Source organism: Pseudomonas sp. ACN8 (assembly GCF_002303925.1).
Lineage (GTDB): Bacteria > Pseudomonadota > Gammaproteobacteria > Pseudomonadales > Pseudomonadaceae > Aquipseudomonas.
Genome location: NZ_MRCS01000009.1, coordinates 54,695 through 149,380 on the forward strand (window position 1 = coordinate 54,695; position 94,686 = coordinate 149,380).

Here is a 94,686-nt window from a genome sequence, read left to right on the forward strand (position 1 = left end):
TGGAAAGCCGTCAACTACCTCAACGTGCTGGGCGCTCGCCAGGAAGCCGGGCTGGTGGTGGCCGGTCTCGGTCTGGAACATTACCTCGACCTGCTGATGGACGCCGAAGACGAGCAGGCCGGCAAGTCCGGCGGCACCCCGCGCACCATCGAAGGCCCGCTGTACGTGGCGGGTGCGCCGCTGTCGGAAGGCGAAGCGCGTCTGGACGATGGCGTCGATCCGGGTGTGACTCTGTTCATGCAAGGCCGTGTGTTCAACACCGCTGGCGAGCCCCTGGCCGGCGCTGTGGTGGACGTCTGGCACGCCAACACCGGTGGCACTTACTCGTACTTCGATACCACGCAGTCGGAATTCAACCTGCGTCGCCGCATCGTTACCGACGCCGAAGGCCGCTACCGTTTCCGTAGCATTGTGCCCTCGGGCTACGGCTGCCCACCGGACGGTCCGACCCAGCAACTGCTTGATCAACTGGGCCGTCATGGCCAGCGCCCGGCGCACGTGCACTTCTTCATTTCCGCGCCGGATCATCGCCACCTGACCACTCAGATCAACCTCGATGGCGAAAAGTACCTGCATGACGATTTCGCCTACGCCACCCGTGACGAGCTGATCGCCAAAATCACCTTCAGCGACGATCAACAGCGCGCGGCGGCCCATGGTGTCAGCGGTCGCTTTGCCGAAATCGAGTTCGATTTCACCCTGCAGTCGTCGGCCCAGCCGCAAGAGCAACAGCGCCACGAGCGGGTCCGCGCACTCGAGGACTGATCACCGCCCCCTGTAGGAGCGAGCCTGCTCGCGATGGACGTCAACGATGACGCTGGGTACCTGATGCCCCGTGGCGTCCTTGAGTCCATCGCGAGCAGGCTCGCTCCTACAAGGGTTTCGGATCTAGAATGAAACGACGCAACCTATAACAACAACGAGAGTGACCTGATGATGCCAGCGCAACTGTTGAGTCAGCGCAGCCGGGTGTTCGACCATGCCGACCCTTACGCGGTGTCGGGCTACGTCAATCAGCACGTCGGTAACCACTGCATTCTCATGCCCCGTGCCGGCAGCCCGCTGGCCAGTCTCGATCATCGCAAGTTCGCCAGCCTCGACCTGTGCCGCATCAGCTACGGTGCCAGTGTGCGCGTGACGTCCGGTGCGCTGGACAGCATCTATCACCTGCAAGTGCTGCTGCGCGGCAATTGCCTGTGGCGCGGCCACGGCCAGGAACATTACTTCGCTCCTGGCGAATTGCTACTAATCAACCCCGACGATCCGGTGGACCTGACGTACTCCGCCGATTGCGAAAAATTCATCCTCAAAGTCCCGACCCGCTTGTTTGAATCGGTCTGCGATGAGCAGCGCTGGCGCTATCCGGGGCAGGGCGTGCGGTTCCTCGAAAACCGGTATCAGCTCAATGAACTGGAAGGTTTCGTCAACCTGCTGGCGATGATCTGCCAGGAAGCCGAATCCACCGAGCAGATCCCCAGGGTGCAGGAGCATTACACGCAGATTATCGTCAGCAAGATGCTCAGCCTGATGAAAACCAACGTCTGCCGCCTCGAACTGGGCTCGCAGACAGCCACGTTCGAGGCGATTGCCGATTACATCGCCAATAACCTCAAGCAGGACATCGACAGCGAAGCACTGGCGCGCCAGGCGCACATGAGCCTGCGTTCGTTGTACGGACTGTTCGAGCGCAATGCCGGCCTTACGCCGAAAAACTACCTGCGCCAGAAACGCCTGGAACGCATCAACGCCTGCCTCAGCGACCCGACCTGCAACGTGCGCAACGTCACCGAAGTGGCGATGGATTACGGCTTCCTGCACCTGGGGCGGTTCTCCGACAGCTACCGCAAGCAGTTCGGCGAACTGCCGTCCGATACCCTCAAGCGTCGGCACTGAACCTTCAAGTTTGATGTTGTCTGGTCTGGCGCCATCGCGAGCAAGCTCGCTCCCACATTGGATTGCTTCACCCCTGTGGGAGCGAGCCTGCTCGCGAAGAGGTCGGCACATTCAACATTGATGGCGCCTGACACAACGCCAAACCCCTGCACAAAACGGATAAAGGTTTGCAACCCGCGGATATTCCAGCCTGCCCCCCCGTCCTAGCATGACCCCTGCCTGAACAATAACAATGGAGGCGGCGGCCATGACCCTGCGACCCGAATACCTGCATTCCCTGCTTGAAGATGATCCCGAGCAGGGCCTCTATCGCTGCAAACGCGAGATGTTCACCGACCCCCGGTTGTTCGATCTGGAGATGGAACACATCTTCGAGGGCAACTGGCTGTACCTGGCTCACGAAAGCCAGATCCCCAACATCAACGATTTCTACACCACCACCATGGGGCGCCAGTCGGTCTTCATCGCGCGCAACAAGGACGGTGTACTCAACGCCTTCATCAATGCCTGCAGCCATCGCGGCGCGACCCTGTGCCGGCACAAGTCCGGCAACAAGAGCTCCTACACCTGTCCGTTCCACGGCTGGACTTTCAACAACTCCGGCAAGCTGCTCAAGGTCAAGGACCCGGCCAACGCCGGCTACCCGGCGAGCTTCAACTGCGAAGGCTCCCACGACCTGACCCGTGTTGCGCGTTTCGAGTCCTATCGCGGCTTCCTGTTCGGCAGCCTGAAAGCCGATGTACTGCCACTGGTCGAGCACCTGGGCGAATCGGCGAAGATCATCGACATGATCGTCGACCAGTCGCCTGATGGCCTGGAAGTACTGCGCGGTTCTTCCAGCTACATCTACGAAGGCAACTGGAAACTCACCGCCGAAAACGGCGCCGACGGCTACCATGTCAGCTCCGTGCACTGGAACTACGCGGCCACCCAGAACCAGCGCAAGCAGCGCGAAGCCGGTGACACCAATCCGACCATGAGCGCCGGCAGCTGGGCCAAGCAGGGCGGTGGTTTCTATTCCTTCGACAAGGGCCACATGCTGCTCTGGACCCGTTGGGCAAACCCCGAGGACCGTCCGCTGTACGAGCGCCGCGATGAGCTGGCGCAAGACTTCGGCAAGGCCCGCGCCGACTGGATGATCGAGAACTCGCGCAACCTGTGCCTGTACCCGAACGTGTACCTGATGGACCAGTTCAGCTCGCAGATCCGCATCGCCCGGCCGATTTCGGTCAACCGCACGGAAATCACCATCTACTGCATCGCCCCCAAAGGCGAGAGCGACCACGCCCGTTCCAGCCGGATTCGCCAGTACGAGGATTTCTTCAACGTCAGCGGCATGGCAACGCCCGACGATCTGGAAGAGTTCCGCTCCTGCCAGACCAGCTACCAGGGCAGCGTCACCACCTGGAACGACATGTCCCGTGGTGCCGAGCACTGGATTGAAGGTGCCGACGACGCCGCCAAAGAGATCGACCTGCATCCGCTGCTCAGCGGCGTGCGTACCGAAGATGAGGGCCTGTTCGTGCTGCAGCACAAGTATTGGCAGCAGACCATGCTCAAGGCCCTGGCGGCCGAGCAGTCGAAGCTGATCGCCGTGGAGGACGTGTTATGAGCATTTCCTATGAAGCGGTGCGCGATTTCCTCTATCGCGAAGCGCGCTACCTCGATGACCGCCAGTGGGACGAATGGCTGGAAATGTACGCTCCCGACGCGACGTACTGGATGCCGTCCTGGGACGACAACGACGAGTTGACCGAGGACCCGCAGCGGGAAATCTCGCTGATCTGGTACGGCAACCGCACGGGTCTTGAAGACCGCATCTTCCGCATCAAGACCGAGCGCTCCAGCGCCAGCGTGCCGGACACCCGCACCTCCCACAACATCAGCAACATCGAGCTGCTCGAACAGGCCGACGGACTGTGCAAGGTGCGCTTCAACTGGCACACCCTGAGTTTTCGCTACAAGACCGTCGACAGCTATTTCGGCAGTAGCTTCTACACCCTCGACATGCGCGGTGAAAACCCGTTGATCAAGGCCAAGAAAGTGATCCTGAAGAACGACTACGTTCGCCAGGTCATCGATGTTTACCACTTGTGAGGCGGCCGTCATGACCCATTCCATCGCGTTCAATTTCGAAGACGGCGTCACCCGGTTCATCGACGCCAACGTGGGCGAAACCGTGGCCGATGCCGCGTACCGCCAGGGCATCAACATCCCGCTGGACTGCCGCGACGGCGCTTGCGGCACCTGCAAGTGTTTTGCCGAGACCGGCACCTACGATCTGGGCGAGGAGTACATCGAAGACGCCCTCAGCCCTGAAGAGGCCGCGCAGGGTTTTGTCCTGACCTGCCAGATGCGCGCCCAGAGCGATTGCGTGGTGCGAGTACCGACGTCCTCCGAGGTCTGCCGCACCCGTCAGGCCAGCTACGACGCGACCATCAGCGCCGTGCGCCAGTTGTCCGACAGCACCATCGCGCTGTCGATCAAGGGCGAAGCCCTGAGCAAGCTGGCGTTCCTGCCGGGGCAGTACGTGAACCTGGGGATTCCCGGCAGCGAGCAGACCCGTGCCTATTCGTTCAGCTCGTTGCAGCGCGACGGTGAGGTCAGTTTCCTTATCCGCAACGTGCCCGGCGGCCTGATGAGCAGCTTCCTGACCGGCATGGCCAAGGCCGGCGACTGCATGAGCCTGGCTGGTCCCTTGGGCAGCTTCTACCTGCGGGACATCCGTCGGCCGCTGTTGCTGCTGGCCGGTGGCACGGGGTTGGCGCCGTTCACCGCGATGCTGGAGAAGATCGCCGAGCAGGGCAGCGATCACCCGCTGCATCTGATCTACGGCGTGACCCACGATTTCGACCTGGTGGAAATCGACCGCCTCGAAACCTTTGCCGCACGTATCCCCAACTTCACCTTCAGCGCTTGCGTCGCCAGCCCTGAGAGCCAGCACCCGCTCAAGGGTTATGTGACCCAGCACATCGAGCCGAAGCATTTGAACGATGGCGACGTCGACGTCTACCTGTGCGGCCCGCCGCCGATGGTTGAGGCCGTCAGCCAGTTCATTCGCGAACAAGGCATCAAACCTGCGAACTTCTACTTCGAGAAATTTGCCGCCAGCGCGGCTTGAGTCCTGCAAAACTCCCTGATTGGCAAAGATCCAATGTAGGAGCGAGCCTGCTCGCGAAAGCGGTCCGGCAGTCACCCACTGTGTCGACTGGAAGGACCTCTTCGCGAGCAGGCTCGCTCCCACAGTTGAACTGCAACCTTCTTCATGAGGTTCACATGAACAAATTTCACGAAAAAGTCGCCCTGATCACCGGTGCTGCCCAAGGTATCGGGCGGCGGGTGGCCGAGCGCATGGCCGCCGAAGGGGCGAAGCTGATCCTGGTGGATCGCTCCGACCTGGTGTTCGAAGTCCAGCAACAGCTGGCGCCAACCACCCAGGTACTGGCCCTGACCGCCGACCTTGAGCAATACGAGGAGTGCAGTCGGGTGATGCAAACCGCGGTCGAGCGCTTCGGACGCCTCGATGTGCTGGTCAATAACGTCGGCGGGACGATCTGGGCCAAGCCGTTCGAGCACTATGAAGCGTCGCAGATCGAGGCCGAGGTTCGCCGTTCGCTGTTCCCGACTTTGTGGTGTTGCCATGCGGCGCTGCCGTTCATGCTGGAGCAGGGCAGTGGTGCGATCGTCAACGTATCCTCCATCGCCACCCGTAGCCTCAACCGCGTGCCCTACGGTGCGGCCAAGGGGGGGGTCAATGCCTTGACCGCTTGTCTGGCATTCGAAACCGCCGGTCGCGGCGTGCGGGTCAATGCCACGGCGCCTGGCGGCACCGAAGCACCGCCGCGACGCATACCCCGCAACGGTGCCGAGCAGAGTGAGCAGGAAAAGCTCTGGTACCAGCAGATCGTCGACCAGACCCTCGACAGCAGTTTGATGAAACGCTACGGCACCCTGGATGAGCAGGCGGGGGCTATTCTGTTTCTGGCCAGCGACGATGCGTCCTATATCACCGGCATGGTCATGCCCGTGGGCGGTGGCGATCAGGGCTGAGGCGAACGGCGAACAACCCCATCGGCAAACGGAGACATGGTGATGAGTGACAAACCCACGATCGTGCTGGTCCATGGTTTTTGGGGCGGTGCCGCCCACTGGAACAAAGTCATCGTCAAATTGCTTAGCCGGGGTGACACGCACATTCGTGCCGTCGAGTTGCCGCTGACGTCCTTGGCCGAAGATGCCGAGCGCACGCGCAAGATGGTCGCCCAGGTGCCCGGTCCGGTGCTGCTGGTGGGGCATTCCTATGGCGGCGCGGTGATCACCGAAGCGGGTGATTTGCCGAATGTGGTTGGGCTGGTATACATCGCCGCGTTCGCCCCGGACGCCGGTGAAAGCCCCGACAGCATCACGCAGCGGCATTTTCCGGCGGCGGCGGCCAACCTGGCTCCCGACAGCGACGGTTACCTGTGGGTCAAGCCAGAGCTCTATCACGAGAGCTTTTGCCAGGATCTGCCGGCGACCGAAGGGTTGGTCATGGGCATCACCCAGAAAGCGCCGCTGGCGAGCACCTTCGGTGACACCATTGGCACGGTGGCCTGGAAGAAAAAGCCATCGTGGTACCAGATTTCGTCTGACGACCGAATGATCGCGCCACAGAATCAGGAATGGATGGCTGAGCGGCTGAACGCCCGGGAGATTCTGACCTTGCATGCCAGTCACGCATCATTGGCCTCGATGCCCGCTGAAGTAGCGGCCTTGATCGACAGGGCAGCGACGGCGTTGGCCAAGGGCTAGGGGCCAAGTGCAACCGGAATGGGGAATTTTCATGGCGACGTCTGGTCGGTATTTTGGACAAGGGTGGGTGTAAGGTACGCAAGTCAACCTGATATCACTGCCCAGGAGGAGGTGACTATGAGTGTTCCGATGCTGAACAAAATGCACATGAACGGTTATGACGTACTCTGCGTGAACAATGGCCCCTGGCGGGTGTGCACACGAGGTGACCGGCTGGGATCGTTTGACAGTCGGGAAGAAGCACTGGCATTTGCCGCTTCGCTGCCCGGCTACAAGGCACGTGCCGGCAGGACTGCGGGCAGCCATCAAGCAAAATGAAGCCTGTAGGAGCGAGCTTGCTCGCGACGGTCGCTAACGATAACGCGTGCTTCCTGGCTAAACCCGGCGCGTTTGAGTCCATCGTCGGAACGCCGCCCGGAGCAAGCTCGCTCCTGCAAAGTCCTTAAGGGCGCTAGTAGCCACCGCCTCCGCTGGGGCGGGAGGGTTCCCGGGCCTTTTGTTGTGTGTGGCTCCATTCCGCGCAGGTCATGAAGCTTTTGTGGTCGACCATGCCGCGGTCGTCAAAGCTGACATTGAACGCCTGTTGATGGCCGGACTGACTCAGCTTGTAGTCAAAGCACGTGCCGGGTTCGACAGTCCGATCGGTGACCGCCAGGGGCTGGCCGCCGATTTGCCGGACTTGCTCCTGGGTCATGCCGGTGTCGACTTTCGCGACCAGCGGCTGGTCCTGGTAGATCGAGTTGGTGCTGCAGCCTGCCAACGCGGTCAGTGCGACGACCAGCGTGAATAGAGGCCTGTTCATGGCAGCGCTCCCGCTATTGAGCCTTGTTGCGGCTAATGACCTTGGCTTTCACTTCCTCGGCGTAGCCGGACAGTTTTTCTTCATCACCCTGAAACAAAGAACACAATCTTTGAACGGCTTGCGCGTCGGCTTCGCTCCCGAGCAGGCGCAATTGCTGCTCTATTCGCAGAAGCTCCACGGCCGACCAGCGCAAATCTGACGCAAGCCCTTGCAGATCACGCCGAAGTTCCTGTTCCGATTCGTTAAGCCACATGATGACCTCCTGAACTCTGCACACCGAAATTTTAGACCTCTTTACCGCACAGGATGTTGTGTTCGTCTGAATCGGTGGGGTTTCCTTTGGTCGGGAAAACTACAGCGAACGAGGAAATAAGCTGTCCTACTCTAGAGCCGGTTTTTCCTACGGGGGGCGACGTCAAATGACCGCAACCGATGATTTCAGGGCTCGGGCCCACGAGTTGATCGCTGACCTGGAGGCGGCGACCAACGAGATGATGCAACTGGTATCGGCCCGTCAACTCAGCGGGCCGCAATGGGAGCAAGTCACACAACGCCAGCATGAAGCCTACGAAAGATGGATGGATTATCTGAATTCAAGGAACTAACCCTGACAAGCGATATCAATGACACGCCGAATCGTTGGGGGATGGCTGTAGGGACGACGGCGAGCTACATTCTCTTTTTTCTAATTTAAGGAAACAGCATGCGGATGTTGATGGGGGGAGTCGTGTTGGCATTGCTGGGCGGGTGTTCGTTGCCGGCGTCGCTGGTACCGGGCGAGCCGAATGTCAGTAAGCACAGCGAGAAGGCGCCAAAAGAGTATGCGGCGTGCGTGTTGCCTGCCTGGCAAAAGGAAGTATCGAATACGACCCAGATTTCGATATCCAACGGATACCGCATCACCGCGCCCAGCGTAATCACGGCCGACGAAGTGGTGGATATCGTGAAGTACAAGGACGGCAGCCGGGTTTCGCTGTATCAGGGGCCGCCCTGGGCCAAGTCCGGCGACTTGCGCAAAATCGTGCGCGACTGTTTGTAAGCGCGAGAGGGTGAAAATCGGTCACCGACCGTTTTTCGACTCCATTGAAAAAAGGCCGGATGCCTGGCGTGCATCCGGTTTTTTTTGTGTGGATCAGTCCGAAAGGTTGGTCGTCGGGATGATTTGCTCACCGGTCTGGGCGGCACTTTTGCGTTCTCGGCGCTCGGTCATCCAGCTTTCCACTTTGACGCCGAACTCTGGCGGGGCCTTGCGTCCGAATTTCCTGGCGATGTCGAGGATGGTTTGTTGGGCGAGGGCCTCTTCCATGCGTTTTTGCGCAACCATCATCGCGCCATTGATAGCGCACAGTCCGTCCAATGCCCATTCAGGCGGGGCACCATTAAACACTGCGCAACGACCACGGATCTCCCGGCAATCGAATATCGACTTGCGGCCGTCGATGGCGTTGACGATATCCAGCAAGGTGATTTCGTCAGCCGGCCGGGCCAGCTTGAAGCCACCGCGCATGCCTTCAGTGGCGACCACCAGATTGGCCTTGGCCAGCTTGGTGAAGATTTTCGCCAGATAGTCCTGGGGGACACCTTGCAGATCGGCAAGGTCGCGCACGCTCGCTTCGCGTGAGTCGCCGCCGTTACCCACCAGAAAAAGCAGGCAGTGAATGCCGTATTCGACACCCGCGCTGTAAAGAGACATGCAAATCTCCGACTGAATTAGTCGCAAATTCTAGCAGCAGAAAGCAAGCAAGGCAACGAATCCCTCCTCGCCCAATCTTTTTTTCATGACCGAAAACGCTCCTGTGACTCGCTGAATACAGGGTATTCGGCTCATGGGTCACGGTTTTCGATGGCCGCTCTCGATAAAAACCTGTTGCAGGATTTAACTTGGATCAATACAGTCGTAGTTGCTCGGTCGCAGTGGCAGGCGCTTATCCAGGTACAACCCGGCGTCGGTCCTTGAACCCCTCAACGATTTTCAACACTTGGCTATCCCCCTGGAGTTAAAGATGAAGCAGCACATTCTGGTAATCGGCGCAGGTTTCGGTGGCATGTGGACCGCTTTGAGTGCCACGCGCCTGTTCGACATTCACGGCCACAACGACGTTGAAGTGACCGTGCTGGCTCCCCAGGCCGAGCTGCGTGTGCGCCCGCGCTTCTATGAGCCGAACGCCCACCAACTGGCCGCGCCGATTGGCGAGCTGTTCGATGCCGTAGGGGTCAGGTTCATCAAGGGCGCGGCACAGACCATCAACGTCGAACAGAAACGGGTCGGCTATGTCGATGCGGCGGGTGCCCAACAAGTTTGCAGCTACGACAAACTCGTTCTGGCCACCGGCAGCCGCCTGGCTTCGCCGAACACGCCGGGCGTGGCCGAACATGCCTTCGACGTCGATCAGATCGAACAGGCCGTGCGTCTGGAAAACCACCTCAAGGCACTGGCCAATCAGCCCGAAAGCAAGGCGCGCAACACGGTGGTGGTGGCCGGTGGCGGTTTCACCGGGATCGAAACGGCGACTGAAATGCCGAGCCGCCTGCGGGCCATCCTCGGCGACCGTGCCGACATCAATGTGATCATCGTCGACCGCGGCGATAAGATTGGCGGCTCGATGGGTGAGGAAATTGCCGAATCGATCGTCGAGGCCAGCCTGGCAACCGGCGTGCAATGGCACTTGAAAGCCTCGGTGGTGTCGGTCGATGCCAACGGCGTGACCCTGTCCGATGGTGCTCGCATCGACGCAAATACCGTGGTCTGGACCACCGGCGTCCGCGCCAGCTCCCTGACCGAGCAGATTCCGGCCGAACGCGATCACCTGGGCCGTCTGCATGTCGATGCACACCTGAAAGTCATTGGTCAGGACGACATCTTCGCCACCGGCGACGTTGCCTATGCGGCCAGTGACGAGATCGGCAACTACGCCTTGATGACCTGTCAGCACGCTATTTCGCTCGGCCGCCATGCCGGCAACAACGTCGCCGCGCAGCTTCTCGGTGTGAACCCGACGCCCTACAGCCAGCCGAAGTACGTGACCTGTCTCGATCTGGGCACCTGGGGCGCGGTGTACACCGAGGGTTGGGATCGTCAGGTCAAGTTGGTCAAGCATGAAGCCAAGGCATTGAAGACTCAGATCAACACCCAGTGGATCTACCCACCGGCGGCTGATCGCGCCTCGGCGCTGGCTTCGGCGGATCCGATGATTCCTGTGGCCTGATTGATTCGAACATCACGTCTGAATAAAAAATCCCGCTCGGGTTCGCCTGAGCGGGATTTTTTACGCGTTGATTGCTTGTGTGAAATTTACCGTGTATTTTTTCATGAAATTAAAAATACAAAATTTCACGAGGCCGTATGTTTCAGCAATCCACCCGGCATGTCGCCAGTTACTACGCCCATACCTGCGCCGATCGTCTGGTCGATCGAGCCGCACTGGAAGGTGAGCAAGACACCGAAGTGCTGATCATCGGGGCCGGTTTCAGTGGCTTGCACACGGCTTTACGCCTGGCGCTGGCCGGCAAGCGCGTGACCTTGCTCGAAGCCAGCCGGGTGGCCTGGGCCGCGTCCGGGCGTAATGGCGGGCAGGCGATTCTCGGCTGGTCGTGCGACATGCCACCGCTGGAAGCGGCGCTGGGTTACGAGCGGGCTCGGCGCCTGTGGGACGGCATGCGCTGGGCCGCGCGCGAGCTGCGTGACTTGCCCGGCCGGCATGAGTTCGATTGCGACTACCGCGCCGGCCATCTCTGGACCTCGGTGATGCCCCGTCGGGTAGGCCTGCTGACCGAATGGCAACACGAGGCCAGCCACAAGTGGGGCCACGACAAACTGCAATTTATCGAGCGCAGCGATTTGCCGCGGTGGGTTGCCAGCGAGCGCTATCAGGCCGGCCTGTTCGATCCCGAGGGCGGGCATCTGAATCCGCTGAAACTGGCCCTGGGCCTGGCCGATGCGATCGAGCGTGCCGGTGGCCGCATCCATGAGCTAAGCAAGGCGCTGAGCTATGGCGAGGAGGGCGACGGGTTTGTGGTGACCACCGAGGGCGGTCGTATTCGCGCCGACGTGCTGGTGCTGGCGTGCAACGCTTACCTCGACCGACTCGACCCGCAACTGGCCAGTTGCGTATTGCCGGTCGGGACCTATCAGGTCGCGACTGCACCGCTGACGAAGGAGCAAGCCACCGCGTTGCTGCCGAGTAACGTGTGCGTGACCGACAACCAGTTCGTGCTCGACTATTTCCGCCGCACCCCGGACAACCGCCTGCTGTTCGGCGGCGGTTGCACTTACCTGGGCGGGATGCCGAAGGATATCGCCGCCGCGACCCGGCCGTTCCTGGAACGGGTGTTCCCGCAACTCACCGGCGTCGATCTGGAGTTCGCCTGGGGCGGCCACATCGACCTGACCCTCAAGCGCACGCCGGATATCGGCCGCCGTGGCGATCTGTACTGGATGCAGGGGTATTCCGGGCATGGTGTGCTGCCGACACTGGCCGCGGCGCGGGCGGTGTCCGACGCGGTACTCGGTCAGCCCGACGAGTTGTCCCTGTACCAGGGACTGAACAACGGCAGTTTTCCCGGCGGCAAATACCTGGCCGCGCCGCTGGAAGCCATCGGCAAGGCCTGGTATCGACTGCGCGACAGCATTTGAAGCGACACTTTCTGGAAGCCTCTAGATGGACATGCAAGAAGAAATCTCGGCGCTGGCGATCCTGATCCAGGACCTGCGCAAGCACAAGAAGTACACCCTGAAGGAACTGGCGGACAAAATCGGGCGCTCCGTGGGGTTTCTGTCCCAGGTCGAGCGCGGCCTGTCGCGCCCGACCGTGGCGGACTTGACCGCCATCAGCGAAACCCTGGGGGTGCCGACCACCTATTTCTACAGCCTGCCCAAACCCATGGCCTTGTCCTGGGTCACCCGCCCCGACGAGCGCCGCACGCTGTACTACGCCGACGGCATCACCGACATCCTCGTTTCGCCAAAGATGCGCGCATCGTTCTCGATGCTCGAAAGCCAGCTGGAGCCCGGTGCCAGCAGCGGCGACCGGCACATGAAGGACAGTTCCGAGCAGGGCGGTTATGTCCTGGAAGGGGAGCTGACCCTGTGGCTCGACGATAAGGAACCGGTGACCCTGCATCCCGGCGACAGCTTTCAACTGGCCAGCCATGCGCACTGCCGCTACGGCAACCTGTCCGACCAACTGACCCGCGTGCTTTGGGTTTACACCTGATAACAACAAGGAACAAAACGATGGATGCTGTGTGCTCTGAACTGCTGGCCGAGGTTCGCAACTTCCGCCACTGCAACCCCGAAGTGCGATACGTCGACCTGATCTCCCTGGACATTCCGGGGCATTTCTACGGCAAGCGCTACCCGATCGAGATGCTGGAAAAAGTCGCTGCCGGCAGTGCACTGAAGTTGCCGCAGAACTGCGTGCTGCTCGGCACCCAGGGCGGGCTGTTCAAGATCGGCGATTACTGCTTCAACGATGGTGACCCGGATGCGCTGCGCCGTTTGGTGCCTGGCACCTTGAAGCTCGTGACCTGGGAAAAGCAGCCCTTGGGCCAGATGCTGATTACCTCCGACGGCACACAAAAACCCATCGAATTCGAACCCCGCGAAGTGCTGGCGCGGGTGCTGGACCGGCTCAAGCACAAGGGCATTTTCCCGGTGGTGGCCTTCGAGTTGGAGTTCTACCTGTTCGACAGCCGCCTGAAGGACGGCTTGCCGCAATTTCCCCGTGACGAGCTGAGCGGCGATGCGGATGATCAGCCGAACATGCACATCGAACGCTTGTCGCGATTCGCCCCGGTGCTCGATGAAATGGTCGAGACCGCGCGTGAGCAAGGCGTCGATGCCACGGTGATCACCGCCGAGCTCGGCCCGGGCCAGTTCGAAATCAACTTCGGCCATTGCGATGACGGCCTGCGCGCCGCCGACTGGGCGGCCCTGTTCTGTCGCAGCACCCGAGGCGTGGCGCTCAAGCACAACTACCGCGCCAGCTTCATGGCCAAACCCTACCTGCAGCACCCGGGCAGCGGTATGCACGTGCACGTCAGCCTGTATGACCAGGCCGGCAACAACCTGTTGGCGGCGAACGGGCAGCGGGCGTTGCGTCATGCCGTGGCCGGTTGCCTGGATGTGTTGCCGCACTGCATGCCGATCTTTGCCCCGAACCACAACGCCATGCGCCGTTTGAGCGGCACGGTGAACGTCGCGTCCCGCGCCAGTTGGGGCTTCGAGGATCGCGATGCCTGCTTGCGTATTCCAGAGTCGGACATCAAGAACCTGCGCATCGAACATCGCCTGGCGGGCGCCGATGCCAACCCTTATTTGGCGTTGGCGGCGATTCTGGTAGGGCTGGAACAGGGTCTTGAAGGGGAGCGCGAGCCGATTGCACCGCTCAACGAAGACCGCGGCAGTGGCATCGATTTTCCGCTGGAAATGCTCGAAGCGGTGCAGTCCATGCAAAATCATGCATCGCTGCGCGAAGGCTTGGGGGCGGAGTTTGTGGACGTCTACTGCGAAAACAAACGTCAGGATCATCTGGCATTTCTGCATGACATCAGCGCGCGGGAGTATCGCTGGTTTCTCTAGTCTCCCTTAGAAAATATTTGGATATTGAAGGGGTTAGAAGGATTAGTAACTGGATAGTGAATAAAAATATCTTGTTACAGGCCGAAATATTCCGTAATATCCGCGCCGCGTTCACCACCACGGTTTATGCATTTTTAAATCCCAGGCGTCCATCAGCTGCCTGGGATTTTTTTTGCCTGAAATTTAGTCGGCCGCTGACTCCATCATCGGCGCTCGCTTGCCGAGCTTCATCAGCCAGTAATAACTCAACCCCGGCACCAGCAACCCGACCACCCATGCCAGATCCACTCCGTCCAGCGCCGTGGCTACCGGGCCGACGTACAGCGTGGTGTTCATGAACGGAATTTCCAGGGCAATCGCCAGCAGGAAACTGCCGCAGGCGATCCAGTTGATGCGTCCGTAGATCCCGTTCAGGTCGAAGATGTCGTCAATCCGGTACTGGCCTTTGCGCAGGCAGTAGTAGTCCACCAGATTGATCGCCGTCCACGGGATCAGGAAATAGCTCATGAAGAAGATGAAGTTGAGGAAGAAGTTGATGAAATCGTCCTGACTGATGGTGCACAGGGCCGTGGCCACCAGGCTGATCAGCAGCATGAACACACCGCGTACTCGCGGGGTCACCTTGAGTCGGGCGAAAGGCTCGATCACGGTGATGGTCGACATGAACGCGCCGTACAGGTTGAACACGTTGATCGACACCTGACCGTAGACGATGAAGGCGAACAGCAGCACCGCGCCAGCGCCGAACAGACCGGCGACATGCCCACCGACGTTGCTGGAAAAGTCGCCGATGCCGACGCTCAGGATCGCCCCGAGAATCATCATCCACGCGCCGCCGCTGACCGTGCCGGCGTAGCTGTACCAGAACACCTGGGCAGTCGGCGTGCTGCTCGGCAGGTAGCGTGAGTAGTCGGCGACGTAAGGCGCGTAGGACAGTTGCCAGGTCACGGCAATGCTCACCGCCACCAGGAACTTCGACAGCGAGAAGCCGGTTGGCAGCCATTGTTCGGCCGGGATCGGCAACTGCAAGGCGAGCACCGTGGCCGCCACGAACACCACCAGCGACAGAATCGACAGCAGCTTCTGCAAGCGGTGGATCAACCGATAGCCATAGAGCGCGACGACGAAGCACAGCGCGCCGATCAGGTAGATATTGCCGGACATCGACAGCGGGCTGACCGACTCCAGCGCCTGGGCCGCGAGCAAGGTGTTGCTGACGAAGAAGCCCAGGTAGATCAGCATCACGAACAGCAGCGGCAGCACCGCCCCCAACACGCCGAATTGCGCCCGGCTCTGGATCATTTGCGGAATGCCCAGCTTCGGTCCCTGGGCCGAGTGGGAGGCCATGAAGATCGCCCCCAGCAACGAGCCGATGATGATCGCCAGCGCACTCCAGAACAGGTTGAGCCCCATCACCACCGGCAACACGCCGGAGGCAATGGTGGTGATGTTCATGTTGGCGCCGAACCAGATATAGAACAGCGAACCCGGCTTGCCGTGGCGTTCAGGCTCGGGGATGAAATCGATGCTTCTTTTTTCGACTTGCATGGCGATCACTCCTGAGTCCGGACGAGACGGGATTGCAGACGGGCGATGGTGCTTTGCAGCTCATGGGGCTGGTGGGCGAACAGGTCTGGGCGCTCGGGAATCAGGCTGATGTGATCTTGTTGTTGCAGGGCGCGCTGGCACTCGGTCGTGGTGAGGATTTCCAGCGCGTAGACCCAGTTGGCCATGATCAGCAGGGCCGAGTAATGCCCGGCCTCGGTGGTCGTGGTGCAGGCATCGCTGACCAGGCGCACGCGATAACCGAGGGCGAAGGCATCGAACACACTGGTCAGCACGCAGACGTCGGTCAGCACACCGCAGACGATCAGCGTGTCGACCTCCATTGCCTTGAGTCGTGCATCGAGGTCGGTGCGGTGAAAGGCACTGTAACGGCCCTTGTCGATGATCAATTCACCGGGCTGCGGCGTCAGCGACTCGATGATTTCCACTTGTCGGGTGCCGGCGCGGTAAGTGCCGGGGCCACCGTCGGCGGCCAGGGGTTCGCCGTAGGGCAGGTCGCTGCCGTCGGCCTGATTGATGTGGCGGGTATAGAAGACAGGCATCCGCTGACGGCGGACGGTATCGAGCAGGGCGGCGGTATGGGCGACCACTCTGTCGAGGTTTTCCAGGACGAAGGCGTCCTCCTGCTGCATGTCGATGATCAACAGCGCGTTGTTATTGTTCATTGGGCAAACCTGATCAAGGCGAAACACGATGCACCGTACGCGCCATGCAATGGCGAGACGCGAGGTGCGTGATTGGCTGTTCGGGTGGGCTCAGTGAACTATTTGCCAGAAGCCGTTCTGCTTGGCCGCAACGCTGGCGCGCAGGCGCTTGAAATGCAGGTGCGAAGCGGTCCATCCGCCGCGCAGGTAAGCCCGCGCGGCGCAGCAGGGAAGGGCGAGTGGTGGGAGACGACCAGTCATCATTGAAATCGACCCTTGTGGGAACGCCTGCTCCCACAGGACAAATGATGCCTGTAGGAGCGAGCTTGCTCGCGAAAAACTTCGGGGCAACGCAGTCATTCAGATGGCGCGCGTTATCGTTGGCGTCCATCGCGAGCAGGCTCGCTCCTACAGTTGATGTCGCAGGGCGCCGCAATCAGCGGAACGCTGGCACCACGTGCTTGATGAACAGATCCAGGGATTTTTTCTTCTCCGCGTGGGGCAGGCTGTTATCGCACCAGAAGCTGAATTCGTCGACCCCCAGTTCCTGGTAGTACTTGATGCGCGGAATGATTTCTTCCGGGGTGCCGATCATGGCGGTCGTGTGCAGGCTTTCCAGTTCGAACTCAGGGCGACCGGCGAACTTCTCTTCCGGGCTCGGCGCGAGGAAACCGTTAACCGGAGTGGTCTTGTTGCCGAACCAGGCATCGAAGGTGCGGTAGAACTTCGAGATCGCCTTGGCCCCGACTTCCCAGCCCTGCGGATCGTCGGCGGTGTGCACGTGGGTGTGACGCAGCACCATCAATTGCGGGCGCGGTACGCCAGGGTTGTTGTCGAGCGCGGCCTGGAATTTGTTCTTCAGGTCGAGGACTTCTTCGTCGCCTTTCATCAGCGGCGTGACCATGACGTTGCAGCCATTGGCCACGGCGAAGTTATGCGAGTCAGGGTCACGGGCGGCGATCCACATCGGTGGGTTGGGCTGCTGGATCGGCTTGGGCACGCTGGTGGAGGTGGGGAATTTCCAGATGTCGCCGTCATGGGCGTAGTCGCCGTTCCACAATGCCCGCACCACCGGAACCATTTCCCGCAACGCCTGGCCGCCGGAGGAGGCAGGCATGCCGCCGGCCATGCGGTCGAACTCGATCTGGTAGGCGCCACGGGCCAGGCCGACCTCCATGCGTCCATTGCTGATCACGTCGAGCAACGCGCATTCACCGGCCACCCGCAGCGGATGCCAGAACGGCGCGATGATGGTGCCGGCGCCGAGGTGAATGGTGGTGGTCTTGCCCGCCAGATAAGCCAGCAGCGGCATCGGGCTTGGCGAGATGGTGTACTCCATGGCGTGGTGCTCGCCGATCCACACGGTGCTGAAACCACCGGCCTCGGCCATCAGGGTCAGTTCGGTCAGGTCTTCGAACAACTGGCGGTGGCTGACGCTTTCGTCCCAACGCTCCATGTGTACGAACAGGGAAAACTTCATGACGCTTACCTCGGATCTTTTGTTATTGGCCCGTCGGCGCAGGGCATTGATGATTGTTGGTATACCATAATACTGGATAGCTGCAACTGAAATGTCAAATCAGGCCAGAACGGGCAGGGCGCCCATCTTGCCGTGGCAATACACCAGCGGGCCGGCATTCTGGTTGGGCACGATCAGGTTCTTCACCGCACCTACCATGATCGCGTGGTCACCGCCTTCATACTCGCGCCACAACTCACATTCGATGACCGCCGTGGCGTTGGCCAGAATTGGGTTGCCCAATTCGCTGAGCGTCCACTCGATCCCCAGGGCCTTGTCCTTGCCTTTGCGCGCGAAGGCATAGGCTTCGTTTTGCTGGCCGCCAGACAGCACGTGGATGGCAAAACGTTTGTTCTTGATCAACACCGGGTAGGAATCGGAGCTGTAGTTGGGGCAGAACAGCACCAGGGCCGGGTCCATCGACAGCGAGCTGAAGGCGCTGGCAGTCAGGCCGACGATTTGCCCGTCGTCATCGAGGGTGGTGATCACGGTCACTCCGGAAGGGAACGAACCCATGACTTGTTTGTAGATGGCGGCATCGATCATTGGACGGTCCTCGGATGGTGTGACGCATTTTTATGTGTTTGTAGGTCTGATGGTATACCGTAATACATCTATTGCAAGGTCTTTTTAGGTGAACCGATAAACGTATGGTTTTCGTCGGAAACTCAATGATTACGAGGCTTTCAGCTGGAAAGTGCTGGCGTGAATCGGGCAGGATGCCGGCTCAGATGCTTGTTCAAAGACCGGATCAGTCTTGTTTAAAGTTTGGAATACCATAATATGGTCGGCATCTGAGGGCGGCCAGAGAGTCCCCCCGGTTTGACTTCATACAAAGATAAGAACAGACAAACTCGAGTTCATGCACATGTCCCAGATGTCCCGGCAAGATCCGTTGATCGAGAACCATACGGTCGACTACGTTCCACTCGCAGAGCGCCACGGGAAGGCCCGCGATCTTTTCACCCTGTGGTTCAGCACCAACATCGCGCCACTGCCCATCGTCACCGGCGCCATGGTGGTCCAGGTGTTCCACCTCAATCTGTTCTGGGGCTTGCTGGCGATTGCCCTCGGGCATATGGTCGGCGGTCTGGTGATTGCGTTGGCATCGGCTCAGGGGCCGTGCATGGGCATCCCGCAGATGGTGCAGAGTCGTGGTCAGTTCGGCCGCTACGGCGCGCTGCTGATCGTGTTCTTCGCGGCGTTGATCTATATCGGCTTCTTCATCTCCAACATCGTGTTGGCGGGTAAGTCGATTGTCGGCATTGCGCCGTCGGTCCCGGTGCCGGCCAGCATCCTCATCGGTGCCCTCAGCGCCACGGCCATCGGGGTGATCGGTTATCGCTTCATCCATACCCTGAACCGCATCGGCACCTGGGTGATGGGCAGTGCCTTGCTCGCCGGTTTCCTCTATATCTTCGCCCATGACCTGCCGGCGGACTTCTTCACGCGCGGCGGATTCAACCTGTCCGGCTGGTTGGCCACGGTGTCGCTGGGCATCATCTGGCAGATCAGCTTCTCGCCGTACGTGTCGGACTACTCGCGCTACCTGCCAGCGGATATCGGTATCACCCGGCCATTCTTCGCCACCTACCTGGGGGCGACCCTGGGCACGATCCTGTCGTTCACCTTCGGTGCCGTGGCGGTACTGGCAACCCCGGAAGGCACCGAGGCGATGGCGGCGGTCAAACAGTCCACCGGCTGGCTGGGGCCGATCCTGATGGTGTTGTTCCTGCTCAACATCATCAGCCACAACGCCTTGAATCTGTATGGCGCGGTGCTGTCGATCATCACCTCGATCCAGACCTTCGCCAGCCAGTGGACGCCGAGCATCAAGGTGCGCATGGTGTTGTCGAGCATCGTGCTGGCGGGCTGCTGCGTGGTGGCGCTGGGTGCCTCGGCGAACTTCATTTCGCAGTTCATCGGCCTGATCCTGGCGCTGTTGCTGGTGTTGGTGCCGTGGGCCTCGATCAACCTGATCGACTTCTACCTGATCAAGCGTCGACGCTATGACATCGCCTCGATCTTCCGTGCTGACGGCGGTATCTACGGTCGTTTCAACCTGCACGCGATCGTTGCCTACTTCATCGGCATCATCATGCAGCTGCCATTTGCCAACACGTCGTTGTACGTCGGGCCGTACGCCAATCTGGTGGAGGGCGCGGACCTGTCGTGGCTGGTAGGGCTGGTGGTGACGTGCCCGTTGTATTACTGCCTGGCTACACGCAATCAGTCGCAGGAAAGTCGTTCGGCAGCGCTCGGCTACACCGACTGAGGCAAAAACCTTTCATGTTCGTCTGAAAATGCCCGGCGCGTTGCCATAATGCTGTTCGGTTAAGGATTCTGTAGGAGCGAGCTTGCTCGCGATGGACTCAAGAGCGCCGCGTTTAGCCAGTAAATACGCGTAATCGTTAACGACCATCGCGAGCGAGCTCGCTCCTACAGTGAAGGCGATGTGCCGGGCATTTTTGTTTTCGCTGACCGCTCAGGATTGCTTGAACGCATTCAGGCCGCGTTGTACCGCCGGCCTGGCTTCGATGGTGTCGAACCAGCGCGATAGCTGTGGAAGTTGCTTCCAGTCCAGCCGGTCACGAAACGCAGTGACGATGGTGAACGCCGAAATGTCGGCCATGGAGAACTGCGCACCGGCCATGAATTCGCCCGTCAAAAAACTTTCCGCGTAGGTCAGTTGCTCGATCACCCGCAGATCGATGATCGCCGCCGCCTTGTCCTGCCCCGCCTGGTGCAGAAAAAACGCGGCATGGCTGGGGGCGATGACATCGGTCACGAAAAAGAAATAGCGGTCGATCACCCGGGTGCGTGCAGGTCCTGGCTGCGCCGGTGCAAGCTTTCCGGGGGCAATGGAGTCGGCGTACTGGATGATGGCATTGGACTGGTTGATGACCAGCGCCGGTGTCGTACCGTGATCGATCAGGGTCGGGACTTTCCCGGCCGGGTTAAGCGCCAGGAAGGCCGGCCCACGATGCTCCTGTGCATACAGGTCGAGCCTGCGTGCGGTGTAGGCGATGCCTGACTCTTCCAGGGCAATCGCTGCCCGCAGGCTGTTGCCGGTGTTGGCGCCGTACAGTTCGATTTGATTGTTCATGGGCCATTGCTCTTGTCGGGACAAACAGGCAGCCGACGAACGCTGCCGATGATCTCAGTATGATGAAAATCCGCCGCACCGATATGCAAAAACAGTGATCGTCCATACCCCTGCGCGACAAGCCTTATCCCTGCACGAAAACTACTTTCACCGCGTTTGATAATAGCCTCTCGAAATGTTTTAAGAGTTTCACAAGCCAGTCAGCCAACCTTCACCTCGAACGTCCGATGCTCATGCCACTCATCGAGCGCGCCTGTTTTCGCGCCCGTGTTGAGCGTTGCTGCGTGGGCGGCAATCGGGTCCTGGCTGGCGGTGAAACCTTCAAATAACGATAAGAAACACCCAGGAGCACCCTATGTTCAAACGAGCGATTCCCACCGCAGTCCTGCTGGCCGCCGGTTCGGTGTGCGCACAGGCGGCTGACACCGCAGCCCATGGTTTTCTCGAAGACAGCAAGGCCAGTCTCTCGATGCGCACCCTGTACTTCAACAGCGACAATCGCGATGGAGGCGCGGCCCCTTCGAAAACCGAAGAGGCGGCCCAGGGTTTCGTGTTGCGCTATGAATCCGGATTTACCCAGGGCGCGGTGGGGTTCGGGCTCGATGCCCAGGCGCTGCTCGGCATCACGCTGGACAGCGGCGCGGGGCGCCACGTCGGTAGCGGCATGATTCCTTCCGACGGCGACGGCGCGGCCCCCGCCTGGAGCAGCTTCGGCCCTACGGCGAAGATGCGCCTGGCCAGGACGGAATTTCGCTACGGCACCTTGCTGCCGAAATTGCCGATCCTTCTGGCGAACGATGCCCGTGTGTTGCCGCAATCGTTTACCGGCGCGCAGGTCACCTCGAACGACATCGATGGCCTGACGTTGACCGGTGGTGTGCTCGAGCACGCGGTAGGGCGGGCCTCGACGGACCGCACAGGCCTGTCGGTGGCCGGTAGCACGCAGGACAGCAACAAGTTCTACTACGCCGGCGGTGACTACAACCTCACCAGGAATCTCAAGACCCAGTATTACTTCGCGCAGCTGGAGGATTTCTACAACCAGAATTTTCTCGGCCTGACGCACATCCTGCCAATCGACAGCGCCAGCTCTCTGACCACCGACCTGCGCTACTTCCGCACCACGTCGAGCGGCGCCAACAGCTCTGCCTCCGGCCGCGCGCAAGGCTATCGGGTATCGGGTTACACCGACGACAACGACGGTGAAATCGACAACAGCACCTGGTCAGCGATGATCACCTACACACACGGTGGTCACGCGGTATCGGTGGGGCATCAACGGGTGGGCGACGGCAGCAACTTTGTCCAGCCCAACCAAGGCAGCCTGGTGGACAAGGGGGCGGGTGGCGGCAGCGTCTACCTGCCCACCGACAAGATGATCCAGAACTTTGCCCGGGCCGGTGAGCAGACCAATTTCGGGCAATACACCTACGACTTCGCGCCCCTGGGCGTGCCGGGCCTGAAAGCCTCGATCGTGTATCTGAAGGGCACGGACATCAAGGCGCAAAACGCCAGTGACCAGTCCGAGTGGGAGCGCGACATGACCCTGGACTACGTGCTGCAATCGGGCACGTTCAAGGGGGTGGGGTTCACGCTGCGTAATGCCAAGTCCAATACTGACGCCGGGCGCAATGTGGATCAGAACCGGTTCATCATCAATTACACCTTGTCGTTGTTGTAATCACACCACAATCCCCTGTAGGAGTGAGCTTGCTCGCGATGGCGGTATGTCAGGCGACATCGATGTCGAATGTGCCGGCCTCTTCCCGAGCAGGCTCGCACTGTGATTTGGGTGGTTCGCAGATTTTGCGTACAGCCACTGGACCTGTGGGAGCGAGCCTGCTCGCGAAGGCGGTATGTCAGGCGACATCGATATTGAATGTGCCGGCCTCTTCGCGAGCAGGCTCGCTCCTACAGTGATTTGGGTGGTTCGCAGATTTTGCGTACAGCCACTGGACCTGTAGGAGCGAGCCTGCTCGCGATGGCGGAGTGTCTGTCGACATCGATGTCGAATGTGCCGGCCTCTTCCCGAGCAGGCTCGCACTGTGATTTGGGTGGTTCGCAGATTTTGCGTACAGCCACTGGACCTGTGGGAGCCTGCTCACGAAGGCGGTATGTCAGGCGACATCGATATTGAATGTGCCGGCCTCTTCGCGAGCAGTCTCGCACTGTGATTTGGGTGGTTCGCAGATTTTGCGTACAGCCACTGGACCTGTGGGAGCGAGCCTGCTCGCGAAGGCGGTATGTCAGGCGACATCGATATTGAATGTGCCGGCCTCTTCGCGAGCAGGCTCGCTCCCACTGTGATTTGGGTGGTTCGCAGATTTTGCGTACAGCCACTGGACCTGTGGGAGCGAGCCTGCTCGCGATGGCGGAGTGTCTGTCGACATCGATGTCGAATGTGCCGGCCTCTTCGCGAGCAGGCTCGCTCCCACAAATCAAGGTTGCTCGCTGCTTGCGCTCACGCGTGGTTGCTCCTTGTCCCAAAGCGCAACCAACCCACCGAAAGTCCCGACATAAGCCGTGCCATCCGGCGCCAGGGTGATCGGCGACCAGTTGTTGTCGAAGGCCTGGCCGACCCCGCTCAGTGCCTTGAATCGGGTCTGGCCGCTGGCGAAATCCAGCGCCATCAGGTACCAGGCGTTCTCGCCGTTGGCTTGCGGTTCGAAGGTGTAGAAGTACAACAGGCCGTTGCCTACCGAGAGTTTGGGGACCACCGAAGGCGAACGCTCTTTCGATTCCCAGATCCGGTCGCAGCCCGACTCATCGGTGCGGATGTCGATGCGGCTGATGCCGCCATGCACGGCCTGCCAGTCCTTTTGCGCGAAGGCGCTGGTGTAGCCGGCGTTGTTCTCGAGGATGATCGAGCGACCCCAGCCGATGGCCGAGTTGTCGGTGGCCGAGGCGTTGTGGTCGAACACCGGCAGTTTGCAGATCAGGCGGTTGCCGGCGTAGTCCTGCTCGCGGCGGTAGACCAGCAGGTTGATGCGCCCGTCGCTGTTGTCGGTGATGGTGACGTAGCGTTCGCCCAGCAGGGTCGGTGTGGTGCCGCTGCCCTGATTGATCGCGCCGACCTTGCGCCTGGTGCCACGGTCGTACACTTCGCGCCAGTCTTGCACGGGCTTGCCCTCGGCATCGGCGGCAAAGCGGTACAGGGCGTGGTCGGACACCAGATAGACACCATCGGCCGCCACCGACATGCCGTTCTGGATTTCTTCGTTGGTCAGTTGAATGCCCTGGACCTTGCCGGAGTCCGGGTTCAGGGTGCCGATGCGGCCGCGTCGAGTGATCCACCAGATCAAGCCCTGATGATCGGGCATGACCCCGGTGATGGGGTCGCATTCACCTTTGGGAAACCAGTTGGTGGGCCTCACGCAATCGTGGGGAACCTTGTCGCTCAGGTCCCAATTGCCGACTTCTTCGAACGACCACGCACCGGATTCATCCTGACGATGCACTACGCGCCGGATGTGCTGCTCGGCATCGGCGATGACCACGCGATTCTGTTCGTCGACATAGAAATAGGCGCCGGAGGTGTCGGCCATGATCTTGTCCGGGTCCAGGGTAATCAGCGCGTGGAAAGTCGACGGACGCGGCGGCAGCGGGTAGCGGGCCAGCAGTTCGAGGGTGCGTGGTTCGAGTAGTTGCAGTTCGAACTGCATCAGGTTGGCGCACAGCACCACCAGGCGACCCTGCTGATCGAAGGTATGGATCGGGCACATACCACCTGGTTTGCGGCTGCCGTCGCGGCTGCTCGTTTGCATGTCGCGGCCCAATGGACCGGGGCCCGGGTGCGAGTCGGAACTGTAGCCGTCGGAATGCATGTAGCTGCTGCCATTGCTGGCCATGTAGGGGTTGGCGGGCACGGCACCGCTCAACGGTTGCGCGACAGCGGCACTGCCGATCAGTGGCGGGGCATTACCGGTGCTGGCCAGCGGTTGCGGGTCATAGGGTTCGGAACAGGCACTGAGCAGGCCGAGCAGGGGCAGGGCAAGCAGGAGTGGAGCACGCATCGAAGCCTCGCGATCTTGTTATTGGTGTAATGCGTAATAAGCAGCAAACAGGCTGCGCAGGCATCGGCAGTTTGGACTAACCGGGGATTGATTTGCGGACTGTCGCTGCTGGCCAGCGCGGTGCATGCCGAACAGCGCGAATTGCGGGTGTACAACTGAGCGGATTACATCCTGCCGTCCGTGCCCAAGGATTTCGCCAAGGACAGCGGGATCGTTAACGATAACGCGTGTTTACTGGCTAAACGCGGCGCTCTTAAGTCCATCGTCGGAACGCCGCCCGGAGCAGGCTCGCTCCCACAGTTTGTTCTGTGTAGGGCTTATCGAAAAAACTCCCCCGGTGTTTCGCCGAACTGCTGGCGGAAGGCCGCGATAAACGCCGACGTCGAGTCGTAGCCACAGGCCAATGCGACGTCGGTCACTCGCTCGCCCTGTTCCAGTGGCGTCAGGGCGCCGAGCAGGCGCAAGCGCTGGCGCCAGGCGCGAAAGGTCAGGCCGGTGTCGCGCAGGAACAGGCGACTGAGGGTTTTCTCGGTGACGCCGAATTGGTCGCTCCAGTGGCTGAGGGTGGTCTGTTGCTCGGGGTGCGACTCCAGGCTTTGGGCGATTTGCCGCAATCGGCTGTCCTGGGGCAAGGGCAGCATCAAATCGATCTGTGGCGCCTGCGCCAACTGATCCAGAATCACTTGGGCCAACCGCCCGTGCGGCCCGCTCTGATCGTATTCCACCGGAACCTGACTGAAGGCACGGATCAACTCGCGCAACAGATCGCTGACCCCCAGCACATGACAACCCGGCGGCGCCCAGGTCGAGACGCTGCAATCGATGTACAGGCTGCGCATTTCCGTGCGCGGCGAACTGAACACCCGGTGCGGCATGCCCGCCGGTATCCACACCGCCCGCTCTGGCGGGGCGACGAAACGCCCGACGCCGGTCTGTATTTCGAGCACGCCCGCAATCGCATAGGAAAGCTGCACCCACGGATGGCTGTGGCGCCGGGTCAGGGCGCGATTGGGCAGCGATTCGGTACGGCCGTAGAGCGGTCGTGGCAGGCTGGAAATCCCGGGAACACTGCGTCGAACACTCTTGTCATGTCCTTTAGGCGGCATCGGCTGGCTCATCGGCGTTAGTCGGTAATTCCCAGTCACGTTAGAGTCGCTTTCACGTACTGGCAACCCCCGGATGATCAACCCCATGACTCGCCCCCGTCTGTTACCCGACAACTTCACCCTGACCCTGATCGGCGTCGTGACACTCGCCAGCCTGCTGCCCGCCAGCGGCCAGGTCGCGGTCGGTTTTGGCTGGCTGACCAACATCGCCATCGCGCTGCTGTTTTTCCTGCATGGCGCCAAGCTGTCCCGCGAATCGATCATTGCCGGTGCCGGGCACTGGCGCCTGCATCTGCTGGTGTTCAGCCTGACCTTCGTGCTGTTCCCGCTGCTCGGCCTGGCGCTCAAGCCGCTGCTGTCGCCGCTGATCGGCAATGACCTGTACATGGGCATGCTCTACCTGTGCGCGCTGCCCGCCACGGTGCAGTCGGCGATTGCCTTTACCTCGCTGGCACGGGGCAACATCCCGGCGGCGATTTGCAGCGCGGCGGCGTCCAGCCTGTTCGGGATTTTCCTCACGCCGTTACTGGTGACCCTGTTGCTCAATGTGCACGGCGAAGGCAGCTCGACCCTCGACGCCATCCTCAAGATCAGCGTGCAGTTGCTGCTGCCGTTCATTGCCGGGCAGATTGCGCGGCGCTGGATCGGCAACTGGGTGGCGCGCAACAAGAGCTGGTTGAAGTTCGTCGACCAGGGTTCGATTTTGCTGGTGGTCTACGGCGCGTTCAGCGAAGCGGTAATCGAAGGCCTCTGGCAGCAGATTCCGTTACTGGATCTGGTCGGGCTGGTGGTGGTCTGTTGCATCGTTCTGGCGCTGGTGTTGGTGGCTTCGACCGTGCTGGGCAAGGCATTCGGCTTCAACCAGGAAGACCGCATCACCATTCTCTTCTGCGGTTCGAAGAAAAGCCTGGCGACCGGCGTGCCGATGGCGCAGGTGTTGTTTGCCGGTAGCACCATTGGTTTGCTGATCTTGCCGCTGATGCTGTTCCACCAGATTCAACTGATGGTCTGTGCGGTGTTGGCGCAGCGCTATGCCAAGCGGCCGGAATCGATTCCGGAACTGATGGCCCAGGTCGATCCCTGATTGGCCAGCCGTGGCGGCTCGAGTGAGCCGCCACGGTTTTACCGGTCAGCGCTTGTCGGCGACCAATGGCGGGGTACGGGGCGGGATCATGCGCTTGCTGCCGGTCGACTCGAACGCCGACGCCAGGTGCAGCAGCGACGAGTCGTCATAGGCGCGTCCGGCAAACGTCAGGCCGACCGGCATGCCGATGTCCGGCATCACGCCCATCGGTACGGTGACCGTTGGCACGCCGAGGTGACGGATGGCGAGGTTGCCGTTGGCGACCCATACGCCATTGCTCCAGGCGATGTCCGCCGATTTTGGATCGACATCGGCATTCGCCGGGCCTACATCGGCAACCGTCGGGAACAGCACTGCGTCGAGCCCCAGGCGATCCATCCAGTCTTCCAGGTCAATCTTGCGGGTTTTCTCCAGCCCGCGCAGGCCGTCCGGCACCGTGCTGATCTGGTCCCATGGGGTGATGCCGCGCTCGGCCATGCGCACGTATTCGTCCATGCCGGCAGCCAGGTCGCCCTCGCGGTTGGGCAGGGTGCCCGGGTCGTGAGGAAAGATCTGCGGGCCGTCGACATCGACGAGGCGATTCAGTTTGGGATCGCCGTTCGCTTGTAGGAAATCATCGAACGCCCAAGCGGTCAGGTCCCACAGTTCATGGTGCAAAAATTCTTTGGAGACAATGCCGCGATTGAACACGGTCGGCGCGCCAGGGCGATCGCCCTCGCAATTGGAAACCAGCGGGAAATCCACTTCGAGTACTTCGGCGCCAGCGTCTTCGAGGGCCTTGCGTGCCTGCTCCCAGAGCCCGATCACCGTAGGGCGGGTGTTGATGCGCTGACCGGTCGGCCCACCGATGCCTGGGGCTTCGGAGGTGCCGGCTTCAGGGTCGGCATTGATGTACATGCGCGGGATGCCGAACTTCTTGCCTTTGAGCGCATCGCTGTTCGCAGCCAGCGCGGCATAGGATTGCGGGCGTACCTCAGACGATTTCGGGATCGGCACCCAGGGTTGCAGGCGCCACAGGTCGCCACGGGTGTCCGGGTCATCGGCCACCACCACGTCGAGCACTTCGAGCAGGTCGGCCATGGTCCGGGCGAACGGCACGACCACGTCCATGGTCGGGGTCAGCGGCCAGTTGCCGCGCACCGAGATCACCCCGCGAGAAGGGGTGTAGGCGCACAAGCCATTGTTCGAGGCCGGGCCACGACCGCTCGACCAGGTTTCCTCCGCCAGGCCGAAGGCTGCGAAGCTTGCCGCAGTGGCAGTACCCGCGCCGTTCGACGAGCCGGAGGCGAAAGGGGCGGTGAGGTAGTCAGCGTTATACGGGCTCTCGGCGCGGCCGTAGACACCGCGCTGCATCCCGCCGTTGGCCATCGGCGGCATGTTGGTCTTGCCCAGGCAGATCGCCCCGGCGGCGCGCAGGCGTTCGATGGTGAACGCATCGCGATAGGCGACCAGGTCCTTGAAAGCCGGGCTGCCGGAAGCAGCGGTGAGCCCCTTGACCAGATAACTGTCCTTGGCGGTGTAAGGGATACCGTCCAGCGCTCCCAGCGTCTGGCCCTTGGCGCGACGGGCGTCGGACGCCTGCGCTTCGGCGAGCGCTTCGGGGTTGCGAACCACGACCGCGTTCAGCGCAGTCGGCGTTTCGGGGCCGTCAAAGGCGTCGATCCGCGCAAGATAAGCCTGGACCAGTTCAACCGAGGTGGTCTGGCCGGACTCGAGCGCCGCGCGCAACTCGGCAATGGAAACTTCGGTAACTTCGATCATGCTGCCACCGCCGCTTGCAGGTGGAGGGTCCCAAACACTTCACTTTTCTCGAAATGGACTTTCATATCGTTATTCTCGTTGCACTGTGTGGCACGACAGGGTCGGGTGTTAAAAATACTGAGCACTATTTAGCATTAAACCGGGATTTTAGGAATCCGTTGTCCAATTTATCTTACAGGCGACAGAAAAAAGGCCACCACAACCCGACGTTGTGGTGGCCCGAGGGTGACTCATTATAGTGGCCCGCGCGCGCAGGCCAATGGATCAGTGAGCGCCGGCAGCCTTGTTCAGGTCGCTTTCGGCCCATTCGGTGTAGACGCAGGCATCGGCGGTGGCCCAGCGCACCCGCACCGGATCACCGGCCTTGAGCGGCATGCCGGCGGCGGACAGTGCCTTGACCGTCATCGAGGTGCCGCCAGCGGTGACCACGCTGCAGGTCTGGCTCTCGCCGAGAAACAGCACTTCCACGACCTTGGCCGAGACTTCGTTCCAGCCGGCGGCCAGCGTTTCGGCAAGGGCTTGTTCAGTGCTCAGGGCCAGAGCTTTTTCCGGACGCACCATCAGCAGCACGTCCTGATCGGTTTGCAGGCCGGCGGTGAGTCGGATCGACAGCGGCTGCCCTTCGAAGGTCGCCACTGCATTGCCCTGGGCCTTGAGTTTGAGGAAGTTCGAATTGCCGAGGAACGAGGCGACAAAGGCGTTCGGCGGGTTCTGGTACAGGTCAAAGCCGCTGCCCAGGCCGACGATCTTGCCGTGGCTGAAAATCGCGATGCGCTGGGACAGGCGCATGGCTTCTTCCTGGTCGTGGGTCACGTAGACGATGGTGATGCCCAGGCGCCGATGCAGCTGACGCAGTTCATCCTGCAAGTCTTCACGCAGTTTCTTGTCCAGCGCACCGAGGGGTTCGTCCATCAGCAGGATGCGTGGCTCATAGACCAGCGCCCGGGCGATGGCGACCCGTTGCTGCTGGCCACCGGAGAGTTGCGAAGGGCGGCGATGGGCAAATGGCTCAAGCTGCACCAGTTTGAGCATCGCATCCACGCGGCGTTCACGTTCGGCGGTGGCCAGTTTGCGAATGGCCAGCGGGAACGCGATGTTGTCGCGCACCGACAGATGCGGGAACAGCGAGTAGCGCTGGAACACCATGCCGATGTCGCGTTTGTGCGGCGGCACGTTCACCAGTGACTGGCCGTTGACCAGGATCTCGCCGCTGCTCGGGGTTTCGAAGCCGGCCAGCATCGACAGCGTCGTGCTTTTGCCCGAGCCGCTGGAGCCGAGGAAGGTGAGGAATTCGCCGTCCTTGATGTCCAGCGAGATGTTATCCACGGCGGCAAAGTCGCCGTAGTGCTTGTTCAGGTTACGCAGGCTGACCAGGGGTTTGTCATTTTGCTGCGCGGAATCTTTGATCACTGCACTCATGTCGTACTCCTGGCGCTCAAGCGCTGATTTCGTTGCGCCGGCGCAGAGCGGCGGCGATCACCATGACCAGGACCGAGAGGCCGATCAGCAGCGTCGAAGCGACGGCGATCACGGGCGTCAGGTCCTGGCGCAGGGTGGTCCACATTTTCACGGGAAGGGTTTGCAGGGTCGGGCTGGCCATCATCACGCTCAGCACCACTTCATCCCACGAGACGAGGAAGGCGAAGAGGGCGCCGGCCACCATGCCCGGACGGATCGCCGGGAAGGTCACCTTGAACACCGCTTGCAGACGCGAGGCGCCGCAGATCACCGCCGCATCCTCGATCGACTGGTCGAACAGCTTCAGCGAGTTGATGATCGAGATGATGGTGAACGGCAACGCGACAATGACGTGACTGACCACGAAGGCGAACATGGTCCCGGTGTAACCCAGTTTCAGGAACAGCGCGTACACCGCCACGGCGATGATCACCAGCGGCACGATCATCGGCAGGGTGAACAGGCCGTAGAGCATTTCCCGGCCGGGGAAGCGGCCACGCACCAGGGCGAACGCGGTGGGCAGGCCCAAAGCGACGGCGAAGAACGTGGTCAGCACCGCGACTTTCAGGCTGGCCATGGCGGCGTTCATCCAGTCGGCATTGGAGAAGAACTGGCCGTACCATTTCAGCGTCCAGCCCGGTGGCGGGAACACCAGCCACTGGGACGATCCGAACGACAGCAGCACGATGAACACGATCGGCAACAGCAGGAACAGACCGATCAGCCCGGTGGTGGCATACAGGCCGAAGCGCATGCGCCGGCTCATGGCATTGGGGGTCAGGAGCATGACGGCTTACCTCGCGTTGCTGGCGCCAACCGGGGATTCCGGCTGGAGCTTCAGGTAGAAGTAGAACAACACCAGCGTGATCACGATCAGCAACGCGGCGCCGGCGCTGGCCAGGCCCCAGTTGAGGAACGACTGCACCTGCTGAATGATGAACTCGGGCAGCATCATGTTCTGCGCGCCGCCGAGCAGCGCCGGGGTCACGTAGTAACCGAGAGACATCACGAACACCATCAGACCGCCGGAGAACAGCCCCGGCCGACACAGCGGCAGGAACACCCGGAAGAAGTTGGTCCAGGGGCTGGCGCCGCAGATGGAACCGGCCTGGAGGATCATCGGGTCGATGGCCTGCATGGTCGCCTGCAACGGCAGCACGATGAACGGGATCATGATGTAGCTCATGCCGATCACCACGCCGGTGAGGTTGTGCACCATCTCCAGCGGCTGATCGATGATGCCCATGGCCATCAACGCCTTGTTGATCACCCCCGAGGCTTGCAGCAACACCAGCCATGAGTAGGTGCGGGCGAGCAGGCTGGTCCACATCGACAGCAGCACGATGTTGAGGATCCAGCGACCCCAGCCACGGGGCACCAGGGTGATTGCCCAGGCCAGCGGAAAGCCCAGCAGCAGGCTGAACAACGTCACCAGGCCGGCCACCGAGAAGGTGTTGAGCAACACCCGGGCATAGGCCGAGTTGGCGAACAGTTGTTCATAGTTGCCCAGGCCCGGCACCGGTTCCAGCACCCCGCGCAGCAGCAGGCCAATCAACGGCGCCAGAAAGAACAGACCGAGGAACAACAGGGCGGGCACCAGGTTGCTCGCGCCACGCCAGCGCTGTGCCAGACTCGGCGATTGCGTCATCGCAACTGCCTTGCCGGCAGCGCCAGGGGCGCTCCCGACTGACGTGGATGGACGGGATGCGGTTACCGTCATTTTCATTTGACCAGCCATTCGTTCCACCGTGTCGCGATGGCCGGACCGTTCTTGGCCCAGTACGCGAAATCAAGAGTGATCTGATCCTTTGCGTAAGCGGTCGGCAGGTTAGGGGCCAGCACCGAGTCCAGGCGCTGCACGCTGTCGACGTTGACCGGGGCGTAGGCGGTCAGGTTGGAGAAGTCCGCCTGGCCCTTGGCACTGCTGGCGTTGGCCAGGAACTTCATCGCCGCGTCCTTGTTTTTCGAACCCTTGGGAATGACCAGGATGTCGGCCATGACCAGGTTCTGCTTCCAGCTTACGCCCACCGGGGCGCCGTCTTCTTGCAGGGCATGAATCCGGCCGTTCCAGAACTGGCCCATGCTCGCCTCACCGGAGGCCAGCAGCTGCTGCGACTGCGCGCCGCCGCCCCACCAGACGATGTCTTTCTTGATGGTGTCGAGCTTTTTGAACGCGCGATCCAGGTCCAGCGGGTAGAGCTTGTCCGCCGCTACACCGTCGGCCAGCAGCGCCAGTTCCAGCACGCCAGGGCTTGGCCATTTGTAGAGGGCGCGTTTGCCGGGCCAGGTCTTGGTGTCGAACAGCGCGGACCAGTCCTGAGGCTTGCCGGCGCCAAGCTTGCCTTCGTTGTAGCCGAGGACGAAGGAGAAGAAGAACGAGCCGACGCCGTGATCGCTGACGAAGCGCGGGTCGATCTTGTCGCGCTCAATGACTTTGAAATCGAGGGGTTCGAGCAAGCCTTCGGCGGCGGCGCGCAGGGCGAAGTCGGCTTCGACGTCGACCACGTCCCACTGCACGTTGCCGCTCTCGACCATGGCCTTGAGCTTGCCGTAGTCGGTCGGACCATCCTGCACCACGGTGATGCCGCTGGCCTTGCTGAACGGGTCGGCCCAGGCCTGCTTCTGCGCATCCTGGGTGCTGCCGCCCCAACTGACGAAGTTGACGCTTTCAGCCGCCAGCAAGGCCTGACTGGTCACGCTCAGCAGTCCCGCAAAAAGAACCGCGGTCGCACGTTTGTTCAACACCATTTTCACGCCCTCATTGTTGTGTTTATGAGCGGGGCTTTCGAGTGCCCGCCTATCGGGAGCATCAGTCCGTCGAGTCAGTGCTGACTGTCCGGTCTATGGAATATCATATTATGGTATTCCAAACTTTGTGCAAGCATTTTGCCGTACCGGCTATCAGCCAAAGGTGGTTTTTGGGGTTCTGGGGATTGGCCTGAGCCGGTCAGGCAACGCAATCCCCTGTAGGAGCGAGCCTGCTCGCGATGAGGGTGTGTCTGTCGATATCAGTGTTGACTGTCATACCGTCATCGCGAGCAGGCTCGCTCCTACAATGAATTGCGTTAAACAAAGCGTCAGTCGGTGAATGGAATACTCTCCACCACCTCCAGGTCATACCCGGTCAAGCCCGCATACTTCAGCGGCGGGCCGAGGTGGCGCAACTTGCCGACACCCAGGTTCTGCAGAATCTGCGCACCGGTGCCTACTTCCGAATAAATCCGTGACTGCGAACGGCTGAACTGCCGGGGCGGCTGGGTCAATTGCGGCACCCGCTCGAGCAACGCCTGGGAGGATTCATGATTGGCCAGCACCACCACCACGCCGTGGCCTTCGGCGGCGACACGCTGCAAGGCGGCCCACAACGTCCAGTTGCTCGGGCCGCTGTACTCGGCACCGACCAGATCGCGCAACGGGTCAATTACATGCACCCGCACCAGTGTCGGTTGCTCGCGGCGCAGATCGCCCATGACCATGGCCATGTGGACACCGCCTTCGATGCGATCCTCAAAGGTGATCAGACGAAAGGTGCCATGCACGGTCGGCAGGTCACGCTCACCGATGCGCACGATGGTGTGTTCGGTGCTCAGGCGATAGTGGATCAGGTCGGCGATGGTGCCGATCCTGATCCCGTGCTTGCGCGCGAACACTTCCAGGTCCGGGCGCCGGGCCATGGTGCCGTCATCGTTCATCACTTCGACGATCACCGAGGCGGGCGTATGGCCGGCCAGGCGCGCCAGGTCGCAGCCGGCTTCGGTATGGCCGGCGCGGGTCAGCACGCCGCCTTCGCGGGCGCGCAACGGGAAGATGTGGCCCGGTTGCACGATGTCGGCGGGGCCGGCGTTGGCGGCGACGGCGGCGGCGACGGTGCAGGCGCGATCAGCAGCAGAGATACCGGTGGTGACACCGACGGCGGCCTCGATGGACACGGTGAAGGCGGTGCTGAACACGCTGCCGTTGCTCGGCACCATCTGCTCCAGGCCCAGGCGCTTGCAATGCTCGTCGGTCAAGGTCAGGCAGATCAGGCCACGGGCTTCGCGGGCCATGAAGCTGATCGCCTCGGGCGTGCAGCAGTCGGCGGCCAGCAACAGGTCGCCTTCGTTTTCCCGGTCCTCATCGTCGACCAGCAGGACCATTTTGCCGAGGCGGTAATCTTCGATGATTTCTTCGATGCTGTTGAAGGCCATGCTGGAGTCTCTGTGTTTGTTGGATTGGTAATGTGGTATACCATAATACAAAACAAAGCGAGAGGTCACTATGAAGGCGTACTGGATTGCTCATGTGGATGTCACTGACCCTGATCAATACAGCCAATACACCCGGCGGGCGCCGCAGGCGTTTGCGTTGTATGGCGGTCGGATTCTGGCGCGGGGTGGGCGTAGCGAGGCGATGGAAGGACGGTCTACGCCGCAACGCAGTGTGGTGATTGAGTTTGATTCCTATGAGCAGGCGGTGGCGTGCTACCACTCGGCGTTGTATCAGGAGGCAAGGGGTCACCGCGAAGGTGTGGCTAAGGTTGAGGTGATTATTGTCGAGGGCGTGGCGCCGCTCTAACCAACCGCTTGACCCTGTAGGAGCGAGCCTGCTCGCGAAAAACGTCAGAGCAACGCGTTCGGTCAGTCAGCACGCGTCATCGTTGACGACCATCGCGAGCAGGCTCGCTCCTACAGGGGAATGGGGGATTTTTCAGCGGATGAAATGGATTTTGCCGCTATCGTCATTACCCATGTAAATGCCATAAACCCCAGCTTGGCGCTCCTCGATATAGCGCTCAAGAATCTGCCGGATCGCCGGGTAGTAAATGCTGTCCCAGGGAATGTCCTCAGGCGCGAAGAACTTGTAGTCGAGGGTTTCCGGGCCGTATTGCCCGGTGATCTCCAGCGCGATGGCGCGGAAGATGATGTACACCTCGCTGATCTGCGGCACGCTGAAAATCGAATAGGGCGAGACGATTTCCGCACGCACGCCGCTTTCTTCCCAGACCTCGCGCATGGCCGCCTGCTCGGTGGTCTCGCCGCTTTCCATGAAGCCTGCCGGCAGGGTCCAGGTGCCCGGGCGCGGTGGAATCGCGCGCTGGCACAACAGGTACTTGCCGTCCTGCTCGATGATGCAGCCGGCAATGATCTTCGGATTGATGTAATGGATGTAGCCGCAGCCGCGGCACATCAGGCGCTCGTGCGTATCGCCCGGCGGCATCTGCTGACCTAGATCAGCGCTGCCGCACTTGGGGCAAAAGCTCGGGCTGAACATGTCAGCGACCTATGCGCGGTTCTTTCAGCGCGATGGGCTGGGTGATTGCCGGGATGTCGCCGGTTTCTTCCTGCTTGCGCTTGAGGTAGTCCAGGGCCACGGCGGCGGCCGCGCGCACGTGGTCGACGCACGCCTGGTGGGCGGCCAGCGGGTCGCCGCCCTTGATCGCCTCGACCATGCGCTCCATTTCCTGGTTACTGGCGCCGCGACGGTTTTCCTGGGACACCGAGGTCGCGCGCAGGTAGCTGATGCGTGCCTGCAACTGGCGCAGCTGAGTGGCCGCGACGTGGTTGCCCGAGCCTTCGAGCAGCACGTCGTAGAAACCCTGCACGGAGTCGATGACCTGTTGCAGCTCGCCGTCTTTGAGCGCCTTGCGGTTCTCTTCCAGGGCTTTTTCCAGGGCCTTGATGTCCTTGGCCTTGGCGCGCAGGGTGAACAGTTGCACGATCAGCCCTTCGAGTACGCAGCGCAGCTCGTAGATGTCCACGGCATCGGCCAGGGTAATGATCGCGACACGCGGGCCCTTGGCGTCGGCGAATTCCACCAGGCCTTCGGATTCCAGGTGACGCAAGGCTTCGCGCACGGAGGTACGGCTGACGCCCAGGCGATCGCACAGATCGCGTTCGACCAGACGGTCTCCCGGCAGGAGCTGGAAGTTCATGATGGCGCTTCGCAGTTTATCCAGCACGATTTCGCGCAGGGTAACGGGGTTGCGATTGACCTTGAAGCTGTCGTCGAGTGGCAGGCGTTTCATGGGGTCCGCTCTGATTGTGGCTGTCCATGCAAAAAGAGCACTTCGATTACGGGAATCTGGGTGCCCGGTCGGATCAAACAGCCAAGGGTTAACTGGAGGCCTCGGCATCGGCTTCGGCGAAGGCTTCACGGGCGAGCCGGAAACTGTCTACGGCAGCGGGGACACCGCAATAAATGCCGACCTGAAGCAATATTTCGCGTATTTGCTCACGACTCAGGCCGTTACGCAAGGCGCCGCGCACATGCAGCTTGAGTTCATGGGGCCGGTTGAGGGCCGAGATCATCGCCAGGTTGATCATGCTGCGCTCCTTGAGCGACAAACCCTCACGACCCCAGACATGACCCCAACAATACTCGGTGACCATTTCCTGTAAGGGCCGGGTGAAGTCATCGGCGTTTTCGATGGAGCGGTTGACGTAGGCCTCACCCAGCACCTGGGTGCGGATCTTCAGGCCTTTTTCGTACTTTTCGTTGTTCATTTGCGTCGCTCCCGTGGGCTCAGAGGCCGCCCATCAAGGTGTATTTGAGTTCCAGATAATCCTCGATGCCGTACTTCGACCCTTCACGGCCCAGCCCGGAGGACTTGATGCCGCCGAACGGCGCGACTTCGGTGGAAATAAGCCCTTCGTTGATCCCGACCATGCCGTACTCCAGCGCCTCGCTCATGCGCCAGGCGCGGCCCAGGTCGCGGGTGTAGCAGTAGGCGGCCAGGCCGAATTCGGTGTCATTGGCCATCTCGACGGCCTGGGCCTCGGTGTCGAAACGGAAAACGGCGGCCAACGGGCCAAAGGTTTCATCCCGGGCGACTTTCATCTGCGGGGTGACGCCGCTGAGCACGGTCGGCTGGAAGAAGCCGTTGCCCAGCGCATGACGTTCGCCGCCGCACAGCAGTTGTGCACCGTGTTCCAGCGCGTCTTGCACGTGGTCTTCGACCTTGGCCACGGCGCGCTCGTTGATCAGCGGGCCTTGGGTGACGCCATCCTCGAAACCGCTGCCGACCTTGAGCTGCGAAACCCGCTCGGCCAGGCGCGCGACAAAGGCGTCGTGGATGCCGTCCTGCACCAGGAAGCGGTTGACGCAGACGCAGGTCTGCCCGGCGTTGCGGAATTTGGCGATCAGCGCGCCATCGACGGCACGTTCCAGATCGGCGTCGTCGAAGACAATGAACGGCGCGTTGCCGCCCAGTTCCAGCGAGACTTTTTTCAGGGTCGGCGCGCACTGGGCCATCAGCAGCTTGCCGATGGCGGTGGAGCCGGTGAACGACAGTTTGCGAACCTTTGGACTGGCGGTTAGCTCCCCGCCGATGGCGATGGCATCGCCGGTAATTACGTTGAAAATCCCCGCTGGAATCCCGGCCTGTTCCGCCAGTGCCGCCATGGCCAGTGCCGAAAACGGTGTTTCCGGGGCCGGTTTTACGATGCACGGGCAACCGGCGGCCAGCGCCGGGCCGGCCTTGCGGGTGATCATCGCCGCCGGGAAGTTCCACGGTGTGATGGCCGCGACGACGCCGATCGGCTCCTTGCTGACCACGATGCGCGCATCGCCCTTGTGGCTGGGAATGGTGTCGCCGTAGATGCGCTTGGCCTCTTCGGCGAACCACTCGATGAAGCTCGCGGCGTAGAGGATTTCACCCTTGGCCTCAGTCAGTGGCTTGCCTTGTTCCAGGGTGAGGATTTCAGCCAGGGCGTCGGCGTTTTCCAGCATCAGCGCGTGCCAGTGATTGAGGGTGTTGCTGCGTTCCTTGGCGGTCAGTGCGCGCCAGGCTGGCCAGGCTTTGTTGGCAGCCTCGATAGCCAGGCGCGCGTGCTCGGCGCCGAGGTTCGGCACCCGGCCGATGAGTTCACCGGTGGCCGGATTGAAGATGTCTTGACAGGCGCCATCCGGCGCGTCCAGCCATTGGCCATTGATGTAGGCCTGTTGGCGGAACAATAACGAGGCTGCTGGGCTCATGCCGGCTCCCAAGAAAAAAGGGTGGTTATCTGTAGGAGCGAGCCTGCTCGCGAAAAACCCGAGAACGCCAAGGGCTGTCAGGCAGCACGCGTTATCGTTCACGACCATCGCGAGCAGGCTCGCTCCTACAGGGTTTTGTGTCGTTCCATCAGGCCAGTGTGGGCAGCGGGCCCAGCTTGCCTTTGTGGTAGATCATCGGCGTGACCGGTTGCGCGGGCAGGATCAGGTTCTTCACCGCGCCGACGATGATCGCGTGATCACCGCCATCGTATTCACGCCACAGCTCGCACTCGATGATCGCCGTGGCCTTGGCCAGAATCGGGTTACCCAATTCGCTCAGGTGCCACTCGATGCCTTTGGCCTTGTCCTTGCCTTTACCGGCGAAGGCATAGGCTTCGGCGGTCTGGTCGGCGGACAGCAGGTGAATCGCGAACTGCTTGCTGTCGCGCAGCACCGGGTAGGTGTCGGAGCCATAATTGGGGCAGAACAGCACCAGTGCCGGGTCGATCGACAGCGCACTGAAGGCGCTGGCGGTGATGCCGACGATGCCACCTTCCGGGTCCAGGGTGGTGACCACCGTGACCCCGGAAGGGAACGAGCTCATCACGTCTTTGTAAATGCCGGGTTCGATCATTTTCCAGGACTCCTAGCGCATCACGAAGGGATCAGGCATCGGTGCCTGGGACAGGTTGATCCACACCGTTTTCAGCTCGGTGTAGGCCAGCACCGAATCGATGCCGCTTTCGCGTCCATAGCCGCTGTTCTTGAAACCGCCGATCGGCGCCATGGCCGAGACCGCGCGGTAGGTGTTGACCCAGATGATCCCCGAACGCACGTCCCGGGCCAGGCGATGGGCGCGGCCCAGGTCGCGGGTCCAGATGCCGGCGGCGAGGCCGAACTGTGAGTCGTTGGCAATCGCCAGGGCTTCGGCTTCGTCCTTGAACCGGATGACCGAGGCCACCGGGCCAAAGACTTCTTCCTGCATGATCTTCATCGAGTTGCGGTCGCACTCGAACAGCGTCGGCTCGTAGAACCAGCCATCACCCAGATTCTCTGGACGCTTGCCGCCCAGGCGCAGACGCGCACCTTCGGCGATAGCGTCAGCCACCAGCCCTTCGACCACGGCCAGTTGCTGCGCGGTGGCCATCGGGCCCATTTCGCTGCTGTCGTCCTGCGGGTTGCCGATGCGGATGCGCTGGGCGCGTTCCACCAGACGACCGACAAACTCGTCGTAGATTTCGTCCTGCACCAGTAAGCGCGAACCGGACACACAACTCTGCCCGGAGGCGGCGTAGATCCCGGCGATGGCGCCGTTGATCGCGCTGTCGAGGTCGGCGTCGGCGAAAATGATGTTCGGCGATTTGCCCCCCAGTTCCAGCGACAGTTTGGCGAAGTTCTCCGCGCTGCTGCGCACCACATGCCGCGCCGTCGCCGCGCCGCCGGTGAAGGCGATCTTGCGGATCAGCGGATGGCGGGTGAGGGCGGCGCCGGTGCTCGGGCCGTAACCGGTGACGACGTTGACCACTCCCGGTGGAATCCCGGCTTCCAGCGCCAGGCGTGCCAGTTCGAGGATGGTCGCCGAGGCGTGTTCCGACGGCTTGATCACGATGGTGTTGCCTGCGGCGAGGGCCGGGGCGAGTTTGATCGCGGTCAGGTACAGCGGGCTGTTCCACGGAATGATAGCGGCCACCACGCCCATGGCTTCGTGCACGGTGTAGGCAAACAGGTCCGGCTTGTCCAGCGGCAGAGTGCCGCCTTCGAGCTTGTCCGCCAGGCCTGCGGTGTAGTGGAAGAACTCCGGCAGATAGCCGACCTGGCCACGGGTTTCGCGGATCAGCTTGCCGTTGTCGCGGCTTTCCAGCTGCGCCAGTTGTTCTTTGTTTTCGGCGATCAGGTCGCCCAGGCGTCGCAGCAATTTGCCGCGCGCGGTGGCGGTCAAACCGCGCCATGCCGGGCTGTCGAAAGCGGTTTGCGCGGCCTGTACGGCGCGCTCGACATCCGCTTCGTCGGCGTCGGGCAATTCGGCCCAAGGCTCGGCCAGCGCCGGGTTGAGGCTTTCGAAGGTCTTGCCGGACAGGGCATCGACCCATTCACCGCCGATGCACATCTGGAAGCGTGCGAGTGTCATGCAACGATCCCCTTGATCTGGTTTTGTTGGGAGTGCGCGGTCTGCAGAAACTCCAGCAACAGCTGGTTGACCAGGCGCGGAGACTCTACGGGCATCATATGCCGTTGCTCGGCGAGCACGGCAACGGTCGCACCGGGAATGCGTTCGGCCAGTTGCCTGGCCATTTCCGGGGTCGAACCGGGGTCCAGCTCGCCGGTGGCGATCAGCGTCGGCACCTTGATGCTGGCCAGGTCGTCGGCGCGGTACATGTCCTGGGTGGCGAACAGTTCGTAAGTGGTCAGGTAACCCTGCGGGTCATTGCCGGCCAGGGTCTGGCGAATCGCGGCGATCTGCGCCGGGTTCGCGGCCTGGTATTCACGGCTGAACCAGCGCGACAGTGCCGCTTCGGCATTGGCGTCCGGCCCGTGTTCGGCGGCCTGGCTGGTGCGGGCGATGACCCCGGCGCGCTGTTCGGCGCTACGGTTGAACACGCTGTTGAGCACCACCAGGCCTTCCAGGCGTTGCGGGTAGTGCAGGGCAAACGCCCGCGCCACCAGCCCGCCCATGGAAAAACCGATCACCGTTGCCTTGGGCAATTGCAGGTGGTCGAGCAGCTCCAGCAACTGGTCGGCATAGCCGAGCAGCGGCGTGCCGCTTTCCGGGCGCGGGCTGGCGCCATGGCCGAGCATGTCGTAGGCGATGACGCGGTATTTCGTGGCCAGGCCAACGATCTGGCCGCCCCACATTTCTTTGTTCAGGCCCACGCCGTGGATCAAGACCACGGGCTGGCCTTGGCCGGTCGCCAGGTAACTGGTGCCAGCCGGGGTGAGTTCAGCGGTGAGCCGAATCATGGAGCGCTCCTGCAATGCCTTCTTGTTGTCGTTCTGCTGGCCGGTTACTGGGCTTTTTCGGCGGCCAGTTCTTCCAGGTCGATGTAGCGGTTGCCGATGCGCGGGTGCAGGCGGCCGCCGTCGGCGCAACCCAGGACCACAACGATTTCGTCGGCACGCGGCGCGTCTTCGATCTGCATTTCCAGGGTGATGTAGTGCGAACGCAGGCCTTCGTCGTCCTTGTGCATCATCGGGATCTGGATCGAAGTGCCGGGGCCGCCGCGCTTGTTGGTGAAGCTCAGGTAGCTCTTGGCCTTGACCGCTTCGCGGTAATGGTTGCCGAAGCGCAGGGTGTGGATCACCGCCGAAGCGTGTTCGATCTCGCCATCGGCGCCGACCACCGCAGCCTTGCCGTAGGCCTCGATTTTCTCGGCACCGCCAATGATGCCCACCAGGCGCTCGACCATCAGTGCGCCGAGGTCGGAGCAGTTGGCGCGGATCTGCGGTTTCAGGTCTTCGACGAAACCGTTGCCCACCCAGGGGTTCTTCATCACCACGGCCAGACCGACCATGGTCACGGGCTTATCGGTGGCTTTGCCGCCTTCAATAAAGGTTTCTTCGACATAGCTGACGATCTTGCGGATTTCGAAACTCATGAGCTGCTCCGTAGAGGTTTTTGGTGTCTGTGCGTCTGATGGTATACCATAATACCGGAAGTACAAGACCCTGAACGGAGTTTCTGGCTGGATGGCACGCAAAAATGTGCGTCACGGGCAGCAGCGGACAAACGGCAGGCACAGGCTTACGCCGGGCACAGGCCCGGCATGGGGGAGGAGAGAAGGGTAAGGAAGGGGATCAGCGGTGATGCGGCGTCAAGCGGTGCGTCGGGTTTGCTACCGGCTGTCCATCAGGACTTCGCCTCCTTCGTCCCCAGCACATCACGGATGTTGTCCACCACATTGCTGTCTTTGATCACATCGTTGAGCCAACCCTCGAGCGGCATGTTGCCCCATTTGATCGCGCGTTCGATCAGGTAGGGGACAGGGCTCTGGGGTTCGGTCTGCTTGAAGAACTGTGCGATACCCGCCAGCAGGGTGAATGCCTCGTCACGGGTCTGTGGCGTGGTGCGCAGCGGTGTGACTGGGATGTCTTGCTGGGTCTGGGTCATTGCGGCACCTGCATGTTGTGCGCCAGCGCTTTCGGAGACGACCGGGGTGGGCGCGGTAGGCGCCGGGTGCAATTCGATGCCGCGATCCTTGAGCAGTTTCTCGGCCAGTTGGCCGGCGCGGGACAACACGTCATGGAGCCCGGCAAAGCTTGGCGCGTCATTGCCGAACAGCCTGTCAGCGGTGCTCTGCAGTTGCTGGCAGGCCTTCAGGCTGGCGGCGATTTCGCCGGCTTTCTGGCGCAGGTGATCGGAGTCGGTCAGCACCACCGAACGCTGGAACACCTCGGCGTTGATCTTGCCTTCGTCGAGGGCGGCGCGCATGGCATGGGGGTTCTGCAACGCCAGGTTTTCGACATGCCTGGACTCGTCATAGCGCAGCAGGCCGTACTGTTGGCCTTGGGTGATCGGCAGTCCGCCCACGACATCCGCCAGGGTCGTTTTCATCCACGCCAGGCGGGCAGCGCGTTCATCGACCCCATCCTCGAGGGAGGGGAAGAGGCCGGTCCAGAAATTGTCCAGCAGGCGTTCGGCCAGGGTCAGGCCGAAGGTGATACCGGTGAAATGATGCTTGTGCGCCAAGGCTTCGCTGAGCCAGGCGACGAGCATCAGGTCCTTGCTCTGTCGAGCCAGGCCTTGGGCCGCCAGGGTGAGGGTCAGATCCCAGTCGGATGACTTCAGGTCGGTTTGCCAGTCACCCTGGGTCAGGTAATCGGGGTCTGCTCGCCGGGCTTCTTTCACCTGATCGAACAAGGTGGAAAAGCTCAGGTCTTCGCCACTCCCCTCATTGATGGGCGCGGTCAGTTCGGCCAGCGAAAGGTCGTTGAGAAATTCAGACATGGGAAACTCTGATCAGAATAGAAGAACACCGCGCCTGCCGGGCAGGCGCGGTGCCGAAAACGAGCCGCGTGCGCGGCCCGTCATTACTGCGGTGTTATGCGAAAACCTTGTTCGCGGTGCGATCCCAGCCACCGGTGACGTTACCGCCGCCCTGGCCATCGGCACGGCTTTGTTGGGTGTAGGTGGTCTTGATGCGGGCGAAGTTGAAGCTGATTTCCTCGATCGGCAGATCGCCAACCGCTTTGTCTTCACCGTTCTGGCTGCCGCCAGCGACCGCTTTCACGGACGACACCACGACTTCTTCCAGGTTGATGGTCAGGTAGGTGACCTTGTCGCCACCGGCACGGTTCACGTTCAGCTGGATCTTGGCGATGTGCGTACCTTTGCAGCAGGCTTCGAACAGCTTGGCGGAAGCCTTGTCCACGGCTTTGCGGATGCTGAAGTCGCTCAACGCAACACGCTCCGACGAAGCACCGCCCGAAGAGCTGGCCGTCGCGGAAGTCGCTTGGGTTGCGCCGTACTCGTAGCCCAGCACTTCGATCCAATCCTTGTGTTTGTCGTCCAGAACTTCACCAGGAATGCCGTCGATCTGGATGTATGCGTCAAATGCCATTTCTTTTTTCTCCTTACCTTCATTTAAAGGGATGTCACCTGCAAGCAGGTCGCAGCCCTTCGTTTTAACCTCTTTGAATCGATCAACAGAGGTGTCTTATGCCGGCCCGGGCCTCTCGTCGAGATGACCCGGGTACCGGTATTTCTTCACAAGGCGCGCATGCTCAGTTGAGTGCCCGCACTTCGATTTCTACCCGCCGGTTAGGCTCCAGGCAGCGGATCAGCTGCGCTCTTGGCTGTTTCATATCGCACTTGACCAAGGGCTTGTTGCTGCCTTCGCCGACGGCTTCGACCAGCTCGCCGGGCACGCCTTTGCCCACCAGGTAGGTCTTGATGGTTTGTGCCCGCTGTTTGGAAACCTGCAAGTTGCCTTGGGGATCGCCGAGTTGATCGGCATGCCCGGCGATGATGATTTTTCCGATGTTGGGGGTGCTGAGCAGCTTGCCGGCGATCGCGCTGAGCTGGCTTTGGCCTTCGGTCTTCAGGCTCTGGAAATCCGCACGGGCGAAAGCGAACAGGGTGTCCGACTCCAGCGTGATGGTTTCGATCGAGCGCAACGACTGGGTCAGCAGGCTGTTGATGTAGTTGCGCGAGCTGGAGATCAGGAACGCGTTATCGAGGATCCGCGGCACGTCCGGCTGGTGGATCTGGTCGCTGTAGAAATTGATCTGGCGGCTGGCGAATTCATAGTCAGAGGCGGCGATACTGGCATTGCCGACCTGACGGGCAATCGCCGGGTACCAGTAATCCGGGATTTTCGCTTTCAGGAACCCAGGGTCGGCCTTTTCCCGTTGTGCACGGGACAGCATGACGTAGGTGTCCAGCGTCGCCTTGCCGAAACCGGCGATGGACTGCGCCCGGTTGTCGTTGGGCAGGGCCTTGGGCTCGACGCTGTCCACGCCGGTCACGGGCATCAACTCTTTGGCGTTGCGCTGATAGACCTTGAGGGTGGTCAGCAAGTACAGCGAGCGGGTCAGGTTGTCGGCCGTGGGCTTGAGCATCACGCTTTCCAGCCGGTCGAAATAGCGGCTGCGCACCAGTGGCTCTACCTTGTGGCCTTGATAGAGCCCCAGGCGCATGCGCAGCGGCACACCTTCGTCGTGGTGTTGCGCGTAATAGTGCGCGGTCCAGAAACGCAGGCGGTCCAGGGTTTGCCAATCGGTGTACTGAGCGGGTACTGAACGGTCGTCGACGCCAGCCTGGGTCAGTTCTGCCGAGAGGCTTTGCAGGGTGTTTTTGTTGTTGACGTACGACCAGCCCAACAGGCTGCACAGCAGTACCGCGACCAGTCCGGCGCCGCCGATCCAGGTCGCCCGGCGCCGACGCTCGCGGTGGTTGGTGGTGTACAGCGCCACCAGGTGCTGGTCGGGAATGATGACTTTGCGGAACAGACTGTTGATGAACAAGGGGCGCGGTTGCGCGTGACCGTTGGCGATCTCCCGATCGCCCTCCAGGGAAAAGCGCTCCGTCACCTGCCGTGCGTGTCCGCCCATTTCCGGCTGGTCTGCATCCAGCGCGCTGGTGAAATAGAAGCCGCGCAGCAGTTCCGCACTTTGATAAGGGTTGGCGCGCAACAGGGCATCGACGAACAGTTGCAGCCGTGGTTTGAGGGCCGCCAGTTCCAGCGGGAACCGATACACCGCCGAATCCTGGCGGGTGATCTGGATGTCCTGAGTGACCAATTGCTGGCTGGCCACCTGGTGCCAGTAGCTGACCAGTTCGTCCATCGCGACGCCGAAGCGCTGGCCCCAGTCGGCCTGTTCGTAACCTTTGTGGGAGAAGGTCTTGCCCATCACTTCGCCGCGCGCGGTTTCATCGAGTTGGCGATAGAAGGGCGCGAAACCCGGCACCAGGTCGCACTTGGTGAACACCAGGTACACCGGCAGCCGCACTTCCAGCAAGGCATGGGTTTCCTGAATGCGTTCGCGCAGACGCTTGGCGATGCGCTCCTGATCTTCGAGCGAGGCTTGCAGGATGTCGTGGATGCTGACGGTGACGATCAGGCCATTGAGCGGCCGACGCTGGCGATGCTGGCGCAGCAGCTGGAGGAACGCGCGCCATTTGCCGGCCTCTTCCTGGTTGTTCATGTAGCGGCCGGCGGTGTCCAGCAGCACGGCTTCGGAGCTGAAGAACCAGTCGCAGTTGCGCGTACCACCCAGACCGGCGACTCGCACGCCCTCACGCTCGGCATAGGGGAAGTTGAGTCCCGACTGGTAGAGCATGGTGCTTTTGCCCGCTGCTGGCTGACCGACCACCAGGTACCAGGGCAGGGCATACAGCGCATCCTTGGGGTTGCTGCCCCGTGGCTTGTTGCTGTGCAAGCGCTCGATGCTCTGCAAGAGACGCTCGCGCAACAGGCTGACTTCCTCGCGATCCGCCGGGCTCGCGTTCAATACCGCCTGATCGGCATCCTCGCGCAGCAGGCCTTCGAGGTCGTGATGCCGGGACACGCCTCGATTAAGCAGCAGCACATAACCGGCGGACAACACCAGGAACACACCGATGCCGGTCAGCAGGCTGTTGAGCGAACTGAAGCCGAACGCACGCCCGATGCCCCACACCACGAAGATCGCGAGGAAAAAACACACCCCCAGGATGTAGGGTTGATAGCGCAAGAAGTAATACTTGATCTTGTTCATACAGGCTTCGAATCCAGGGCATCGACAAAACGGTCGATAACGTCACCCAGAGGGCGGTCGATTTCGGGAAAGGCGTGTGTGCGGTGGTGCTCGTCAAAGGCATCGAAAGACGCCAGCACGTCATAGCTCTGCGAACGGTCAGCGATGCCGGTCAGCAGGCGATAGGCATCACTGGTATTGCGTGAGGCAAAACAGATCAGCCGGGGCCGCATGAAGTCGTCCGCCAGCAGGCTGATCTGTGGCACGGCGCGCTCCGGGGTCATTTGCGTCAGCCAGGTGACCCACAGATCGGCAGTCGGATTTTTCAAACCCCTTTCCGCCGGCAAGGGCAGGGCGATGCCTATGGACGTTGCGTGATCCAGATGCCTTTTAAGGGCCTGAAGCCGGGTCAATACGGCGTTGGTGACGAACTCGGGGTAGGTGCCCTGGAGCGCACAAGCGATGTCCCGCAGATTGAAATTCACCAGGAACTTGTCATGCACGCGCCGGAACAACTCGAAGTCCTGGCCTTGCAACGGGCGCAGGGCCTTGATGCGGTCGAACAGCACCGAAGTGCTTTCGCCCTGGACGGCCATGTGCAGCAAGGGCCTGATCTGCCCGCTGAACAATTCGCCCAGGGTGAACGGATTGACCAGAGGCTCGGCTTCGCTGGCCTTGAGGGTCTGGAAAATGAAAAACGGATAGCGCCGCCCACTCGAATCCTTCGAGCTGATCAGCCCGCCCAGCAGCCAGTTGCCGCTGCGCGCCCGGTAACTGAAAAAGCACAGCGGCAATCCGTCGAACAGCTTGCGCCAGTCTTCGCTATGCTGCAGGGCGGCCAGCGCCCCTTGCAGCCAGCTATCGAACTCGCAGACGTCGTCGCCCGCACCTTGCAGGCTGACGAAGTCCGGGCTCGCGGGCACCTTGCCGAAGCAGCCGATCATTGGCCAAAACCCTGCTTCAAGGTTCGGCGGCTCACAGCGCTTGACCTTCTTTGGCGTTGAGCGCGCTCAAGGCCTTGACGTTGGCCAGGTCCGTCAGCTTGACGCCACCGTAGTTGCGCACGGCGAGGCTGACCGGTCCACTGCTGGTGTTCCAGCTGAAGCGTTGCTGGATGCCGTCCAGATCGCTGACCCGTGCGCTGTCGTTCATGCGCAGCAGGCCCCAGCGGCCCGGGTAGTCGAACACCGTGATGCGCTCGCCGCTCAGGGTGACCACATCCAGGCGAGCGCCCGGCGTGGTGGTCGTGCCCGGCCACGAGAAACGGCTCCAGCTGGTCTTGCCGTTGCGGTAGTGCTGCACCTGGCCGTCGAGGGTGAAGATGATGTCGGTGAGGTTGGCGGAAGGTTCGAGCATGATCTCGAAGCCGTTGTCGCGGTCCGACAGGCTGGCGATCACCTGGCCCAACGAGCTGGCCTTGTCGATGCTGTTGACCATGTTCGGGTTGACCAGCGGCGTAGCCTTGCTGTTGCTGCTCATCCCCAGGCCTTCGCCACCGGACAGGTTGCCGATTTCGTTGCGCTTGAAGTTCGGCAGCAGCCCGGATTCCGGGTCGACGAAACGCTGCAGATCCTTGACCGAGGCTTCATTGCGGCTGCCGGGTGCAATCGGGTAACGGTGCGCCATGACCTGCTCCCAGGGCTTGGCAATCTGCTGTGCCCAGGCCTTGGCAATCTGTTGGCCGGCCGGGTCTCGCAGGGTTTCCCAGGCAAACTGGATCGGCAGGCTGAACAGGCCCTGCAACGAATCGGACAGACCGCCCTGGCTGGTGTCGACGGTGGTCTCGACATAGTTGCGCACGCTGGTCACTTCACTTGGCAGCCCTTCAAGGGTTTCACTGATCAGCTGCTTGCTGCTCTTGCCAACATCCTGTGAGCGCTGGATGTTGTTCATCCGCACCTTGAGCTTGCGCAGGGCCGCGAGGTAGCGGTCCATGATCGTGCTGTCGGCACCTTCGGCGTTCTGCACCGCGAACACCCGCGACACAGATTCGAAGCGCTTCGCCAGGCTGCCGTCGTCGACCGCCGGCAAAGGCGAAATCAGCGCGCCTGGCGAGGTGTTCTTGCCGTCGATGATCCCGGTGACGCTGCTCCAGAATCCGTCATCGGGCTTGATGCCCGCTTGCAGGGTTTCGCGAGGGGCGGGGACGTCCCATTGGGTGTTGTCATTGACCGCCGCCAGGAGGGTTTTCACCGGCGAGTTCTGCACGTCGCTGAGCAGCGACAGTTGCTGGGTCGCATTGGCCATGTCGGTGAAATGACGAACGCCAACGCTGTCGATGAAGGTGTACCAGGCCTGGGTGTAGTCACGCTTGTAGCGCGTCATGAACTCACGGATGAAGTTGGCTTTCTGCACGATGCTGTCGCCGCCTTCGCCGTCGAGCACCCAGTCCGATTCGTTTTGCAGGTTGCCCGACACCAGCTTGATCAGCTCGGGCTTGACGAACTGTTCCCAGCCCTGACGGGTGAAAATCGCCGGGACCGCTTCGGAGCCGTACAGCAACTGACGGCCCGGCATTGGCACCAGGTCGCTCAAGCCGACGGCCGGGAACTGTCGGCTGGATTCCAGTTGCAGACGCAGGTATTCACGGTCCACCAGCGAGCTGGAAATCATGAAGGACTTCAGGCTATTGCGGGTCTCGTTGATGAGTTGCTCGTTGCGCGACAAGGTCGGTGCCTGACCATTCTTGAGCAATTGCACGTAGACCGGCGCGTTGTCCTCAATCACCGCTGTACTGACAGGGTTGTCGGCACTGGCGGTATTGGCCCAGGCAGCCGGCAACGCAGCCGCCACGAACTCCGGATCCGGGTGAGTGGTGGGTTGAGTCAGCATCAGGTAGAGCTTGAGCGCGTTATAGGATTCGATGATCGACGCCACTTGGCGCTCATCCAGTCGGCCCAACATTTCTTCGGACAACGACAGCCCGCCGGTGGTCGCCGACAGTTCAGCGGCATCGCTCGCCGTGGCAGGGTTGCGCAACGCTGTCAGGGCTTCGCCACGAGCCTTGTTGGCGGCGCCCTTGGCCGCACCGCTCAGCCGATTGGCCACATCGCCGGTGCTGCGCGGCACGTTATTCAAGCCGGTAGGCAGCTTCTGCCCCAGTGCCCGCGCCTTGGCAGAATTGGCCTTGGAAGGCACAGGCGCAAAGCTGTTCTGCGCATCCATGGTCTTGGCGAACTCATTGAATGCGCGCATCTGCAATTGCAGTTGCAAGGTGACAGGTTCCAGCGCCTGGGTGCGCAGTTGCTGCAAATAGGCGGCCTGCGCGGCGCGGTAGAGGTCGTCGCCACGATAGAGGCCAGCGCCGAGTTGCAGCGGCACACCTTTGGCCCGATGCTTCTCGATGGCCGAGAGTTGTTCGCGCAGCAGTTCCAGGCCCTGGCCCGAGGCGAGCAGCCCGGCACGGTCCGCAGACTGTTGCAGCTCAGTCAGTTGCTCGCGCAATGTGGCCAGCCACTGACGGTTGTTCTGGAACGACAGGGCTTGCCAGCCAATGAACGCAACCCCGGCCAGTACCGCCAGGCCCAGCAGGGCAGGGCTGGCGGAGGTGTTCTTGCCCAGGCGCGACTGATAGAGGGTCAGGTCGCGGTCCGGGAAGATCACCCGACGGAACGTATCGGTGATGAAGTAGCTGCGCTCGCTGATTTTCTTGCCGCTGCTTGGCTCGGGCTGCTCTTGTTCCGATTGCTCTTGGTCCGCTTGCAAGGCGAACGACTCGGCCAGGTCGTCTTCATACACCTGGCTCAGTTGCTGGTCGGTCTGCAGGGCGCTGGTGAAATACAGCCCGCGCAGTAACAGCGGCGCGCCGCTGCGACCGGTCTCGGCGAAGTGCTGGAGGAACTTCTCCAGCACGCCTGAAAGCTCGGCGAAATAGTTCGGGAAATTCAGCAGTGCGCTGTTGGCGTCGGCACCCAGCGCAATCATCTGCGCGTCGACGTGACGACGGATGTGGCTGTGCAAATTGGCCAGCTTGGCATCCAGCACCGGGCGCAGGCCCTGGTTGCGGATTTCGGACAAGCCGAAGGTCATGCCCAGCGGTTGCTGGCGCTCGTTCAGGTCCAGGCCTTCAAACGCCTGGCTGAAGCCTGGCAGTTGATCGGTCTTGCTCAGCATCAGGTAGATCGGTGGATTGGCGTCCAGGCAATCGTTGTATTCCTCGATGCGCGACACCAGTTGCGCGGCGAGCTCGTTGCGCTCGGCCGCGCTGTTCGCCAGCAGTTCAGGCAGGCTCACCACCAATACCAGACCGTTGACCGCAGCCTTGCTGCGCTGCTTTTTCAGCATGCGCAGGAAGGCGGCGAATTCGCTGGCCGACGGGTCGTCCCGCAGGTAACGGCCGGCCGTATCGATCATCACGGCCTCGGGGCTGAAATACCAATCGCAATGCTGGGTGCCGCTTTGTGTGTCGTTGGCGCTGCTGGCAATGCTTGCGGACAGGCCGGAGCGGGTCAGCAACGAGGTCTTGCCCGCTGCCGACATGCCGATCACCAGGTACCACGGCAAATCATAAAGCGCCGACGAGCCACCGCCGCCGGCCGAACGGTCGGCGCGCAGCATGGCGATGGCGTGCTTGAGGCGTTCATGTAATACTTGGCGGTCACGGAATTCGCCGCTCGACTTCAACGAACGATCCACTTCACGCTGCACCAGATTCTCAAGGTGTTGTTCAGTCCGGATACGCTTGTACTGACGCATTACGATGATCAGCAAGTAAAAGGCGCACAGGATCGCCATCGCCTCCAGCGTATAACCGCGCAACCAGCTCACGTGCGGCGCAGCGAACCAGCAAACCGCCAGGCTCGCCAGCCACAGGACGGTGACGAGGAACCAAAAACTTTTCAACGAGCGCAATAATGTCTTCATGTCTTCCTGACTCGATTACCTGACCTGTTTTCAGGCACTGAACAGCTGGCTGATTTGTTCGGACAATGCGGCCAGGTCTTTGCCCAGCAGCCAGTCCAGCGTCAGGTAGACACCCGCGCAGACCAGCGCAATCAGCGCCAGGTAGAGCCAGAGGGGCACTTCATGACGCAGCATCTGCGAGACCTGGTCGGGCAACGCCCAGTCCGGCGAGAGGGTCTTGGGCGTCTTGCGAAAACGCGCGATGTCCTGGCCCAGGGTATTGGCCAGGTAGCGCAGCTGGTCCTTTTGCCCGAGGCTGAACTTGCCTTCGAAACCCAGGGCCAGGCACAGGTGGTAAACCTCGAGCACATCGAGGTTCTGTTTGACGTCGCCACGCAGTGCGTCGATCTTTTCGAAGAAACCTTCGCCGGCCAGGTGCACGCCGAAGTAGCGAAACTGCAGCGGCTGCAATTCAAAGTGGCGACGCAACTCGTTGTCCCCGGAGCGCAACACGCTTTCATCGAGGAACGCACACAGGGCGTACTGGGTGTCTTTCACCTGTTCAACGCTGTAGTCGGCGCTGCGGGCATTGCGTTCCAGCGCCTTGAAGAAGGTGTCGACGCTCGCCTCGAAGGCGCTGACCGACGTCACCTGGCGACCTTTGCGCACGATCAGCGCCATGCTGATGAAGTCCTGCACCAGGTCTTTGAGGGTCGGTTTTTCACGGGCGGCCGCAACGGCGCCTTGCAGTACGGCTTCGGTCATTTGAGTACCGCCATCAGTTCAAGCTTGAGGTTGGTGAACGCGCTGGGCGCATAGAAAGAGATGGCCTGGGCACTCATCATTCGCTCGTACACCCGGCCATGGGGTTCGATGGAGAAGTAGTGATTGTCCAGTCGCACCGGAATCGCATTGGGCAGGCGCGTCGAATGATTGAGGGTGACCCCCGGCATGGCGCTGTTGACCACCACTTCGATGTCTTCCGGCGAGCCGACCTTGAACGCCCGTGGCACCAGTTCCAGCAGGCTCGCGCCCGGCATGTCGGCGTGCACGGAGATGTAGAAGTCCGCCTCCGCCAGCCGTGGGTCGTGCAATTGCCCTTGCCAGTAGGAGGGTTTGGTCTGGGTCAGGTTGATCACCACACACTGGTTCGGCACCACGTTGTCGAGCAGCACGCGAATCATTTCGTCGAGCTTGACCAGCGAGGCCGCCGGGTCGTGGTGGTCGTACTCGGGGATGTCGTTGAGCTGGGTGTCCAGCGAGAACGTCAGCAAGCCGCCGGCGAGTTCGGCCAGGAATAGATACAAGCGCTCCGGGTGCAGGCGCGGGTGCGCAAGCAGGTGCGCCAGGGCCGGGTGGGCACGGTTCACCGTGTTCAGCAGCCAGAACAGGGTCACGTCGCTGGAGCCGAATTCGGCAATCTGGTCCGCGCGCTCGCGACGACGGCCCGACAGCGCCTTGCTCTTGGATTGCAGGGCGCCGAGCAAACGCTTGCCCAGCCCGATCAGTGTGTCGTGGGTGCCCAGGTGCAGCGTCGGGTGCACGAAATGCCCGTCGAGGTTGAAGCCGCCGATGTTGTTGCGCGACAGCCGGGCAATCGGGCACCAGGTGTAGCCATCGAGGGTGTCGCCGTCGATCAGCATCACCACGTTCAGGCGCAGGCTGGTGATTTCGTTTTCCAGGTCGCCTTCGTTGAGGTCCGGCAAGGTATCGAATTGCTTGCGAAAGCGTCGCCCGGTCTTCTGCTCCTGGCCGTCTTCGACGTAGTTCAGGCCGAAGGGCTCAGGCAGTTTCAGCGCGGCGTAGACCTTCAGGTCGTTACCTTTGAGCAAGTCCTTCAAATCCCGGGCGGCCGGCAGCGGATCGTGCTGCGGCGCGTCGAACAGGCTGCCGTCGGGAAACACCAGCTTCAGTCGCTTGAGCTGCAGGGAACCGCTGGCGAGGGCTTCCTCGTCCACTTCCAGCAACTGCACGCCCCAGTGAAAGGGCGTGTTGCGCAGGGTCGCCTGCGCCAGCTGATGCTGGTGGAACTCATCCTGATATTGGAAATGTTGCGGTAAAAGGAACATGCCTTCGGACCACATCACCCGGCTTTGCTTACTCATTGAGCGCTTTCCAATAATGAATTCAATTTCGAGTCCACGGCTTTTTGCGCAGAACCGACGGCTTTGTCCTGGGCCTTTTGCACCACGGCGTCCTGAACTCGTTCGGTCAGTGTCGGTTCGGCAGACGGGTCGGGCTGGGCGGTGGCTTTGGCCAGTCGTTCCTGGGTCTTGGGTTTGTCCAGGACGTCGACACCACTGACGGCGGACACGGTGTTGTTGTCCACCAGCACCCGCAGGCCGTCGGAGGAGAACCAGATGCCGTCCTTGCGCAGGGAGTTGGCGTCGAACGCGACCTTCCAGCGGCTGTTCTCGTCGGTGCGGAAAAAAGCCGCGACGCCGACATAGCCCGCCGCCTTGTTCAGCGGCCACTTGTCGACTTGCCCCATACCCGGCAACAAGGTGATTTCGCGGTTTTCCAGCAAGGTATTGCCGAGGGCCTTTTGTGGGTCGTCCCACAGCGAGTCGGCGTCCACCGAGGCAAAACGCTCCAGCGATGTCAGCTGGTACACGCGCAGCACCACCGAAAGTGGCTGGCCGGACGCATCGGGATTGAGCTGGTTGCCGCCGTCGGACGTCAGGATGATTTTCTCGTTGTCCTGGAACAGCATGTCGCCGGCCCAGGTGTTGTCGACCCGCTTGCCGACCCGGTCGGTGACGCCACAGGCGCTCAGTACCGCCATCATCGCCACCGCCGTCAGGCATTTAGCCAACGCTGTCTTTTCGGGACGCTTCCCTGAATATCTCTTGTCCATGACCACTACCTGTAAATGCCCGATCAGTTCAGGCGATAGGCGAAATCGCCGTCGCTGCCCAACTCGATGTTCAGACTCTGAATCGGTTTGTCCTGCGCCATGCGCTCCAGGACCCGCTGGGCCAGCTCCGGCATCAGGGTCTTGGACAGAATGTTGTCGATGTTGCGCGCGCCGCTGTCGACTTCCGTGCAGCGCGAGGCAATGGCCTTGACCAGCGCCTCGTCATAGCTCAGGACGGCCTGATGATTGCGCTCGAAGCGCTGGCGAATGCGCGCAAGCTTGAGCGCGACGATGCGCTCGAGAATCGCGTCCTTGACCGGGTAGTAGGGGACGATGGTCAGGCGGCCGAGGAAGGCCGGCTTGAACACCTGGTTCAACTCGTCACGCAGCCCTTCGACGATGTCGTCCGGCGTCGGTTGCGGCTGGGCATTGAGGCACCACTGCATGATGCGGTCGGTCCCGGTGTTGGACGTGAGGATGATCACGGTATTGCGAAAGTTGATCTCGCGACCTTCGCCGTCATCCAGCACGCCTTTGTCGAACACCTGGAAAAACAGTTCGAGCACGTCCGGGTGGGCCTTTTCCACTTCATCGAGCAGCACCACACTGTACGGCTTGCGTCGCACGGCTTCGGTCAGCACGCCGCCCTCGCCATAACCGACATAACCCGGAGGCGAACCCTTGAGGCTCGAAACCGTGTGGGCTTCCTGGTACTCGGACATGTTGATGGTGATGACGTTACGCTCGCCGCCATACAGGGTGTCGGCCAGCGCCAGTGCGGTTTCGGTCTTGCCGACGCCGCTCGGGCCGAGCAACAGGAACACGCCGATGGGTTTGTTCGGGTCTTCCATGCGTGCGCGGGAAATCTTGATGCGTTTGCCGATTTCGTGCAGTGCGTGGTCCTGACCGAGCACCCGCTCGCCCAGCAGTGCCGGCAGGCGCTGCACGGTTTCGATTTCGTCGCGCAGCATCTTGCCCAGCGGGATGCCGGTCCAGCCGGAAATCACTTCACCGATGGTGCCGCCATCCACCAGGGCATGCACCAGCGGTTGTTCACCCTGGACGCTGGCCAGTTCGGCGCGCACCGCGGCAATTTCCTGGGCATCCGGTGCCTGATTCTCCGGGTGGCTGAGGGCGCCGAGTTGTTCCACCAGTTGCAGCTCGCGTTGCCACTGTTGCTCGAGGGCATCGCGGGTCTGCTGTTCGCTCAGCAGCTCGGTGTTGAGGGAAGTCAGGCGGCGGGCATGGTCGCTGCCTTTGGCGGCTTCCTGTTGCAGTACCGATATTTCCGCCTGCAGGTTGTCGATCTGGCGCTTGCAGTCTTCCAGCGGCCCCGGTTGCGCCGATTGCCCCAGGGCGACCCGGGCGCAGGCGGTGTCCAGTACGCTGACGGCTTTGTCCGGCAGTTGGCGCCCGGTGATGTAGCGATTGGACAGGCGCACGGCCTGCACCAGCGCTTCGTCCATCACTGTGACCTTGTGGTGCTCCTGCATCTTGGCCAGCAGGCCGCGCAACATGTGGATCGCCTTGTCTTCGTCCGGCTCTTCGACCTTCACCACCTGGAAACGGCGAGCGAGGGCGGCATCCTTTTCGAAGTACTTCTTGTACTCGGCCCAGGTGGTCGCCGCGATGGTGCGCAATTCGCCGCGAGCCAGGGCCGGCTTGAGCAGGTTGGCGGCATCGTTCTGTCCGGCCTGGCCGCCTGAACCGATCAGGGTGTGGGCTTCGTCGATGAACAGAATGATCGGGTGCAGGCTGCGCTTGGTTTCTTCGATCACCGACTTGAGGCGGTTTTCGAATTCGCCTTTCACCCCGGCTCCGGCTTGCAACAAGCCCAGGTCCAGGGTGTGGATGGCAACGCCCTTGAGCACCGACGGCACGTCACCCTGAATGATGCGCAGGGCCAGTCCTTCAACCACGGCGGTTTTACCCACGCCGGCTTCACCGGTGAGGATCGGGTTGTTCTGGCGGCGGCGGGTGAGGATGTCGACCATCTGCCGCACCTCGAATTCGCGACCGAGCACCGGATCGATCCGGCCTTCGCGAGCGCTTTGCGTGAGGTTGATGGTGTATTGATCGAGGGCCGGGGTTTTGCCGTTGCCTTTTACCGGGTTGGCGACGTCGACAGTGCCCAGCGGTTTGCTCAGGGCGGACTCGGCGCTGCTTTCCACCAACGCGTTCAGATTCACGCGCAAATCGTCGGCGTTGATTTTCTCCAGTTCGGCGGCGCCAGCGATCACCACCCGGCGCAGCTCATCGTCATCGAGCAAGGCTTGCAACAGATGGCCGGTGCGGATCTGCGCCTGGCCGAACTCGATTGAGGCCAGGACCCACGCCTGTTCGATCAGGCGGGTCAGGTGCGGCGACAGCGCCGGGGTGCGCGTATTGCCCTTTTTGAACGTCCCCAGTGCCGTCACCAACTGCGCCTGCAAGCGTTCAGGCACCACGTCGTAATGACCCAGGATGGCCGGCAGGTCGTTGTCGTGGCTATCGAGCAATTGCAACAACAGGTGCTCGATTTCGACATCGTAGTGGTGTTCCGACAGACACAGCGCCGCGGCGCTTTCGGTGGCGGTACGGCTGGTGTCGTTCAGCTTGGCGAACAGGGACTTCAGGTTCACAGGGAGACCCCATCAAAAGGAATGTGAAAGAGCGCGCAACGGGAAGGCTCCACGTCGACGCCTGGTCGTTTGAGCCAGCCGAGCCGGCCCAGCGAAAGGTTGCCCTGGCGACCCAGGCGGGCGACGGGTACGGACTGCGGTTTGAGCTTTGGCGCCAACTGGAAGTCGAGTTCCGCACCGACGTAGAAACGCACCAGTTCCACCAGTTTTTGGTAGTCCTCGGTGCCTGGCTGGAAGCGTTGATAGTCGGCCAGTTCCAGTGGTGCCGTTTCGATGCGTACGCACGACTGGTAATCCCAGACCCGATTGCCGGCGACGGCGCTTTGCCCCAGCACCGCGTTCTTGCGCCCTAGCTGCGTGCATTGGCTGGCGTCGAGTTTCAGCCAGCGACCGGCAAACGGCTTGACCTTGAACGGCAGGGAAAAATAGAAGCTGAGCATCACTTCCAGGTTCAAGGCGTTGCGCGGTTTCTGGGCGAACAGGCCGGAGAAATAGCTGAACAATTCGCGGCGCAGGGGCGAGCCTTGCCTGTCGAATTTCTGCTTCTGCGCCTCGGGGCCGAAACCCACCAGGTTGAGCAGGTAGCGGTCGAAATCCGAGGTGCCGTTGCGTTCGTACTCGATGTAGAACTTGTACTTTTGCCAGGCCTCGTAGAACAGCGTGGTCATGCGGTGCGAAAAGATGTCGAGGAACGCGTGGGCCGCGTCATCCCGGTACTGGATGTGCCGCTCGATCAACAACTCGGTGTACGGGCGCGGCAACACGCCTGACGGCCCGACCAGCCCCATGAAGGTGACTTGCATCTCGGACAGCGGCAGGCCGGCCACGGACACCTTGCCTTCACGCTCGAACTGCAGGTCGCTGACTTCACTGGCCGGGAAGTTGAGCGACAGCTGTGAGCGAAAACGCAAAGGGTCTTCGTGCGGTCGGGTTTCCAGGTCCATGCGCCCGGTTCTGCTGTAATGCAGGCGAAGCAAGCGCACCAACTGGAAAAACTCGAATCGGTGCGGCTCAGCCCGTGCCTGGTCGATCAGACCAGGGGTTGATCGCCGGTTCGCGGTGGCCATTGGACGACTCTCTTTTCGCGCTGCAAGGTGCGAAGGGTTAATTGGGTAAAGCTGTTCATGGAGCAGTACTGACCGAAGAAGTGGTCGAGCACCATGCCGAACAAAAACACACCGCTACCGGTGTACTGGCTTTCATCGAAATTGAGGGTGATGCCGACGCCGCGAACGAAGTTCGGCCGCGGGTGGCCGATGCGTGCGACTACGGGTTCACTGCTGACCGAGACGATGCCGTTGATCTGTTTGCGGATCGCCGACACGTTGCGGTAGTTGTAGAGCGACAACAGCTCCAGCAGCACCTCGCGACCACGGGCCACCAGCGACATGTGGTTGAGCGACAGGTGCGAAATCAGTCGCCAGATCACGCCGTTGCCCAGCGGCACCCGGGCGGTGGCGGTGGGCTTGCGCAGGCAGCGGATGTCCTTGATCACCGAGTTGCCCAGGATATGGAAATCGCCGCGTTCGCCACCGAACGGCAGCATCAGGGGCAGGTCGCGGTTGCTGCAGGTCAGGCGGATGCTCAACGCATCGTTGTTGGCCTCCATCAGCCCCAGCTCTCGATCCACTACCCGGATAAACACCGTCGAGCCGTCGCGCCGGCTGTTCTGTACCGCACGGCGCCGGGCAATCCAGAAGCTCTGCCCCGGCCCTTGATCGCCACGGGGTTCGAAAAACGGATGACAGGTGCCCACCTGATCGATACCACCGACCTTGCGCACCCGTCGTACGCGATCGATGGACACCACTTCGGCCGAGCCTTGCAGGCGCACATCCGGCGTCACTGCGTACTCGTGCTGGGCGTGGGTCAGCTTGATCGGCTCGGCCTGCTGGCGGAACAGGTTGATGATCGGTGTGCAATTGAGCTTGAAGTTATTGCGCCCGATGTTTTGCGTCAGGCGCGCCAGGCGGTCGCTCAGGTCATAGTCGGAAAAGTAGAAATTGACCTCGACTTTCTCGATCTCCTTGCCCGCCAGAATCCGTGCAAAGCCCGACAGGTCGAAGAACATGAATTTGTCGGGGAAGGTGAAGTACTCGTGCAGCAGTCGATAGCCGAGGAACGAACGCTCGGAGTAGTCCACCAAGCCTTCGTCCAGGCCGTAACCGACGGCTTTCAACGCATCGGCCGGCAAGACCACCTCGCGCGAACGCCCCTGATCTTCGAAGGTCAGCGTGGCCTTGGCCAGGTTGTTGAACAGCAGTTCGTAGAGCTGCAGCATCAACGTGCTTTCGCCGTCGAGGAAAAACCGCAGGCTGTCCAGCTCCAGCTTGCCGAACATCACGTCGGAGGTCGCCACTAGGCCGATGCGCAAGCGCGCGACCAGGTCGGCGCTATGCCCATTGAACGCCGAACGTTCCATCTCGATAAACGACGCTTGTTGCACCGCCACCTGCCACAGCTCGACCGGGTAGCAGGTGCGGAATTTACACACCACGCCATCGATCGGGTTGGCACTGAGTTCGGTATGCCGGGGCACGCGGAAGGCTTCGGTGACTTTTTCCTGCTTGCCCAGGTTGAACTCGACGATCGACATCGACGGGGTAGGGCGCAGGTAATGTGGGTACAGCACTTCGAGAAACGACTCGACGATTTCCGGCAGCTCGTCGTCGAGTTTTTTGTGCACCCGTGCAGACAGGAACGAGAAGGCCTCGATCAAGCGCTCGGTATGCGGGTCTTCGCAATTATCGCCCTCGATGAGCAACCGCGAAGCGATTTTCGGGTACTGGCTCGCGAACTCCTGGCCCAAAAAGCGCAGGTGCGACAGTTCCTTTTCGTAATAGGGCAGCAGATCGTCGAGCATCAGTTGAGGTTCTGTACTTTGTATTCCTGGGTGTTGACCTGCAGCACCGCGTCGAAGGACACCTGACGGGTGACGTCTTGCAGGCGCAGGACCGCGTCCACGCGAAAGGTCAGCATGCGTTGGCCGGTCTGTTGGGCGAGTAGTTGCACTTTGACGCTGTGAAAGCGCCGGTCGCCGACCTTGATCGCTTTCTCCAGCTGTCGCTGGATCAGCAGGCGATCCTTCGGATCAAGCACGCTGCGACTGGTGAAGTCCGGCATGCCGTAATCGAGGATGCTGCCGCTCAGGTTGACGAAACCGTCCAGCTCGTTGGCGACCAGGGACTGGCGGGTGTTGACCAGGATTTCCAGGTCGCGAACGATGCTGGCTTTGTAATCGGCCAGCGAACACAAGCGCTGCGATGACGCTTCGATGGACTGATGCGGACGATCGTCCAGCAATCGGTCCAGCAGTGATGGCAACAGCTTGTGTTGACTGGTCATGGTGCCTCCCTGGCAATGTGCTCGATCAGCCGCGGGTCGATTGCGGCAATTCAGCGACCAGGCGCAACGAAGCGGTCAGCTCGTCCAGTTGGTAGTGCGGGCGCAGGTAGGTCACGGCCTTGTACACCCCCGGCTTGCCCGGCACCTCGAACACTTCGGCGCGGGCTTCGCGCAACGGGAACTTGGCCTTGGCTTCCTGGCTCGCGGTGTCGTCCAGCAACACGTAGCTCGACAGCCACTTGTTGAGGAACAGCTCGACGTCCTTGCGCGAAGCGAAGCTGCCGATCTTGTCGCGCATGATCGCCTTCATGTAGTGCGCGATGCGCGAGGTGGCGAAGATGTACTGCAACTGTGCGGAAAGCCGGGCGTTGGCGTTGGCGATGTCGGTGTTGTACTGCTTCTGCTTCTGCGCCGACTGGGTGCCGAAGAACGCGGCGTAGTCGGTGCCTTTGCAGTGCACCAGCGGAATGAAGCCGAGGTCAGACAGCTCTTTTTCACGGCGGTCGGTGATGGCGATTTCAGTCGGGCACTTGAGGGCGATTTCACCGTCATCGGTCTTGAACGTGTGGGTCGGCAGACCTTCCACCAGACCACCTCCCTCGACACCACGGATCGCCACGCACCAGCCGTAGCGGGAAAACGCATCGGTAACCCGGGTGCCCAACGCGTAGGCGGCGTTCATCCACAGGTACTTGTTGTGGTCACGGCCATCGACGCTTTCGACGAAGTTAAATTCCTCGACCGGCGTGGTATCCGGGCCGTAAGGCAGGCGACCGAGTACGTGGGGCAGGGTCAGGCCGACATAACGCGAGTCTTCGGAGGCGCGGAACGACTTCCACTTGGCGTATTCGACGGTGTCGAAAATCTTCGCCAGGTCCCGTGGGCCGGACATGTCGGTGAATGAATCCCAACCGAACAGCTCAGGCGAGGCCGCCGAGATGAACGGCGCGTGGGCGGCCGCGGCGACGTGGGAGATCTCTTCGAGCAGGTACATGTCTTCCGGGCTGCGGTTGAACTCGTAGTCACCCAGCAGCATGCCGAACGGTGCACCGCCGAAGGTGCCGTATTCTTCTTCGTAGATCTTCTTGAACAGCGCGCTCTGGTCGAATTCGGAAGCGGCCTTGAGGTCGCGCACCAGGTCTTTCTTCGACGCATTGAGCAGGTGAATCTTCAGCGTGGTGCTGGTCTCGGTCTGGTCGACCTGATACTTCAGGCCGCGCCATGACGCTTCCAGCTGCTGGAACTCACTGGCGTGCATGATCTCGTTCATCTGCTCGGAGAGCATCGCGTCGATCTCGGCGATGCGCGCATCGAGCACGGCGATCAGGTCCTTGCTCGGCGTCATTTCGCCTTCCAGGATCTGGTTGACCAGTTCGCCGATCAGGTCGCGGGTGCGGGTGCGCTCGGTCTCGGAACGGGCCACGCGGCTTTGCGAGATGATGCTGTCGAGCAACGAGGATTGCGCGGTGAAGCTGTCCACTTCAACCAGCGTGCTGTCCTGCTGAGTCACGGTTTGCTTGTCGTTCATCGTCAGGCTCCTACGCTTTGCCGTCGGTGGCCGGAACGGCGGCTTCGCGGCCGAATTCCTTGCCAAGGGTTTTCAACTTCTCGGTGTTCTGCAACACGTCCATGAGCAGCTCTTCGAGCTTGTCGTTGCCGCCCATCTTGTTGCGCAGGTCCGCCAGCTTGTTGCGCACTTCCAGCAGCTTGCGCAGCGGCTCGACCTGCTTGACCACGTTCTGCGGTTCGAAGTCTTCGAGGGCGTTGAAGTTGAGCTCGACCCCCAGCTGCGTGCCGTTCTTGGCCAGGGTGTTGTCGACGCGGTAGGTCAGGCGCGGCTTGATGCCCTTGAGCACGCCGTTGAAGTTGTCGCGGTCGATGAAAATGAACTTGCGGTCCTTGAGCTTCGGCAGCGGCTCCAGCGGGTTACCGGAGAAATCGCCCAGCACACCGACGACAAAGGGCAGCTCTTTCTTTTCCTGAGCGTCACCGATATCCACGTCGTAGGTGATATGGACCCGAGGCGCGCGAACGCGGTCGAGTTTGTGCTGGGTACTTTCCTTCTTCGCCATCGTGATCTCCTGTGCGAACAATTCGCTGCAAGTCGTTTGCGTGTCGGTTCAATGGGTGGCCGAGCGCGTTACAGTCCTTCGATCGTCAGCAGCAGGCGCTGACGGATTTCATCGTTCATTTCCATGATGTTCTCAAAGCCCACCAACTCTTCGAAGCTGGTGTTGCCGGCGATCTGGGTGCTGCTGCGGATCACGGCCTCGTCGGGCAACTGCGAGCGAACCGGCGAGCTGATGACGCAGAAGGGCAGGTCGCCGAACTCCTTCAAACGTTCGAAACTGACGGGAAAACGCAGGCCTTCGAGCAGGCGGCTGATGCCGGGCGACTTGCTCAGGCAGTAGAACAGCACCAGGTAATGCACCACGAAACGGTACAGCTCGGCGCTGCTGCGATTGGGGTCTTTGATGACGGTGCGAAAACGCGCCAGGTCGAACGAACTGAAGCCCACCACCCAGCGCACGGGGCTGGTGATGCGAATGGACTGGCCGCTTTGGGACAGCACCTTGTCGTACTCCAGCGCAAACAGTTGCGGGGTGGTGCTGAGCAGGTTGAGGGGTACTTCGAGTTCGTTGACCAACTGGAACGGCGCGCCAGAACCGATGCGGTCGTAGAGCTCCTTGAGTTCCTTGAAATGGTGCTGGGTCTCGCGCCCGCTGCTGCGTTGCGCGCCCTGCAGGTACTCACCGAAAAACGCCTGAGGACGAATCAGCAAAGCCAGGGTCGCCAGATAATCCGAGGCCTGCGCCTTGAGCGCATCGGAAATGGCCCGGGTCTGGCTTCGCAGCTTGATCAGTGCTTCAACATCAAAAAACGTTTGGGTCATCGGTATTTCGTCCTTGAACACTTCACGAGGGATACCCGGATTAACCTGGGCGTGAAGAGCTACCAATTTCTCGATTGAACATCTGTTCACGAGTTGTGCTTGCTGATGTTTGACATCAAAAAAACTTGCGGCCAGAAATGTTTAAGCCAGGCTTGCTGGCATAAAGATATTGAGTGGCCATCAGCGTTGTGTAAGGCAGCAACGATATCGAGAAGTTCACATCGGGAGCGGATTTTTTCGCGTTTTTGATACATATCGCAATACTGTCTACATGCCACTATTTGTAGGAAATAACCTGAAAACAGCCGTGAAACCCAGCTGTATCAAGGGTTTGAGAAGTGTGTTGGATCCAATTTTTTGTACAATTCAAATTGTAAATAGGTGAACCGGTTCACTCAATACGAGGAGGGGTACCGCTGAAAAAAACAAGTTTTGTAGGAGGTTTTTAGGTTGTTTGTAGGAAGTATCGATGGGGCGGGGAGGCGCTGTTCGGAAGGAATGGGTGAATGATCGAGTGTTTTGGGGGGGTGAGAGGTTACATGTCGCTGGCATTTCTGTATAACGCGCCAGGTGCAACTTCGCCGATAACTTCATGGCCGGTTGTGTGATTGCGAAAGGATCTCCACGCCTTTTTTAAACGGACTTTCTGCTCGCCATGGCTATATGGGCGATGCAACGATTGAGGCCATGTCTCATGAAATATCTGAAACTCTTTGCGGTACTTGTGCTGTTGCCGCTTTGCCTTGGATTGATTGGCATCTGGGAGTTGCAACGCAGCAGTGACGCCGGCCGGCAGTTCGCCAAGGTCCGGGCTGACCTGAACGATATTCGTCCGCAGCTCGAAGCGCTTTCCAGGAAACGAGGCTCCAGCGCTCTCGTAGTCGATGTCGACGGTGAACGGGTGGACGTTGCGTTGGGCTTGTCTCGCCTGGAAGAAGTCGAGGATGCGTTTGACACTCTGATCCCGGTAAATACGGTGAGAATCTTTCTGGCCAAAGGTGTTGTCGTCCTTGGCCTTACGGCCTCGCTGATTGGCGTGTCGGGCTTACTCTGGCTCGGTTGGGCCGGATTGCGCGCGAGCCGGTCTCGTGAACAACTGCTGTACAACTTTACGGAAGTCAGTCGTATCCTGCCTTACTTGCTGGTGGGCCATGTCGTCTTCATGGGCGCGGCGGCCGCGGCCATCCTGGCTTTCGAAAGCCTGGTGTTTTGGCGTGCGGGACAAATGTTTGCCGGTGAAATCAAGTTGATTGCCATTGCAATGATGGTGATATTCGGCTTCCTGTACTCGATCTGGCAGATGGGCAAGCAGTTACCCGTCATGCTGCACATGTTCGAGTCGACACCGATGCCCGTCCTCGGTCAGGAGATCTCGGCAGAACAGGCTCCGCAACTATGGGTGTTTGTTCGCGGCCTGGCCGATCGACTCGGCGCACTACCTCCCGAGCACATCGTTCTGGGCATGACCGAAGGTTTTTACGTCACCTCAAGCAACGTCGATCTGCTCCCCTCGCAGACCACACTCAAGGGCCGAACCCTGCACGTGCCGATGATGTATCTGGGACTGCTCGATACGCAAGAAACCAGCGCGGTGATCGGGCACGAACTGGCGCACTTCGCCGGCGACGATACCGAGTACAGCTTGCGCTTCGTGCCGATCTACGATGGCGTTGGCCGCAGCCTAGGGGTGATTGCCGAAACCTTGCTCCATAGCGATGTGCTGCAACGCACGATACTGTGGCCGGCCTTCATGCTCGGAGAGTATTTTCTTGAGCGGTTCGACCATGCGGTGAACCATTGGAGCCGCGTGCGGGAATTGGCGGCGGACGCGGCGGGCGCAGAGTTGGCGGGAAATGTCGCCGCGGCCTCGGCGTTGGTGCGCATCTCTGCCATCGACCCGTTGTTGCAGCAGAGTGTATTTACCCATGTAGCCCGCGCGACCAACTCGAGCACCGGGCACGTCCCGCCCCGTGACTTGCCAACCAGTGTGGTGCAGAAGCTGGCCACGCATTCACTGACCCTGCCCGAGGAGGAAATGGCAACCAGCCTGCCTCATCCGTCGGACACTCATCCATCCAATGGCGAACGAGTCACTGCTTTGCAAGTCGCGCTTGAAGAGGCGGTGAGCCGTGGGACTCGCCCGATCATCGCGGCGCAATCCAGCGCCGCGATGGATCATTATTTTGCCGATCCCCAGGCGTTGCGTGCCCGTATGACCGAGGATTTTCTCGATCATTACGTGGAGCAGGACGCCACGGTCGTGGAAGAGTTGCGTGCCCAGGCCGACAGTGTCGCGGACGAAGTCCGTCTGCATGAAGGCGCACGATTGCGCGGGTGGATTACCCTGATTTGCTTCACACTCCTGTTGCTGTCGGGCTTGGGACTACTGATTTTGCCGTTGCTGTCGCCGCCGGCTTTGGCGCAGAGCAAGTCGATGATGCAGGGCGCTGGCGGCGGGCTGGTCGTCTTGATGGCGTGCCTGCTGCCATTCTCGCTGCGCATGCTCAAGCGGGCGAACAAGACCGCGTTGTTGCTGACGCCCGAGCACTTCGTTTTCGCCAACTTCAAGGCGCCATTGCCGATACAGCACGTCGCTGATTTTGGTCTGCAAATGGGCCAGGGGCTGCACTTGAATCTGTTGCTGGAAGACGATGCCCCGATGCCTGAGTTGGCCTCGCGCTCGTTCTTTTCGCCTGATGCGAAGTTCGACAAGAAAAAGCGCTGGGTCCAGTTACAGTTGATTCAGTTGTGCCGGGACGACAAAAAGCTCAAGGGCAAGGAACTGTCGGAACTGATTGGCGCCTACCTCAGTGCAGGCACTGCGCGGCACTTGCTGCAGCAACGATTCGAGCAGGCCTGAAGGCTTTCAGCATCGGCAAGCGCGGGGCGCCGGATTCAATGGCGCCCTGCGCAAAGCTGATAAAGGTCTGAAAGCAGCCCTTGCAGTTCGTTGTTTTCGTCCAGCAAGGGTTTTGCGTTTTCATACAGAACAACGTCGTTGATCGAGCCCATGCCACCGTACAGCGACATCAATCGAGACAGCGCGTACGTCGTATCCCGGGGCAGCGCAAGACTGCACTCCTCAAGTCTGTCTGCCCAGTGCGTGTGGCCGAATTTCCTCAGCAGTTCTGCCATTCGGACGATGTTCGAGGAGATCTTGTGGAGGTCTCTCATGGTGATAGCCCTGAGCCGTTGTGTTTTCGGAGGGTCACTTTTCAACGCTCACAACGCTGATGGAGCCATTACTCCAATCGACCGAGTAGCTGAGGCCATTCCAGTTGCCAGCGATCAGCGCCGCGTTTTTGTCGCAGTGAAGACTGATGTAGGGTTTATCGGCTTGTGTACCGTGGGGACTTTGACCGGGTGAGGCAGATCAATGGGTTGATTCGCTATCCATAGGATTCCATTGTCAACGCGGTACCACGTTTCGGTCATTACGTTACCTCTAGCGCTATCCGTGAAGTCGCAGCAATGTCATGTGCGAGGAAGACTTTCCGGCGGCAATCCATTCGGCAGCTGAATCTTCAGGCCGCGTGCAATCTGAATGCCTATGTAGAAGGCATCCCCCAGTGCGCCGGCAAGTTCAGGATCGTCGGCTTCAAACTCTTTGCTGGCCCACGCGCCGATAGTCAATTGGTGCAGCCTGGCTTTATCTTTTTCAACGCCCAGCAACACGTTTCTGATGAATTGCAACTGGATCAGCGAGCTTGAGTAAATCTGGAACTCGGGACAGCCGTTGTATCTCAGGGCGGTGATGGTTATCGCATTGTCGATGTAGTCGAGGGCCGTTATCGGCGTGTTCAGACGGCGGTCCTTATCGGCTCCAGCGGTTTGATAGCTGCGCGACGCTACGTACTCATCAAACATTCGAACCTGCTCACCGGTCCGGGCAGAGTCTCGATCATAACCAACGTGTTTTCTATAGGTCAGGAATTGTTCTGATTCTGGTCCATGGGTCAGCAGCGAAACAATCGCCGCACATTGCACGAGCCAATAAATTTCGAACGAGGATTCGGTGCCTCGATAATAGCCAAGATCTGTCGCTTTGCCGTACAAGTCACGCGCCAGTTGGCTGGCGTAATCGCGGTTTATCGTGGTCTCTGAAGTCCCGTCGGCCGGGTCATTCGCTATGACGAAAACCCGATAACGCTGCAACAGGAGGGCATCCACAAGCGTCAGGTCCGGGCAGGCGGGGGGCATCAGCGGGACAAACACTTCTGGCCCACGATTGATCGGTAGCCAGGACAGGTTCCTTTCCACTCGGGAAAGTGGCTTGTCCACTTCGGTGTTGGGGGCTGCGTCGACAACCTGCTCGGAGGGGGCGGGTGGAAGAACGGTTTTTTGCCCGAATAGGGTTTTCAAACGATGCAATAGTTTTGACATGGGGAATCCGTTCAAGGATTTTGATTTTGAGGGCAGCGATCCAAAGGGCCGGAGTGACGGTTTGTCTTAGATAGCCGTTCCTCTATTGGTCCCCGGCTGCACAATCAGCAGATCATCCAGCTCTCCGCGGCGACAACTACCCTGACACCGGGGGCACGACAAAGCGTCCCTTATGGCAAAAACGCCTTGATTCTCTTGGCGAGAAATTCGTAAAAATTGTTCGCATACAATAAGTTCTGCCCCGACGGAATTTTAATGAAAATCTGGCATTCTTCGCCGTTGTATGTGTCGTAGTCGAAGAAAAAAACCTCGCCCAAGTCGGTTTCGCTGATGACTACTTTTTTAGCGGTTGTTGATTTGTGTTTGAGACCATTGAGGTGCTGGAAAATTATATCTCCACCATTGATGTCTTCGAAGTCCTCTCCATAGATGCTATATATTTCCTCCGATCCGACTTCTCCTCCTGCATAATTGAGAAGGAACCATTTGTAGGATGCAGGTAATTTATGGCAGATTCTTTGCTCGGCTTTTACAAGCCAGTCATCAGTCACGGCACCAGCGGGGGATCCGAGCGCGGCGATGTCCGGATGCTTTTTAATCAGATTCTCTAGTTCAAGTATTGCTGGCTTGTTCTCCACTGGCGGCCTCCAATAAGTTCGAAGTTGAAGTCGGTGCAAGCAGCATTCAGGTCGCCATATGGTTTCAGGTTTGCTCATCAAATAGGTGAGGTCAGGTATCTCCCCGGGCTCCATATCCTTCGAAATTAATCTACGGCACTCCTGTTCGTAAAGAATCGCAAAATAAGCAAGACTGTTTGGCGGTCAATGATTGCAAGGAATAAACAGGGTCCTATTTTTCAAGTGGTAGTACTGCCGTAGGATCTTAGTGCTGAGAATCAATATGAAGTAGTTGATAGCGGATCATGGCCTCGCTAAGTCTTAATCTGAGATAGGTATGTGCAGGGCCCAATGCCTCAAGAATTAGTGCCGACTCCAGCAGATAGGATGCCCTTTTAGTATGAGTCCACGTCGACGGAGCGGACTGCAAATTCGTGATACGGTCGCATAGCTTGATCGCTGCGGCCTCCCTCGAGTGCGCGGCGATGCTCTGGAAATAACGTTCTTCGGAGAACGGAACGATCAAATTTTTGCTCAGGCAGCCGACGGTCGAGGCTACCAAGGTGCCAAAGACATCGGCCAACTCTGCCTGCGTAGTTGGCGTGTCTTCCAGTACGTCATGCAATAGGGCTGCGGGCAAGGCGATCTCAAGGGCGCCAACCGTCTCTACCCGATCCGCGAAAATCAGTTCATTGGCCACCATCGCCACGTGCGTGGTGTAGGGAAGCTTCGAGCCTTTCATCTGCTGGCCGAGGTGAGCAGTAGAAGCAAACAGCCAAGCCTGGTTGTAGAGTTGTTGCAGGTCAATGGGTTTCATTGGCGGGCTCTGTGAGGTAGGCAAAAACATCTTTTGTTAGGTATTGGCAACACTTTCTACTTTGTCGGTAGGTATGGAGTTTTGCTCTCTTTGAGTCAAAGCTCATCCGTACCGAGAGAGGGAAAGCGAAAACCATGAGATGAACCGTTCAATAGATGACAGTGGATAGCCCTTCATGTTGAAAAATCATCGTCGGGACCGACCTCTATTGTAGTCTTGGCGGGTGATCTCCTCACCGAAACGCAGAGCTTCATTGAATAAACGGTTGTCATGAGGGACAGGTTGACTGCTCTCTTCATTGCCGTAGAAACGTACGAATGCCTGCTTCGAAAGATGATCCCATCGATAAGTGACTTCTTCGTATGGATAGTCAACAAAAATGTCTTCGTTGACGAAACGCTCGCCTTTCTCAATTGCCATTCAATCCTCTCACGGCGTTATAGTACGCCTTGCTTTTCTCTGCTATCGCTTGAGCGCTTGAGCTCGTCGGGTCTAATACGCGCCAATCTTCATAATAACGGTGACCAAGCCCGCCAGGTACTCCCGCCTGGGAGGCAACGGCGTCGTAAGTCTCGTTCCCAAGCAGGTTCCTGGCCAAGGCTTCCGGTTCTTTTGCAAAAATCATTTGGGGTGAGTTCACTTGGATTTCGCCGGGGATACCTGCTCTTGTCATCATTGACGAGTTTACGCCGCTATAGCCAAGTGCATCGAGGTTGCCATCAATCACTTTGACATTGGCTCCTCGTTTGGCCAGCTCCGCGGCGACGTCACTCACCTTGTTCGCCTCTACGATGATAGTATTGCGCGCCAAATCCTTGATACGGGTTGCATCGCCTCCGTAATCATTCATGATTTTTTCCAGCGCCCGCTCACGAGATTTGATCGGTGCTTTTGCAACTGTTCCGCCATACTGCGCTGAGATTTCGTCGGCGAGAGCATCGATTTCAGCTTTAGCCGCTTTGGCCTTTCTGTAAATCTCTTCAAAGCTGTTGGTTTTACTCAAACCTGAGTCTTTATTGTCACTTTTAGGCCGTGGTTCCGCCTCTGCTTTTTTTAGTGGCATCGGCTCACTGGTCTTCAATTCAGGATGCGCCAGCAACTTCTGCTCATTCCTTGCCAACCAACCCGCCAGCTCCTTGTTCGAAATCTCCGCCTGAAGCTTCGCACTGCGGGTCGCGATGCTTTCCATGCTGTTCATCACACCCGCTTTCATCTGGCCCCGGGTCAGGTAGGTGACGATGGCGGTGAGTAGCAGCATTACAAGTTGCTCCTGCCCGCGAGCCAGTTGTCGTGCCGCGCGTTCGACGCGTTCCTGTACCAGTGCAGCGGAACCGCCGCTGGGGTCCAAACCGGATGGTTTGACCCCTTCTTCGGCGTGCCAGGCCGTAGCGATGCCTTCCTGCAAGGTCGAGAGACAGGCGGGCAGGCCCTGGTAAAAATATTCGGCGACGGCGGACAGGCCCAGGCCCATGAGAATCAGGTTGCCGACCTGCAAGCCGATACCGGCCCCGGCAGCGGCTCCGGGGGCAGCGCCGACGCCAAATGCGAAGGCCCCCGCCGCGCCGCCGGCCACGGTGCCGATTGCCACGCTGCCGCCGAGAATCATCGAGACTTCTTTGACCAGTTGCAGCAGCACCGGCAGGATCTGTTCGATTTCAATCGAGGCCCACTTGCGCTTGAGGTCCATCTGGATGATCGGGTAGGAGAGGGTCATCGCCTGATGCACCGCATCGATGCGATGACCGCCCAGGTAGCCATAGGCCTGGCTCGCGCCATGGCTGACACGTCGGGTGAAGCCGTTCCAGTTGTCGTGGGCGCTCTGCAGGCCATCGTTGACGCCCTGGTTCAGCTCGTTGAATTTCTGGTCGAGGTTGCGTTCGACATCGGCCCAGCTGGGCACGTTGGCTAAAAGATCCATTTACTCGTCACTGTCCGTGGGGAAAAGGCGCTTCCTTGTTGCTGCGGTCGAGCTGTCGAATATTCGACTTAACATCATTGCCGAAGTGATGGCTATCTGCCGCACTTCAGGCTGCGCGGCGGGATGAAAAATTCAACATGGATCCATTTTTTGTTATTCGCATTACATTCGGCAATGATGGCAATAAGGCATTAGTTGTCAAACAGTGGTACCTGACTTCCCGTTCATCCTTGATATATCGGCGTTTCTGGCCAGCCAGCGGGGCGATAATTATTTTTTCAGGGAATGTCCTGAACTGAATTCGAAGTGCGTGGAAGTACCCGCATACTCTGAGAGTGGGTTGACACAGTGCATGACATGGGTGTCTCCTTCCCGCGTTCAGAACCTGCGATACCTGCAAAAGTGTGACAAATTTCTAAAATATTTTTTGAGTGATGGCACTTTCATACTGTCTTGAGGTCGCAGTTCCTGACGTAACATTTCGTGTGAGCAGTTTCGCTGGATGTTTAAGCGAGCTCGATGGAAGAGTGTTCTGTAGGTTGTCTCTTACAAAACATACAGATTGACTCATGCCGCAGTCCGAAAACATAGGGTGGCGAAGTGTTCGCCTGATTCAATGTTGCGGCAAACAAGGTTTTGACCCTCTTATCTGATTCGTTATGTGCAGTGGTTGAGAGAGGGCGTTAGCTTTCCACTGTTTTCAAGGAGATACACATGTTGATGGACCTTGCCGCAATGCTTTCCCCGCAAAATCGGCGCCTGTTCAAGTTCAAGAACCTCGCCAACCCCGAACAGCAATTGTTGCTTGAGTCCTTCAGGGGAACGGAAGGTCTGTCCCGTGCGTACAACTTCGAGTTGCTGCTGGTGTGCCAGGACTCCGGCGTCGAGCTGAAGTCGATGATGGGCCAGCACGTGGTTCTGGAAATCGAGCTGGCAGACGCCTCGCCTCGTTACCTGGCAGGCTACCTCACGCGGTTTGCCAGCATCGGCAGCGACGGCGGCATGGCCCGCTATACGGCGACGCTTAACCCCTGGTTCTCGATGCTGAAAAACCGCTTCGACACGCGCATTTTCCAGGGCTGCACGGTGGAAGATGTCGTCACCCAGGTGTTTGCGTTGTGCCCTGCGTTTTCTCGGCACGAGTTTCGCCTGAGCAAGCCGCTCAAGCATTACACCTACATCACCCAGTACCGTGAAACGGACTTCAACTTTGTCCAGCGCCTGCTGGAAGAAGAGGGGATGTTCTACTACTTCGAGCACACCGCCAAAGGCCACACCATGATCATCTGCGACGACTCCAGCACGCTGGTGCCGTTGCCTGAACAACCGCAGATCCGCTACCACACGGCATCGGTCACCGAGACCGCCGACTCCATCACCCAATGGAGCGGCAATCGCCAGTTGCAATCCGGGAAAATCGCGGTCCAGACCTTCGATTATCGTCAGCCGTCCAATCGCTTGCCGGTCGCCATGAAGAGCCTGAACAAGCAGGGCGATGTCGATGAATTCGAAATCTATGACTTCCCCGGCCAATACACCCACGGCACCTACGACGAAGGTGAAACGCTGCTGCGGCTGCGGGTCGAAGCACTTGAGCTCAAGGGCAAGAGTTTTCATGGCGCCAGTAACTGTCGTGCGATGAAACCCGGCTACACCTTCGAACTGCTGCAGCATTACGATCACGATCAAGGCCCTGCCGATGATCGTCAGTTCCTGCTGATGAGCGTCGAAAGCGAAGGCCACAACAACTACCTCAGCGGGCATCAGGCGAGCTACTACAACACCTTCGCCTGCGTGCGCAAAAAGATCGTCTTCCGCCCTCAGCTCACCACCCCGCGCCCGACCATCTCCGGCCCGCAAACCGCGATCATCGTCGGCCCGCCGGGGGAGGAAATATTCACCGACGAACTCGGCCGCGTGAAGGTGCAGTTTCACTGGGACCGCAAGGGCGAGCACAACGACAGGAGCTCCTGCTGGGTCCGCGTCGCCCAGTCCGGTGCCAGCGGTGGTTTCGGCAGCATCCAGATTCCCCGTGTGGGCGATGAAGTCGTGGTGGTGTTCCTCGACGGCAACCCCGACCGCCCGCTGGTCATGGGCAGCCTCTACAACAGCCAGAACACCCCGCCGTGGTCGTTGCCGGCGAACAAGACGCAAAGCGGGTTTTTGACGCGGTCGATGAAGGGGAAGGGCAGCAATGCGAACTTTTTCCGCTTCGACGACAAGGCGGGTGCCGAGCAGATCATTGTCCATGCCGAACGCAATATGGATACGGAAATCGAAGCTGACGAAACCCTTAAGGTTGGTGGAAGTCGCCAGATCAAGGTTGAAGGCAAGCACTCGGAAACAATCAAGCTGGAGACCAGCATTGCCGTAGAGGAGGGATCGTATTACGTCACCGTCGATAAAGGCGAAGTGAAGATCAAGGCTGCGACATCCATCACTCTGGAAGTCGGCGCCAGCAAGCTAGTCATGAATAAGGACGGGACGATTACCCTGTCCGGCATCGTGGTTGATGTGGAAGGTAAAACCGTCATCAACCTGAACAAATAAGCTGACGGATAAGGGACTGCCGCATGCGAACCAGTATTTACGACCGAATCTCCGAGCAAAGGATTCGTGAGGAACAGCGACTCGAAGCAGAGCGCTTGGAGCAGGAGGCACTCGACGCACCACCTCCACCTCCCGAACGCTTTCAGACCAATGAGTTGAGTTTTGTTCGTCCTGCCCATCTCAAAGATAAAACATTCCATGTATTCACAATGACGGATATGGGACCCAGTCCTTTTTCGTTAGTCGTAGGGCGATCGCCGATTGAGAGTGGTGCCGATCTTGAAACCATGGCTCAGCGCTTACTCGGCGAGTTGAAAAAATCTTTATCGCATGTTGAATGGATCGAGCCGCTCACTCCCGTTCAAGTGGCGGGGCTTGATGCGCGTCGAGTCGAGTTTCGCTGGCGACAACAGGGGCAACCAGTTCATCAATTGCAATTGATGTTTCTTCATCGCGATGAACATCAGCAAGAATTGCTCATGCAAATCACGGGCACCAGCAACAACCCTAAAGGCATGACGACTGAAGAGCGATGCCGTTTCGATGAGTTGATCGCCTCACTGGAATTGCGCTATCCGCCTGATAACGAGGTTGACGCTGAAGAGGCTTCGCAAGAATGAGCGAGGCAGCGGCACGCCTGGATGATCCAATTGAGCATTCCCACGCGCTAAGTGGGCTACTGGGAGGGCTCGCCCTCGGCGCAGGTGCGGTGCTGATTGGTATCGCAATTGTAGGAACCGGAGGTTTTGGCGCAATCGCGCTGGGTGCCATGGTTGGAGCCGGTGCAGCAACGGGTGCCGGCATCGGCCAACTGCTTGGAAGTCTTTCGTTTGCCACTCATGACGCAGGCCAGATCAACAGTGGTTCAGGAAATGTGTTTATCAACGGGAGGGCTGCCGCTAGGGCTCACGTTGATACTGCGGTGTGCACACAACATGGTTCAGCCCCTCAGATTATGGCCCAAGGTAGCGACTCGGTACGTATCAACGGTCAGCCGGCTGCGCGTGTTGGAGATCGAACGGTCTGCGACGGAAAAATCAGTGCAGGCTCTTCGAATGTCTTCATAGGAGGTGGTACCGATACGACGGATGCTATCAGTCCGGAAGTTCCTGAGTGGTTAGAATATTCAGTTTTGATTGTTGGATTAGCCAGTGCAACAGTTCTTGCAGGACCTGTAGTTGTAGCTTTTGGCTTTTTGGGAGGGCTTTTCGGCGCAAGGATTGGTTCCTGGGTTGGAGGTGAGGTATTCGGCGAAGGTGGCGATGGGCAAAAAATATCAGCTTTTGTTGGCGGTTTTATCGGTGGCGGTCTGGGCGCGAAACGAGGAATTGCATTTGATAGCAAATACAAGATAACGAGCCAAGGATTAGGATCCAACCTGGCGAACGTAAAGGTCACACAAAAAACAGCGAATGATCAGCCGTCGACTTGGTCCAAGACGCTTTATAATAGAGGGAAGTTTCGAAAAGGTGTTCGAGATAAAGTGTGGGAGAACGCCAAGGCGGAAAGTCCGGATGGGGTAGTTAGAGACCCACTAAAGCAAATACCAATGAGTAAAAGTGAACCTTGGGATATGGGGCACAAGCCAGGATATGAAAACTGGAAGCATGTCAGAAGTGCGGAAGCTCGAGGTATTAGTAGAAAACAATTTCTGGATGAGTATAATAAGGTGGAGCACTACCGGCCTGAATTGCCCTCATCCAATCGTAGTCATTTGGGCGAAAATACAAAAGCTGATTATTATTTGGGAGATTGAAATGAAGAGGGTTCCGAGTCTTCAGCGGAAAGCTGTTGTTAAGCACGAGTTGTCTGTTTTTGGAGGGGAATTCGATATTAATAATTACTATAATGACAATAAAACACTTTCGATAGAACTTTTGACCGTCGTAGATGATGAAGGATTGGTTTCTATCGGAACTGTTGGCTTGTCTGAGATTCCTTTGCGAAACGCTGATGGGGCAGAGTTTGTAACTAGAGTTGAGCTGTGTGCTGGAGCCCCGGTGGAAGAAGCCCATTGGCCAAATATCGTAGTTTCAACGGCGTTCTCCATTCAACGTATGGGGAAATCAGTCAGGCCCGGTACTGTTGTTGAAAATATCATTGACGAGTATTTTCCCAATACGAATTTGCCACATGTTTACCTGACAGCGCCTTTTTTATGGGGGGATGGAAGCTTTCCTGAATTATTGTTCTCTGGGTTGAGAGTTAATTGGCTTCAATGCGTGGCGATATCCGAAGCTGAAAAGGAATTTATATACGTCAATGGCGATGAGGCGTTTGAGGAGTTGTTGTCAGAGCAAGGTGTCAATATTTTTGATAAGGAAAGGGATTCTGTTGTATTTAAGTAAGTGTGCTGTTGGGTGTTGCGAGTGGAGTGGGGGTTGTGTGAGGCGCTATTTTTTTTGCAGAAAAATGCAATGTTAAATTTTGGTCGTTTCTATACTTTTATTCTGTCGTGTGAGGGCTTTGAATGGGCATATTTGTCTATTGTCCTGAAAAAGGTAGATGACTATCCCAGGAAATTGAGTTTTGGACCAGCGATGGCGAGCGCTTTCGGTTCCGCTACGACATCAACGCACGCACCACACAAGTCACCGACGTGCTCGGGCGCGAAGCGGAGATTCACTACAACGCCGATCATCGCGTCACCGCCAGCCGCGACTTCGGGGGTGAGCACTACGTCATCGACATCGATGACACCGGCAACATGGCCGGCCTGACATTGCCCGACGGCAACAGGCTCCAGCTCAAATACGACGAGTACTCGCGCCTGCTCGAAGAAACCGACCCGCTCGGGCGCGCGATCAAATACCGTTATCACCACCTGACCCCGCTGGTCACGCAGGTGGACTACCCCGACGGTAGCACCTGGCAAGCCCGCTACGACGACCAGGGCAACCTCATCGCCGAAGTCGACGCCCTCGGCCACACCACTGAATACCTGAACGGCGATGACGGCCTGCCGCACACCATCATCGATGCGACGCGCAAATCCAAATATCTGTGGTGGAACACCCTGGCCCAGGTCGAACGCTTCCAGGATTGCTCGGGTAAAACCACCAGCTACCGCTTCGACGAGCGCCAGCACCTGGTCGCCGTCACCGACGCGCTGGGCCAGACCACTACCCTGGAACGCAAGCCCGACGGCGAAGTGCTGCGCATCAAACACCCGGACGGCAGCGCCGAATCGTTCACCTATAACCCCCTCGGACAGGTGCTGACGCACACCGACGGCAAGGGCCAGACCACCCGGCTGCTGCGCACCGCTCGCGGTCTGCCAAGCAGTCGCCAGGACGCCAAGGGCCAGCGCATCCGCTACGAATACGACCCGGCGATTCGCCTGACCGCGCTGATCAACGAAAACAACGCGGCGTACCAGTTCGCCTACGATGCCTCGGACCGGTTGATCGAAGAAAAGCGTATCGACAACCTGACCCGGCGCTTCAGCTACAACCTGGGCGGGCATCTGACCCAGGTCGATGAAACCGGTTACGGTGAACGCGGCGAGCGGCCACAACGCCGCACCGAATTCGAGCGCGACAGCATCGGTCGGCTGCTGGCCAAGCTCAATGCCGACGCCCGTCAGGATTACGTGTACGACGACGCTGATCGCCTGCTGTCGATCCAGCGCCTGCCGACCGCGCAGGGTAAGCAAATCGGCGTCAACGAAGAAACGCTGGAATTCGCCTACGACCTGCTCGGCCGGCTGGTCCAGGAGACCACGGCTCAGGGTGCCTTGTCCTACAAATACGACCCACTGAGCAACCTCACCACCCTGACGTTGCCCACCGGCCAACACCTCAATCACCTGTACTACGGCAGCGGCCACCTGCACCAACTCAACCTCGACGGCCAGCTCATCAGCGACATCGAGCGCGACGACCTGCACCGCGAAGTCCTGCGCACCCAGGGCACGCTCACCAGTTGCTTCGGCTACGACGCCATGGGCCGCAAGAGCTGGCAGTTCGCCTCGCGCCTGCCGGCGGAAAAACTCTCGAGAATCCACAACCCCGGCATCCAGCCCGACCTGCTGGTGGAGCACGCCTACAACCCGATCCACCGCCGTCACCAGTACGACCCGGCCGGCGAGTTGACCCGCACCCTCGACAAACTGCGCGGCGAGATCAAGTACCAATACGAAGCCAACGGCCAGCTGCACAGTCGCGACACCGGCCGGCTGATCGACAGTGAAGAATTCCGCTACGACGCCGCGGCGAACCGGCTGAACTTCAACACCAGCCAGTTTGACCACATCAAGGACAACCGCCTCAAACGCTGGCGGGATCAGGAATATGCCTACGATGCGTGGGGCAACCTGATCGAAAAACGCAGCGGCATGGGCAAGTTGCAGACGTTTGGTTATGACTGTGAAAATCGCTTGGTGCGGGCCGAGACGCTGGTTAACGGCAAGCTGGAAAGTACCGGTGCGTATCGGTATGACAGTTTAGGGCGACGGGTTGCCAAGGTTTCAGAGGTCAAGGGCAAGACCGAGCAGAAGCACTTTTTGTGGCAAGGCTTGCGGATGCTGCGCGAAGAGCGTCCGGGGCAGAGCAGTCTGTACCTGTATGAGCCGGGGAGTTATGCGCCGTTGGCCCGGGTGGATCAGGCGGAAGGTGAAGCGCAGAAGCTTTATTACTTTCATACGGATCAGATTGGTACGCCGTTGGAGATGACGGACGCGAACGGGAGCATTGTCTGGCAGGCGACGTACAAGGCGTGGGGGGCGGTTGAAAAGCTGGCGGTCAATGACGTCGAGCAGAACCTGCGGTTTCAGGGGCAGTATTTCGATGACGAGACGGGGCTGCATTACAACACGTTTCGGTATTACGATCCGGAGGTGGGGCGGTTTGTTACGCAGGATCCGATTGCTCTATCAAGAGGAATGAATTTTTACTCGTACGCACCAAGCCCTAATAACTGGGTTGATCCATTAGGCTGGTGTTCTACGAAGTTAGGTAACAACATGGGGATGAAATCTGGCGATGGAATGGCAAATCATCATTTGGTACCCGAAGAATTGATTAAAAGTACTCAATTCAAAAGTATGTTTGACAGATTGAAGAAAATTGGCTGGGATCCTGATGGGGCTTCCAATGGCATTTTCCTGCCTGGTTCCAAAGAACTAGCCCAAACTACTGGCATGCCGGGGCACTGGTCGAATCATGGTCAGTACACTGAGGCTGTAAAAAATAAACTCGTAAAACTTAACAATAACTTAAGTGGTTTGACCGACATGGATCTTGCGCTGGGCGTGAAAAATGTCCAAACGTGGGCCGCTCAGGGGCTTGAAAGCGGACTATTCAAACTTGATTCTATAACTGGTCGGCTGCTTTGAGGTGAGAAAATGAAAAATCTATATATCATTAAGTACGAACCAGATGGTGAAGGGGCGCCCTATTTTTTTGATTTGAATTGGGTTCCCGATTTACCAACATTTCACTATCCAACCGAAAATCCAAGGCTTGATATATTAAGTACTCACTACCGAGCTATGGCTGACATTCCACAGCTAAGGGCAGATTGGTTGCCTGATCATTTTTTAGCGTCCAAGGCCTTTTTAGCTGTTTGTGATTTTTGTGAGTGTAAATATGTGAGCCGGCCAGTTGAACTTTTTGTTCATGGCGAGGCTAAGCAGGATAAGGAATATTTTTTCTTCGCTGTTATCGAAAGGTTGAGGGCCATGGATTTGGATAATTCCTCTTTTGTACTCGATAATAATGTGAAAATAGAGGGTCCCGATTCGAGAGGCCTAAATTTTGAACGTATTGATAGGCTTGTAGTTGCGGAAAATATTGATTCTGACTTGTTCTATTTTGAAGAAATTAACGAAGTTGTCTGCTCTGCACGCTTCTTGAATGAGTGTGTTAATAAAAAAATATATGGCTTGGATTTTAAAAAAATAGATGATAGTTATCAATGTGCGCCTTGGGATGATTTTTAGCGGCGGATGACTCTTCTTCAGATAGCATAGTTTTTAAGAAAAGTGAGCCGAGTAGCTATGCGCCATTGGGGGGGGGTCAGGAGGAGGGTTGAGATTTCCAGCTTTATTTCCTCTATATCGATCAGAATGGTTCACCTTTTGAGATAATCTGTAGAGTTGATCAAGTTCTTTAAAATTTAATCTATTGAGTGGCTGTAAGCTTTACCTCAGTCACTCTTTTGTTCATTTATTGCATTGTGTGCGTCATTAATTTCGAATGTCGGCCTGACCTGAGGAGTTTCTATTTTCCACCCTCGCGGCCATGATCAGCGACATCGAGCGCGACGACCTGCACCGCGAGGTCCTGCGTACCCAAGGCGCACTCACCAGCTGCTTCGGCTACGACGCCATGGGCCGCAAGAGCTGGCAGTTCGCCTCGCGCCTGCCGGCGGAAAAACTCTCGAGAATCCACAACCCCGGCATCCAGCCCGATTTGCTGGTCGAGCACGCCTACAACCCGATCCACCGCCGTCACCAGTACGACCCCGCAGGCGAACTGACCCGCACCCTCGACAAACTGCGCGGCGAGATCAAGTACCAATACGAAGCCAACGGCCAACTGCACAGCCGCGACACCGGCCGGCTGATCGACAGTGAAGAATTCCGCTACGACGCCGCGGCGAACCGACTGAACTTCAACACCAGCCAGTTTGACCACGTCAAGGACAACCGCCTCAAGCGCTGGCGGGATCAGGAATATGCCTACGATGCGTGGGGCAACCTGATTGAAAAACGCAGCGGCATGGGCAAGCTGCAGACCTTCCGTTACGACTGTGAAAATCGGTTGGTGCGGGCTGAGACGTTGGTCAATGGCAAGCTGGAAAGTACCGGTGCGTATCGGTATGACAGCCTGGGCCGGCGGGTTGCCAAGGTTTCAGAGGTCAAGGGTACAACCGAGCAGAAGCACTTCTTGTGGCAAGGCTTGCGGATGCTGCGCGAAGAGCGACCGGGGCAGAGCAGTCTGTACCTGTATGAGCCGGGGAGTTATGCGCCGTTGGCGCGTGTCGACCAGGCGGAAGGTGAAGAGCAGAGGCTTTACTACTTCCATACCGACCAGATTGGTACGCCGCTGGAGATGACTGACGCGGATGGGAGCATTGTCTGGCAGGCGACGTACAAGGCGTGGGGTTCGGTTGAAAGGCTGGGGGTCAATGACGTCGAGCAGAATCTGCGGTTTCAGGGGCAGTATTTCGATGACGAGACGGGGCTGCACTACAACACGTTTCGGTATTACGATCCGGAGGTGGGGCGGTTTGTAACGCAAGATCCGATTGGGTTGGATGGGGGAGATAATTTATATAAATATGCTCCTGATCCTATTGGATGGATCGATCCATTGGGGCTTTGCTCCAAAGCGCTAAGTAATAATATGACAAAAGGTGGAACTCCCCGCCCCGCAAACTCTGCTGCTCATCATATCGTTGGTGATACCGCTAAGCTTGCAGCTCCTGCGAGAGCGGTCCTGGCAAAGCATGATATTCATGTGGATGATGCGATCAATGGAGTGTTTTTGCCTAATCGCAATAACGTTGACTCGAGCGTGCCGGGGATCCTGCATAATGGTAAACATCCAAATTCTTATTTTGAAAATGTTAACCAGCTTATAATTAGTGCAGATAAGGCTGGTGGTAAGCCAATGGTTTTGAAGACGATCGATCGAATTCGTAATACATTACTTACGAGTCCGCGGGATGCTCAGTGGTCTGGATTATTTGGGTGATTTATGAAAATTTATTCAATAACGCAAAACGATAAGTATAAAGCATTGGTCGATGCGGATCAGGTGGAAAGTCTGCAGGAGTTCGCTACAAGGCTAGCATATGGTGACGCAATCTTAGAATCTGAAAAACAGGCCTATCACGTCGTATATAATAGTGATGATAAAAATAAACCGGCACTTTCTGATTTTTTTACTTTCTTTAGGCCTATCTTGGTTGTCTCTGAAAAAGCATATGGTGCGCTTGGTTTTTTGCAGGTTTTTCCTAGGATTAAGCTGCTCGGGCCGCGTGCGGGGGATGTCGCAGTATTTATTACCGAGCTTCTATGGGATGCATTTGACGTTGATCACTCCGATTATGATAAGGGGGAGGGTGGTTACGTAGTTTATAAGGCGGTGTTAAAGCTCCCCGAAAATTACAAAGTTGAAATTTTTCGCATTCCTGAAAATCCGCAAGTGCTATATGTCAGTCAGACATTCAAAGATTCTGTAGAGTCGCTGGGCCTAAAAGGGTTAACTTTTAAGGAGGTTGCACAGAGTTGTTGAGTGCATATGGGGGAATTGGAATGAACGATGGTTTGGGGCGCAAGAAACAGCCAGTTTTTTTGAACCGTACAATCTGTATCTGAAGGTTTGCAATGGAGTCGACAGTGTATTTTCAGGCAATGCCTCTTGATGAGGCATAGTCCTCTGAAAAGCGGTATTTTTTACAATCAACCACTAGGGAAGTAACCATCTCATGCAGCAATCACCCACACCCGCTTCAACGGTGACAGGTCAACTGATCTCCACCTTCCACCACGGCAAAGGCTTTCTGATTTTCATGCTGTTGTTCGCAATCGTCTTGTTGGGCCTGGCGGGATTTGTGTTGTACCTGGGTACCATACTGCCGACGGGCAGTTCCGGGGCGAACACCAGTCGTGGTTCCAGCCCGCAGTTGCTGATCTATTCCGTCAGTGGCTTGCTGGTTGTCATTTCGGCAGTCCTGTTCGGACTTTATGCGTGGCATAAGAAGTTGCGCGGGACCCACTATGAGGTTTACGAACATGGCATTGTTGCAGTCACTGGCAAGCAGCAACAATATACGGCGTTTGCTGAAATAGAAGACCTTTACCTGTTCGCCTCAGGGCAAGCTGCATTCACTGGCCTGATCACCAACCTGGCGTACCGTCGTAATGATAGTGAGCCATTTCATCGCGTTATCGAGTCGCTGAAAGGCTTTCAGGATTTTCAGCAGTTGGTGCGTGAGTTGCACGTCCGCGAGCGATTGCCGGTTGTGATGAACAAGCTTGAGTCAGGCGCTGCAGTGACTTTCAAGTATGTGCCGACCGGGCAGGTCTGGCGCAAACGAATCGCGGGGGACTTCCTGAATGTCGTCACACAAACAATTATGGTGACACGCGAGTTTCTGGAAGTTGACGGACGTAAAGTCCCGGTATCGGCCCTTTCTTCTGTTGATTTAAATGCCTGGAGTGAGAAGGTCACTCTAAAAGACGAGGCGGGGAATCAGATTCTATCAACGCTATGCACCGGCATCATGAGCCATGACCTGTTCCTGATGACTCTGGATGTGCTGCTGGATGCTGAACGGGCAAGCAGCGGTGAGACTGCCCCGAGTTTGGCCTGAGGATCTCAGGGCACTGTCAGGCTGACCAACACAAAAAAACCGGCTGATCCCAGGCTGTGTGAAAACACGCTGATGACGGTTCCAACAAACGCCCCGACTTGTTCGGGGCGTTTGCTTTTGTGGTCACAGCAGACGAAAAAAGGCCTTTCAGCCCATCAACGCCATCATCTGGCGCACGCCTAACACGTTAATCGCTCTTTTCAGGTTGTAGGCGTTCACTGCAAAGGCCATTTCAGCTCTCGCGCCTTCAAGCTGTCGCAGCAAGAAGCGAGCGTTACCAAATAACCACTGTTTAAGGTTGCCGAAGGGATGTTCGACGATGAATCTGCGGTTGACCATCATTTCGGGATGCGCCTGCCTTCGCTGCTCCATTCGCTCGAATGCCTTTTCGTGCAGATGGCGTGAGATGTATCGGCGCTGGGCTTCGGTGCATTGCGCTTTTAACGGGCAGCTTGCACAGTCGCTGAGCGCCGACTGGTAGATCCGGCCTTTGTTGCTGATCTGTTTAAAGATCAGCCATTTTCCGGCAGGGCATTGATATCGATCTTGCGACGCATCGTAGGCAAATGCTGTTCGATCGAAAAATGCCTGTTCCTTGCCGCAGGAATTGAGTGATCGCGCCACAGGCACATAAGCGGTGATGTTCTCATCCTCACATGCCTGGAACTGCTTGCCATTGGAGTAGCCCGCATCCGCGGTGACCGTCAGTTCATCTTGCGAAAGTTGTTCCTTGGCGGCCTTGGCCATTGGTTCAAGTTGCTTGCGATCATCGCTGTCCTGAGTCACTTCATGGTGCACGATCATGCAGTGCTCAGCGTCCACGGCTGTCTGTACGTTGTACCCGACCCGAGGCCCTTTGTGCGTTCGCAGCATTCGCGCATCGCTTTCGTGGGTATTGAATTGCTCAAGCGCCATCGATTTCATCAGCGCCTGGCACGTCAGGTTATTGGAATGCCTGACTTCAAGTTGCGTCAAAGTCGTTCTGATCGCACTACGGTTAATCTTTTCGCCGGCTTCGGTTTTATCTGCCTCGTCCAGCTCGGCCAAATATTGGGCGATGCGCTTCTCCAGCTTCTGATGTTGGAGCCGCTTCAAATTCGTATGACGCCGTGAAGAGGCGACCGCCTGAAACTTGCTGCCATCAATGGCCACCAACTCGCCGGTTATCAGCCCCTCCGTGCGGCAAAACTGGACGAAGGCCCGGCACGTCGCGATGAAAGCGGGTTTGTTGTCTTTACGGAAATCGGCGATGGTCTTGAAATCGGGCTTGAGTCGATTGATCAGCCACATCACTTCGATATTGCGCTGGCACTCGGCTTCGAGGCGCCGTGATGAACGGATCCGCTGGAAATAACCGTAGAGGTAGAGTTTTAGCTGATCGGCTGGATCGTAAGAGGGTCGGCCGGTACTTTTAGGAAGTGCTTTATCAAAGCCCAGTCGCGCCAGATCCAGCTTGGCGACGTAAAGGTCGATAACGCGAACGAGGTGATCCTCGGGGATCAACTCTTCCAGCGAGACCGGAAATAGGCTGGTCTGGCTGCGGGACTGTCCTTGGATGTAGGCCATAACGAAAAATGCTCCGTATCTTTCGATACGAAGCATTTTCTTTGAGTGCCGCGCAGATTGCTAGGTTTTCACACAGCCTGGATCCGGCCGGTTTTTTGTAGGGCAGTGGTGGAGCAACTTATTCAGGCAGTGCGATTCTCGATCAGACGATCCGAGCCACCTTCAGCAACGCGGTTCTGCAGCAGCTTGTCGGAACCACCTTCAGCAACGCGGTTTTCCAGCAGTTTGTCAGAGCCACCTTCAGCGACGCGGTTCTGCATCAACTTGTCGGAACCACCTTCGGCAACGCGGTTTTCGATCAGGCGATCGGAACCACCCTCGGCCACACGGCTTTCAATCAGACGATCCGAGCCGCCTTCAGCGACCACGGGTTGAACGGAGTTTGCGGCGAAAGCGTTAACTGCGAAAACCGAGAAAGCGATGCTGAGGAGGGTTTGGCGTTTCATGATCGTGTGCTCCGGGGGTACTTATGGGTTGGTATGGAGCAGATGTTACGCCGTGGATTTTTTAAGAGAACTTCATTGAGTTGATGGTGACTATCGACGCAGTCAATGGCTGATTCGCTGATCCTTGTGGGAGCGAGCCTGCTCGCGATGGCGGTGTGTCAGTCGCGATGGATATTGAATGTGCCGGCCTCTTCGCGAGCAGGCTCGCTCCCACAGGGTTCGAAGTGTTAGCGGGAAATGAGTCCATGATCGATGGCGTACTTGACCAACGCCGCCGGCTTGTCGATGTTGAGCTTGCGCCGAATGCTCAAGCGGTGTGTCTCCACCGTGCGCACGCTGATGTCCAGTTCCCGGGCCATTTCCTTGTTGTTCAAGCCTTGCGCCATTTTCGACAGCACCTGGCTTTCCCTCGGGGTCAGTTCGTTGTCGGTGTTCCTGTCGGCGATCAGGCGTTGGGCGATTTCGGCGCTGTAGAAGGTTCCGCCGCTGCTGATGGCTTCGATGGCGGCGATGATTTCCCGTGACGGGGCGTTCTTCAGCACGTAGCCGCTGGCCCCGGAGCGCACCGATTCACTGACGTATTCGTAATTGTCGTACATGCTCAGCACCAGCACCTTGAGCGACGGGTACTGGCTGCGCAGCACGCGGGTCAGTTCCAGGCCGTTCATGTCCGGCAGGCTGATGTCGACCAGCAGCAGGTCCGGCTGGCAGCGTCCGACCATTTCGATGGCCTCGGCGCCGTTTTCCGCTTCGCCGACCATTTCCAGGGGCGACATCACGGCCAGCAGCGCCTTGATGCCGTCGCGGACCAGGGAGTGATCGTCGACCAGGGCGACGCGGATCGGGGAGGGCAGGTTCATGCAAGGTTTCACTCTTGTAGTTTTGCGCCAGGTTTCATCGGCAGCCGTACGTCCAGCTCACTTCTGCCCGGCATCGAGATCAAATCGAAGCGCCCGCCAAAATGTTCGACGCGTTCGCGGATGTTACGCAAGCCAATGCCCGCCTGACGACGTTCGACCTGGGCGACGTTGAAACCGATACCGTCATCGACCACCGTCAGCCGCACGGATTCGTCGCAGCCGCGCAGTGTAATGGACACGTTCTTCGCCTGCGCGTGGCGTTCGATGTTGGTCAGGCCTTCCTGGACGATGCGGAACAGCGATACAGCCGCGCCGTCGACCAGTTGGCAGTCGAATTCATTTTCGTCATAGGTCACGGTCAGCCCGCTGCGTTGCTCGAACTCTGCGGCCAGTTGGCCGATGGCTGCCGGCAGGCCGAGGGTGTCGAGCAAGGATGAGCGTAGGTCGTGGGAGAGGCTGCGGACTTCACCGATGGCATCGCCCAGGCGCTCGGTGGCGTCCTTTAGCGTGCTCAAGCCTTTGTCGTGGGCTTGTCCGCGTTCCAGCAGATGGCTGGCCAGTTCGAACTGGAACTTGATCGAGACCAGCACCTGGCTGATGCCATCGTGCAACTCGCGGGACACCCGGGATCGTTCTTCCTCCTGCAGGCTGACGATGCGCTGGGTCAGGCGCTGCAGTTTCTTGTCCGCCAGTCGATGTTCGCTGACGTTGAGGGTCATGCCCGTGGCGAACACGAACAGCACCGCGACCAGGGCGACCACGGCAATCGCCATCATGGTCTTGCGGATGCCCATGGCCACTTCGGCACGGGCCTGCTGGGTGGCGCGTTCGACGTCTTCGAGGTAGATGCCGGTGCCGAGCATCCAGCCCCAGCGATCGAGCATCACCACGTAGGCGAGCTTGTCGGTCACCTGGCCGGAGGAGGGCTTGTTCCAGGCGTAGCGTTGAAAACCTTCACCCGATTGCGCGCTTTTGAGCAGCGCCTGGATCACCGGCAGGCCGTGGGGATCTTTCATGTCCCACAGGTATTGGCCCACCAGTTCCGACTGGCGTGCATGCATCAGGCTACGGCCTTCGTGGTCGTAGACGAAAAAGTAGCCGTTGATGCCGAAGCTGAGCTTGCGCAGTTCCTCCAGCACTTGTTGCTGGGCATGGGCATCGCCGTGGCCGTCGTCGTACAGAGGCTCGATCAGGCTCTGGGCCATTTCCACGTAGTTCTTCAGCTCCGCGCGCTTGCTCGCCAGAATGCTGTCTTCGATCAGCTGCGCCTGTTGGTCACCCAGTTGGCGATTCAGGGAAATCACCAGGGCGCAAATGACCGCAATGGCCAGCACCAGCGGCAAAATGCCGAGGGCGACGATCTTGTGTTTGAGCTGCATGTTCACTCCTGCCCGCGCGAGGGGTGGGGATCATATGCCAAAGATACGCATTGTAGGAGCGAGCTTGCTCGCGAAAAAGGTACGGCCGACGCGACTCGGCGCCTGAAATACCATCGCGAGCAGGCTCGCTCCCACAATTGATCGTGGATCGCCCCAGAGTCAATGGTCAACCCACAGAAGATCGGTATCGTCTACGTAGAACTACGTAGACGCCACGTACGTAGTAACGCGGATTTATTTGTGGACGCCATGCGCAGATATTGGGCCAGCTCCGCACTGCGGACACAATTATAAAAATTACCGCCGCAGTCACTGGCTGTCGGCAGGAGACACGCTATGCCCCGTCTGGCTAAACACCTCGCCTGGTTTGCCGTGGCTGTCCTGGGAGCGATTGCGCTGAGTGTTGTGGCCCTGCGCCGCGGCGAAGCGATCAACGCCCTGTGGATCGTAGTCGCAGCCGTCGCCATCTACCTCGTTGCCTACCGCTACTACAGCCTGTTCATCGCCAATAAAGTGATGCAGCTCGACCCCAATCGGGCCACACCGGCTGTGCTCAATAACGATGGTCTGGACTACGTGCCGACCAACAAACACGTACTCTTCGGTCACCACTTCGCCGCCATCGCTGGTGCAGGCCCTCTGGTCGGCCCGGTATTGGCGGCGCAGATGGGCTACCTGCCCGGCACGCTCTGGCTGATCGCTGGTGTGGTGCTGGCCGGTGCGGTTCAGGACTTCATGGTCCTGTTCATGTCCACCCGCCGCAACGGCCGCTCCCTGGGCGACATGGTCCGTGAAGAAATGGGCCGCATCCCCGGCACCATCGCGCTGTTCGGCTGCTTCCTGATCATGATCATCATCCTTGCGGTGCTGGCGCTGATCGTGGTGAAAGCCCTGGCCGAGAGCCCGTGGGGGATTTTCACGGTGATGGCGACCATCCCGATCGCGATGTTCATGGGCATCTACATGCGCTACATCCGCCCGGGCCGCATCGGCGAAATTTCGGTGATCGGCGTGCTGTTGCTGCTGGGTTCGATCTGGCTTGGCGGGCAGATTGCCGCGGATCCGGTGTGGGCCAAGGCCTTTACCTTTACTGGTCTCCAGATCACCTGGATGCTGATCGGCTACGGTTTTGTTGCAGCGGTGTTGCCGGTGTGGCTGATCCTGGCACCCCGCGATTACCTCTCCACCTTCCTGAAGATCGGCACCATCGTCGCCCTGGCCATCGGCATCCTGGTGACCATGCCCGAGCTGAAAATGCCGGCCCTGACTCAATTCATCGACGGCACCGGCCCGGTATGGAAGGGCGGTCTGTTCCCGTTCCTGTTCATCACCATCGCCTGTGGCGCGGTGTCGGGCTTCCATGCGCTGATCGCCTCCGGCACTACGCCGAAGCTGCTTGCCAGCGAGGGGCATGCTCGTTACATCGGTTACGGCGGCATGCTGATGGAATCGTTCGTGGCGATCATGGCCATGGTCGCGGCTTCCGTGATCGATCCGGGCGTGTACTTCGCCATGAACAGCCCGGCCGCTGTAGTCGGTGCCGATGCGGTGGCCGTTGCACAAACCGTCAGCAGCTGGGGCTTCGCCATTACCCCGGAAGCGCTGCAAGCCGTAGCCCATGACATCGGTGAAACCACCATCCTGGCCCGTGCCGGTGGTGCGCCGACATTGGCGGTGGGGATCGCGCAGATTCTGCACCACGTGTTGCCAGGCGAGAACACCATGGCGTTTTGGTACCACTTCGCGATCCTGTTCGAAGCGCTGTTCATCCTGACCGCTGTGGATGCCGGTACCCGTGCCGGTCGATTCATGCTGCAGGACTTGCTCGGCTCGTTCGTTCCGGCGCTGAAACGCACCGAATCCTGGACCGCCAACCTGATTGCCACCGCCGGTTGCGTGGCCATGTGGGGTTATCTGCTGTACCAGGGCGTGATCGATCCGTTGGGTGGCATCAACACCCTGTGGCCACTGTTTGGTATCTCCAACCAGATGCTGGCCGGTATCGCGCTGATGCTCGGCACCGTGGTGCTGATCAAGATGAAGCGCCAGCGTTATGTATGGGTGACCTTGCTGCCGGCCGTGTGGCTGCTGATCTGCACCACCACAGCGGGCTTCATCAAGCTGTTCGACGCCAACCCGGCGATCGGCTTTCTGGCCCTGGCGAAGAAGTACAGCGATGCGCTGGCCAACGGTCAGGTGCTGGCCCCGGCCAAGAGCATCGACCAGATGCAGCACGTGATCTTCAACGCCTACACCAACGCGACGCTGACCGCGCTGTTCCTGTTCGTGGTGTTCAGCATCCTGTTCTTTGCACTCAAGGTCGGTATTGCCGCCTGGGGCACCAAGGAACGCACGGACAAGGAAGCGCCATTCCAGGCGCTGCCGGATGCCTGATCATGTTCAATGACCTGAGTCGTCTCGGTAAATACCTCGGTCAGGCCGCGCGCCTGATGGTCGGCATGCCCGACTACGACAACTACGTCGAGCATATGCAGACCAAGCACCCGGACAAACCGGTGATGGACTACGAGGCGTTCTTCCGCGAGCGCCAGGAGGCCCGTTACGGCAGTAAAGCCGGACCGAAGTGCTGTTGAGAGAAACGAAAAAAACCGGCTGAAACAGGCCGGTTTTTTATTGCGTGCAGTAACGGCGTGGACATTTCAGGCCCCGTGGGTCATGGAAGCTTTGCCAACCTCCAGACTGATTTGAGCTGTTTATCAGCTATCTCCCCCAAATGAAGCGACAGTTTCCCCGAGCGGTACTTTAATGGATGGTCTGGAGCGACTGATCACTGGGCCGTCATAGCCTCAAGGCTATGGATCCCATACCGAAAAGCTATTTCTTCAATCGGTGATCCGGATCCACGCTTAAGGATGGTTAGCTGAAAACAAAATCAAGAGGAGATGCCATGTCAACTGAATCGAAATGCCCGTTCAATCACGCCGCTGGCGGTGGCACGACGAACCGCGACTGGTGGCCGAACCAACTGAATCTGAAGATCCTGAGTCAACACTCGCCCAAGTCTGACCCGCTGGGGGGCGACTTCAACTACGCCGAAGCCTTCAAGAGCCTGGACTTCCAGGCGCTGAAAAAAGACCTGACTGCGCTGATGACCGATTCCCAGGACTGGTGGCCGGCGGACTTCGGTCACTATGGGCCTCTCTTTATCCGCATGTCCTGGCACGCCGCGGGCACCTATCGCACCGGTGACGGCCGGGGTGGCGCCGGCTCCGGGCAGCAGCGTTTTGCACCGCTCAACAGCTGGCCGGACAACGTCAGCCTCGACAAGGCCCGTCGGCTGCTCTGGCCGGTCAAGCAAAAGTACGGCAACAAAATTTCCTGGGCCGACCTGATCGTCCTCGCCGGCAACGTCGCACTGGAATCCATGGGCTTCAAGACCTTTGGTTTTTCCGGCGGCCGCCCGGATGCCTGGGAACCGGACGAGGACGTCTACTGGGGTTCTGAAAGCAAGTGGCTGGCCGGAGACACGCGCTACGGCAAAGAGGACAAGCCGGTACAGAAACCTGGCGACGTCCCGCTCGTGGCCGAGCCGGGGCGCAACGAGGACAGCCGGACCGAGGAGGGACGCAATCTGGAAAACCCGCTCGCCGCGGTGCAGATGGGCCTGATCTACGTGAACCCGGAAGGTCCGGAAGGCGAGCCGGACCCGGTCGCATCGGCCAAGGATATCCGCGAAACCTTCGGCCGCATGGCGATGAACGATGAGGAAACCGTAGCGTTGATCGCCGGTGGCCACGCCTTCGGCAAGACCCATGGCGCCGGGCCTGCCGACAACGTCGGGCCAGAACCTGAAGCCGCTGGCCTGGAGCTGCAAGGCCTGGGCTGGAAAAGCACGTTCGGTACCGGCAAGGGGGCCGACACCATCACCAGCGGCCTGGAAGTGACCTGGACCACCACGCCGACCAAGTGGAGCAACAACTACCTGGAAAACCTGTTCGGTTTCGACTGGGAACTGACCAAGAGCCCGGCCGGCGCCCATCAGTGGAAGCCGAAGAACGGCGCGGGTGCCGGGACCATTCCGGATGCCCATGATCCGTCCAAACGCCGTGATCCAACGATGTTGACCTCTGACCTGGCCCTGCGTCTGGACCCGATCTACGAGCCGATTGCCCGGCGCTTCCTGGCCAACCCCGATCAACTGGCCGATGCCTTCGCCCGTGCCTGGTACAAGCTCATTCACCGTGACATGGGCCCGCTCTCACGCTACCTCGGCCCGGAAATGCCGAACGAGGAGCTGCTGTGGCAAGACCCGATCCCTGCTGTCGATCATCCGCTGGTCAATGACAGCGATGTGGCGAGCCTGAAAAGCAAGGTGCTGGCATCCGGGCTGACGGTCTCGCAGCTTGTATCTACAGCTTGGGCGGCGGCTTCCTCTTTCCGTGGTTCCGACAAACGCGGCGGTGCCAACGGCGGACGCTTGCGCCTGGAGCCGCAGAAGTCCTGGCAGGCCAACCAGCCAGAGCAACTGGCCCGCGTGCTGGCAAAACTCGAAAGCATCCAGAACGAGTTCAACAGTGGCGGCAAGAAAATCTCCCTGGCCGACCTGATCGTGCTCGCCGGTAATGCGGGCGTTGAACAGGCAGCAAAAAACGCCGGCCACAGTGTGACGGTGCCGTTCAGTCCGGGGCGCATGGACGCCAGCCAGGAACAGACCGATGTCGAATCCTTCGGTTTCCTGGAACCGATTGCCGACGGTTTCCGTAATTACCTGAAGCAACAGTACCGTGTTCCGGCCGAAAAACTGCTGATCGACAAGGCACAACTGCTGACGCTCAGCGCGCCGGAAATGACGGTATTGCTGGGTGGGCTGCGGGTGTTGAACACCAATGTCGGCCAGAGCAAACACGGTGTGTTCACCTCACGGCCGGAAGCCTTGACCAACGACTTCTTCACCAACCTGCTCGATATGGGGGTGGAGTGGAAGCCCGTGTCGGATGCTCAACAGGAGTTTGAAGGGCGTGATCGCAAGACCGGTGCTGTGAAGTGGACGGGAACCCGGGTTGACCTGGTCTTTGGTTCCAATGCGCAGTTGCGTGCGTTGGCCGAGTTCTATGCCACCGCCGATGCGCAACAGAAGTTCGTCAAGGACTTCGTCGCTGCGTGGACAAAAGTGATGAACCTGGATCGTTTCGATCTGAAATAGGGGAGGTTGTCGTAACGTTGGTATTGCCGGCAAAAAGTACCCCGGCTCGCCCTCCGGCTCCTGCATCAGCGGAGGGCAGCCAGCGGCCATAAACCTTGGCGATCAGGGTCCAAGTCTTTGTGGCCGAACTGCTTGGCGACCGAGATCAGTCGTCATGCTTGTGTTTATGTTTGTTCTTGTACTTATTTTTATGCTTGTGGTCGTAGTGGTCATTGTCATTATCGTTGTCCTTGGCCAGATTGTTGCCGATAGCACCACCTGCTGCGCCGCCCAGTCCAGCGCCGATCAGGCCACCGGTGGAACCACCAACACTGTTGCCGATTACCTGGCCACCCGCTGCACCGAGCCCCCCGCCAATGGCTGATTCGGTCTTGTTGCCACTCTTCGCAGATATTGCGCCCCCAGCTGCGCCACCTACGCCGGCTCCGATCGCAGCGCCAGTGCTACCTCCCATAGCCTGACCGACCGCGCTTCCAAGGGCGCCACCGACACCGCCACCGATTGCTGTGTTGGTGGCTTCGCCGGCGAGGGAGTACTGCGATACAAGGAGGCTTAGTGCAACGACAGTGAATGATTTACGCATCAGACAAACCTTTAGAAATACACAAGAACAGAAAAGTTTGTTGGTACGAAACAGTCAGGTCAACAGATATTCGACGGTGCATGAATTTGGATCAACCAATCTGTGATGAGTACAGCCGCTAGTTGATCAATTATGACCTGTGGGCACATACAAACCCCAAAGAGGGTTTTTTGAGGGCCTGAAAGCCGCGACCTGAGTGGGAGCGGGTCGCGGTCACTTGATCTTCGCCATTGACCGCGATGCCGTACCCGCCGATACGGGTTTGTATCCGCAGGTATCCGCAACGCCCGCCGTTACCGGGGCATACAAAACCGCCGTTTCCCGACACCCGGGCGATACACGGCAGCCTTCAAATGGAACCACCGGCATCGCGCCACTTTCGGCGCGGCCTGGCGTGGTTCAACTGGAGGAAAGACAATGTTGCGTACCCACACCCGTCACACCCTCGGCAAGCTTGGTCTGGTCCTGGCCGCCGCAGGGCTCGCGACTGTTGCGAGCCTCGCTCAAGCCCAGGAAACACAACCGGCCCCGGCGATGAAAAGCTGGCAGCAGGGCCTGCATCGCACCGACCTGGTACGCGAAGACCTGGGCGCCGCCAACCGCGAAGTCCTGCAGGTGCTCGTGGACTTCGATCAGGGCGTGACGTCGCCTAAACATGCTCACCCGGGCGTAGAAGTGGCGCACGTGATCAGCGGCACCTTTGAGTATCAGCTGGAAGGGCGGGCACCGGTAACGCTCAAGGCCGGTGATTCGTTGTACATCCCCGAAGGCGTGGCCCATGTGGCGAAGAACGTGGGCCAGGGCAAGGCCTCGGAACTGGCGACCTACATTGTCAAGAAAGGCGAGCCGCTGCTGATCATGAAGCAGTAATGTAGGAGCGAGCTCGCTCGCGATGGTCTTGAGAGCGCTGCGTTTAATCAATAAACACGCGTTATCGTTAACGACCATCGCGAGCGAGCTCGCTCCTACGTTTTTCGGTGGCGTTACTGACTGCAAACCTCCCACACGCAACCGCGCAACCAGCGATGCGCCGGATCGGCGTCCATGCGCGGGTGCCACAGCATCGAAACCGTGATGGCCGGCGTGGGGAACGGCAGGGCAAAGCAGTGCATCCCCTGGCACAGGTTGCCGACGTGCCGCTGCGGTACGCTGGCGACCAGGTCTGAAGCCCGGGCCAATGCGATCGCCGAAGAGAAACCGGCGACAATGGTGGCGATGTCCCGCTTCATTCCCAGCTCATTCAAGGCGTCGTCCATGACGCCTTTATCCTGGCCTCGGCGCGAGACCAGAATGTGCCGGGCGGCGGCATAACGCGCGGGTGTCATCTCGCCGCGAGCCAGTGGATGCCCCTTGCGCACGACGCCAATGAACCGGTCGCGAAACAGCATCCGGGTGCGCACTTCCGGGCTGGTGGATTCGCCGATCACGCCGGTTTCCAGATCCACCGCGCCTTCGCGCAGCAGGGTGCTGTCCTTGTTCAGCTTCTGCACGAAATTCAGGCGCACACCGGGTGCCTCCAGGTGGATGCGGTCGATCAGTGACGGTCCGAAATTTTCGACGAAGCCATCGCTGGTGCGCAGGGTGAAGGTGCGCACCAGTTGATCGAGGTCGAGTGTCTCGGTGGGGCGCAGGACGGCCTCGGCGTCCTGCACGAGCGCGCCGACCCGTTCACGCAACTCCAGGGCCCGGGGCGTGGGAACCAGTCCGCGCCCGGCCCGCACCAGCAGCGGATCGCCCGTGGCTTCGCGCAACCGCGCCAGCGCCCGGCTCATGGCTGAGGGGCTCAGGCGCAAACGCTTTGCCGCGCGGGCCACGCTGCCTTCTTCGAGCAACACGTTCAGGGTGGTCAACAGATTCAGGTCGGGCATGGAGTGAATCCTTGTGGGAGCGGGCTTGCTCGCGAAAGCAGTGTGTCAGGCGATACCAGTGTCGACTGATGCGCCGCCTTCGCGAGCAAGCCCGCTCCCACACTGGTTTGTGGGTAGATGGCGTTGTGTGCACGTATAAAGTGCAAATGCTGCGTCTTCCGCCATGTTATGGCCGGGCTTAGGCTTCGGACAACCTGTTTGCGGA

The 94,686-nt window shown here is 59.4% G+C and carries 83 protein-coding genes (1 of these 83 running past the window's edge); 32 read left to right on the top strand and 51 right to left on the bottom strand.

Features of this window, described 5'->3' with window-relative positions; all coding sequences use genetic code 11:
• From catA to BSF44_RS07030, 8 genes are all read left to right on the top strand, one after another.
• Positions 1–765, top strand: the 3' portion of a protein-coding gene (gene catA, locus BSF44_RS06995; protein WP_095942879.1) for a catechol 1,2-dioxygenase. The gene continues 165 nt to the left of window position 1, outside the view; 765 of the gene's 930 nt are visible here — the last part of the coding sequence; the start codon falls outside the window, past its left edge; it ends in the stop codon at positions 763–765.
• A 168-nt stretch (positions 766–933) separates the two neighbouring features.
• Positions 934–1,893: an AraC family transcriptional regulator gene (locus BSF44_RS07000; RefSeq protein ID WP_095942880.1), complete on the top strand. Its 960-nt coding sequence runs from the start codon at positions 934–936 to the stop codon at positions 1,891–1,893.
• A 247-nt stretch (positions 1,894–2,140) separates the two neighbouring features.
• Positions 2,141–3,505: a benzoate 1,2-dioxygenase large subunit gene (benA, locus tag BSF44_RS07005; RefSeq protein WP_095942881.1), complete on the top strand. Its 1,365-nt coding sequence runs from the start codon at positions 2,141–2,143 to the stop codon at positions 3,503–3,505.
• Positions 3,502–3,990 (top strand): benzoate 1,2-dioxygenase small subunit, encoded by a 489-nt coding sequence (gene benB / locus BSF44_RS07010; protein WP_095942882.1) that lies wholly within the window; start codon positions 3,502–3,504, stop codon positions 3,988–3,990. The genes benA and benB overlap by 4 nt, the downstream gene beginning before the upstream one ends.
• Before the next feature lie 10 nt (positions 3,991–4,000).
• Entirely contained in the window at positions 4,001–5,014 is a 1,014-nt protein-coding gene (gene benC, locus BSF44_RS07015) for a benzoate 1,2-dioxygenase electron transfer component BenC (protein WP_095942883.1), read from the top strand.
• 155 nt (positions 5,015–5,169) lie between these two features.
• A complete protein-coding gene (locus BSF44_RS07020) occupies positions 5,170–5,943 on the top strand; it encodes a 1,6-dihydroxycyclohexa-2,4-diene-1-carboxylate dehydrogenase (RefSeq protein ID WP_095942884.1) in 774 nt (257 codons plus the stop codon).
• 42 nt (positions 5,944–5,985) lie between these two features.
• Positions 5,986–6,684, top strand: coding sequence for an alpha/beta hydrolase (locus BSF44_RS07025; RefSeq protein ID WP_095942885.1), 699 nt, complete (start codon positions 5,986–5,988; stop codon positions 6,682–6,684).
• Between the two features lie 117 nt (positions 6,685–6,801).
• Entirely contained in the window at positions 6,802–7,002 is a 201-nt protein-coding gene (locus tag BSF44_RS07030; protein ID WP_095942886.1) for an SPOR domain-containing protein, read from the top strand.
• Positions 7,003–7,135: 133 nt separating this feature from the next.
• Here BSF44_RS07030 and osmE read toward each other — a convergent pair whose 3' ends face one another.
• Entirely contained in the window at positions 7,136–7,486 is a 351-nt protein-coding gene (gene osmE, locus BSF44_RS07035) for an osmotically-inducible lipoprotein OsmE (RefSeq protein WP_008053782.1), read from the bottom strand.
• 13 nt (positions 7,487–7,499) lie between these two features.
• On the bottom strand, positions 7,500–7,739 hold the full coding sequence (locus BSF44_RS07040) for a hypothetical protein (protein ID WP_008021270.1): 240 nt from the start codon (positions 7,737–7,739) through the stop codon (positions 7,500–7,502).
• Between the two features lie 166 nt (positions 7,740–7,905).
• Between BSF44_RS07040 and BSF44_RS07045 the strand changes: the two genes are divergently transcribed.
• Both BSF44_RS07045 and BSF44_RS07050 read left to right on the top strand, forming a co-directional pair.
• Positions 7,906–8,091 carry a hypothetical protein gene (locus BSF44_RS07045; RefSeq protein ID WP_095942887.1) on the top strand — a complete coding sequence of 62 codons (186 nt, stop codon included), beginning with the start codon at positions 7,906–7,908 and terminating at the stop codon, positions 8,089–8,091.
• Between the two features lie 98 nt (positions 8,092–8,189).
• Positions 8,190–8,525: a hypothetical protein gene (locus BSF44_RS07050; RefSeq protein ID WP_095942888.1), complete on the top strand. Its 336-nt coding sequence runs from the start codon at positions 8,190–8,192 to the stop codon at positions 8,523–8,525.
• A gap of 93 nt (positions 8,526–8,618) precedes the next feature.
• Here BSF44_RS07050 and BSF44_RS07055 read toward each other — a convergent pair whose 3' ends face one another.
• Complete coding sequence (locus tag BSF44_RS07055) at positions 8,619–9,179, bottom strand: Rrf2 family transcriptional regulator (protein WP_095942889.1); 561 nt, start codon at positions 9,177–9,179, stop codon at positions 8,619–8,621.
• A 310-nt stretch (positions 9,180–9,489) separates the two neighbouring features.
• On the opposite strand from BSF44_RS07055, the gene BSF44_RS07060 reads away from it, so the two are divergent.
• The 4 genes from BSF44_RS07060 to BSF44_RS07075 all read left to right on the top strand — a co-directional run bounded on the left by BSF44_RS07060 (position 9,490) and on the right by BSF44_RS07075 (position 14,066).
• The gene (locus tag BSF44_RS07060; protein ID WP_095942890.1) at positions 9,490–10,692 is read left to right on the top strand and encodes an NAD(P)/FAD-dependent oxidoreductase; all 1,203 of its coding nucleotides are present in this window, start codon (positions 9,490–9,492) and stop codon (positions 10,690–10,692) included.
• 137 nt (positions 10,693–10,829) lie between these two features.
• Positions 10,830–12,119: an FAD-binding oxidoreductase gene (locus tag BSF44_RS07065; RefSeq protein ID WP_095942891.1), complete on the top strand. Its 1,290-nt coding sequence runs from the start codon at positions 10,830–10,832 to the stop codon at positions 12,117–12,119.
• Between the two features lie 25 nt (positions 12,120–12,144).
• On the top strand, positions 12,145–12,699 hold the full coding sequence (locus tag BSF44_RS07070) for a helix-turn-helix domain-containing protein (protein ID WP_095942892.1): 555 nt from the start codon (positions 12,145–12,147) through the stop codon (positions 12,697–12,699).
• A 20-nt stretch (positions 12,700–12,719) separates the two neighbouring features.
• On the top strand, positions 12,720–14,066 hold the full coding sequence (locus BSF44_RS07075; RefSeq protein ID WP_095942893.1) for a glutamine synthetase family protein: 1,347 nt from the start codon (positions 12,720–12,722) through the stop codon (positions 14,064–14,066).
• Positions 14,067–14,249: 183 nt separating this feature from the next.
• On the opposite strand, the gene BSF44_RS07080 is transcribed toward BSF44_RS07075, so the two are convergent.
• From BSF44_RS07080 to BSF44_RS07095, 4 genes are all read right to left on the bottom strand, one after another.
• Positions 14,250–15,614, bottom strand: coding sequence for a cytosine permease (locus tag BSF44_RS07080; protein WP_095942894.1), 1,365 nt, complete (start codon positions 15,612–15,614; stop codon positions 14,250–14,252).
• Between the two features lie 5 nt (positions 15,615–15,619).
• Positions 15,620–16,297, bottom strand: coding sequence for a cysteine hydrolase family protein (locus tag BSF44_RS07085; protein ID WP_095942895.1), 678 nt, complete (start codon positions 16,295–16,297; stop codon positions 15,620–15,622).
• 415 nt (positions 16,298–16,712) lie between these two features.
• The gene (locus tag BSF44_RS07090) at positions 16,713–17,756 is read right to left on the bottom strand and encodes an LLM class flavin-dependent oxidoreductase (protein ID WP_095942896.1); all 1,044 of its coding nucleotides are present in this window, start codon (positions 17,754–17,756) and stop codon (positions 16,713–16,715) included.
• 99 nt (positions 17,757–17,855) lie between these two features.
• A complete protein-coding gene (locus tag BSF44_RS07095) occupies positions 17,856–18,341 on the bottom strand; it encodes a flavin reductase family protein (protein ID WP_095942897.1) in 486 nt (161 codons plus the stop codon).
• A 322-nt stretch (positions 18,342–18,663) separates the two neighbouring features.
• On the opposite strand from BSF44_RS07095, the gene BSF44_RS07100 reads away from it, so the two are divergent.
• Entirely contained in the window at positions 18,664–20,070 is a 1,407-nt protein-coding gene (locus BSF44_RS07100; protein WP_095942898.1) for a cytosine permease, read from the top strand.
• 210 nt (positions 20,071–20,280) lie between these two features.
• On the opposite strand, the gene BSF44_RS07105 is transcribed toward BSF44_RS07100, so the two are convergent.
• Entirely contained in the window at positions 20,281–20,901 is a 621-nt protein-coding gene (locus BSF44_RS07105) for a glutathione S-transferase family protein (RefSeq protein WP_095942899.1), read from the bottom strand.
• 355 nt (positions 20,902–21,256) lie between these two features.
• Here BSF44_RS07105 and BSF44_RS07110 point away from each other — a divergent pair, with 355 nt between their 5' ends.
• A complete protein-coding gene (locus tag BSF44_RS07110) occupies positions 21,257–22,582 on the top strand; it encodes an OprD family porin (RefSeq protein WP_095942900.1) in 1,326 nt (441 codons plus the stop codon).
• A gap of 757 nt (positions 22,583–23,339) precedes the next feature.
• On the opposite strand, the gene BSF44_RS07120 is transcribed toward BSF44_RS07110, so the two are convergent.
• Positions 23,340–24,914 carry a hypothetical protein gene (locus tag BSF44_RS07120; protein WP_095942902.1) on the bottom strand — a complete coding sequence of 525 codons (1,575 nt, stop codon included), beginning with the start codon at positions 24,912–24,914 and terminating at the stop codon, positions 23,340–23,342.
• Between the two features lie 317 nt (positions 24,915–25,231).
• Positions 25,232–26,020, bottom strand: a complete 789-nt coding sequence (locus tag BSF44_RS07125; protein WP_095942903.1) for a helix-turn-helix domain-containing protein — start codon at positions 26,018–26,020, stop codon at positions 25,232–25,234.
• An 85-nt stretch (positions 26,021–26,105) separates the two neighbouring features.
• Between BSF44_RS07125 and BSF44_RS07130 the strand changes: the two genes are divergently transcribed.
• Entirely contained in the window at positions 26,106–27,104 is a 999-nt protein-coding gene (locus tag BSF44_RS07130; protein WP_095942947.1) for a bile acid:sodium symporter family protein, read from the top strand.
• 45 nt (positions 27,105–27,149) lie between these two features.
• Here the strand turns inward: BSF44_RS07130 and BSF44_RS07135 are convergent, their stop codons facing one another.
• The 6 genes from BSF44_RS07135 to ribBA form a co-directional block, all read right to left on the bottom strand.
• Positions 27,150–28,865 (bottom strand): amidase, encoded by a 1,716-nt coding sequence (locus BSF44_RS07135; RefSeq protein ID WP_095942904.1) that lies wholly within the window; start codon positions 28,863–28,865, stop codon positions 27,150–27,152.
• A gap of 264 nt (positions 28,866–29,129) precedes the next feature.
• Positions 29,130–30,284 (bottom strand): ABC transporter ATP-binding protein, encoded by a 1,155-nt coding sequence (locus tag BSF44_RS07140; protein ID WP_095942905.1) that lies wholly within the window; start codon positions 30,282–30,284, stop codon positions 29,130–29,132.
• Between the two features lie 16 nt (positions 30,285–30,300).
• Positions 30,301–31,110 carry an ABC transporter permease gene (locus BSF44_RS07145; protein WP_007976227.1) on the bottom strand — a complete coding sequence of 270 codons (810 nt, stop codon included), beginning with the start codon at positions 31,108–31,110 and terminating at the stop codon, positions 30,301–30,303.
• 6 nt (positions 31,111–31,116) lie between these two features.
• Complete coding sequence (locus BSF44_RS07150) at positions 31,117–32,049, bottom strand: ABC transporter permease (RefSeq protein WP_172435314.1); 933 nt, start codon at positions 32,047–32,049, stop codon at positions 31,117–31,119.
• Complete coding sequence (locus BSF44_RS07155; protein ID WP_095942907.1) at positions 32,046–33,071, bottom strand: ABC transporter substrate-binding protein; 1,026 nt, start codon at positions 33,069–33,071, stop codon at positions 32,046–32,048. The genes BSF44_RS07150 and BSF44_RS07155 overlap by 4 nt, the downstream gene beginning before the upstream one ends.
• Positions 33,072–33,400: 329 nt before the next feature.
• Positions 33,401–34,510 (bottom strand): bifunctional 3,4-dihydroxy-2-butanone-4-phosphate synthase/GTP cyclohydrolase II, encoded by a 1,110-nt coding sequence (gene ribBA / locus BSF44_RS07160; protein WP_095942908.1) that lies wholly within the window; start codon positions 34,508–34,510, stop codon positions 33,401–33,403.
• A gap of 70 nt (positions 34,511–34,580) precedes the next feature.
• On the opposite strand from ribBA, the gene BSF44_RS07165 reads away from it, so the two are divergent.
• Entirely contained in the window at positions 34,581–34,877 is a 297-nt protein-coding gene (locus BSF44_RS07165) for a DUF1330 domain-containing protein (RefSeq protein WP_095942909.1), read from the top strand.
• A 132-nt stretch (positions 34,878–35,009) separates the two neighbouring features.
• Here BSF44_RS07165 and BSF44_RS07170 read toward each other — a convergent pair whose 3' ends face one another.
• The 23 genes from BSF44_RS07170 to BSF44_RS07280 form a co-directional block, all read right to left on the bottom strand.
• On the bottom strand, positions 35,010–35,573 hold the full coding sequence (locus tag BSF44_RS07170) for an NUDIX hydrolase (RefSeq protein ID WP_095942910.1): 564 nt from the start codon (positions 35,571–35,573) through the stop codon (positions 35,010–35,012).
• Position 35,574: 1 nt separating this feature from the next.
• On the bottom strand, positions 35,575–36,327 hold the full coding sequence (locus BSF44_RS07175) for a GntR family transcriptional regulator (protein ID WP_046042558.1): 753 nt from the start codon (positions 36,325–36,327) through the stop codon (positions 35,575–35,577).
• A gap of 88 nt (positions 36,328–36,415) precedes the next feature.
• The gene (locus BSF44_RS07180; protein WP_007991919.1) at positions 36,416–36,805 is read right to left on the bottom strand and encodes a carboxymuconolactone decarboxylase family protein; all 390 of its coding nucleotides are present in this window, start codon (positions 36,803–36,805) and stop codon (positions 36,416–36,418) included.
• A gap of 19 nt (positions 36,806–36,824) precedes the next feature.
• Complete coding sequence (locus tag BSF44_RS07185) at positions 36,825–38,276, bottom strand: NAD-dependent succinate-semialdehyde dehydrogenase (RefSeq protein ID WP_095942911.1); 1,452 nt, start codon at positions 38,274–38,276, stop codon at positions 36,825–36,827.
• Between the two features lie 148 nt (positions 38,277–38,424).
• Positions 38,425–38,910: a flavin reductase family protein gene (locus BSF44_RS07190; RefSeq protein ID WP_095942912.1), complete on the bottom strand. Its 486-nt coding sequence runs from the start codon at positions 38,908–38,910 to the stop codon at positions 38,425–38,427.
• Positions 38,911–38,922: 12 nt separating this feature from the next.
• Complete coding sequence (locus tag BSF44_RS07195; protein WP_056723954.1) at positions 38,923–40,404, bottom strand: aldehyde dehydrogenase; 1,482 nt, start codon at positions 40,402–40,404, stop codon at positions 38,923–38,925.
• The gene (locus BSF44_RS07200) at positions 40,401–41,234 is read right to left on the bottom strand and encodes an alpha/beta fold hydrolase (protein WP_095942913.1); all 834 of its coding nucleotides are present in this window, start codon (positions 41,232–41,234) and stop codon (positions 40,401–40,403) included. The genes BSF44_RS07195 and BSF44_RS07200 overlap by 4 nt, the downstream gene beginning before the upstream one ends.
• Before the next feature lie 44 nt (positions 41,235–41,278).
• Entirely contained in the window at positions 41,279–41,869 is a 591-nt protein-coding gene (locus tag BSF44_RS07205; protein ID WP_003225712.1) for an amino acid synthesis family protein, read from the bottom strand.
• 251 nt (positions 41,870–42,120) lie between these two features.
• Complete coding sequence (tssA, locus tag BSF44_RS07210) at positions 42,121–43,218, bottom strand: type VI secretion system protein TssA (protein ID WP_095942914.1); 1,098 nt, start codon at positions 43,216–43,218, stop codon at positions 42,121–42,123.
• Between the two features lie 94 nt (positions 43,219–43,312).
• Positions 43,313–43,831 carry a type VI secretion system tube protein Hcp gene (locus tag BSF44_RS07215; protein ID WP_007978712.1) on the bottom strand — a complete coding sequence of 173 codons (519 nt, stop codon included), beginning with the start codon at positions 43,829–43,831 and terminating at the stop codon, positions 43,313–43,315.
• A gap of 163 nt (positions 43,832–43,994) precedes the next feature.
• The gene (tssM, locus tag BSF44_RS07220; RefSeq protein WP_095942915.1) at positions 43,995–46,469 is read right to left on the bottom strand and encodes a type VI secretion system membrane subunit TssM; all 2,475 of its coding nucleotides are present in this window, start codon (positions 46,467–46,469) and stop codon (positions 43,995–43,997) included.
• Positions 46,466–47,392: a type VI secretion system-associated protein TagF gene (gene tagF, locus BSF44_RS07225; protein WP_095942916.1), complete on the bottom strand. Its 927-nt coding sequence runs from the start codon at positions 47,390–47,392 to the stop codon at positions 46,466–46,468. Before tagF ends, tssM begins: the two co-directional genes overlap by 4 nt.
• 31 nt (positions 47,393–47,423) lie before the next feature.
• On the bottom strand, positions 47,424–51,311 hold the full coding sequence (locus BSF44_RS07230; RefSeq protein ID WP_095942917.1) for a type VI secretion protein IcmF/TssM N-terminal domain-containing protein: 3,888 nt from the start codon (positions 51,309–51,311) through the stop codon (positions 47,424–47,426).
• A gap of 30 nt (positions 51,312–51,341) precedes the next feature.
• Positions 51,342–52,055 carry a type IVB secretion system protein IcmH/DotU gene (gene icmH / locus BSF44_RS07235; protein WP_095942918.1) on the bottom strand — a complete coding sequence of 238 codons (714 nt, stop codon included), beginning with the start codon at positions 52,053–52,055 and terminating at the stop codon, positions 51,342–51,344.
• Complete coding sequence (gene tssK, locus BSF44_RS07240) at positions 52,052–53,395, bottom strand: type VI secretion system baseplate subunit TssK (RefSeq protein ID WP_095942919.1); 1,344 nt, start codon at positions 53,393–53,395, stop codon at positions 52,052–52,054. Before tssK ends, icmH begins: the two co-directional genes overlap by 4 nt.
• Positions 53,392–54,147 (bottom strand): type VI secretion system lipoprotein TssJ, encoded by a 756-nt coding sequence (gene tssJ / locus BSF44_RS07245; protein WP_095942920.1) that lies wholly within the window; start codon positions 54,145–54,147, stop codon positions 53,392–53,394. Before tssJ ends, tssK begins: the two co-directional genes overlap by 4 nt.
• 23 nt (positions 54,148–54,170) lie before the next feature.
• Entirely contained in the window at positions 54,171–56,768 is a 2,598-nt protein-coding gene (tssH, locus tag BSF44_RS07250; RefSeq protein WP_095942921.1) for a type VI secretion system ATPase TssH, read from the bottom strand.
• Entirely contained in the window at positions 56,765–57,835 is a 1,071-nt protein-coding gene (gene tssG / locus BSF44_RS07255) for a type VI secretion system baseplate subunit TssG (RefSeq protein ID WP_095942922.1), read from the bottom strand. The genes tssH and tssG overlap by 4 nt, the downstream gene beginning before the upstream one ends.
• Positions 57,799–59,631, bottom strand: a complete 1,833-nt coding sequence (gene tssF / locus BSF44_RS07260; protein ID WP_095942923.1) for a type VI secretion system baseplate subunit TssF — start codon at positions 59,629–59,631, stop codon at positions 57,799–57,801. Before tssF ends, tssG begins: the two co-directional genes overlap by 37 nt.
• Positions 59,631–60,113, bottom strand: coding sequence for a type VI secretion system baseplate subunit TssE (gene tssE / locus BSF44_RS07265; RefSeq protein ID WP_095942924.1), 483 nt, complete (start codon positions 60,111–60,113; stop codon positions 59,631–59,633). Before tssE ends, tssF begins: the two co-directional genes overlap by 1 nt.
• A 25-nt stretch (positions 60,114–60,138) precedes the next feature.
• Entirely contained in the window at positions 60,139–61,641 is a 1,503-nt protein-coding gene (gene tssC / locus BSF44_RS07270) for a type VI secretion system contractile sheath large subunit (protein ID WP_056723981.1), read from the bottom strand.
• 10 nt (positions 61,642–61,651) lie between these two features.
• Positions 61,652–62,185: a type VI secretion system contractile sheath small subunit gene (tssB, locus tag BSF44_RS07275; RefSeq protein ID WP_007978739.1), complete on the bottom strand. Its 534-nt coding sequence runs from the start codon at positions 62,183–62,185 to the stop codon at positions 61,652–61,654.
• Positions 62,186–62,253: 68 nt separating this feature from the next.
• Positions 62,254–63,006, bottom strand: coding sequence for a hypothetical protein (locus tag BSF44_RS07280; RefSeq protein ID WP_095942925.1), 753 nt, complete (start codon positions 63,004–63,006; stop codon positions 62,254–62,256).
• Between the two features lie 694 nt (positions 63,007–63,700).
• On the opposite strand from BSF44_RS07280, the gene BSF44_RS07285 reads away from it, so the two are divergent.
• Positions 63,701–65,866 (top strand): M48 family metallopeptidase, encoded by a 2,166-nt coding sequence (locus BSF44_RS07285; RefSeq protein ID WP_095942926.1) that lies wholly within the window; start codon positions 63,701–63,703, stop codon positions 65,864–65,866.
• A 35-nt stretch (positions 65,867–65,901) separates the two neighbouring features.
• On the opposite strand, the gene BSF44_RS07290 is transcribed toward BSF44_RS07285, so the two are convergent.
• The 6 genes from BSF44_RS07290 to BSF44_RS30635 form a co-directional block, all read right to left on the bottom strand.
• Complete coding sequence (locus BSF44_RS07290) at positions 65,902–66,141, bottom strand: hypothetical protein (protein WP_256589010.1); 240 nt, start codon at positions 66,139–66,141, stop codon at positions 65,902–65,904.
• Between the two features lie 339 nt (positions 66,142–66,480).
• Positions 66,481–67,389, bottom strand: a complete 909-nt coding sequence (locus tag BSF44_RS31060) for an immunity protein Tsi6 family protein (RefSeq protein ID WP_371918232.1) — start codon at positions 67,387–67,389, stop codon at positions 66,481–66,483.
• A gap of 170 nt (positions 67,390–67,559) precedes the next feature.
• Positions 67,560–68,027, bottom strand: coding sequence for an SMI1/KNR4 family protein (locus BSF44_RS07305; RefSeq protein WP_256589011.1), 468 nt, complete (start codon positions 68,025–68,027; stop codon positions 67,560–67,562).
• Between the two features lie 244 nt (positions 68,028–68,271).
• Entirely contained in the window at positions 68,272–68,823 is a 552-nt protein-coding gene (locus BSF44_RS07310) for an HD domain-containing protein (protein ID WP_095942928.1), read from the bottom strand.
• 186 nt (positions 68,824–69,009) lie between these two features.
• Positions 69,010–69,243 (bottom strand): hypothetical protein, encoded by a 234-nt coding sequence (locus tag BSF44_RS07315; protein ID WP_095942929.1) that lies wholly within the window; start codon positions 69,241–69,243, stop codon positions 69,010–69,012.
• The gene (locus tag BSF44_RS30635; protein ID WP_095942930.1) at positions 69,233–70,741 is read right to left on the bottom strand and encodes a DUF6861 domain-containing protein; all 1,509 of its coding nucleotides are present in this window, start codon (positions 70,739–70,741) and stop codon (positions 69,233–69,235) included. The genes BSF44_RS07315 and BSF44_RS30635 overlap by 11 nt, the downstream gene beginning before the upstream one ends.
• Before the next feature lie 714 nt (positions 70,742–71,455).
• Between BSF44_RS30635 and BSF44_RS07325 the strand changes: the two genes are divergently transcribed.
• From BSF44_RS07325 to BSF44_RS07365, 9 genes are all read left to right on the top strand, one after another.
• On the top strand, positions 71,456–73,291 hold the full coding sequence (locus tag BSF44_RS07325; RefSeq protein WP_095942931.1) for a type VI secretion system tip protein VgrG: 1,836 nt from the start codon (positions 71,456–71,458) through the stop codon (positions 73,289–73,291).
• A 23-nt stretch (positions 73,292–73,314) separates the two neighbouring features.
• Positions 73,315–73,911: a DcrB-related protein gene (locus BSF44_RS07330; RefSeq protein ID WP_056724000.1), complete on the top strand. Its 597-nt coding sequence runs from the start codon at positions 73,315–73,317 to the stop codon at positions 73,909–73,911.
• Positions 73,908–75,047 (top strand): GH-E family nuclease, encoded by a 1,140-nt coding sequence (locus BSF44_RS07335; RefSeq protein ID WP_095942932.1) that lies wholly within the window; start codon positions 73,908–73,910, stop codon positions 75,045–75,047. The genes BSF44_RS07330 and BSF44_RS07335 overlap by 4 nt, the downstream gene beginning before the upstream one ends.
• Before the next feature lies 1 nt (position 75,048).
• Positions 75,049–75,639, top strand: coding sequence for a suppressor of fused domain protein (locus BSF44_RS07340; protein ID WP_095942933.1), 591 nt, complete (start codon positions 75,049–75,051; stop codon positions 75,637–75,639).
• 251 nt (positions 75,640–75,890) lie between these two features.
• Positions 75,891–78,626 carry an RHS repeat-associated core domain-containing protein gene (locus BSF44_RS07345; protein WP_371918234.1) on the top strand — a complete coding sequence of 912 codons (2,736 nt, stop codon included), beginning with the start codon at positions 75,891–75,893 and terminating at the stop codon, positions 78,624–78,626.
• 9 nt (positions 78,627–78,635) lie between these two features.
• A complete protein-coding gene (locus tag BSF44_RS07350; protein ID WP_095942934.1) occupies positions 78,636–79,232 on the top strand; it encodes an imm11 family protein in 597 nt (198 codons plus the stop codon).
• 343 nt (positions 79,233–79,575) lie between these two features.
• Positions 79,576–80,991, top strand: coding sequence for an RHS repeat-associated core domain-containing protein (locus BSF44_RS07355; RefSeq protein WP_371918235.1), 1,416 nt, complete (start codon positions 79,576–79,578; stop codon positions 80,989–80,991).
• A 3-nt stretch (positions 80,992–80,994) separates the two neighbouring features.
• Positions 80,995–81,534, top strand: a complete 540-nt coding sequence (locus tag BSF44_RS07360) for a hypothetical protein (RefSeq protein ID WP_095942935.1) — start codon at positions 80,995–80,997, stop codon at positions 81,532–81,534.
• A gap of 193 nt (positions 81,535–81,727) precedes the next feature.
• On the top strand, positions 81,728–82,615 hold the full coding sequence (locus BSF44_RS07365; RefSeq protein WP_095942936.1) for a hypothetical protein: 888 nt from the start codon (positions 81,728–81,730) through the stop codon (positions 82,613–82,615).
• Positions 82,616–82,762: 147 nt separating this feature from the next.
• On the opposite strand, the gene BSF44_RS07370 is transcribed toward BSF44_RS07365, so the two are convergent.
• From BSF44_RS07370 to BSF44_RS07385, 4 genes are all read right to left on the bottom strand, one after another.
• The gene (locus BSF44_RS07370; RefSeq protein ID WP_172435315.1) at positions 82,763–84,181 is read right to left on the bottom strand and encodes an IS1182 family transposase; all 1,419 of its coding nucleotides are present in this window, start codon (positions 84,179–84,181) and stop codon (positions 82,763–82,765) included.
• A 122-nt stretch (positions 84,182–84,303) separates the two neighbouring features.
• Positions 84,304–84,627, bottom strand: a complete 324-nt coding sequence (locus BSF44_RS07375) for a hypothetical protein (RefSeq protein ID WP_095942938.1) — start codon at positions 84,625–84,627, stop codon at positions 84,304–84,306.
• A 227-nt stretch (positions 84,628–84,854) separates the two neighbouring features.
• Positions 84,855–85,487: a response regulator transcription factor gene (locus BSF44_RS07380; RefSeq protein WP_057396633.1), complete on the bottom strand. Its 633-nt coding sequence runs from the start codon at positions 85,485–85,487 to the stop codon at positions 84,855–84,857.
• A gap of 8 nt (positions 85,488–85,495) precedes the next feature.
• Complete coding sequence (locus BSF44_RS07385) at positions 85,496–86,866, bottom strand: cache domain-containing protein (protein ID WP_095942939.1); 1,371 nt, start codon at positions 86,864–86,866, stop codon at positions 85,496–85,498.
• Between the two features lie 336 nt (positions 86,867–87,202).
• Here BSF44_RS07385 and BSF44_RS07390 point away from each other — a divergent pair, with 336 nt between their 5' ends.
• From BSF44_RS07390 to katG, 3 genes are all read left to right on the top strand, one after another.
• Positions 87,203–89,260, top strand: coding sequence for a carbon starvation CstA family protein (locus BSF44_RS07390; RefSeq protein WP_095942940.1), 2,058 nt, complete (start codon positions 87,203–87,205; stop codon positions 89,258–89,260).
• A 2-nt stretch (positions 89,261–89,262) separates the two neighbouring features.
• Positions 89,263–89,460 (top strand): YbdD/YjiX family protein, encoded by a 198-nt coding sequence (locus BSF44_RS07395; protein WP_007976534.1) that lies wholly within the window; start codon positions 89,263–89,265, stop codon positions 89,458–89,460.
• A 314-nt stretch (positions 89,461–89,774) separates the two neighbouring features.
• On the top strand, positions 89,775–92,030 hold the full coding sequence (gene katG, locus BSF44_RS07400; RefSeq protein WP_095942941.1) for a catalase/peroxidase HPI: 2,256 nt from the start codon (positions 89,775–89,777) through the stop codon (positions 92,028–92,030).
• 145 nt (positions 92,031–92,175) lie between these two features.
• On the opposite strand, the gene BSF44_RS07410 is transcribed toward katG, so the two are convergent.
• The gene (locus BSF44_RS07410) at positions 92,176–92,613 is read right to left on the bottom strand and encodes a glycine zipper domain-containing protein (RefSeq protein ID WP_095942942.1); all 438 of its coding nucleotides are present in this window, start codon (positions 92,611–92,613) and stop codon (positions 92,176–92,178) included.
• A 417-nt stretch (positions 92,614–93,030) separates the two neighbouring features.
• On the opposite strand from BSF44_RS07410, the gene BSF44_RS07415 reads away from it, so the two are divergent.
• Positions 93,031–93,483 (top strand): cupin domain-containing protein, encoded by a 453-nt coding sequence (locus BSF44_RS07415; protein ID WP_095942943.1) that lies wholly within the window; start codon positions 93,031–93,033, stop codon positions 93,481–93,483.
• Between the two features lie 113 nt (positions 93,484–93,596).
• Here BSF44_RS07415 and BSF44_RS07420 read toward each other — a convergent pair whose 3' ends face one another.
• Entirely contained in the window at positions 93,597–94,481 is an 885-nt protein-coding gene (locus BSF44_RS07420; RefSeq protein WP_095942944.1) for a LysR family transcriptional regulator, read from the bottom strand.
• Positions 94,482–94,686: the final 205 nt, after the last annotated feature.

Coding starts and splice junctions, on each gene's coding strand:
- BSF44_RS07000 (WP_095942880.1), top strand. CDS start 934: ATGATGCCAGCGCAACTGTTGAGTCAGCGCAGCCGGGTGTTCGACCAT.
- benA (WP_095942881.1), top strand. CDS start 2,141: ATGACCCTGCGACCCGAATACCTGCATTCCCTGCTTGAAGATGATCCC.
- benB (WP_095942882.1), top strand. CDS start 3,502: ATGAGCATTTCCTATGAAGCGGTGCGCGATTTCCTCTATCGCGAAGCG.
- benC (WP_095942883.1), top strand. CDS start 4,001: ATGACCCATTCCATCGCGTTCAATTTCGAAGACGGCGTCACCCGGTTC.
- BSF44_RS07020 (WP_095942884.1), top strand. CDS start 5,170: ATGAACAAATTTCACGAAAAAGTCGCCCTGATCACCGGTGCTGCCCAA.
- BSF44_RS07025 (WP_095942885.1), top strand. CDS start 5,986: ATGAGTGACAAACCCACGATCGTGCTGGTCCATGGTTTTTGGGGCGGT.
- BSF44_RS07030 (WP_095942886.1), top strand. CDS start 6,802: ATGAGTGTTCCGATGCTGAACAAAATGCACATGAACGGTTATGACGTA.
- osmE (WP_008053782.1), bottom strand. CDS start 7,486: ATGAACAGGCCTCTATTCACGCTGGTCGTCGCACTGACCGCGTTGGCA.
- BSF44_RS07040 (WP_008021270.1), bottom strand. CDS start 7,739: ATGTGGCTTAACGAATCGGAACAGGAACTTCGGCGTGATCTGCAAGGG.
- BSF44_RS07045 (WP_095942887.1), top strand. CDS start 7,906: ATGACCGCAACCGATGATTTCAGGGCTCGGGCCCACGAGTTGATCGCT.
- BSF44_RS07050 (WP_095942888.1), top strand. CDS start 8,190: ATGCGGATGTTGATGGGGGGAGTCGTGTTGGCATTGCTGGGCGGGTGT.
- BSF44_RS07055 (WP_095942889.1), bottom strand. CDS start 9,179: ATGTCTCTTTACAGCGCGGGTGTCGAATACGGCATTCACTGCCTGCTT.
- BSF44_RS07060 (WP_095942890.1), top strand. CDS start 9,490: ATGAAGCAGCACATTCTGGTAATCGGCGCAGGTTTCGGTGGCATGTGG.
- BSF44_RS07065 (WP_095942891.1), top strand. CDS start 10,830: ATGTTTCAGCAATCCACCCGGCATGTCGCCAGTTACTACGCCCATACC.
- BSF44_RS07070 (WP_095942892.1), top strand. CDS start 12,145: ATGGACATGCAAGAAGAAATCTCGGCGCTGGCGATCCTGATCCAGGAC.
- BSF44_RS07075 (WP_095942893.1), top strand. CDS start 12,720: ATGGATGCTGTGTGCTCTGAACTGCTGGCCGAGGTTCGCAACTTCCGC.
- BSF44_RS07080 (WP_095942894.1), bottom strand. CDS start 15,614: ATGCAAGTCGAAAAAAGAAGCATCGATTTCATCCCCGAGCCTGAACGC.
- BSF44_RS07085 (WP_095942895.1), bottom strand. CDS start 16,297: ATGAACAATAACAACGCGCTGTTGATCATCGACATGCAGCAGGAGGAC.
- BSF44_RS07090 (WP_095942896.1), bottom strand. CDS start 17,756: ATGAAGTTTTCCCTGTTCGTACACATGGAGCGTTGGGACGAAAGCGTC.
- BSF44_RS07095 (WP_095942897.1), bottom strand. CDS start 18,341: ATGATCGATGCCGCCATCTACAAACAAGTCATGGGTTCGTTCCCTTCC.
- BSF44_RS07100 (WP_095942898.1), top strand. CDS start 18,664: ATGTCCCAGATGTCCCGGCAAGATCCGTTGATCGAGAACCATACGGTC.
- BSF44_RS07105 (WP_095942899.1), bottom strand. CDS start 20,901: ATGAACAATCAAATCGAACTGTACGGCGCCAACACCGGCAACAGCCTG.
- BSF44_RS07110 (WP_095942900.1), top strand. CDS start 21,257: ATGTTCAAACGAGCGATTCCCACCGCAGTCCTGCTGGCCGCCGGTTCG.
- BSF44_RS07120 (WP_095942902.1), bottom strand. CDS start 24,914: ATGCGTGCTCCACTCCTGCTTGCCCTGCCCCTGCTCGGCCTGCTCAGT.
- BSF44_RS07125 (WP_095942903.1), bottom strand. CDS start 26,020: ATGCCGCCTAAAGGACATGACAAGAGTGTTCGACGCAGTGTTCCCGGG.
- BSF44_RS07130 (WP_095942947.1), top strand. CDS start 26,106: ATGACTCGCCCCCGTCTGTTACCCGACAACTTCACCCTGACCCTGATC.
- BSF44_RS07135 (WP_095942904.1), bottom strand. CDS start 28,865: ATGATCGAAGTTACCGAAGTTTCCATTGCCGAGTTGCGCGCGGCGCTC.
- BSF44_RS07140 (WP_095942905.1), bottom strand. CDS start 30,284: ATGAGTGCAGTGATCAAAGATTCCGCGCAGCAAAATGACAAACCCCTG.
- BSF44_RS07145 (WP_007976227.1), bottom strand. CDS start 31,110: ATGCTCCTGACCCCCAATGCCATGAGCCGGCGCATGCGCTTCGGCCTG.
- BSF44_RS07150 (WP_172435314.1), bottom strand. CDS start 32,049: ATGAAAATGACGGTAACCGCATCCCGTCCATCCACGTCAGTCGGGAGC.
- BSF44_RS07155 (WP_095942907.1), bottom strand. CDS start 33,071: ATGGTGTTGAACAAACGTGCGACCGCGGTTCTTTTTGCGGGACTGCTG.
- ribBA (WP_095942908.1), bottom strand. CDS start 34,510: ATGGCCTTCAACAGCATCGAAGAAATCATCGAAGATTACCGCCTCGGC.
- BSF44_RS07165 (WP_095942909.1), top strand. CDS start 34,581: ATGAAGGCGTACTGGATTGCTCATGTGGATGTCACTGACCCTGATCAA.
- BSF44_RS07170 (WP_095942910.1), bottom strand. CDS start 35,573: ATGTTCAGCCCGAGCTTTTGCCCCAAGTGCGGCAGCGCTGATCTAGGT.
- BSF44_RS07175 (WP_046042558.1), bottom strand. CDS start 36,327: ATGAAACGCCTGCCACTCGACGACAGCTTCAAGGTCAATCGCAACCCC.
- BSF44_RS07180 (WP_007991919.1), bottom strand. CDS start 36,805: ATGAACAACGAAAAGTACGAAAAAGGCCTGAAGATCCGCACCCAGGTG.
- BSF44_RS07185 (WP_095942911.1), bottom strand. CDS start 38,276: ATGAGCCCAGCAGCCTCGTTATTGTTCCGCCAACAGGCCTACATCAAT.
- BSF44_RS07190 (WP_095942912.1), bottom strand. CDS start 38,910: ATGATCGAACCCGGCATTTACAAAGACGTGATGAGCTCGTTCCCTTCC.
- BSF44_RS07195 (WP_056723954.1), bottom strand. CDS start 40,404: ATGACACTCGCACGCTTCCAGATGTGCATCGGCGGTGAATGGGTCGAT.
- BSF44_RS07200 (WP_095942913.1), bottom strand. CDS start 41,234: ATGATTCGGCTCACCGCTGAACTCACCCCGGCTGGCACCAGTTACCTG.
- BSF44_RS07205 (WP_003225712.1), bottom strand. CDS start 41,869: ATGAGTTTCGAAATCCGCAAGATCGTCAGCTATGTCGAAGAAACCTTT.
- tssA (WP_095942914.1), bottom strand. CDS start 43,218: ATGTCTGAATTTCTCAACGACCTTTCGCTGGCCGAACTGACCGCGCCC.
- BSF44_RS07215 (WP_007978712.1), bottom strand. CDS start 43,831: ATGGCATTTGACGCATACATCCAGATCGACGGCATTCCTGGTGAAGTT.
- tssM (WP_095942915.1), bottom strand. CDS start 46,469: ATGAACAAGATCAAGTATTACTTCTTGCGCTATCAACCCTACATCCTG.
- tagF (WP_095942916.1), bottom strand. CDS start 47,392: ATGATCGGCTGCTTCGGCAAGGTGCCCGCGAGCCCGGACTTCGTCAGC.
- BSF44_RS07230 (WP_095942917.1), bottom strand. CDS start 51,311: ATGAAGACATTATTGCGCTCGTTGAAAAGTTTTTGGTTCCTCGTCACC.
- icmH (WP_095942918.1), bottom strand. CDS start 52,055: ATGACCGAAGCCGTACTGCAAGGCGCCGTTGCGGCCGCCCGTGAAAAA.
- tssK (WP_095942919.1), bottom strand. CDS start 53,395: ATGAGTAAGCAAAGCCGGGTGATGTGGTCCGAAGGCATGTTCCTTTTA.
- tssJ (WP_095942920.1), bottom strand. CDS start 54,147: ATGGACAAGAGATATTCAGGGAAGCGTCCCGAAAAGACAGCGTTGGCT.
- tssG (WP_095942922.1), bottom strand. CDS start 57,835: ATGGCCACCGCGAACCGGCGATCAACCCCTGGTCTGATCGACCAGGCA.
- tssF (WP_095942923.1), bottom strand. CDS start 59,631: ATGCTCGACGATCTGCTGCCCTATTACGAAAAGGAACTGTCGCACCTG.
- tssE (WP_095942924.1), bottom strand. CDS start 60,113: ATGACCAGTCAACACAAGCTGTTGCCATCACTGCTGGACCGATTGCTG.
- tssC (WP_056723981.1), bottom strand. CDS start 61,641: ATGAACGACAAGCAAACCGTGACTCAGCAGGACAGCACGCTGGTTGAA.
- tssB (WP_007978739.1), bottom strand. CDS start 62,185: ATGGCGAAGAAGGAAAGTACCCAGCACAAACTCGACCGCGTTCGCGCG.
- BSF44_RS07280 (WP_095942925.1), bottom strand. CDS start 63,006: ATGACCCAAACGTTTTTTGATGTTGAAGCACTGATCAAGCTGCGAAGC.
- BSF44_RS07285 (WP_095942926.1), top strand. CDS start 63,701: ATGAAATATCTGAAACTCTTTGCGGTACTTGTGCTGTTGCCGCTTTGC.
- BSF44_RS07290 (WP_256589010.1), bottom strand. CDS start 66,141: ATGGCAGAACTGCTGAGGAAATTCGGCCACACGCACTGGGCAGACAGA.
- BSF44_RS31060 (WP_371918232.1), bottom strand. CDS start 67,389: ATGTCAAAACTATTGCATCGTTTGAAAACCCTATTCGGGCAAAAAACC.
- BSF44_RS07310 (WP_095942928.1), bottom strand. CDS start 68,823: ATGAAACCCATTGACCTGCAACAACTCTACAACCAGGCTTGGCTGTTT.
- BSF44_RS07315 (WP_095942929.1), bottom strand. CDS start 69,243: ATGGCAATTGAGAAAGGCGAGCGTTTCGTCAACGAAGACATTTTTGTT.
- BSF44_RS30635 (WP_095942930.1), bottom strand. CDS start 70,741: ATGGATCTTTTAGCCAACGTGCCCAGCTGGGCCGATGTCGAACGCAAC.
- BSF44_RS07325 (WP_095942931.1), top strand. CDS start 71,456: ATGTTGATGGACCTTGCCGCAATGCTTTCCCCGCAAAATCGGCGCCTG.
- BSF44_RS07330 (WP_056724000.1), top strand. CDS start 73,315: ATGCGAACCAGTATTTACGACCGAATCTCCGAGCAAAGGATTCGTGAG.
- BSF44_RS07335 (WP_095942932.1), top strand. CDS start 73,908: ATGAGCGAGGCAGCGGCACGCCTGGATGATCCAATTGAGCATTCCCAC.
- BSF44_RS07340 (WP_095942933.1), top strand. CDS start 75,049: ATGAAGAGGGTTCCGAGTCTTCAGCGGAAAGCTGTTGTTAAGCACGAG.
- BSF44_RS07350 (WP_095942934.1), top strand. CDS start 78,636: ATGAAAAATCTATATATCATTAAGTACGAACCAGATGGTGAAGGGGCG.
- BSF44_RS07360 (WP_095942935.1), top strand. CDS start 80,995: ATGAAAATTTATTCAATAACGCAAAACGATAAGTATAAAGCATTGGTC.
- BSF44_RS07365 (WP_095942936.1), top strand. CDS start 81,728: ATGCAGCAATCACCCACACCCGCTTCAACGGTGACAGGTCAACTGATC.
- BSF44_RS07370 (WP_172435315.1), bottom strand. CDS start 84,181: ATGGCCTACATCCAAGGACAGTCCCGCAGCCAGACCAGCCTATTTCCG.
- BSF44_RS07375 (WP_095942938.1), bottom strand. CDS start 84,627: ATGAAACGCCAAACCCTCCTCAGCATCGCTTTCTCGGTTTTCGCAGTT.
- BSF44_RS07380 (WP_057396633.1), bottom strand. CDS start 85,487: ATGAACCTGCCCTCCCCGATCCGCGTCGCCCTGGTCGACGATCACTCC.
- BSF44_RS07385 (WP_095942939.1), bottom strand. CDS start 86,866: ATGCAGCTCAAACACAAGATCGTCGCCCTCGGCATTTTGCCGCTGGTG.
- BSF44_RS07390 (WP_095942940.1), top strand. CDS start 87,203: ATGCCCCGTCTGGCTAAACACCTCGCCTGGTTTGCCGTGGCTGTCCTG.
- BSF44_RS07395 (WP_007976534.1), top strand. CDS start 89,263: ATGTTCAATGACCTGAGTCGTCTCGGTAAATACCTCGGTCAGGCCGCG.
- katG (WP_095942941.1), top strand. CDS start 89,775: ATGTCAACTGAATCGAAATGCCCGTTCAATCACGCCGCTGGCGGTGGC.
- BSF44_RS07410 (WP_095942942.1), bottom strand. CDS start 92,613: ATGCGTAAATCATTCACTGTCGTTGCACTAAGCCTCCTTGTATCGCAG.
- BSF44_RS07415 (WP_095942943.1), top strand. CDS start 93,031: ATGTTGCGTACCCACACCCGTCACACCCTCGGCAAGCTTGGTCTGGTC.
- BSF44_RS07420 (WP_095942944.1), bottom strand. CDS start 94,481: ATGCCCGACCTGAATCTGTTGACCACCCTGAACGTGTTGCTCGAAGAA.